The following is a 115343-nucleotide window of genomic DNA, read 5'->3' as shown; positions in this document are numbered from 1 at the left end:
ATCCTGTGCTTAAGAGAAGAAAAGGGCCGGACGGCCCTGCTTATCAGCAGACGCCAAAGTCGCCGTCTTCATGGTAAAGGTTGACCGAGCTGGCAGGCACCTCGATCTCTTTTTTGTCGGCGTCATCCACTCTGGCACAATAAAGCGTCTCGCCTTTAACCTGCAACACCACCATCTTTGGGCCGCCGGTTTTACTTTGCACAATATCATCAGTTTTAAACATGGTATTTCTCCTGTGGTCTCCTTCTATTAACGGTCAGTAAATGAGCATTTGCAAGCGCTTCGTCAGCAAACGGCTGAAAAGTCACTATACTTACCCTTCACGCAAAGCAAACGGGAGGATATTGATGACTATTCATAAGAAAGGTCAGGCACACTGGGAAGGTGATATCAAGAAAGGTAAGGGGACTATCAGCACCGAAAGCGGCGCGCTGAAAGAACAGCCTTACGGTTTCAATACCCGCTTTGAAGGCAAGCCGGGCACCAACCCGGAAGAGCTTATCGGCGCGGCACACGCTGCCTGCTTCTCGATGGCGCTCTCGCTAATGCTGGGCAACGAAGGTTTGGTGCCGGACAGCATTGACACCACGGCGGACGTCTCGCTGGATAAAGTTGGCGAAGGGTTTAAGATCACCAAAATCGCGCTGCAGAGCCAGATCGCCCTGCCGGGCGTTGACAGCGCCAAATTTGATGAAATCATCAATCAGGCCAAAGCGGGCTGTCCGGTTTCCCAGCTGATGAATGCGGAAATTACGCTGGATTATAAGCTGAACTAATCGGGCCCCGATACCCTGCCGCCCGGCAGGGTATTATCTGTTTTTCTCCTGAAAATCTTTTTATAGCGCACTGGCAACGTGTTGCTAATTACCCGTTAACTGAATCCCCACGGGAAATATCCTCTGAATAGCCGGCCGATGCTGGCAGCAGGTCTGTTTAATCAACGTTATCTTCCACACGTTATTTATTTCGCTTCGGGCGGGTGGCCTGTTCAGGATTAACCGCAACATCAGTAATTTGTATGGATAAATAGTAAACCCAATTCCCTTTGCTATTTGGATAAAACAAGGTTAATAGTGGTTTGCGGCTCGATTCCGACTCAGGCTTCACGGCATTGATATCCGGCACTGACCTAATCTATTAATCAGGGGAGAAAGGGATGAAGCAATCGGTATTGAAAGGGGTAACAGCCGCTATGCTACTGGCAGCGGCATCGGGCGCGGCGGCCAACACGCTGGTATTCTGCTCGGAGGGGTCGCCAGAAAATTTTAATCCGCAGCTTTATACGTCAGGCACCAGCGTGGATGCCAGCGCCGCGACCGTTTATAACCGGCTGGTGGACTTTAAGCCCGGCACCACTGAACTTATACCGAGCCTGGCAGAACGCTGGGATATCAGTGCGGACGGCACCGTCTACACCTTTCATTTACGCAAAGGCGTGAAATTTCAAAGCAACCGCTATTTTCATTCCACGCGCGATTTTGGCGCGGACGACGTCATTTTTTCTTTTATGCGGCAGAAAGATCCGCAGCACCCTTATCACAACGTTTCCGGCGGCACCTACGCTAATTTTGAAAGCCTGGAGTTCGGCTCGCTGATTAAAAATATCGAGAAGCTGGACGAGCATACCGTGCGCTTTACGCTGGCCCATGCCGAAGCGCCGTTCCTGGCCGATCTGGCCTGGTATTTTGCTTCTATCCTTTCGGCTGACTATGCCGATGCCATGCTGAAAGCGGGCACGCCAGAGAAGGTCGACAGCGATCCGCTTGGCACCGGGCCTTTTGTACTCGCGCAGTATCAGAAAGATTCGCGCATTCTTTACCGCGCATTCCCTGAGTACTGGCAGGGGAAAGCGAAGCTGGACAGGCTGGTTTTCTCTATTACCCCGGATGCCTCGGTACGCCTCGCCAAGCTGACCAAAAATGAATGCCAGGTGATGCCGTTTCCCAACCCGGCCGATTTGCCCAAAATACGGGCGGACAGCAATCTGGTGGTGATGCAAAAATCCGGGCTGAACACGGGCTTTCTGGCTTTTAACACGCAAAAAGCCCCGACGGATAACGTCCGGGTGCGCCAGGCGCTGGCGATGGCGATCAACAAACCTGCGATTATCGATGCTATTTTTCAGGGTACGGGCACGACGGCGAAAAATTTGCTGCCGCCTGACGTCTGGAGCGCCGCCAGCGATTTACAGGATTATCCTTACGATCCGCAGCGCGCTAAAGCGCTGTTAACAGAGGCGGGGGTGGCGCCGGGTACCGCCATAGAGCTGTGGGCGATGCCGGTTCAGCGGCCTTATAACCCCAACGCACGCCGTATGGCGGAGATGATTCAGGCCGACTGGCAAAAAGTGGGCATCAATGCCCATATCGTCACCTTTGAATGGGGCGAGTACCTGCAGCGCGTTAAAAACGGCGAGCATCAGGCGGCGCTGATGGGATGGACCACCGCAACAGGCGACCCGGATAATTTTTTCGGACCGCTGTTTAGCTGTACCGCGGCGAAAGGCGGATCGAATTCGGCTAAGTGGTGTTACAAGCCGTTCGATGCGCTGATTACCGAGGCGCGCTCGGAACAGGATCATCAAAAGCGCGTGGCCCTTTACCGCCAGGCGCAGCAGATGATGCACGATCAAATGCCGGCGGTGATGATTGCCCATTCCACTATTTTTGAGCCGGTACGCAAAGAGGTAACGGGTTACCAGGTTGATCCTTTTGGCAAGCATCTCTTCTGGCAGGTCGATCTCAAATAGACGCGGCTATCCGGTGCGGGAGCGGACCATTTCAGCGTCCGTTCCCGCTGTGCTTGCCTAATTCTTCACAGGTATAGGCGAGGAACAGATTTAGCGCCGCTGAACGCTGACGGCCGGTCACGGTCTGAACCTGCAGTGTACGCTGGGTCAGCTGATCGATCCCGAGAGAACGCAGCGCCAGATCCAGTCCGGCGTGTTGGAACAGCACCGTGAACGGGCTGCACAGCGTGATCGCCAGCGGGTTTTGCTGTAAAAATGCATAGAGCGTGCTGAAATTATTGCAGGTGAGTACCGGCTCGATAAAGGTGCCGTTCATCTGACAGGAGAGGTCAAACAGCTGGCGCACCGTGGTAGCGCGATCGGGTAGCGCCATCGGCCAGGCGGATAAATCCTGCAGCCGGATCGACTTTTCCGCCAGCGGATGGTCTTTACGCATCACCATCAGCACTGGCGCAGGCCAGGAGCCCAGCACTTCGACGCCGCGCTCCGGATGCAGGCTGAACTGAAAAGCCGCGTCGCATTCACCCTGGCGCAAAATATCCGCTACCTCTTCAACGCTTCCTACGGTCAGGTTAAAGCTGACTGCCGGATTGAGCTGACGGAACCGCGAACACAGCCCCGGCAGCAGGCTGAACGCCATACCGTCGGTACAGGCGATGCGCAGCGCCGTGCGCCGTACCGCTTTCAGGCCTTTGATTTCCGCTTTTGCCTGCTCCATGCCCAGCAGGCTTCGCCTGACGTGGCCCTCAAAAATCCGGCCCGCATCGTTAAGGATCATACCGCGCGCATGACGCTCAAACAGCGGCGCACCCATATCCGCCTCCAGACGCTGGATCTGACGACTGATAGCCGAAACGGCCACAAACAGCTGCTGGCTGGCAGCGCTAAGCGATCCCGTACTGGCGACGGCCAGAAAATAGCGGACTTCAGGACTAAGCATAATTCTGCCTCTTTATGGTGCATGCTGCCTGGTAGTGCAGCGAACCTTTGCTTTTTCAGCAAAGCTTGTTTGATATTTTTATAATTGTGGCAAAGCCAGATTTTAGCTTAGATGGAAGCCATAACGCTATTAAAGCAAACACAGGTGATTTATGACCCTCGAGCAGCTTCTGACGCAGGCCACGGCATGGTTTGACAGCGGTGAATTTAAACAGGTGCTGGCCAGACGCATCGCCATTCGTTCCGAAAGCCAGCGGGAGAACCGCGAGGCGGAGATCCAGCGTTATCTGCAGCAGGAAATCGCCCCGGCAATGCAGGCTATGGGCTTTGAGCTAATCGCAATCGATAATCCCCAGGCGCCGCGCTGTCCGTTTCTGCTGGCCTCGCGCATCGAAGACGCCTCGCTGCCGACGTTGCTCTGCTACGGACACGGCGACGTAGTGTTCGGCGACGATGAAAACTGGCGCGAAGGGCTGACTCCCTGGCGGCTGACGGAAGAAGGCGACCGCTGGTACGGGCGAGGCAGCGCGGACAACAAAGGTCAGCACTCGGTCAATATTGCCGCGCTCGAACAGGTATACGCGGCTCGCGGCGGCAGGCTGGGGTTTAACTGCAAATTTTTGTTCGAGATGGGCGAAGAGATTAGCTCGCCCGGTCTGGCGCAAATCTGTCGCGAAAACCCGGAACTGCTCGGCGCGGATATTTTTATCGCCTCTGACGGCCCCAGGCTGAGCGCCGAAAGGCCCACGCTGTTTCTTGGCTCGCGCGGTGCGGTAAACGTTCGCCTGAGCATCAACGCCCGCGATCGCGACTACCATTCCGGCAACTGGGGCGGTCTGCTCAGCAATCCTGGCACCCGGCTGGCGAACGCTTTTTCCGCTCTGGTGAACCAGCACGGCCAGCTTCAGGTTGCGGCGCTGAAGCCGCCGGCGCTGACGGAAGCGATCCGCGCGATCCTGAGCGACATTACCCTGCAACAGGATGACAACGGCCCGCAGATCGATGCGCAATGGGGCGAAGCGGGGTTGACGCCCACTGAACGGCTCTACGGCTGGAACACCCTGGAGCTGCTGTCTTTTCTGACGGGCAATCCGGCGCGGCCGATGAACGCTATTCCCGGCAGTGCGACGGCGGTCTGCCAGCTGCGTTTTGTGCCGGGCACCGACTGGGAAAACATTGAGCGCCATCTGCGTGAGCACCTGGCCGCAGCAGGATTCAGCCAGGTAGAAGTGAAGATGCTGCGCGGCTCGCCAGCAACCCGGCTCGATCCGCGCAATCCGCTGGTGGGCTGGGCGCTGGAAACTATGCAGCAGGTCAGCGGCAAAAAGCCCGCGCTGCTGCCAAACCTGGGCGGTTCGCTGCCGAATGACGTCTTCGCGCATATTCTGAACCTGCCCACGCTCTGGATCCCGCACTCCTATCCGGCCTGTGGCCAGCACGCCGTGGATGAACATATGCTGCAATCCATCGCGCGTGAAGGTTTGCAGATAATGACCCGACTGCTGTGGGATTTGGGTGAGAAGGGCAGTGAACTGGTTGCCAGCCACCAGCGGTTCAGGCAGCAACAGGGAGGCGCACAATGAATACATTAATCGGCCGGCAGCGTTCTGTAGCGGCCACGCCCAGCCTGTATAAAACGCTGTTCGCCACCTGTATCGGCAACGCGCTGGAGTGGTTCGATATTGCGATTTATGGTTTCTTCGCCAGCTATATCGCGCAGGCTTTTTTCCCGACGGCGGATCCGGCGGTGTCGCTGCTGCTGACCTTCGGCAGTTTTGGCGTTTCTTTTCTGATCCGTCCGCTGGGCGCGGTGGTGCTGGGTGCCTACGCCGATCGCGTCGGGCGCAAAAAAGCGCTGCTGATGTCCATTTCCCTGATGATGCTGGGCGGCGCTGTCATTGTTTTTATGCCCGCTTACGCCACTGTCGGCCTGGCCGCGCCGGTGATGGTGCTGCTGGCTCGCCTGATCCAGGGGTTTTCCGCCGGCGGCGAATTCGGCAGCTCGACGGCTTTCCTGGTTGAGCACTTCCCGCATCGCCGTGCTTTTATCGCCAGCTGGCAGTTCGCCACTCAGGGAGCCAGCACGCTAATGGCTTCGGCGTTTGGTCTTGGGCTGGCACACTCTCTGAGCGAGGCGCAGATGGAAAGCTGGGGCTGGCGTCTTCCTTTTGCCTTCGGCCTGCTGATTGGCCCGGTCGGGCTGTACATTCGTCGTCATCTGCACGAGCCGGAAAGCTTCAGCCGTCGTGAGAAAATTCGTTCACCGCTTCGGCTGCTGGTCGGGCAGCAGAAAAGCCTGATGCTGCTGGCGATCGGCCTGATGATTATCTCAACCGGCATCAACTATATGCTTAACTACGTGCCGACCTATGCCACCAAAAGCCTGCATCTTTCGGCGACCACGGCCTTCAGCGCCACGCTGCTTGCGGGCATAATTCTGACGGTGGTCACGCCGCTGATGGGGCTGTGGGCGGAAAAAATCGGGCGCAGGCCGCTGATGTGGGGCTCGCTATCGCTGCTGTTGGTGACTATCTATCCGGCTTTCGCGCTGGTGGTGAACCAGCCGACGGCGGGCAGATTGCTGCTGCTGGTCGGCTGGCTGGCGCTGCTGAAATCGGTCTACTTCTCCGTGGTGCCCTCAATGATGGCCGATCTCTTTCCGGTGACCACGCGCGCCAGCGGTATGGCAATTAGTTACAACGTCGCTGTAACCCTGTTTGGGGGTTTTGCGCCGCTGATCTGTACGTTACTGATTAGCGCGACCGGTACCAGCCTGGCACCGGGCTATTATCTGATGGCACTGACGCTGCTCAGCGGCTGGGCGCTACTGAAAAGTCAAATCAGGCCAGGAGAAGAAAAAACGGGCGAGCGGGGTGAAGCGCTATAAAAGCAGCCCGAAACGAAAGTTTCATGCCTTTGTTAAAAACGCTGGCAACCCAGGAACAAAAGATACGTGCCTTATAAAACCAGCCTGAAACAACGGATATGCGTCTTTCAGGCTATGTGTAGCAACCAAACGCGACAGGCACGCGCGTTGCTAAAAGCGATAAAAAGCCCGCGTGGTTGTGACGCGGGCCAAACAGGGCGGCGATCGATAAGGCTAAGCCAACCCTGGCTTAACTGGCGGTGACCACTTTAATTGCCAGGCCACCACGGGAAGTCTCACGATACTTAGCATTCATATCTTTTCCCGTTTCATACATGGTTTCAATCACCTTATCCAGACAGACCCGAGGCTCGCTGACGCGATAAAGCGCCATCCGTGCCGCGTTAACCGCTTTGACGGCCGCGATGGCGTTGCGCTCAATGCAGGGTACCTGCACCTGGCCCGCCACCGGATCGCAGGTCAGCCCAAGATTATGCTCCATGCCGATTTCCGCCGCGATGCAAACCTGGGCTGGGCTGCCGCCCAGCAGTTCGGCCAGCCCGGCGGCCGCCATGGAGCAGGCGACGCCCACTTCGCCCTGGCAGCCTACTTCCGCGCCCGAAATCGAGGCGTTCATCTTATATAGCGAGCCAATAGCGCTGGCGGCCAGGATAAAACGAGCCAGCGACCCGGCGTTGACTTTACGAATAAACTTATCGTAATAGGCAAGCACCGCCGGGATAATACCGCAGGCGCCGTTGGTCGGTGCGGTTACCACGCGGCCGCCCGTAGCGTTTTCCTCGCTGACCGCCAACGCAAACATATTGATCCAGTCAACTACCGCCAGGGGATCGCTGCTGGTTTTATCGCTGCTGACCAGCGTGCGGCGCAGGGCTGCCGCACGACGCGGCACCCGCAAACTGCCTGGCATAATGCCTTCCGTAGTCATGCCGCGGGCAATGCCGTTACTCATTACTTCCCACAACCGCAGCAGATAAGCATCCAACTCCTGCGGAGAATGTAAAGCCCGCTCGTTTTGCATCATCAGCCCGGAAAGCGACAGTCCGGTTTCGGCGCAGTGCTGGCGCAGGTCGGCGGAATTTTTATAGGGCCAGGGCACCGCAACGGCGCTTTGCCGTGGCTGATGAAAATGCGCTTCATCAACGATAAAGCCGCCGCCCACGGAGTAGTAGACTCTGGTCAACAGGCGCCGGGAACCGGCAAAAGCGGTAATACGCATCCCATTTTCATGAAGCGGCAAATTCACGCTGTGAAAAACCATGCACTGCTCAAGCGGAAAGGCGACTTTGTGTTTGCCTTCAGCCACGGGAAGAAGACCCGTAGCTGCCAGCTGCTGCATAAAGGGCGCAATGGCATCAATATCGACGCTTTCCGGCAACCAGCCGGCCAGCCCCATAATAATAGCGGTGTCGGTATTGTGCCCTTTGCCCGTCGCCGCAAGCGAGCCGTATAAATCCACAACCAGCGAGGTGGCGTCAGGGAGCAGATGGTGGGCGATTAATTCATCAACAAAAGTTTTACCGGCCTTCATTGGCCCGACGGTATGCGAGCTGGAAGGCCCGATACCGATTTTAAACATGTCGAAAACGCTAATCATAAAAACTCCGCGCGAAAGGAGAAGGCCCGGCCGATTAATTCATCAGCGAGTAAACAATACCCGAAATGGCGACCAGGCCTGCCAGCACCACGAAAAGGTTACTGAGATGGCCGCGATACTGCTGCATCGCCGGGATCTTGCGGATCGCATACATCGGCATCAGGAACAGGATCATGGCGATCACCGGCCCGCCGAGCGTTTCAATAATGCCCAGAATGCTGGGGTTCAGCGTGGCGACAAGCCAGCAGGTCAGCAGCATAAACAGCGCCGTCAGGCGGTTGAGCTTTTTCGGCTCGATCTCTTTCCCGACGGAGCGCAACGATTTTGCTACGATACCGTTAAAGCCCTCGCGCGCGCCTAAATAGTGGCCCAGGAAAGATTTTGTTATAGCGATCATGGCGATAATCGGCGCCATCCAGGCGATAACCGGGGCGTTAAAATGATTGGCCAGATAAGAAAGAATGGAGATATTTTGTACTTTAGCCGCGGCCAGATCGGCCGGCGTCAGGCTGAGGACGCAGCTGAAAACAAAAAACATCACCGTCAGCACCATCATGCCGTGTGCGCGTGCCAGAATGCGGGAACATTTTGGCTCGGCGTCCGCGCCATACTCTTGACGTTTGGCGACGGCAAAAGAAGAGATAATCGGCGAATGGTTAAAAGAAAACACCATTACCGGTATCGCCAGCCAGAGCGTCAACATCAGGCTGCCTGAGCTGGCCGTATTAAAAGAAAGCGTATCCAGCGCGGCGCTGTTCCAGCGAGGGATCAGATAAACGGCCAGCGCCATCAGCGCGGCGACAAAAGGAAAAACCAGCACGCTCATCGCTTTTACGATCGTCTGTTCGCCAAACCGTACGATAGCCATCATCGCCACGATCAACAGCAGCGACAGTACCATACGCGGCGGGCTGCTCATCCCCAGCTGATGCGTCAGAAAACTCTCTACCGTATTGGTTATCGCCACGCTGTAAACCAGCAGAATAGGGTAGATAGCTAAAAAATAGAGCAGGGTTATCAGCTTGCCTGCGCCGCGACCAAAATGTTCTTCCACCACTTCCGTTATATCTTCGCCGGGACTTTTACCCGACAGCACAAACCGAGTCAGCCCGCGGTGGGCGTAATAGGTCATAGGGAAGGCGAGAAGGGTCATTATAATCAGCGGAATTAGCCCGCCAACGCCGGCATTGATCGGCAGGAAAAGCACCCCTGCGCCGATGGCGGTGCCGTATAGCCCCAGCATCCAGACGGTGTCGGTTTTACGCCACGTAGTAGCGGCATGCGGTTCTGCGGCTGCCTGAGGAATATGCATTATACTCTCCGGTTAAAATAATAATCTAAAAATCTGCCAGATTATCAAAATTTAGTATGGGTTATTCCGCCCCGAGCGCGATATTAAACTACCCAGGCGGCGGCAAGAAAGCTAACCTGAACATGCCGGATAAACAGTGATCCGGATCTCGCATCGGATATTAAAAAGCCTTAACGCGCGCTTTATTATTTTGCTGAGAGGGTTTGTTGAGGGTTAATAATCAGGAGGGATAAAAACCAGGCTGAAAATATAATATATTTTATAATTTAAAAATTAATTAAGAGGATGTAAGACGCAGAACTATAAGCACGTGATAACTTTTGAGTGAAAAAAGGCCGACTACCATCGGCCCTGGTTATTCAGCGTGCCTGCAAATAAACGACGTGGGTCTGTAGATATTCTTCCAGACCGTGACGGCCGTCGGCGCCGCCAATGCCGGATTTACGCCAGCCAGCATGGAAACCCTGCATTGCTTCAAAATTTTCACGGTTAACGTAGGTTTCGCCAAACCGCAGCTTTTTTATTGCCTGCATCGCCGTGTTCAGGCTTTCGGTAAAAATGGAGGAGGTTAGTCCATATTCGCTGTCGTTAGCCAGCGCGATCGCGTCATCCAGCGTTGCAAAAGGGATAACCGGCAGCACCGGGCCAAAGGTCTCTTCCCGGACGATAGCCATATCCTGGCGTACGTTAGTCAGCAGCGTTGGCTCAAAGAAGAACCCGCGGTCGCCTTTGCGTTTGCCGCCAGCCGCCACAGTCGCCCCCTGTTCCACAGCATGGGCCACTTTGTGCTCCAGCCGCGCCAGCGCGTCGGCAGAAATCAGCGGGCCCATATCCAGCGTGTCGTCCTGCGCGGGATCGCCGCAGCTGACCGCATTAAAAGCCGTCGTCAGGCGGTACACGACCTCATTATAAACGCCTTCCTGGACATAAAGACGCTCCGTACAGTTGCAGACCTGCCCGGTATTAATCATGCGCGAAGCCACTATGGCTTTTACCGCCAGATCCAGATCCGCATCGTTCATTACGATGGCAGGCGCTTTGCCGCCCAGCTCCAGCGCGACTTTGGTGACGTTCTTCGCTGCCGCCTCCAGCGTGGCGATCCCGGCGTTTACGCTACCGGTCAGGCTGACCATCCCCACTTGCGGGTTGGCGGCCAGAGCCTGTCCTACCTCTGGCCCATAGCCGGTTACCAGATTAAACACGCCGGGCGGCAGCCCAATTTCTTCAACGATTTCAGCAAATATTATCGCGTTGGCCGGCGTCAGCTCGCTGGGTTTGATCACAATGGTATTGCCGGTTATCAATGCCGGAGCGGCTTTGCGGGCAATCAGGAAAAAAGGGAAGTTCCACGGCAGGATCCCTGTGGTTACGCCAATCGCTTTCTTTAATATCAGGATGGTCTCATCAGGGCGATCGCTTTGTACGATCTCCCCTTCATAACGGCGCGCCCATTCGGCCATATAGTCCAGGTAGTCTGCGGTAAAAAGCACTTCCGTTTGGGCCAGCTGCTGCGTTTTGCCGCCTTCCGCCACGATAGTGGCGGTCAGCTCAGCTTCACGACGACGAATGCCTGACGCAATCTGGCGCAGCCAGCGGCCACGTTCAACGGCCGGTAACGCTTCCCAGGCGGGTTGGGCAGCTTTGGCCGCACTGATGGCGCGATCGGCCTCTTCTTTATCGCTTTGCGGGATGCGGCACAGCAGCGCTTCGGTAGCGGGATTAATCACGTCAATCCAGCGGTCGCTGCGATTTTCAACAAACTGGCCGTTAATAAAACAATGATACAGGCGCGTCACAGGCGTAGCCTCCGTAAATAGTGTTTTAAGTTTTGGTTAATTTAATGTTGCGATTATGCTGTTGTATTGCGAGGGATGGCGCCTTTCTCTGAGCGCCACGCAACATATAAAACTGGCAAAAAGGCAAAGAGATTTGATGAGGAGTACTGAATAAACAGCAGGTTAATGGAAAGATTGGCTGTTTTCAGAATAACCTGTATCTGTGATCGCAGACGGGATAAGAGGGGGGATTTTGCCATTTTCACGCTGGCGCAGGCAGCCAGCCTAAGGTATGGAGAGAGGCAACCTTCGTAGACTCAGCCTACCGGGAATTTTACCCTCCTACGAAGGAAAAAAGCATGAGCCACCTTATTTTTGCAGGTATTTTCTGGCATCTGGTTGGCGCGGCCAGCGCCGCCTGCTTCTATGCGCCGTTTAAAAAAGTGCGTCACTGGTCCTGGGAAACCATGTGGTCCGTAGGCGGGATCATGTCATGGCTTATTCTGCCCTGGGCCGTCAGCGCCGCGCTGCTGCCCAATTTTTGGGAATTTTACGGCTCTTTTTCGCTCGCGCAGCTGCTGCCTGTTTTTCTGTTCGGCGCAATGTGGGGGATCGGCAATATTAACTATGGTTTAACCATGCGCTACCTGGGCATGTCGATGGGTATAGGGATTGCTATCGGCGTAACGCTGGTAGTCGGCACGCTGATGACGCCGCTGCTACAGGGGCGATTTGTCGAACTGTTCAGCTCCACGGGCGGCCGGCTGACGCTGCTGGGGGTACTGGTAGCGCTGTGCGGCGTGGCGATTGTTTCCCGTGCCGGGCTGCTGAAAGAGCGGGCGATGGGCATTGCGGCGGAAGAATTTAACCTTAAAAAAGGGCTGGTGCTGGCTGTGTTCTGCGGGATCTTCTCCGCCGGCATGTCGTTTGCGATGAACGCCGCCAGGCCGATGCACGACGCCGCGCTCGAACTGGGCATCAATCCTTTATATGCCGCGTTGCCCAGCTATGTGGTGATTATGGGCGGCGGCGCGCTGGTTAACCTGGGCTACTGCTTTATCCGGCTGGCTAATCTGTCCAGCCTGTCAATAAAGGCGGATTTCTCGATAGCGAAACCGCTGCTGGTCAGCAATCTGCTGCTGTCGCTGCTGGGCGGCACCATGTGGTATCTGCAATTTTTCTTCTATGCCTGGGGCCACGCCCGTATTCCCGCGCAGTATGACTTTATCAGCTGGATGCTGCACATGAGTTTCTACGTGCTGTGCGGAGGGCTGGTCGGGCTGGTGCTGAAAGAGTGGAAGAACGTCGGCAGACGTCCGGTCAGCGTGCTGTGCGGCGGCTGTCTGGTTATTATTCTTGCCGCCAACATCGTTGGCCTGGGGATGATCTCCTGAGCGGGATGCCACAGGGAGACGTCGCTTACCATGCGGCGGCTTTTTTCTGACTGTGTTGCTCGAACTGCTGACGAAAGGCGCTGGGCGTTATGCCGGTTTCCCTGGTAAACACGACGGAAAAATAGTTGCTGTCCTCGAAGCCGCACAGCGCGGCCACGTCGCCAATCAGCGAAGGCGTGCTGCGCAGCAAAAATTTAGCCTTACACATGCGCAGCTGCCGCAGATACTGGCCTGGCGTCATGCCGGTCTGCTGACGGAACAGCTGCTTGAGCGCGCGCTCCGACAGCTGATGCTGGAGACAAAAATCGCTAAGATCGAAATGGGCCAGCTGGCCCTGAATAGCCGACATTAACAGATCCAGCTGTTCGCCCTCGGGCAGCTGCCAGGCAACGTCCGCCGCATAGCGGTGACGCTGTAGGATCAACACCAGCTGTAAAAACAGCGCCTCCGTCAGCTGACGCGACAGCCGATCGCTTTTGGCGCTCTCCTGCGCCAGCTGCTGTATCACGCTTCTCGCCAAAGCCATACCGCGCGTCGTCAGCCGCCAGGCCTTTTTTTCCTGCGGCAGAAACTGCGACCAGTCCAGGCCAAGACGAAAGCGCTCCGGACAATAGATCACGTTGTCCAGCACCAGCTCGTTGACCGACTCATAGCTGTGGCAGTCTTCAGGGCTGATGTAGAACAGATCGCCGCAGGTAATAAGCCAGGGGCGATCGTTCATCACGTGCAGCCCGTTGCCGCGCCAGACGATCACCAGCTCGCAGAACTCATGAATATGGGACGGGAAAGTTTGCTGGGGCGCGCGGTCGGCAATAGCGACCGGCATCAGCCCGGACGGAAAATAGTCGGCTTTCGCCAGACAAAGCGGCTTGCTCACGTGTCACCTCACAGGTCGTTTTGCCTGATGGTACGCGGAGAAAAGCCAAATTCACGCTTAAAAAGGGTAGAAAAGTGATTGCTGTCACCAAATCCGCAGTGGTAGGCGATATCGGTAATACGCATTTCACTGTGGCGTAGTAAATGCCGCGCCTGCAACAGACGCAGGCGATTAAGGTAGCGCTGGGGCGTGCTGCCCGTCTGCTGTTTCAGCTGACGATGCAGCGTGCGCAGCGAAAGTGAAAACTTATCCGCCAGCGCATCCCAGTCCACTTCCTCGCTGTAATGGTCGGCCAGCCAGTCCAGCAGGCCGCGAATTCTCCCGCTTTGATCGTCACCAGGCTGCTCGCTGCAGCCGCGCCGCAACAGCACCAGCAACTGCATAAAGCGTAGCTCCTGCTCGGCCCGCGCTTCGGGCTGTTTCGGGTCTACCGGCGCGCCCAGTTCTTTAATCAGCGTTTTCGCCTGGTCCATCACCCGGCCGCTGATACGCCAGTGCGAGGGGTAATGTCCTTCTTTTTCCTGAGGTAAAAGATGCTGGATGTTGGTAACAAAGCGAAACGCCTCCGGCCCACGATAAAGCACATTGGTCAGGATCAGACGATCCGTTTTTTCATAAAGATGGCGGTCGTGATCGCGCACAAAGCAAACGCATCCGCCGCAAAGCGTACGAGGCTCGCCGTTGAAAACGTGTACCCCCGCACCCTGTTCGACCAGCACAATTTCATGAAAATCCTCATGATGATGCTCGGGGAAAGCGCCCTGCGGCATACGAGGTTCAATGGCGACAGGCAAACCGCCGCCGGGAAAAAAATCCACGCTGTGGAGTAGGGTCATGGCGCATCTCCTGGGGTGACTCTGCAGCCAGTTTACCGCCGTCGATGCCTGACCCGTCTTGATTTTTTGACCGGAAACATCGGTAAATCCGCTTGTTTTTCAAGAAAGTGCGCAGGCAAGTTGGGAAGTGCGCGTCGCGTCACACCGTTAATTCGCCGGCGTCTCAGCAGGAAATGTGAGCTGCTTCACGTTCACCTTTGTCCTGTTGCCAGCAAGGGATCGCGCCTGGCACTGGCAGGAAGGTGCCAAAAGCAGCGGCTTTTAGACTAGGGGGCACTAAACAGACAGGAAGCCATCGCCATGAGTCTAAAAAATTGTGTTGCCATCGACATGGGCGCATCCAGCGGACGCGTGATGCTGGCCCGCTATGATCTGCAAAGCGGCAAGCTGGCGCTGGAAGAGGTCGCCCGCTGCGTCAATAATCTGGTCGTCAGGGAAGAGCGGCAATGCTGGGATGTGGATGCGCTGGAACATTTTATCCTTGCTTCGCTGGATAAGCTGATTCAGCAGGGCATTGTGCCGGACAGTATCGGTATTGATACCTGGGGCGTGGATTACGTGCTGCTGAATAAGCAGGGTGAGCGGATTGGGCTGCCTGTTTCCTACCGTGACGACCGAACCTGGGGCGTAATGCAGAAGGCCTGCGCTGAGTTGGGACGTCAAGCCATCTACCAGCGCACCGCAATCCAGTTCCTGCCTTTCAATACCCTTTATCAGCTGCGCGCGCTGTGCGAGAGCCAGCCAGAATGGCTCAATGATGTGCGTCACGCTTTGCTGATCCCGGACTATTTCCACTATCGCCTGACCGGCAAGCTTAACTGGGAATACACCAACGCCACCACAACGCAGCTGCTGAATAGCCAGAGCGGCGAGTGGGATAACGCGCTGCTGGAATGGACGGGTGCCAGTCCCGCCTGGTTCGGCAAGCCCACCGCGCCCGGCGTAAAAATTGGTGACTGGAAGGCTAACAGCGGCCTGTCCGTACCGGTCATCGCCGTCGCTACGCACGATACGGCCAGCGCCGTGCTGGCGGCGCCGCTCACCACGGACAACGTCGCCTGGCTCAGCTCCGGCACCTGGTCGCTAATGGGCTTTGAAAGCCGGCAACCCTATAACGATGCCGCCGCGCTGGCCGCCAATATTACCAACGAGGGCGGCGCAGAGGGGCGCTACCGCGTGCTGAAAAATATTATGGGTCTTTGGCTGCTGCAGCGCGTCTGTCGTGAACTGGCTATCGCCGATCTGCCGGCGCTGGTGCGGAAGGCAGAAACGCAGCCCGCCTGCCGGTCGATTATCAATCCCAACGATGAACGCTTTATTAATCCGGTCAATATGGTGCGCGAAATTCAGGACGCCTGCGCCGGACAGGGGATGCCGACGCCTGCCACGGCCGCCGCGCTGGCTCGCTGTATTTTTGACAGTCTGGCGCTTTATTACCGCTTTGTGCTGGAAGAGCTTGCCGCCGTGCGCGGCGCGCCTTTCTGCCAGCTGCACATCGTCGGCGGCGGCTGCCAGAATCCGCTGCTGAATCAGCTTTGCGCCAACGCCTGCGGTATGCCGGTGGTCGCCGGCCCGGTCGAAGCCTCCACGCTCGGTAATATCGGCAGCCAGCTGATCGCCCACGGCAGCGTCAGGGATGTCACCCATTTCCGCCAGCTGGTCAGCCAAAATTTTCCGCTGAACACTTTTATCCCACAGGCCAGTGACGCTTACCGCCGCAGCTGGACGCTTTTTCAGTCACTGACACATTCGGTTAAGGAGCTATGCGTATGACCCAAGCAATTGAGCAGGCGTTTGAACTGGCAAAATCACGCTTTGCCGAGCAAGGCGTGGACGTAGACGCCGCACTGAAGCAGCTGGATCAGCTGCCGATCTCAATGCACTGCTGGCAGGGCGATGATGTCCGCGGTTTTGAAAATCCTCAGGGCACGCTGACCGGCGGCATCCAGGCGACCGGCAACTATCCGGGAAGAGCCAGAACGGCCGTTGAGCTTCGCGCCGATCTGGAACAGGCGATGTCGCTGATCCCGGGCCCGAAAAGGCTGAACCTGCACGCCATTTATCTGGAAAGCGACAGCCGGATCGAACGCAACGAAATCAAACCGCAGCACTTTGCAAACTGGGTGGAATGGGCAAAAACCAACGGCCTGGGGCTGGATTTCAACCCGTCCTGCTTTTCGCATCCGCTGAGCGAAAACGGCTTTACGCTGGCCAGCGTCAATAAAGAGATCCGTGAGTTCTGGATCGAACACTGTAAAGCCAGCCGCAAAATTTCGGCCGCGTTTGGCGAGCAGCTGGGCACACCGTCCATGATGAATATCTGGATCCCGGACGGCATGAAGGATCTGCCTGTCGATCGCTTTGCACCGCGCGAACGCCTGGCGAACTCGCTTGACGAGATCATCAGCGAAAAGTTGGATCCGGCGCACCATATCGATGCGGTAGAGAGCAAGCTTTTCGGCATCGGCGCGGAAAGCTATACCGTTGGCTCTAACGAATTCTGCCTGGGCTATGCCGCCAGCCGCCAGACGGCGCTGACGCTGGACGCCGGTCATTTCCATCCGACTGAAGTTATCTCCGACAAGATCTCCACCGCCATGCTGTACGTGCCGCGTCTGCTGCTGCACGTCAGCCGCCCGGTACGCTGGGACAGCGATCACGTTGTGCTGCTCGATGATGAAACTCAGGCCATCGCGCATGAAATCGTGCGTCAGCGCCTGTTTGACAAAGTGCATATCGGTCTCGACTTCTTCGATGCCTCCATCAACCGTATCGCCGCCTGGGTTATCGGCACGCGCAACGCCAAAAAAGCGCTGCTGCGGGCGCTGCTGGAGCCGGTGGGCAAACTGAAAAAGCTGGAGCTGGAAGGCGACTACACCGCGCGTCTGGCCCTGCTGGAAGAACAAAAATCGCTGCCGTGGCAGGCCGTGTGGGAAGCGTACTGCGTACGTCACGATGTCCCGGCGGGCGCAGGCTGGCTTGACAGCGTTCGCCATTATGAACAACAAACTCTCAGCAAACGTTAAGGATGCAACATGCAACACATTCTGACTTCATGGTTCGTCCAGGGAATGGTAAAAGCCACTACTGATATGTGGTTAAAAGGGTGGGATGAACGCAACGGCGGCAACGTCAGCTACCGTTTGCTTGATGAAGAAGTCCGGCCGTTTGCTCAGGATTTCTACCGTGAGCCGCGCACGGTAGAGCTGACGCAGCCCGTACCGGAACTGGCAAACTGCTGGTTTATCGTCACCGGCTCCGGCAAATTTTTCCGCAACGTGCAGCTGGATCCGGCGGACTGCCTGGTGCTGCTGCGCGTCAGCGAAGACGGCCGCGCCTACAGCATTTATTGGGGATTGAGCAACGGCGGCCTGCCAACTTCCGAACTGGCCTCCCATTTCCAGTCGCACAGCGTGCGCATGAAAGTGACCAACGGCGCCGATCGCGTCATCATGCACTGCCACGCCACTAACTTTATGTCGCTGAGCTATGTGGTGGAGCTGGACTCCGCGCTGTTTACCCGCCTGCTGTGGGAAGGCAGCACCGAATGTCTGGTGGTGTTCCCGGACGGCGTGGGCATTGTGCCGTGGATGGTGCCGGGCACCGACGGCATCGGCGAAAAAACCGCTGAGCAGATGGCTTCGCACAGCCTGGTGATGTGGCCGTTCCACGGTATTTTCGGCGCAGGCCCGACGCTGGATGAAACCTTTGGCCTGATCGACACGGCGGAAAAATCTTCCGAGGTGGTGGTAAAAGTGCTGTCGATGGGCGGAATGCGCCAGAGTATTACCACTGAGCAGCTGGTCGCGCTGGGCGAACGGTTTAACGTGCAGCCATGGCACGCCGCGCTGGAAGCAAGGCATCCGCATGTTGCGTAAAGCTTTCGTGATGCAGGTGCATCCTGATAAGCATCAGGAGTACGAGCAGCGGCATAATCCCATTTGGCCGGAACTGGCGCAGACGCTGAAAGCGCATGGCGCGCATCATTACAGCATTTTTCTGGACGAGTCGCGCCACCTGCTGTTTGCGGTGGTGGAGATCGAATCGGAAGAGCGCTGGAACGCGGTGGCCAGCACGGAAGTGTGTCAGCGCTGGTGGCGGTCAATGTGTGAACTGATGCCGTCAAACCCGGACTTCAGCCCGGTCAGTAAGGCGCTTAAACCGGTATTTTATCTGGCATAAGCCAGCATTTTATCCGGCTGAACTTAACCGGTTTACGCTCAAAAAGCCTGATAATTAATATCAGGCTTTTTGCCTGGCGTAATGATCAAAGAGGCTATGCATGCAACTTCATACGTTAACCTATCCCGAGGCCGTTCAGGAGATGCGCAGGCCAGGGAAACAGCTGACGATTAATCGGAATGTTGATTAACCGTTAATCCGCAGCTGCGGATAGCGTTTCATACTCCAGGCGCACCAGGCCAGCGAAAAGAGGCCGATTGCGCCGCCGGCATAGCCGATATGCGCCATCCCCAAATGCAGGCTCACCTGATTGCCCAGCAGCGCGCCGCCGCCGATGCCCAGATTGTAGATGCCGGACATCAGCGACATCGCCACGTCGGTGGCATCCGGTGCCAGCGTCAGAACTCTGACCTGAACCGCCAGGCCGATAATCATCATCGACAGCCCCCAGATAACGCACAGCGTAGAGATCGCTACGGTATGCGTTGCCGCGATTAACAGCGCGAGCATACAGACCGAGACCAGCGTAATCGCGCCCAGCAGAAACGTCGCCGGAAACTTGTTGCCCAATGCGCTGAACAGCACGCTACCGATAATGCCCGCCGCGCCGAAAATCAGCAGCAGGAAGGTGGTAAAATTACCGCCCATCTGCGCCACGGCCTGAATAAACGGTTCGATATAGCTATAGGCCGTATAGTGCGCCGTAACAATCAGCACGATCAGCAAATACAGCGATACCAGCGCAGGGCGACGGAACAGCATCGGCACGCTTTTCAGCGAGCCGGTATGTTCGCTTGGCAGCTTCGGCAGCAGTTTCGCCAGGGTTAGCATAGTCATCAGCGCCACCACGCCAATTACGCCAAAAGTGATACGCCAGCCAAGATACTGTCCGATGACGCGGCCAATCGGCAGACCCAGCACCATAGCCAGCGCCGTACCGGTCGCCAGCATACTCAGCGCCTGGGTTTTCTTGCCGGCTGGCGCCACGCGAATAGCCAGCGAGGCGGTAATTGACCAGAAAATAGCATGTGACAGCGCGATGCCGATGCGCGAAACCACCAGCACGTTGAAATTCCACGCGAACGCGGAAAGCGCATGGCTGGCGATAAAGAGCAGAAAGATAGCAATAAGCAAAAAACGCCGTTCGATCTGCCGCGTCAGCAGCATCATCGGCAGCGACATCAGCGCCACCACCCAGGCGTAGATTGTCAGCATCAGGCCGACCTGGGCGGTCTGCATGGCGAAGCTGCTGGCGATATCGGAAAGCAGGCCAACCGGCGCGAACTCGGTGGTGTTAAAAATAAATGCGGCGATGGCCAACATAATGACGCGCAGCCATGCGGTCTTACGAGAAACGGTTATTGATTGCATCAGGTTTAACGACTTGTTGATAAGTGAGTTCCGCATTACGCGAAAACAGAAAAGTACCCATATTGTGTTTGATTTGTGCGACAGATGACATTGAAAAACGCCGTTTTTATGTAAATCAGCATAATCGGCACGCGGCGAAGGTCATTCACCGCTTTTCACCCTTGTTTCTTGATTTAACGGCGAAAAATCTGTCGACCGGTGAGTATAGCCACAATTGTGGGATGCGCCAGGCAGTGAACACCTTCTTACATAACCGCTGCGGGAAAATCAGCATTCCGCACGGGGTTGCGCTACCCTGGAAAGAGAATACCGTTATTGATCGCTTACGATAAGGAGTCTGTTATGAATCAACGTTCCGCGGTAGCCGTGTTGGGATTGGGCGCGATGGGGCACGCTTTTGCCGCAAACCTGCTGAAAAACGGCTTTGTTACCAGCGGCTGGAACCGTACCAGCGCGCGCGGTGAAGATTTGCAAAGCGCCGGCCTGCGGCTGGCGGAAACGCCGGAACAGGCGGTGAAAGAGGCCGACGTGGTCATCAGCATGTTGGCGAATGCGGAAATCACCGGGGAGGTGCTGCAAAAAACGCTGTCGAGCCTGAAACAGGGCGCGATCCTGGTGCAGATGGGCACAATTGGCGTGGAAGCGACGGAAAAACTGCTCGCCATCCTGCACGAGAAGCGTCCGGACGTGATTTTGCTGGATGCGCCCGTTTCGGGCACTAAAGCACCTGCAGAAAATGCGCAAATCCTGGTGTTGGCCAGCGGCGACCGGGAGAAAGCGCAGGCCGTCGAGCCGGTCTTTGCGGCAATCTCAAAAGGCGTGAAGTGGTTGGGGGAGGCGGGCGCGGCGTCGCGCATGAAGCTGGTGGTCAACGCCTGGCTTATCTCTATGGTGCAGGGGCTGGCGGAAAGTACCCAAATGGCGGAAGAGTTTGGCTTTACGCCGGATGAATTCTGGGACGTGCTGGACGGCGGGCCGCTGGCGGCTCCCTATGCCAAAGCGAAACTGGGTATGATTAAAGAGGGCAGCTATGAACCGCAAATGCACCTGACCTGGGCGCTAAAAGATGCTCGCCTGGCGCTGGCGGCGGCAAAAGAAAGCCGTCTGCCGGGATTAACCGCCATCGCTAAACTGTGGCAGCAGGCGGTGGATGCAGGCTATGGCGAAAAAGATCTGTCGGTCATCTATCGCTATTTGCAGGAAAACAGGTAAGTTTCCTGTCAAAACAGAGGGAATAATCCCTCTGTTATTCAGGGTTATAGCGTAAATAGCAGGAACTGCTTAACGGCTTTCTTCTAAAGTGCAACACTATTTGGTATATTAATTTACTATCATCTTTATTAGTTGATTGATTTTAATGCTTTTTTAGATCACCGCCGATACGGTGAGGCACAGCTAAAAGCAAGGATCTGAACATGCTTGATATTCGTTTTCCTACAGCGTTACAAATGGTGCTCTGCATAGCCCAGGCGGAGCGGGAAGGTAAACGCAGCACCAGCAAAATTCTGGCAATGGGCCTTGAGGCCAATCCCAGCTTTGTCCGTAAGATGATGGTGCCGCTGACCCGCGACGGCATTATCGTCTCTACGCTGGGCCGTACCGGAACTATCCGGCTGGGGCGTCCGGCGGAGGAGATTACGCTTTGCGATATCTATACTTCCGTGCTGGAGGATAAACCGCTGCTGGCAGGCCGCCCGGAAGTGCCGGCGCGTTGTCTGGTCAGCGCCAACACCTGCTGGTTCTTTAAAGAGCTGGCTCACGAGGCCGAGCAGGCGTCGCTCAGTGTGCTGGCGAAGCGGACGGTTGCCGACGCGCTGCGGGAAATCTATGAGCGCGACCGCCGCTATCCCGAAGGCAGCTGCGAAGCGATGAAAACCCGTGAAAATGCGGAAACCTGACGGGCTGCATAACCCTGAATAGGGCCGGACACTGACAATGTCCGGCTTTTTTATTGCCTGAAATCCTGTCGGGCCGCCACGGCTGCCGTAATCTTTGCGCGCTACGCCGCTTGTTCTGCGCTGCCTTTGTGCCGCTTCGCGATCGCATTTAATGCAACAATTATACTTGCATTAAGCTCGCGTCTGTTTTACCGTTAATAAATGCACTAATGACAGTTACCTTTTACCCCGCCCGGCGGCGGAGGTCAACAGCTAAAACAGGTTATAATTCTAAGGGGAAGACAATGAGCCATGATGATTTTATCAGCGACCTGGTAATGTGGATCGACACGCATATTGAAGGCAAGATGGATTTGGATACCGTGGCCCGCCGGGCAGGCTACTCCAAATGGCATCTGCAGCGTATGTTCAAGCAGCATACCGGCCACGCTTTAGGCGAATATATCCGCGCGCGTCGTCTGAAAAAATCCGCCGAGCGCCTGGCTAAAGGCGGTGAGCCTATTCTGGACGTGGCGATTTCATTTGGTTTCGATTCCCAACAATCTTTTAACCGCAGCTTCAAACGTCAGTTCGGCCAGTCGCCGGGCGCATGGCGTCGTCAGGTACAGGTCAGCGCCTGATTGCTTTTCAATGGCGGGCGTAGCGGCCCGCTTTGACTTTTCTGTCCCGCCTCCGTTTCGTTCTTCGCCGCAGTACATAAATATAAGTTCGACCAAATCAAAACAGGCCTGAAAAAACGCGGTGGATTGTATACTGTCTGAATTATAATGCTTTTTGACTTCAGACAGACAGGAATCCCTATGGAGATACGGAACCTCACCAAACGCCAGCTTTGCGAAGCCGCCAGCTATCTGCTGGTCTTTATCGCGCTGCTGCTGATTTTTCCTTTACGCCTGCTGCCTTGTTTTCTGGCCGGATTTATCGTTTACGAAACCATTCTGGCGCTGGCGCCCTGGGTAGAGAGGCTGGTAAAAGGGCCGCTGGCGCGTTGGATCACTATTTTCTTTCTCACCGTGGTGGTGTTGTTAGCGCTGGCGGGCGGTATCACCAAACTGATTGGCTTTTTGCTGCACGACTTTCACAGCCCGGCGGCTTTCCATGCTGCCGCCAGCAAGCTGCTTGAGGACGCCCAGGATACGCTGTCGCCGGTGGTCACGCGCTATTTGCCCGCAGATATCGATGAACTGCAGCATCAGGTCATGGCCTGGCTGCGCGAGCATCTGGTCGTGGTGCAAACGCTGGGCCGTACCGCCGCGCACACCTTTGCCACCATGCTTATCGGGATGCTGCTGGGTGCGATTATCTCTCTGCGCATCAGCGGCAGCGATACCAGCAATGCGCCGCTAACCCAGGCGTTGCTTAAACGTCTGACGCTGCTTGCGGCTTCTTTTCACGATGTGGTTTTCGCACAAATCAAAGTCTCGCTGGTCAACACGCTGCTGACCTGCGGCTTTCTGTTCGGCGTGCTGCCGCTGTTCGGGCTGCATTTTCCGTTTGCCAAAACAGTGATCGTCCTGACCTTTATTGCTGGAATGCTGCCGGTGATCGGCAATCTGATCTCCAACACGGTTATTGTGTTGATCGGGCTTTCCATCTCTTTGCAGGCAGCGCTGATCGCGCTGATTTTCCTGATTCTGGTGCATAAGCTGGAATACTTCATCAATGCCCGCATCTTTGGCTCCCGTATCAACGCTAAAACCTGGGAAATCCTGCTGGCAATGCTGGTGTTTGAATCCGCCTTTGGCCTGGCGGGCGTCGTTGCTGCGCCGGTGTTTTACGCCTATCTGAAAAGCGAACTGCGCCACGCCCGCCTGATTTGAACTGCTTTACTGGCCCCGTCCGGGGCCAGTCTCCGCTATAAAGCTTCTTTATTTGTCTGCCGATAACTTCCCCTGAAGAACCGGAAAATTGCTTCCGCTTCGTCTACCAGGGCATCAAATGAAACTTTCTAATTATAAAATCGGCGTGCGTTTAGGCCTGCTGGCTGCAGTATTGCTTTGCGCCACGCTATTTATTGGCCTGCGCGGCCTCGCTATCAACGAAAACGCGCTTAAGCAAAGCAGTCAGATCATGCAGCAGGAAATGCAGATTGAGCGGGTTATCGACACCGCGCGAAATGCACAGGTGCAGTTTAAGATTCAGGTACAGGAGTGGAAAAATACGCTGCTGCGCGGCGGCCAAAGTCCGGAGGCTTTTGCTAAGTACAGGACGGCTTTTATTGAACAGGGCGACAAGACTCAGCAGCTGCTTGCCACGCTGATCGAAACGATGCCGACGGTGGGAATGGATAACCGTGAAGTGCGGGAGACGCGTAAGCTTCATGGCGAGCTGCAAGAGCGCTATCTCAGCGCGCTACAGGCTTACCAGCAGGGCGATGCCGACAGCGCGCAGCGTGTCGATCGTCTGGTCACCGGTGTCGATCGTCTGCCGACAAAAATGATCGACGAAGTGGTAGCCAACGTCCTGACGCACACGCAAAGCCTGCATAAGCAGATCGCCGCCGCTAATCAGCAAAGTTATCAGCACACCAGACTGATCCTGGCCCTGTCGATGCTGCTGGCGCTGTTGACCGGCTGCATTATTACCTGGTGGCTGGTACGCAGTATTACCCAGCCGCTGGCGCAGGCAGTAAAAATCGCCCAGACGGTGGCGGCCGGCGATCTGCAGACGCAAATCGTGGTTAAAGGCCGGGATGAAACGGCCTCGCTAATGGCCGCGCTGAAAGAGATGAACACCAATCTTACGCGTATCGTTTCCGACGTGCGGGAAGGCACGGAAACTATTGCCTCGGCTTCGGCACAGATTGCCCTGGGCAGTCAGGATCTCTCCGGGCGTAATGAGGCCCAGGCCGGCGCGCTGGAAGAAACGGCGGCCTCGATGGAGCAGTTGACATCCGTAGTCAGAAAAAATGCTGACAACGCGCGTCATGCCAGTGATATCGCTCAGGATGCCACGTCAGCCGCGCAGCTGGGCGGCAGCGTGGTGAAGGAAGTGGTGCATACGATGGGCGAGATTCAGCATTTTTCCAGCCAGATTAGCAATATTATCAGCCTGATTGACGGCATTGCTTTCCAGACCAATATCCTGGCGCTGAACGCCGCCGTTGAAGCCGCAAGGGCAGGGAGCGAAGGACGGGGTTTCGCCGTGGTGGCCGCTGAAGTACGGGCGCTGTCGCAACGTTCTGCCGCTGCCGCCAGGGATATTAAAACCTTAATTGACAGCTCGGTCAGCCGTATCAATACGGGTAACGCGTTGGTCGAACGCGCGGGCCATGCGATGGAAAATATTGTGGAAAACGTGCACCGCGTCAGCTCGCTGGTGGCAGAGATCTCGCTGGCAAGTAATGAGCAAAGCGTCGGGATCGATCAGGTCAACCTCGCCGTAACGCAGATGGATGATGCCACACAGCAGAACGCTTCATTGTCGCAGGAATCAACCGTAGCGGCGCAGTCCCTGCAGCAGCAGGCTGAAAATCTGCTGCGTAGCGTCAGCGTGTTTAAGCTTTCCGCTATTGTATAACGCCACAGAAACGCGACGGCAGCCCGGCTGCTGTCGCATTCTCTCTCTAATAAATTAACATGCGGGAGACCTGCCCAAGGTTCCTTTTTTTTCTGCTATTTTTGCAACAGAGTATGCTGTTAAATAACCATCGTTTCTCTATTAAAAAAAAGCAATTATTTATCGGCAGGGTTAATGGCGGGAGGTTTTATTGTTAATTCAGCAGTATATTTTTATTTTGCTATTGTTTTCTTTGTGGCGTTTACCCTTTTGTTAGTCAGGAAAATATTTTTCCCTCCATTTTATAATTGCCTGCTGTCAATAATTACCGCCTGACGATGGCGCTTGCCTGATATCTTTCTTCTTACCTGAAACCTGAGAAGAGAATAATCATGACAACCCTGAGTAAAGTAAAAAGCATATATTCCCTGGAAAGGCCGCAATGGATGGATGCGGCCGGTCTGAGCAAGGGGATCAATCACGATCGTCAGCATCTGGGAATTATCCTGCCTGCGGGGCGATCGATTAAAGTCCGCCAGCTATCGCCCAATAACGGCTCATTGACGCTGCGTTTACTGAATAATAATGATCAAACTGAAGCTTCTGTCGGCGTTGGATCCGCCTGGGTTACGTTAAGTGCCAGCGCGCCCTCTGTGCCTTTTATTGATACCCCTTATGAGCTTTCCACGGTCGTTGTGGAATATGAATATGACGATATGGCTACAGCGCTTCCTGTCTATGAGCAAGGCGGTAGCGAAAGCGCTTTCTTTCATCTCTGGGACAGCCAGAACGCTGAGTTTGCATTAATCACCAGCGAGTTTGTTAATATTTTAATCCCGGCGGCTGATAAACAAAGGCTGCGTACGCTCCACGCGCAAAATAGCGTCGACCGTTTATTAGAAGGCTACAAAAATATCTTTGATTTTTATAACACGCTTATCGGCCTTTCGTTCCAGACGCCTGTTGTTACCGATCGTAATATCCGCAACCGTTACTTTATCAAAGCGGACAAAAGCGGCCCGGGCGCGGCTTATTACAGCGATCGCTGGACCGCCGAAACCAGCCCAACCGTTAGCGACTTCTGGCTGTTCAGTAAAGAGCCCGGCTGGGGCTGCCTGCACGAAATTGCCCATGGTTATGAAGGCAAATTTATGTCGGACAGATTTATCGATGTGCGTGAGGTCTGGAACAATATCTACTGTGCCTGCTATCAAAATGTGACGATGGGCGACAGACAGTACCAGCAGGGCTGGCTGTACGACTATGGCAGACAGGCCGCCGTTGAAAAGATTATTAATGATTTTGTGCGTAACGGTACGCCAGTAAATCAGTGGGATCTGCGCTCGAAGCTCTACTTTATGATGCAGATGGTCAACAAGGCGGGAATGGAAGCCTTTACCCGTTTTAATCAGCACTACCGTCAGCTCAGCAACCGCAGTGGCTTTATTGCTGAAGCACATTCGCTGCTGGATATGCTTTCCGTTAGCTTTGCCGAAGCGGGCGCTAAAATTGACGTTACACCTTTTATGCAGCTGGTTGGCGCGCCACTCACTCGCCAGCAGCGCGACAGCAATCTGTTTTGCCAGGGCAAGGCGGTCTATCCTTTAAATCAGCTGGTGGAAGAGGGACGGCTGACGGCGTTGCAGCAGCAGCTCGACTTGCATAGCCCACTCGCGCTGGTGGATGTTCAGCAATTGAAAATAACCGGCCTGACGGGCAGCGTCAGTCTGACGCTGGATATCGATGACTTCCGTCAGATTGAAAATGAAACCCTGACGCTGCTTGATGGCGCAACGGTCGTACGTCAGGCCAAAATTGACCGGCAGGAAATGCTGCTGGAGGATCTGCCTGTTGGCGTCTACACGCTGCACTTACCCACGGGTAAAAGCCAAAAGTATGATGTGCAGCCAGGCTACCCGATCGTTAAAGCCGGGCAGTCGGCGCAGCGTATCAGCTACCGGCGTAAAATAGCCTCGCCGTTACTTAATCAGGCATTTAACCTGTTAGGGCTGGGTGACGCTCTTTTTGCCAGCGTCGAGCTGGATCACAGCAAAGGCTTGCTCAGCGTTCATGCCGCCGGCAACAGTCCACACGTGTATTTCCCGGATCAAACCTATGCGCAGATTAAGATCCGTGACGGCAGTAACAGAGAAATCTATAAAAGAACTTTTCTGGGTAACGACCGTCTTATTGTTCACGACGAAATTGCTTTCTCTTACGGAGATCGGATTGAAATTTATCATCGTGAACCTACTCGTTTACGGTTGTTGCCCGCAGCATCCGGCATAATCGACACCCTCAGCGAAACCAATCATTTTGTCATTACGGCCAGCGGCCTGAAAAATGAAAAATTAAATAACAATCCAGAGTCGGATCTGGCCGAAAGACTGGAAAGCGCTTCGCTGGCGATTGCCGCTAACCATGCGGTTGGGGCCGCGGATTATGCTGCGGCGAAAGACGATCTCTGGCTGGCCGTTATGGCCCTGAGCCGTCCGCTGCGTGATACTTTATACGCAAAATATTATCTATATCTTTCAATGTATAACGAGCTGGTGGACCATCCTGAAGTGCCTGAAGTGCCTGAAGTGCCTGAAGTGCCTGAAGTGCCTGAAGTGCCTGAAGTGCCTGAAGTGCCTGAAGTGCCTGAAGAACCGGTGGTGCCGGCTCCGCCGCTTTATCCGCTGTGGGAAGCCAGTCGCGTCTACGTTGGCGGCGACAGAGTGACTCATAAAGGACGAAACTATCTGGCTAAATGGTGGATTGGGCAGGGCACTGAACCCGGCCTGGAGAGCACGACCGGGGCGGCAGACGGCGACGGTCGTCCATGGACAGAGATCTAATCCAGGCCTGAGCCAGGCAGCCTGAAGCGTATTAAGCCATTTCGGGCTGCTGTTAAAGCGCAACGCGCAGAGAACTTGAGTAAAGTGCTCTGCGTTTTTTGCCTTTATTGAAAGTAAGCCGCGTTGCAATAAAGCAGCCGGCAACGGCTACTTCCGTGCCTGCTACTTTCCTGTCTGTTTCAAAATCTCAGCCAGCTGCACGCGGTGCTCGCCGTCAATCTCCCGAGCGGCGGAGTAACCGGCGTTCAGCAGAATGGTTTCATTCAGCCCTACCAGCCAGTCATAGATATAGTAGGCGGCATGGTTATTAGGCTTCAGCGCCAGCTTTGTCAGCCGCTGGCCCGGCCCCAGGCTGGCGGCCTGGGTTTCCGGACGGGCGAAAATCTTCTGACCACGGTTGATTTTACTGTCGGGGCGCGCCGCCTCTGGCAGATGCTGAAAGCCCAGCCAGGCGACGAAATCGCCCAGCACGCTCAGCGCGCGGGAGACCTGGCGATCGGCCAGCATCTCGGCCGGGGTATTCGCCGCATCTTTATCCGTCAGGATTTTCACCAGCGCGCCCTCAATATCCAGACGAATACTGGCCGTGGTCAGCTCTTCTGTCAGCATCTCCAGCGTGGGGCGCGTCACCCCCAGCAGCTCCAGCAGCGCGTCCTGTTCAGGAAGCTGTCCCAGCAGGTTGATCCAGTAACGGTAGACCTGCTGCGCAAAGCCATTCTCCGCTTCGCTCTCCTCACCCGTTTGCTGCGCATCCAGCGGCAGCGGTAAAGGATCGTTGCTCAACAGATCGATACTCATCCCGATGCCAAAAGGATCTTCTTCCGTCAGGGCGTATTCTTCGTTGCTGCGGCGCTCGGCGGGGTGTTGCTGCTGCATAAACAGGTGACGCAGCGTTTCGCGCGTTGGCAGCAGCCGCTCCAGCAGCTCGCCGTGCACGCCGGTCCTGGTTTGCAACGCCTTTAGCAGCGTTTCGGCAACGTGCAGGCGAGCCTCCGGCTCCTCTTTTTCCGCCGCAAGATACCAGCGGCCCAACAGGTTATCGCTCAGCTCACGACGGATCTCGCTAAGCTGTTCCTGTAAGCGCGCCATTTTGTTTTCGCGGCTGACTTCGCTGGTCAGCCAGCCCGCCATTCGCTTCACACCCTTGTCATCCATCGTCAACATGGTGCCCCAGGCGTCGCCGGGATTGCCCACGTAGCGCTGTACGGCAGCGTCGTGGTGCTGACCGTGCGTAATACGCTGGTCAAAAGGCGTCAGCGCCCAGATTAGCGCAGGTTTACGGCCGCTGTGCGGCTGGCCCTGGGTCTGCTTCACCCAGTTGTCCAGCACGCGGCCCACGATGCGGGTATCCGCGCGCTGGCTGGAAGCGTTACAGACCATCAGCAAATCGACGTCCTGCCGCTCTGCAGCGCGGGTTAACAGGAAAGGACGCTTGGCGACGGTAAAGGCCAACGCCAGCTCGTGTGCACTGTCATCCGGCAGAAGCGACGGCTCCTCAAAACCGGGAAAGTCCAGCAGGTCGACCTGTTCAAACAGGCTTTCACGCGGTGCGCTGTAGAACGGCAGCAGCACTTCGCGGCTCAGCAGGTTCAGCTCGCCCAGCGCAAGGTTAACCGGCCTCAGGCTGCGCCCGTTATGCTGCGGCACCACCTGAATAACGCGATCCGATGAGGCGTTAAAATAGCGCAGGCCGCTGCTGTTTAATACGCTCAGGCCGGGATCGTCCACCGTGCTGATGGGCGCCAGCACGCGCCGCGCGCCGGAAAGATGATGCAGCACGTGCGCCAGCTGGCGATAAAGCGCGGAAAGATCGCGATCTTCATTCCACAGCAGGGAAAAGAGACGGGCACGATCGTCCACGCCCAGCATCGGCGCCAGCTCTACGGCCTGCGGCCAGAAATGGCTTTCCAGCGCCTTACTGCGGCAAATCTGGGCGGCGTTCAGCCGATGCCACAGTGCCACCACGTTATTACTGCTCATGCCTTCCACGCTCTGCGCCTGGCGATAAACGGCGACGCTTTTCATGCGCTCGGCAATCTGCTGCTCGTCCAGCGCGACGGTTTCGCTGCCGCTGCGTTTGGCCCAGATTTGTGCCAGCACCCCGGCGATCTCTTCTTCGCTCATCAGCGACAGCTGCACCGGCCATTCGTTATCGGTGCTGGTCTGCCGGCCGCTGAAGCGCATGACCATTGTGGCGCTCTGCTGCTGCGGATTAAGCTGCGCATAGTCAAAGGTGGTATTGCCCAGCGCCAGCTCCATCCGGCCTTTTTCACTGGCGGCCAGGGCGGCGATCAGCCAGGCTTTGCCCGCCTGCGCAAGGCCAAAAAAGCCGACCGCGCACTCTTTGCTCGCAGCCTCATTCAGCCGGGTTGCTTTGTTGTGCTGATGCCGTAGCCGGACGCCAAGGCGATCCGCTTCCATATTAAGACGTGGGGCGGTGGTACGGGCGCTTTCCAGCCAAATCAGCGCGCGATCGATCCCCCTGGTCACGTTTTCCAGTTTTTTGCCGAACTGCCCCGATGGCTTAGGCGTCAACGCTTTCATTTTTTATATACGCTCCCACTGTCAATCCAGTAATGGGTTAATCCTGAGCCGCTGCTGGCCAGCGTATTCAGCCTGAGCCGCAGATGTTCCAGCGGCACGCGGCTGCCGTCGTCCAGCGTTGCCTCGGCAATAGCAAATCTTTCCGGGCCGAATTCGCCTTTGGTCTCCGCCACCGCCAGCTTGATCTTCAACACCTTGTCGCCTGCTACGCTGCGCGCCAGCTGTGGATCGGCGATCGACAGGGTGTAAAGCGGCGAAGCGGGCCAGCGATCGTTATCCAGCTGCCGGAATCCCAGCGTCAGCGCGCCGCGAACCTGAAAACGTTCGCGTGGGTCGAGCCGGAAATTATCGTCATCCAGATCGATATCGGCATACCAGACGTTCTCGGCGCTCAGGCTGCCGTTACCGTCCAGCATGCCCAAATAACGAATGGTGGAGTACGGCTGAAAATCGCCCGCCTTAAACCAGAAGTTCGCCAGCCTTAAATCCAGCGACAGCAGGCACAGCATAGCCCCGACCGCCGCCGTGGATTTCGGATTCTCAATCCGGCCCTGCTTGTTAAAGGGATACCAGTCGTTAGTGTGGTAGCCGTCCAGTGACAGAATACGGCTTACCGGCAGCGGCTGAAGATGACGGAACAGCGCCTGCACGCCAGGGAAGCGCGAAGGGCGTCCCGTCAGCAGCAGCACGTCGCAGTCGTACACGGCGACCACTTCTGACATCGAGCGCAGGCTCTGGGTAATATTCATGCGCGGCGACAGGAATTCTGCATGAAGCTTGCTCAGCCTGACTACCAGCGGCACGCGCAGCAGATCGAAAGCTTCCGCCTCGTTCGGCAACTCGCGCTGGATCTCACGGTTGATATAGTCAAGCAGCTTTTGCGTGGGTGGCTGGGCCAGCAGCTCGCCAAAGCGCGCGTCCAGCTCCGCATTCAGCTCCAACGGATCGAATTTCTCATAGGCTTCCAGAATCGCCTGGCCCACCGGAATGAAAATTTGCAGCGTAACCTGCTGACGCAGCGTGGAATGTCCGTCCAGCCGACCTTCATGGCCGAACAGCCGCGTCATTACGCCTTCCGGGTTCACCATACCGGCTTCTTTGAACGCGTGCTGCAGGGCAGGCAGTACATAAAGCTGGATCACATCCAGCAGAATATCGTCTCCGGCCTGTTTAAAGCCTTCGCGGAACAGCAGGCGCGGCATAATCTTCACGTTGTTGCCAACGCCGTCATCCAGGCGATACTGGGTGATCGCCAGATCGGTGGTGCCGCCGCCGATATCGATAGAGGCGATACGCAGCGTTTTGCCCACCGGCTCGTCGGGCGCGCGGACGCGATCGGGACGCGCCATGCTGACAAAGAACGCCTCGGCGCGGCCACCGAAGTTCACCTGCGTTTCGTTATAGAGATAAACCATCTGGCCGCAGGTCGCTTCATCCCATTCCATCTGTACGTCCGGCACCGGCACGCTGCTTTTCGCCTTGTCTTTGGCACTGGTAAAATCGTCGTCGGCCGGATGCCAGCCCATCGCTTTCCAGATCAGCGCGATCGCTTCCTGCATCCGACGGCGGAAGATCTCGCGCTCCGGTTTAGGCATGGCGGAAGGCAGCGTCAGAATAATATTACGCAGCTGGCGCGGCGCGCTGCTGTGCAGCATCTTCTGGCGCTGCGCCGGGCTGTTCATTTGCAGCAGCGCCTGCGCCAGCAGTTCGCCAAGCATAAACGTCATGACAGAGCTGCGGCTGTACTGCGGCGTAAAGACCGGCAGGCGCTCTTCCAGCGGCTGGCTGAACAGCGGCTCGCCTTCGTCATTAACCAGATTGGTCAGCGGCGCGGCGGTTGCCAGCGGCTCCAGCGCGGCGTTGCCCGGCGTGCGGCTAAAGCGCCAGCCCGGCGTATAGGCATCCTCATCCCAGAGATAGCGGCGCGGGCTGGAAATGCCGGTTGCACCTTCCGTGCCCAAACGCTGCAGCGCCAGGTTGCTCGCCTCGCGGCCTACGCGGGTAATCGAAGGCCAGATAAAGGCGTCATCGCGTCCGCTTTCCATTGAGAAGTTCTGCTTGCCGAAGCTGGCCTGGGCAAATTCAACGCGGCTCTCAAACAGCTCGTTATAGACGCGGTGCGGCGTGCCCAGATCCCGCAGATGCAGCTCATAGGTGTGCTTGAGGCCGTGATGATCGTCAACGTGATCTTCCACCATAATGCCGCAGGTATGCGAGTTACCGACGTCCAGGATCAAATCGACCGGGATGGCCGGCTCCTGTAACGTGGCGGCGCTGATCTTCAGCTCCGGCAGCGCCAGCTGGTGGCCAAGCATATGCAGGATATTCAGGTAATGGGCCTGATATTCGAATTCACGCAGCGCGGTGCGGATATTAACCTGTGGACGTTGCTCGACGGCGGCAGCCTGCTGACTGAACACCTCACGCAGCCAGCCGTCGATCCAGGTATGATCCAGAAACTCGCCCAGCTCGTTGCTACGGTAAGCCAGCGCGAAGCTGACGCCGTTTTTGACATCGCTCTCCACCAGCGCCAGCGACTCGTCTTCGCCTTCCGGCCAGGTGCGGGTTTCAAAAGCCAGGCAGATACGGTGCGTCTTGCCGTTTTGATCGGGTTTCTCCAGCGCGACGATCTGCACCCGCGCCCAGTTATCAGGCCCGCCGATAAAAGTACGGGGCGGATTAAAGCGAAAGAAAGGCAGCGGCAGCCACACGCCGTCCAGCAGCGCCAGCGACTGCGCCAGCGGGAAACTGAACTCGGGCTTCACCACTTCCGGCATACCGCCCACCGCGATCGGCAGCAAATATTTGCCGCTCTGTGCGTTAAAGTTCAGACGCAGCAGCGGGCCGTTGGCCGTCTGGCGGACAAATTTGCCCGGCAAATCGTTTTCCGGATCCGGCGTCAGGGCAAAATCCAGGAACTGGATGCCGCTGTTCTGAATCAGCGTCATGTTCGGTTTAAAATCTGCGGTCGCCAGCATCATTATTTACTCTCGCGCTTCATCGTCATCGGTAATACGGTATCGGCATCATATTGGCCGCTACAGGCGGCGGCGGTGCCTTCGGCGCCCTGTACGCAGGTCAGCTCAGGCATGTGGTAGCGCGAACCGTCGCTGCATTTCGCTCGGGTGCGGCTGTTGATCACCAGGTTGCCGGACTTCATCACGCCCGCGTAGACCTCAACGCGACAAACGGTGCCGTCGCCCTGGGTCATCTGCGCCTGGCCTTTGCCATTGCGCAGCTGATAGCGCAGCACGGGCGGCTTGCCGGTCAGCGGGGTTTTAATGCCGACAATTACGCGCCAGTTGCCGTTAAGGAAACGGGTAGAGCCTAGCTTGACCGCGTTCGTCGGCAGAACCAAATCATCTTTACCCGCAGGCACGGCAGGCGGCTGTGCAACCGGGGCTGGCGTCGCCTCAGCAGCGGTCTGCGTCGGCGTTGCCGCAACGGCCGCAACGCTGGCGGGCGCTACCGGCAGCACCGCGTCCTGTTCGGCAACAGGCTGCGTTTCGGCAGGTTGTTTAATCGCATCGGCAGCAGGCTTCGTTTCAGTGGTTTGTTTAGCCGGTTCGGTAGCAGGTTGCTGTCTGTCAGCAGCGGCTTTCTCGGGCGCAACCGCAGGTTTCGGCGCATTTACGTTCGCTGTCGGTGACGCTGTCACTTCCTGACGCATAGCGGAGAAATAGTTTTTCATCTGTACGCCAAAAACAACCAGCAGCGCGGCAGCAGGCAGTATCCAGCCATAGCGCAGCAGGTTTTGCCTGGCGGTATTTTTTACTGGTTTTGGTTTCACGGGCGCTGATGCAGCGGGCGGTGGCTCAGGCGTATTTTCCGGCTCGGCGGAGGTCTGATAAGCCGCGATGGCGGGCGCAGCGGCAGGCGTGACAGCAGCAGCGGCAGGCGTCGCGCTTACTGCAGGCGCGACGGCAACTACCGGTGCGGCCGCCGTCATTTTCGACAGCGTCAACGGCGCTTCTTCTTCGACAGCGCGCAGACAATCCAGCGGATCCAGCTGGCCTTTTTTCTCCAGGCTGACAAATCCCCAGAAGGTCAGAACGGGTTTGCCGCCGACCAGGTACACAAAGTTTTGATCGGGAAACTGAATCGCTTTAGCCAGCAGTGCGCCAAAAAGTTTCTGGCTGTTTTTATCCGACTGCAGCGCACGCTGACACAGGTCGGCCACCGTTTGCTGACAGGCGACCAGCTGATTTAACGCGTGCGCCCGTGCGCTATCGCTGGCCGCGGCCCAGGAGATAACTTTGCCGGAGATGGGCGAATACCAGTCCAGACGATCGCCGGCATCGTTGGGTTGAGGAATAGCCAGACAGTCAGCAATCTGCTGCTGTTTCCGCAGGCGCAGCGTCTCGCGCAGCTGCAGGGCTGATAAATAAACGGGCTGACCGTTTTCGCCAAGAGGCAGAACCGCGTCCAGGCTTCCGCTGCGTAAAAATAGTTTAGCCACGCAAAGACCTTTTTTAGTCAGGATTCAATAAGTTTTAATCCAAATTTCTATTTACTGTAGTCGAGTGGACTTAAATCAAATGCAGAAATAAGAGGGTAAAGCATGTTTTACTCAGCTCATGATGCAAAAAAAAGTCAGGAACAGGTTAATTTTTAAGGAAAATAGCTGAAAAAAGCGGCGCCTATTGCATTAACAGGCGCGGCCGGGGTTAATTTATTGCCAAAAATGCCGATAACGATTTTGTGACGAATACCATAAATATGACAAAAGGTTACAACATGATCGACTCTACAAAATCGGGGATATTGTCCTGGCTGAAACCCAAAGCCCGCCATTTACGCGCAACGCTCAGCTCGCTGAGCAATGCCATCGCCATGATCGAATTTACGCCACAGGGGCATATCCTGACGGCAAACGCGCTTTTTCTGGAGGCAATGGGCTACAAACTGAGCGAAATCGTTGGCAAGCATCATCGGCTTTTCTGTACTGACGAGCTAATCCACTCGCCGGAATATGATCAGTTCTGGCAGCGTCTTGCGCGTGGCGAAAGCTTCAGCGATAAGTTCCTGCGGCTGACAAAACATCAGCGCCCGATCTGGCTTGAAGCTAACTATGTGCCGGTACAGGATCGCCACGGCCGGGTGATTAAAATTGTTAAGCTGGCTTCCGATATTACTCGCCATATCCAGGATGCGCAGGAGCAGCGGGCGATGACGACCGCTATCAGCCGCTCGATGGCGGTGATCGCTTTTAACCTGAAGGGTGAAGTCTTACGCGCCAACCAGAACTTTTTAAAAACTACCGGTTATAGCCATGAGCAAATTATCGGGCGTCATCACCGCATGTTTTGCGCGCCGGAAGTGTATAACAGCCGTGAATACAGCGAGTTCTGGCACAAGTTGCAAAAGGGCGACTTTGTCGCCGGGCAATTCCCCCGCGTTAACAGCAAAGGCGAAACGATTTGGCTGCGCGCCACCTATAATCCGATTTTTGACGCTAACAACGAGCTTTATGAGGTGGTCAAATTCGCTACCGATGTAACGGCGCAGGTAGAGAAAAACCAGCAGGAGCGCGAAGCGGTCGATCACGCGTATAAAGCGGCGGTGGAAACCAGTCAAAACACGCGGCTCGGCGTCAGCGTGATTGAAAACAGCGTGGCGCGCATGAACGAAGTTGCCGGCGAGATGCATAAAGTCTCAGCAGACATCCACGGCCTTAGCTCCCAGTCTGCGCAAATCGGCGAGATAGTGGAAACGATCCGTTCTATTGCCAATCAGACCAACCTGCTGGCGTTAAACGCCGCCGTTGAAGCGGCCAGAGCGGGCACGCACGGACGCAGTTTCGCTGTCGTGGCTAACGAGGTGCGCAGCCTGGCGGCCAATATCAATAGCGCCAGCCAGGAGATCGCGAGCGTGGTCGATCGTAACCAGCAGCTGGCACAGCTGGCGCAAAAAAATATTACCGCAAACCTGGCGCGGGCCGACAGCGGCGTAGCGCTGGTAAAAGAAGCGGGCGACGTTATCGTCAATATTCAGAACAATTCCGAGCAGGTGGTGGAAGCCATCGGCAACGTGACGCAGCATCTAATCAAATAGTGACTTCATCTTCCGCCGGGTTGCCGCAATAATAGGCATGTTGCGGCGCAGATCGTCAATTTTTACATCCTGATACACTCCCTGCGACTAATGACTCGTTTCGCTCCCTGACCATCCGGCGAGCTTTGCTAAACTCAGTCCGTTAACGAAACAGAGGAAGAGAGCATGAAAATCAAAAGCTATGCAGCAATGGAAGCCGGTAAGGCCCTGGAGCTGTATGAGTATGATGCGCCGGAGCTGAGCGCCGAGGAAGTGGAAGTCGAAGTGGAATATTGCGGCGTCTGCCATTCCGATCTCTCAATGATCGATAACGAGTGGGGCATCTCACGCTACCCGACTATTGCCGGCCATGAAGTGATTGGTCGCGTATCCGCCATGGGCGAAGCGGCGAAGTCCAAAGGGCTTTCCGTCGGCCAGCGTGTGGGCATTGGCTGGACGGCGAAAAGCTGTCAGCACTGCGACGCTTGTATTAATGGCGAGCAGGTTAACTGCGAGCAGGGTTCAATCCCTACCATTCTGAATAACGGCGGCTTTGCCGAGAAGCTTCGCGCCGACTGGCAATGGGTTATTCCGCTGCCGGAAAACCTGGATGCGGCGACTGCTGGCCCGCTGTTATGCGGCGGCATTACCGTCTTTAAACCGCTGCTGATGAGCAACATCACGGCGACCAGCCGCGTGGGCGTAATTGGCATTGGTGGCCTGGGCCATATCGCTATTAAGATCCTGCGCGCAATGGGTGCGGAAGTGGTGGCGTTCAGCTCCACGCCGGATAAAAAGCAGTCTATCCTGGAAATGGGTGCGGACGAGGTCATCAACAGCCGCGATCCGGAAGCGCTGAAAAGTCAGGCGGGCCGTTTCGATCTGATTATCAGTACCGTAGCTGTGGATCTGGACTGGAAACCTTACTTCGACGCGCTGGCGCCGCAGGGCAAATTCCACACCGTGGGCGCCGTGCTGAAACCGTTTGAAGTCTCCGCTTTCCAGCTGATTATGGGCGATAAAGCGTTGACCGGTTCGTCTACCGGTTCTCCCGGCCAGCTGCGTTCGCTGCTGAAGCTGGCTTCACGCCGCGATATTGCGCCGCGCGTGGAATATTTCCCGATGTCAAAAATCAATGAAGCGCTGGATCACGTGCGCGCCGGTAAGGCGAACTATCGCGTGGTGCTGAAAGCGGATTTCTGATGCGGCCTTTTAGCTGCTGATATGCTGAACGGCGACCCTGCGGTCGCCGTTTTTTTTAGCTTACCCAGACCGGGCAGGCAATGATATGTTCTTATCCCTGGCCTGCGTCCGTTTCGGTAAAGGCTGGTTTCTTCAGGCCCGTCGTATAGGCGACTTTTTTTACTTTTTCCGGCGTGGTGGTAACTTTTACCGCCGGGATAGTGACACGCCCAAAGCCGAGCAGGGTAGGGACATAGCCGCCAACCTGATGCTCGCCTGCGGGTAGATGAAGCTGCAGGCTCTGACCACGGATCAGCGCGCCGGCATCTTTACCGTCCACGGTGACATAAACGGCAGAGCCGTCATCGGTGCGGCTGGTGACGTGGGAAACGTCAACCTGGGTTGGCCCCGTGGAAAAATCTTCGGCCGAAACCACGGGCGGGCCTTTAAAGAAATCTTTAGCCGATGCCGTTATCGATGTTGTGGCCGGTTCATCTTTCTTATGGCTGGTGCAGCCGGTCAGGGTTATGGCGGCCATCGCTACGGCCAAAGTGAAACGACAGATCATTATACCTCACTATCCTCTACGGCTTTTAAGGCACTATTTTAACGTCTGTCCGCGCCCGAAAACAGTCAGGTCTCTTCTTAAAAAGTGCCTTATCGCATTTTTTAACCGGCGCAAACCAGGACCTGACGCGCCTGAGAGGGCAAGATCGCTGTTTTCCGATAATCATGGTGGATAAAACCGGCTCACGGAGGCCTTGCGCTTATTTTAGTTACATCATGCTAAGCATACCGATAACATCTCCATACCTGAACTACAGAGATAACACGCGTTTATGCAGGCTAAAATCCAGCCAGGTCAAACACAGGCTATCGCATTTTTTAAGGGAAGGGTGCCGTGTCAAATCGGGCACGAAGCGGCTATTCCCGCCAGCAGCGCAACCGCCACCTCTACCAGGCTTAACCCAATCGTAAACAGCAGCGGAATCGACCAGCTGTCAAAATCCTCGTGCAGCATGGCAAAAAACAGCGGCTCAGCATGGTCAGATAGTCGGAGAATAACTTACGCATTGCGCCATGCCTGATGACGATTGTCCGACCGCAGACCGAACAGAGAAAGGCTTATCACCAAAGAGGCGCCTGCCTCCAGTACGGCAATAGTCAGCCAAAGCCCGGCAGAGCAGGGAACGGATAAAGGCCGCAAGGCCCGGTAAAAATTGCCAGCGAAGCCAGCAGGGCACACATCATCAGCGCAATAATAAGCGTCGCTGTAAACCTTTCAGAACGTCTTTATGTAGCGGAATTACCCATCGTGGTTTACGTCTTACAAAATCCTGAAAAGTTCATTAATAGTCTTTTACATAAGAAATAAAAAAAATTATAGTTCTCATTCGCATTTGTAGATGGCTGTATCATTCGGCGATCGCCGGGGTAGCAGCGTCGGTAAAAGCGTTCAATAAAACCAAAATCACAGTGGCTAAACGGCTCAGACCGTTTATCAATAATGACAAGATCGAGGTAGTGATGTTTTCTGCTCAGCACATTAACAGGGAAATCCGTCGGCATGGCGGCGTAGCCACTTCTTACTCCATCGTCGCCGCGCTGGTCGCCGTGGCATTACAGATGCCTCAGGCAGCAGCGGCGGAAACCACAGAACAAACGCTTACGGTAAGCGCCGCGTCGGATAATGCCACAACTGACACTTCTGCAACCGATTACAGCGTTCCCGTCACCTCTTCAGGCACCAAAATGCCGATGATTGCGCGCGATATTCCCCAGTCGGTCAGTATTATCAGCAAGCAGCGCATGGCGGATCAGCAGCTGCAATCGCTGGGCGATGTGTTGAACAATACGACGGGCGTGATGCAGTCCGTGGCAGATATGGATCGCCGCACCTATTACTCGCGTGGTTTCCTGATCGACAACTATATGGTTGATGGCATCCCGACCGTATTTGAGGGGCGTTGGAATCTGGGCGACGCCCAGTCCGATACGGCGCTGTATGAACGTATTGAAGTCGTACGTGGCGCAACCGGCCTGATGACCGGCGCGGGCAACCCTTCCGCTGCGGTCAATATGGTGCGCAAACATGCGGACAGCAAAACCGCGACCGGGGAGCTTTCCGCCACTTACGGCAGCTGGGACAAGCAGCGTTACGTAGCCGATCTCTCTTCGCCCTTGAGTGAATCCGGCAACGTACGAGGCCGTGTCGTTGCTGGTTATCAGGACAACAACAGCTTCGTTGAGCGCTACGGCGCAGAAAAGAAATTTATCTACGGCGTGGTAGATGCCGATTTGACCGATTACACCACGCTTTCCGTTGGCTACGAATATCAGGAAACCAACGCGGACAGCCCAACCTGGAGCGGCGTGCCTCGCTGGCATAGCGATGGATCCTCTACCGACTATCGCCGCGGCTATAACACGGCGCCAGAGTGGGCCTATAACGATAAAGAAAGCAAAAAGGTTTTTGTTAACCTGAAGCAGCGTTTTGACAACGGCTGGATGCTGACGCTGAACGGCACCCATAACGAAACCTTCCTTGACAGCCGTCAGCTCTATATCGACGGTTTCTTTGATAAGAACACCGGTGCGGGCGTCTCCTCCTATGCGAATTACCCGGTCGTAGGCGGCACCGGTTATAACACCGGCAAACGCAAAGTCGACTCGGTCGATACCTTCGCCAGCGGCCCTTACGAGCTGTTTGGTCGCCAGCACGAGCTGATGGCGGGCGTCAGCTACAGCAGGCAGAAGAACACTTATTACAGCGCTTTTGACAACATTTCTTCAGAGATGCTGGGCGATTTTAACAGCTTTAACGGCCAATACCCGGAAACCGAATGGAGCGGGCGAACGCTCGCCCAGGAAGACGTTACGCGTCAGAAATCTGCCTATATGGCGACCCGTATTACCCTGGCCGATCCGCTGCATTTGATCCTCGGCGCGCGCTATACGCGCTGGAGCACCAATACGCTGACCCAGGATATGGAGAAAAACAACATCACGCCTTACGGCGGCCTGGTGTATGACATCAACGAAAACTGGTCGGCCTATGGCAGCTATACGTCGGTATTCCAGCCGCAGACCTATCGTGATATCAACGGCAGCTACCTGTCGCCGGTGGTGGGTAAAAACTATGAGGCAGGCCTGAAGTCTGACTGGATGAACAGCCGCCTCACGACCTCGCTGTCGGTGTTCCGCATTGAACAGGACAACGTAGCCCAGAGCACCGGACAGATCATTGCCGGAACGACCGATACCGCCTACGTAGGCAAATCCGGCACCGTTAGCCGCGGGATTGAATTTGAAGTGAACGGCGCGCTGACCGATAACTGGCAAATGACCGTGGGCGGTACCCGCTACGTAGCGGAAGACAGCGAAGACGAAGCGGTTAATCCTTATCTGCCGCGCACGTCGCTGAAGCTGTTTACCAGCTATCGTCTGCCGTCGCTACAGGCGCTGACGGTCGGCGGCGGCGTAAACTGGCAGACGCACGTCTGGCAGGATGTGCCCGCGCCGGAAGGCAACGGCACCTGGCACGCGGAGCAGGGCAGCTATGCGCTGGTGAACCTGTTCAGTCGCTATGAGGTAACTAAGCAGCTGACGCTACAGGCCAATATCAATAACCTGTTTGATAAAGAGTATGACACCAGCGTGAACCAATATATCGTTTACGGCGAACCGCGTAATTTCTCATTAACGGCAAGCTATAAGTTCTGATGCGGTACAGATAAAAATAGCTCCTGCGGGAGCTATTTTTTTGGCCGTAAGTCAATGCGGGGAGCCAGTAGAGGGCGGCTGATTCGCTTGCAAGGCTACATGCGCTATCCGGGACAATCCGATGACCATCGATATAACAGCAAAGCCCCCTGTGATTTTGCGGCTATGCTGTCATCGACCACTTTTTGCTTATATTTTCAGGAGCATGATGAAAACCCGGCGCCAGGCCGGGTGCTCTCAGAGAAATCAAAACCTATAGGAGAGATTGACCTCATAATTACGCGGCTGACCGTAAACCGCAGAGTCGCTTAGCCAGGTATATTCAGTGCGGTCAAACAGATTATTGACGTTGGCCTGCACGGCCAGCTGCGTCGTTACCTGATAGCGGGCAAACAGGTTAGCCAGTGGATAGCTGCCCTGATAAAGCCGTTTGGTTTCGCCGTCCGGGCCGGTTGCGTCCTGGAAAGTACGATTCTGCCAGTTTACGCCACCGCCGACGGTCAGCTGCTGAAGCATCGGCAGACGGTAGCGGGTAAACAGTTTCAGCTGGGTTTGCGGCATCTGGCTGTTGTAGCGCCCGGTAGAGTCCGTCGCGACAAAGCGCGTCGCGCCGAAAGTCATTTGTAGACTATCCGTCACCGCGCCGTTCAGCTCGAATTCCGCGCCTCTGCTCACTGCGCCCTTGGTCGCAACATAAGCCTGTTCGCTGGAGCCGTTCACATAATTATCGCCATCGGCTTCAGCTGCGTTTTCCTGTTCAATACGGAACAGGGCGAAAGTGGCGGTCAGGCGACCATCGTCCCATGAGGATTTCAGGCCCGTTTCGTAATTTTTGCCGGTTACCGGCGACAGATAGCCGCCGTTTTTGCTGCGATACGTTTGCGGCTGGAAGATCGAGGTATAGCTGGCATAGGCTGACCAGGTATCATTAATGTCATACACCAGCCCGCCGTAAGGCGTGATATCGTTCTTTTTCACATCGCCGCTGCTGCCGGTGGTGCGCCATTGGGTATAGCGTGCGCCGACAATCAGCGACAGCGGATCGGCCAGCGAGAAGCGGGCGGCGCCGTACAACGCTTTCTGCCTGACCATATCGTCCGCATTCTGATACCAGTTTCCCCAGGCAGGCTCGTTCGCATCGCCGTTCCAGCCGTCGTGGAAGCTGCCGATCTGGCCTTCGTCGTAAGGGCCGTCGGCGCTGTAGGTCGCATTATGCTGACGGCTGTAGCTGCTGCCAGCCACCAGCTCGTGCTGGCGGCCAAACAGCCTGAACGGGCCGCTGGCATAGGTATCGAAAGCATCCAGCCTGCGCTTGCCTCTGTCCTTGCTGCCGAAGCCAGTCGTGCCTTCGCCCGTTTGTTCATCCGGCCACTGCTGCAGATAAAGCAGCTTGTCGTTAAAGGTTTCTTCCGCATGGGTACCATCGGCGCGGAAGATCCAGCCGTTGTCGAACTGATGGCTGATATTGGCGAATACTTTACGCGAATCCACGCTATAGCGCGTCCAGTCCGCTGCCGTACTGGTGTGGCGATCGTAATGCGTACGCGTGCCGTTGCTGTACCAGGTCGGCAGGCCGCCCCAGGTAGGGTTACCGGTATGGGTCTGCTGATAGTCGTAACCGAGCGAAACCGTGGTGCTGTCGGTCACATCGGCATCGATAACCCCATAGACAAATTTTTTGGCTTTATGGTAGCGATCCAGCCAGCTATCGCCATCCTGATAGCCTGCCACCACGCGGCCGCGCACGTTGCCGGACTCGCTCAGCGGGCCGGAAGCGTCAACCACGTAGCGCTGTTTGTGCCAGCTGCCGTAGCTGGCCGACACGTTGCCGGTAAAGGTTTTACTGTCGGCGTGTTTGCGCACCATATTAACCGAAGCGGCAGGGCTGCCTGCGCCGGTCATCAGGCCAGTCGCACCACGTACCACTTCGATACGGTCATAGATAGCGGTATCTTCCGCCGCATCGCCAAAGTTCCAGGTATCGCTGACGGAGGTGGGAATATCGTCATAGGTAAAATTAGTAATCTGGAAACCGCGTGAAAAATAAGCGGAGCGTTCACTGTCGATAACCTCGCTGGCGATGCCGGTGGTGTTATCCAGCACTTCGCCGACCGACTGCAAATTTTGATCCGCCATGCGCTGCCTGGTTACCACGCTGAGCGACTGCGGCACGTCGCGCGGCGTCATCAGCATTTTTGTGCCCGCGCGCGTGGTTTTAACGCTGTAATCCTGCTGTTCGCTGGTGCTGCCGTCATCAGAAGCCGCATTAACGACCATATCAGACTCTTCGGCCAGGGCCGGAGTAAGCAGGGCATGGACAGCCAGCGCCAGCAGCGAGACGGTAAACACCGGCGCTCGCGCACCGTTTCCCCTGAGGTTTAAAGACATAACATTCTCACAATAGGCCACTGCTTTTTTATTGTCCGGTGGGACGTGCGTTCACGGCGCTCCGGCTGCGCTATGCAGCGAAGAGATCGCAGTGAGAATGGTAATGATAATTATTGGCTTTTAGGTAGTCTCTAAGCAACCCGTTAGTAAAGTGTAACAACTTGTTATTTTTACAGGGGAAACGTGTTAGCCGCGCCGCTCTATCCCGTCCGACGCATGGCGCAGATTTACATCTCCTTTGCTAATGCGTATGATTCTCATTCTTTTTAGCGGCTATCAGGCCGCTTATCCATTGATGGAGTCCTGCATGAAATCTTTTAGCCCGCGTAAAGCAGCCCTTGCGGTCGTTGCTGCATTCAGTCTGGCCGCCTGTCAGACCCCGGCAAAAAAACCAGAAGCGCCCGTTAATTCTGCCGCGACGGCAAAAGCGCAAGCGCAGCCTGCCGAGCGTGCGCTGGGCGATGGACTGTATGAAATGGCCTGGACGCCGAAAGCGCTTTACGTCGCCAGCGCACAATCTTTTAAAAACGTCAACGGCGGCATTCTGTATCGTCTGGATCCCGCCACGCTGGCAACCACCGGTGAAACCCACACCGATCTGAAAAACTTTGGTATGGCGGTCGAGCCGGACGGCAGCGTGTTCTACACCACTAACTCGCTCGACGGCACCATTTCTAAAGTAGATGCAGAAAGCGGCAAAGTGTTGAAACGTCTGGCATTCAGCGAGAAGGGCAAAGACGGCTCGCCTTACGGCGCGCGTGAAATTTTCTGGCACGAAGGGAAGCTTTACATAGGCGGCGTGGGCGATCCGGGCGTGATTTGGGTGGTGGATGCCAAAACGCTGAAGCTGAGCAAGACCATCAGGAACGCCGGCAAGTGGGTGACAGGCATTATTTATTCGCCGGTAACCGACCGTCTTTACGCGGCTAACGGCGGCGGCGAAGTGCTGGTGATCAACCCGCGTACGCAGAAAATCGAAAAACGCTGGACGGCGGGCGATGGCAAAGCTTATCTGCTGCTGAACCTGGCGGAAGATCCGGCCACCGGCCGCCTGTTCGTTACTGACAGCTCGAAGGCAAAAACCACGCTGGTGTTTGATGAGCGCAGCGGTAAAGTGATTAAACGCATCGAAGGCGATGCGCTGGGCATCAAGTTTAACGCGAAGCGTAACGAGCTGTATATCAGCCAGCGCGGATCCAGAAAGGTGTTACAGCTGGACGCCACCAGCTATGCAGTGAAAAACAGCTGGTCGTTCGACAGCAGCCCGAACAGCCTGCTGGTTTCGCCGGACGGGCAGACGCTTTACGTCACGCTCAAGCAGGATTTCAACAAAGATGATTCTACTAAAGGCAAGGACAGCGTAGCCCGTATCGCGCTGAAATAAGCAAAAGGCACCGCCTGCGTGTTTTTATCGGCTGCTTAACGGACGCGTTTCCGGCTCGTATCAGGGAGAAGGTGAATGAAATCCTGATGTTGAGACAGATTAAACGATAAAGCCTCAGGTCAGAAAATTACCGGGGTTATATAACGGCTAAATTTAATTTTATTCAACAAAGACAGGGGCGTAGCTTATTAAATAAGCTTTGCCTGCCGGTAAAACCGGCAGGCAAAGGGATTAGCGCGACGCCGAATCCGGCTCTGAAATAATGCGGTGGCGCTGCGCCTTTTGCGATTCGCTCTGAAGGCGGTTCAGCACGTCGCCCTCATGTTCAGCCTCATCGCTGCCGTAAACATATTCATGACCACTCATTAATGCATACCACGCGCGTTCAGCCACTTCCGCGGGTTTGGTCGGCTGACTGGCACCGACTTTGGTATTGGCCTGGCCCGCGTTCTTAAAGAAGTTGGTTTCCGTCGCGCCGGGCATCAGCAGCGTCATATTCAGGCCCGACCCTTTCAGCTCGTTGCGAATGGCCCAGAAGAAGGAATTGACGAAGGCTTTACTCGCGCCATAAATCGCCTCGAAAGGCACAGGCGAGGTGCCGGAGATGGAAGAGGTCATCAGGACGTGGCCGCTTTGACGTTCGATCATCGCGGGCAGGAAAATTTTAGCCATATGGACGTAAGAATCGACATTAAGACGGATTAGCTGTAGCTCTTTTTCCAGCGACGTGCCGCCAATAAAGCGGCCGCCCAGACCCTGACCGGCATTGATAACCAGCGCATCCAGCGCCAGCCCGTCGTTATCAATACGCTGCTTCAGCTTTTCGATCTCATCATAGCGGCTTAAATCCGCGCTTAGTGCATGGATCCTGGTGCCGTAGCTGCGCAGCTCCTCGCAGGCCTTGTGCAGTTTTTCCTCATTACGCGCTACGGCCACAATGTCATAACCGTTTTTCGCAAAAATCCTGGCCAGTTCCAGTCCGATCCCGTTGGAAGCCCCGGTAATTAATGCAATTTTATTCATACCCGATCCTCTTTTATATTCTGCGTTAGCGCTCTTTTAATCCTGGCAGCAAAAAAGCGAGGCGCGGGCGGTCGGCGGTACCCCCCCGCAATTTTTACTTATAAAACCAGATAAATCATGACTTTAAGTGAGTTGAACATTATTCAATGGTGGGTTGAGCAAAATTTCTCTTTCTGATGAAGCCGCCTGCGTGACCGGCGGCCAGCATGCCGTTAGACAAGAAAATAATAAGGCTATAAGGGCGTCGTACAGTGAGTCACGGCGTCAGGCATCCGGCGCTTTTTCGCCCAAAAACCAGTACCAGAGCGGAATAGCCAGCAGCCCGGTAAAGACCAGCGAATAGACGACGATCATAAACAGCTGTGGCGCCAGCATGCCCGCTGACCAGTCATGCAAAGGGATATGGTATTCGTCAATCGCGCCGCCGATCATCACTTTTGACATCACCGTAAGCGCAATAACCAGTACCACAGCCAGCGCGGCGATAAACCGCTTTGTTTCTTTCCGTTTCATAACCCGTTTCCACAAGCAAATAGTGCGCCGCAGTATAACAACTCCCTTTGCAAAGCGTTCCTGAAACCTGGCAAAATCGTCTCCTCAATCCGGCCGCGAGCGGTTTTTCTCAGTAGGGCGGAATTATGTACAGTTATAGCGGGGCATTTGCAGTAGAATTGCGGGCTTAACGTCATTTATTTAGCAGGAAACTTATGAGGGAGAGTTCGTTAGCCCGCCATCGGCCTTCGGTATGGTGGGGCGCCATGATCGTCTGCGGAACCGTGGTTGGCGCCGGTATGTTTACGCTTCCCGTGGTCATGGCCGGCGCATGGTACGGCTGGTCATTGCTGATCCTGATGGTCAGCTGGGTCTGCATGTTGCTGACAGGATTACTGTTTGTGCAGGCCAGCCAGCATTATCCGTTGGGCGCCGGTTTCGATACCATCACGTGCGATCTGCTGGGGCGCGGCTGGGCGGCCGTAAACGGGCTGAGCATTCTGTTTGTGCTGGGCATTCTTACCTATGCCTATATCTCCGCCAGCGGGCCGGTCTACCAGAGCTCTTTAAATCGCGCGGGTCTGCATCTTTCCGTGGCGGATGCCAAAATCATGCTCACGCTGTGCGTGGCGGCAGTGGTCTGGCTGGGCACCAAAGGCGTCAGCCGACTGATGACCTTCTGCGTGCTGGCGAAAATCCTGCTGCTGGTCACGCTGTTTGGCGGGCTGTTGACGCAGCTGGATATTGCCACGCTGGCTAACAGCGGCGCCTCCGGGCAGGCCTACTGGCCCTATACGCTGGCAGTGCTGCCGTTCTGTCTTGCCTCCTTCGGCTATCACGGCAATATCAGCGGCCTGATCGGCTACTACGCGGGCGATAAAAAACAGGTAAACAGGGCGCTGATGCTGGGGACTTTTATGTCGCTGGTAATCTACCTGTTCTGGCTGACCGGCACGATGGGCAATCTTCCGCGCGGCTCTTTTCCTGCCATTATCGATGCGGGCGGCGATATTGAGGCGCTGATGGCGGCCTTACGACGCTATCTGCACGTGAGCGCGCTGGCGCTGCTGATGGATGTTTTCTCGCACTTCGCGGTGATCTGCTCGTTTCTTGGCGTAACGGCAGGGCTGTTTGATTTTATTGCCGACCGATTGCAGATGGCGGATACGCGGCTGGGCAGATTAAAAACGGCCTGTCTGACGTTTTTACCGGCGCTGTGCGCCTCCCTGTGGTTTCCAGACGGGTTTATCGCCGCGATTGGCTTTGCCGGGCTGTTCGCCACGCTGTGGGCGGTGATAGTGCCTGCGCTGCTGGCGGGTAAAGCGCAGCAGAAGTTTCCGGAAGCAACCATGCACGCCGGCAGGCAAAATGTAGCCATTGTCGTTGTTATGCTGTTTGGCGCGCTGAACGTGCTGGCCTGGACGCTGAGCTGGTTTGGCTGGCTGCCGGTGTTTCGCGGCTAGCTATTCGGCCCGGTCATTACCGGGCCGTTTTCTTTAATGATGCAGCATCTCATCAACGACCTGAGCGTTGGTCAGCTGCCATGGATAAAAAGTGGGCCAGTTGTCCATTTCCTTTAGCAACGCTTCCTGAGAGGTGTCGCCCATAAAAATATGGAAGTGAGCCGATTTGCGGGGCGTAATGGTGTGATCGCTGAACTGCACGTATTTTGGTGCCTTGCTGTTGGCGTCGCGGCATTCAAACAGATAGCGAACGCCTTTTTTTCCCGAAGCATATGTCAGGATTTGATGACCATTGTAGTAGTAGTGACAGCTGCTGGTTTGGTCGCCGCGACGAAACTCGATAACATCGTTTTCAATCGCCAGCGTATCGATATCGGTGGCATAGCCCTTGCGGTAATACGCTTTAAGCTGCTCAACGGTTTTGCTTTTATCTTTTTCGGCTTTCTTTTGCAGCACGGGATCAAGCTCGCCGCTGTCCAGCAGAGGGTAGACCGACTGCCAGACGCCGTCCCAGTCCGTCAGGCTTCTTTCCTTAACGTCCTGGTTGTCAAAAACGCCTTCCGCCGCTTTTTGCTCGGCTTCGCTCAATTGCGAGTGGGCACTATGTGCAAAAACCTGTCCGCACATCAGCAGGGCGCCTAACGCCAGGCCCGACTTCTTTATGTTTAACGCCAACATATAATCCTCCGTGAGAATGAATTAAATTATGTTATAACATAACGCTTAGGCGGACAGCAATGAAGTTGCGCCGCCAGTGACGGAGGCCATAGCTGGCTATTACTCTTTAGCAGAAAGAACCGCAGTCATATGAACGCCGTTGTTATAATTGGCTTCGGTAATGCGGTAAGAGGCGTTGGCCGCTTTCGCCTGGGCTGAAATCTGCGCTTCGGCGGCGTCCAGGGTGGAAGCACAGGCGGTGACGCTTTGGGCGAAGCTCACGGAAGAGAACAGTGAAAGGGCGGTAATAACAACTAATTTTTTGATGGCTTTCATGGAAGGTTCCTTACTTTAATTATCAGATTTAAAGGCATTTCGCCTTGATGTAAGAAATGATAAGCGCGTTAGTGCGGGTTTGAAAGCCGATAGTTTTGCCATTCTTAATCAATAAAACTGAAAAATAAGAGGGCGCGTACGCCCTGTAAATAAGGGTTATGGCTGTTCTGAAGCGCGGCAAAGATAAAAGATAAGAAAGATACCCGGCGCGCTTTCCACTTCCAGCGCGCTATAGGTGTAATGATTGATTTTTCCCTGGCTATCGATAATAGCCTTGTTGCCCGTGCCGAACTTGCTGACGTCCTGCCGATGCCACATCTCACGGAACGCCTCGCTGCGGGCGGTAAGATCGTCAATCACCCGCCCGAAATCTTCTGCATAGTTGCTGGCAGCGTAATAGGTGCGAAAGGCGGCAATAGTATGCTTCGCGGCCAGCTCCCAGTGATGGATTTTTTGCTTATAGTCGTCGCTGATAAACATCAGCTTCAGCGAGTTACGATCGTCTTCGGGGATAGTCGACCAGTCAAAAATCTGGCTTCTGGCCGCTTCGTTCCAGTAGAGAATATCCATATTGGCGCGCCGGATAAACGCGGGATGCGGCGCCAGCGCGTCCGCCATCACTTTAACCTCATGCGGTATTGCGCCCGGTTTCGGTGCATTTTTCGCGCCGAAAATCAGCCTGTCCAGATAATCCTGTTCGGTGGTGGAAAGCTGCAGCACGTTGCCGATCCGCTTCAGCGCGGCGGGCGAAATACTGATATCGCGTCCCTGCTCAAGCCAGGTATACCAGCTGACGCTGACGGCGGCGAGCTGCGCCACTTCTTCTCGTCGCAGGCCTTTTACCCGCCGCGGTTGCAGCGTAAAACCATAGTCTTCAGGATTAAGCCGTGAACGGTGATGCGTCAGGAAGTTTTTAATATCCTCGTTGCGTTCCCGGGTATGACTGCCTGTCATAGGATAATTCGCCCCATTTTTCATTCAGCGATTGCGAAATAGTATGGCCGCCAGATTAAGATATTTCGCAGGAGCAAAGCAAAAATTATGTCTACTCAGGCCTCGCAATATACCGGCGCGCCCGGCGTCATGCTTACGGGGATAATTACCCTTGTCGCCGTGATGGGCATTGGCCGTTTTTCTTTAACGCCACAAATCCCTTTAATGATTGAGGATGGCTTTCTTACGCTTTCCAGCGCTGGGATCCTGGCGGCGATGAACTACATCGGCTATTTGCTGGGCGCCATCCACGTCAGTAAATTAAAACGCCATCATACCTTTTATTTAAAAACGGGCCTGATGGCGACGGTGCTGGTTACGCTGCTCTCCGCCGCTACCTCCAGCTTTATGCTGCAATGCCTGTTCCGCTTTGTTTCTGGCGTGGGCGGCGCGTGGGCGCTGATTATCGTGACTTCCTGGACACAGCTGGTGCTGGCGGGCAAGCAGACGCCAAAACTGTCGGCGGCGGTATTTACCGGCCCCGGAGTGGGGATTACCTTAACCGGCGTGCTGGCCTGGACGATGGCCTGTCTGGGCTTTCATGCCTCACAGGCCTGGCTGGTTTACGGCGTGGTGGCGACTATTGCCGCCCTGATGATTTTTACCCGGCTGCCAAAGACGCTGGCGACCACCAACGGCAAAACAAAACCCGAGCCGCTAAACCGCAACCTGAAGCTTTTGCTGGCGGCCTATAGCCTGGCGGGCTTCGGCTATATTCTGCCGGCAACGTTTTTATCGCAGATGGCACACGCTATTTTTACGGTCGGCAACCAGGCCGCCTTTTTCTGGCCGCTGTTTGGGCTGGCGGCGGTAGCGGGTGTGCTGCTGGTTATTGCCTTTGCCGCGCGTATCCGTACGCAGCCTGCGCTGGCTACGGCCATGATAGTGCAGGGTGCGGGCGTCGCCAGCGTGGTTTTTTTCCATGATGCGAAGGGGCTGCTTATCGCCACGCTGTTAACCGGGCTGGGTTTTCTTTCCATCATGCAGCTGGCGATGCGGCTGGCGCGTGAAGTTACGCAGGGTGCCGTGGCGCGGACGGTAGCGGTACTGACTTCCGGTTACGCAACGGGGCAGCTGATTGGCCCGCTGATGTCGTCGTTAAGCGTGACGCTGTTTCATTCGCTGGAACCGGCGCTGTTGCTGGCGGCGGCAGGGCTTGTTGCCGGCGGCATCCTGGTGCTGTTCGGCATTAAAAATACCGCGTAAATCAGTGGCAAGGCCGTGTTGAACGCCCCGTTTTTTAGGGCAAAGTTTTTCTCCATTCCGCCGCTGCAGGGGCATAATCCAAAGGCGATTTTTCTTGCGGCAGGAGACGTCATGGAAAGAGAGACATTATTCAGCTACGTTCGGGAAAACTTTCAGTCAGAACCGGAATACCTTTGGCGCAACCAGCCGGGTTATGCCGTACTTCGTCATGCCAATGGCAAGAAATGGTTCGCTATCGTTATGAACGTGCCCGGTACAAAGCTGGGGCTGGAGCATGAAGAAAGGGTAGATATCCTTAACGTAAAAGTCAGGCCGGAGCACATCGGTTCGCTGCGTCTCAAAGAGGGCATTCTGCCCGCTTATCATATGAATAAAGGACACTGGATCAGCGTGATCCTTGTCGGCCCTTTATCATCATCAGAAATCTTTGAATTACTTGCAGACAGCCACGGGCTGACTTTCTCACCTAAAAGGAAATAAAAATGCGTGTTCGTCCGGCAGCCCGGCTTTTGATCCTGGATGAAGGCCAGCGGATATTGCTGTTCAGATATAGCCACACAGCGGATGCGCTGGCGGGACAGACCTATTGGGCAACGCCCGGCGGCGGCGTTGAGCAGGGCGAATCTTTTGCTCAGGCTGCCATCAGAGAGCTGCGCGAAGAAACCGGAATTATTTGTGCCGATATTGGCAGCAGCATCGCGCAACAAAGTTTTGTCATGACGCTGCCGAATGGCGAGGAGGTCAGAGCGCTGGAGAAGTTTTACATGGTGCAGGCAACACGCCACGGCATCAGCACCCACGGCTGGAGTCACAATGAAAAACGTGTTATCAGCGACCACCGCTGGTGGCGCGTGTCTGAATTACAGGCCACCGCTGAGATTATCTATCCTCAGGGCCTGGCCACCATCCTCGCTTCGCTATCCGCCTGACAGTACCTGAATCTTTAGACTACCCTTACTTTTTACTCACAGAGGAGAAGCAAGATGGCTGATTCAGTTCTGATCGACACGCTACAGTTTGGTCCGCAAGACGCGCCGGTGCAGAAATATGAAATTTATGGCGATGACGAGAGCACGCCAACCCATGCGTTAATTTACCGCAAAGACGGCGGCGGCTGGCAAAAGCTGGATGAGACGCTCAGCTTTGCCGCAGAGGATGAACAGAAAGAAGCCACCGAAGCGATGGGTTACGGCTCTGGCGACAGCCTGCCGGACCTGCGCGATCTGCCTGCCGAAGCCAGGGAGCACTGCGAGCAGCACTGGCAAAATAGCCAGCAATAAATCCTGCCGGGGATAGCCCGGCGCCTGTTGCGCCCGTAAAGCGCGATTTCGCTCGCAGCATTCGCCTTTCTGGACTTAACTCAAATATACCGAACGCCGCTTTTTGTACCTTACAGGGGGAACATTTGGCCAGAAAACCGCTACCTGAATCCGCTAAAGAACTGACGCTCCGCCGCTGGATCTCCATAGGACTTCCCGCCACCGATCTTTTTGCTCTCTGGCTGGCGCCGGATACCTTGCCGCGCATTATGAGCCATTTCGCAGAGGTCACGCCGATCAATAAAAGCGATGCGCACTGGCAGATCGATGGCCCGGCGGGGAAAAAATATGGCTGGGAAAGTCGTATCGTCGAGGCGCAGCCGGGCGAGATTATTGCCTGGCAGTCGCTGGAAGGCGCTGATATCCCTAACGAGGGCAAGCTGGTGCTGACGCCTGCGCCTGGCGAATGGGGAACCGAACTGGCATTAACCCTGACTTTCACGCCGCCTGGCGGCACCCTGGGTAAAAAAGTGACTACCTTTTTCGATCTGCTGCCCAAAGAGATTGCCAGCATAGCGCTGCATCGCTTTAAAAGCCTCGCCGAAACCGGAGAGATCCCTACGATTAACGGTCAGCCCGCTGGCCGTCATGCCGAACGTCAGGATAAGGAGACATAAATGCGCGCACTTTGCTGGAATGGCGTTAACGATCTCAGCGTTGAAACAGTGGCGGATCCTGGTCTGCTTAACCCTCACGATGCCATTATTCGCGTTATCCTGACCACCACCTGCGGCTCCGATTTGCATGTTATCGACGGGCTGATCCCCAGTATGCGCGAGGGCGATATCCTTGGTCATGAATTTATGGGCGAAGTGGTTGAAACAGGCAGCGCGGTGAAAAATATCCGCCGTGGCGATCGGGTGGTGGTTCCTTCCTTTATCTCCTGCGGTTCCTGCTGGTATTGCCAGCATGAGCTGCCTTCCTGCTGCGATAACACCCATCCCCAATGGGAAAAGGGCGAGACGGTGCTGGGCCATCCGACCGGCGGCATTTATGCCTACAGCCACGCCTTTGGCGGCTATGCAGGTTCCCATGCCGAATACGTTCGCGTACCTTTTGCCGATAACGACTGCTTTGTGATCCCGGATGGCGTAACCGATGAGCAGGCGCTTTTTCTGTCCGACGCGGCGCCCACGGGCTATATGGGCGCGGACTTTTGCAATATTCATCCCGGCGATACCGTGGTGGTCTGGGGCTGTGGCGGCGTTGGCCTGATGGCGCAGCAGAGCGCATGGCTGATGGGTGCACATCAGGTTATCGGCATCGATCGCTATCCGGAGCGGCTGGCGATGGCGCGCGACTATGCCGGCAGCCTCACGCTGGATTATACCCAGGTGGATATCAACGAGGCGCTGCTGGAACTTACCGGCGGACGCGGCCCGGACAGCTGCATCGATGCGGTCGGTATGGAAGCGCGAGGCGAAGGCTTAAGCCAGGTGTACGACAAAGCTAAACAGCTACTGCATCTGGAGACAGACGTCGGCGCTGCGCTGCGCCAGGCGCTCTATGCGTGTCGTAAAGGCGGCAATATTGCCATTCTTGGCGTATATGGCGTGATGGATAAATTTCCGCTTGGGCTGATGATCAATAAAAGCCTGACCATCCGTACCGCGCAGCAGCACGGGCAGCGTTATATGCATCGGCTGCTGGATCACGTGGCAAAAAACGAGCTGAATCCGGCCTTTATGGCGACGCACCGTTTCTCGCTGGAAGACGCGCCGCGCGGCTATGAAATGTTCAAACACAAGGAAGACGGCTGCGTCAGAGCGATTTTCGCTCCCTGAACATTCACTGTGCGGTATGGCCGGAGATGTTGTTGCGGCTGGCAACTTACCGGCATGAACGTGATGATATTAATGAAAGAAAAGGGCGCCGCTGCCCGGCGGTGCCTTACATTTTTTTGCAGTGTCTCAGGCGATAAAAGAAACCCGTGTTGGTGTTTTCAATGATAAAGCGATCGTCATATTTAGCTTGCCAGAAAAATGTCACCCCGTTAACAGTGGCCTGCTGTTTGACCCCGCCCAACACGCTTGCCAGTTCTGGCGACGCCACTTCGTTACCGGGCATTTTCACCTGATAGTCACTGCCATGATCCTGAACAAGCGCCGCTTCCGGCAATACCAGCGTTTCAGTTCGGGAACTGGTTATGTGGATATCACACATATGTTCCCGGTCCGGGATCTACAGCAGCGGAACTGCAAAAGGAAAAGGCCATAGCGAACAGTGGAAGGATACTATTCATGCAAACACCATATAGAGGTTATCGGCAACGGTCAGGTGGGATTCAGCGTAGACAGTAGCCAGGTGGACTTCAGCCATCAGGGCTAATGTCGGGATCGACGCCGCAATCAGTGCGTTGCAACAAATCAGGACGTCCGTTCAATCTTACTTATCCTGGTGCGCATAATGTATATTATGTTAAATATGGTGGGTTTGTTCTTAAGTTCATGAGTTCCTCTCTTTCAGGAACTTACTGATGAATCAGTAAGTTGCCAAAGTTTAGTTGTGGACTTACGATGACTTCATAACGCAAAAATTACGGGGCATCCGCTAAGTTCATGGCATATTCCATCTTACATTTATCGAGGAACAACCAGAGAACTCATCTCATAGTTGATGATGTGACTACCCTACCGGTCATGTTCGCCACAATTTATGGAATGAATGAACTGAGCAAGAAACATCTGGGGACTCAAGAAAACATTCTGTGTTCGCTGCGTTTCTTTTACGTCTATTACTTTAAGAAGCACAAACAAACATTTGACTACGATTTCTATCGGTCTGGCTACAATATCTCCTGTTTTATCAGGGAGCTTGATGGCTTCTTTACTTACCTGCTCGGGAAGCAGCACCTGAGTGACGAGACCGACATAATCTCTACCGGGTTTTTACATTCTGCACTCTCCAGAACCAACAAGTCCACCTATGGTAACCACGTCAGAAACGTTGGCCGATTCCTTAAGTATCTCAACTATAGATATATGAATCTGGCATATCAGGATATGTCACCTGTTGAAGCTCACCAGATTAACCAGGCGAACCACAGAGATCTCGCTGACAGAATTAAGGTCTTCAACAGAGTTGAAGTATCCAGGAACGAACCCGCACACCGATACAAAAGTATCACCAGTCAGCAAAGTGTCGAACTAACGAACATGTTAATCCCCTCCACTCCTGAATTTTCAGATATCGAGACCGGCGAATTATTCACGGCCGTGGTTAATCCCCAAAACCCATTCGATTCAGGATTTCAACAATACCGTAACTACCTTATCCACCGGTTAATGTTTAACTATGGCTTACGTGTTGGTGAAGTTCAATTGTTGTTGAAGGATTGCGTGGGGCCAACCCTTCCAGACTCACGAGGTAACATTCGCTTCATCCTGATTGTACAAAATCTACCAGATGATGTAGTTGATCCAAGGAAACAACAATCTTCACTCAAGACTGAGCATTCACAGCGAAAAATCGAACTGACCGAAGATGACTTCATTATGTTTACCATTTATATGGAGCAATATCGGTCCCCATTATTTGAAGAGAAAAAAATTGATGACCATGAATTTTTTTTATTAAAGGCTCAGGTAGGTTAACTCCATTAACTTATGACCTGCCCCCAGTGTTAGATACAACGATCAGTTAGTAATATCGGTTTGGTTACCTTCTATTTTTCCATTTCTCCAGCCTGCTGCAAATTCAGCCAGCGTCTGATAATTCAACGATGAATGAGGTCTGGACTCGTTATAGTCCTGCCGCCAGTCATTAATGATTTTCCGGGCATGAAGAACATCGCTGAACCAGTGCTCATTCAGGCATTCATCCCGGAAACGGCCGTTGAAACTCTCAATAAATCCGTTCTAAGTTGGCTTGCCCGGCTGAATTAAGCGCAATTCAACACCATGTTCAAAGGCCCATTGATCGAGCGCGCGACAAGTAAATTCCGGGCCTTGATCGGTTCTTATCGTCGCAGGATAGCCACGAAACAGCGCAATGCTGTCCAGGATGCGTATCACCTGAACGCCTGTAATCCCGAATGCAGTGGTGATCGTCAGGCACTCCTTTGTGAAATCATCCACACAGGTAAGGCACTTAATCCGGCGGCCATTGCCGAGTGCATCCATGACAAAATCCATCGACCAGGTCAGGTTCGGCGCATCCGGGCGCAGCAATGGAAGCCGCTCAGTCGCCAGCCCTTTACGACGCCGTCTGCGTTTTACGCTCAGGCCATTAAGGTGACAGATGCGGTAAACCCGCTTGTGATTAACGCAAAGACCTTCACGCCGCAGAAGCTGCCAGATACGCCGGTAACCAAAGCGGCGGCGTTCAGGTGCCAGCTCTGTGATACGTAGAGATAGCTGTGCGTCAGCAGCCGGGCGCTGAGCCGAATAACGGCAGGTTGAAAGGGACAGACCAGCCAGCCTGCAGGCCCGACGTTGCGACAGGCCCGTTGCCTCACACATGGCCTCTACGGCTTCCCGCTTCTGGTCTGTCGTCAGAACTTTCGGCCCAGAGCCACCTGAAGCGCCTCCTTATCCAGCATGGCTTCAGCAAGCAGCTTCTTGAGGCGAGCGTTCTCCTCTTCAGATGACTTGAGCCGCTTCCCTTCGGGAACTTCCATACCGCCGAACTTCTTGCGCCAGGTATAGAAGGTAGCGTCTGAAATAGCATGCTTGCGGCAGAGTTCCCTGTCCGAAACCCCGGCTTCGGCCTCGCGGAGAATACTGATGATCTGTTCGTCGGAAAATCGCTTCTTCATGGGGATGTCCTCATGTGACTGATGAAGACATTACTGACATCGCGGTGTGTTAATCAACGGGGAGCAGGTCACCAGTTAACGGTTTGGTTAATAGCCAAGTTATGTTGCCGCACTTCTGGGTTCCGCTAAATTCATGGTTGCACAAAATCAACATGGTACGCACCAATGCAAGATAAAAGTTCCAAACCTGCTTTCGAACGTTCAGGAAGCACTAAGAAAACATTCGTTTCGAACATGAATTGATTGAGGAAATTAACAAAGCTGCTGGTCCTGGGCAGTTCAGCTCATGGGTAAAAGAAGCTAGCTGGGAAAACTAGCTAAAATAGAGATGGAGTCGACAGGGAGTAAAAAGTTAAGAATGTTCTCTCCCTGTAATAAAAGAAGCTAAGTAGTGTTTTCTAAAACACCTCTTATCTCTTCTTTTTAGGCTTAATGTGAATTTTAATATCATTTAGCTTCTGAAATCCATTTTCAATCGCTAAAATCACAGCCGAAACGTAAATATACATTTCTTTTGCTGAGTCAACGTCTATATTATCAATTATCTCATCATCATCTCTACCATGCGCAATGGTGTTTCTAACAAGTGTATAATCGCTTAACAGTGAATTTAACTTAGAGAAAGTTTCATGGGTTGTTAATCCAGGCACTGTATCATATGCTTTTTTAAACTTATCTGAAAACCGCTCATCGGTATCTTGACCGTATATTTTTTGATTTATATAACTCTCTAATGCCGCATATGACATAAAACAGGACATTTTGAAATTATTCTCATTGAGTAATGCGTATGCTTCTATGAGTAGCTCAAAGTAAAAAGGCTGGTGGTTTTTAGCCCCTACAATATTTAACTCGCAAACAACTTCATCTGAGTTTCCATGATCCATACCCGTAGAGTAATATGAACCGCTATAAATAATCTTGCTTAAATTATTATCTATAGCATCAATTTCCATCGCCGATATATATGGCGGATTATTACCATCCATGTGAAATATGCAATCATCAAATTCAGATAGATTTTCTTTGTGAGGATTGCTCGCGAAATATGAATTAATAAAGTCATCAGAGTTCAATGAGTTGATATTAGAAAAAGCCGCTTTGGTTGCAGGGCACACAGAATTTATCTTTTGTTTTATTTCATCCAAAACAAAAATCTTGCTCACAATCTCCACTTCAAAAACCTTAAAGAAATCGTAATCAAACCCCCAATTTCCTTTGAAGTAATAGTTCTTTTCTGCATAGCCATCATAACCATTGGAGTATGAATAATCGGGATCGACAGATGTAGTATAAAACAACCTATATTTCTTTATAATACCCAAAGATGAATTCACCAAGTCAATATCATCACGTAAAGCATCATACATTTCATTAATTTTCATTTCACACCTTATTAAATTAACCACTCACCTCTAATCCAAGCTTGCACTTCAGATAGACGATAAGCAGTAGCACCAATTTTAATACGTTTGGGGAACTTACCTTCCTTCCCAAGCTTACAGCGTGAGCTGCTCGCAAGAGTAGTCAGCCCGACAATCTTTCTCACGAATCATACGGTCATTGTTAGAAATTTTCTCAAGACCCTTTTTATCAATAACTGCCATTTTTTCATATTAGCCAGCCTTTTGTTTGAGGATTGTCACTTTTGACTCAACGCATGAGATGTTATTGAGGTATGTCGTCCAGAGCTCTAACGCTTCCAGTTTCTTCACCATAAATTTACTTCGGTTGTAAATACCCGCCACACCGGGTAATGCAAGGCCTAACTGATCTGTTCCCTATTTATTCATACAGGCAGAGGCTAGTAACGTCGGCTTCAGACACAAAGCGTACAGCCTAAAACACCGTAAGGTCTGTTCAGAGCGATCTGCGGACATAGCTAACAGCATTCAACGGGGAGCAAGTCACAAGGCTGTCTAACCTTATACACAACTCAAAAAATAATGGCTCTGTCGCGTTAGACGCCACGCAATTTCGCCCTGTCAGGGAGTTAAATTTTTTCAGATGTCATAGCCGATATAAGCTAGCGTTGAGGTAGCAAACAGGGTAAAAATGATGACAACGTAGCGGAATCTACCCTGACTTGCGGCAATTTGCGCCTCCAGATAGCTCTTTTGCTGGCTCACTGCCTCGGTCAACGCCTGCTGGCTGGTTTGCAGAGACTCAATTGCCTGGGTTAGTGGGGTCAAATGCTGCACCAGTGCTGCCGGGACGTCGGAAGACAACGTTTCAAGGCTGCTTAACACTTGCCTCCGATCGCTTTCCTGCCGTTCCGCGAGCATGGTTCGCGTCGTTTGCACTCCTTGGCTCACGCCCTTGAGCTGCTGGTCAAGTTCGCTTATCGACTGCTTTATTTGCTGCTGGGCCTGCATGATACTTTCCAGCCGTTCAGCCAACCGCTGGTCACGCTCTCGCGTCGACTGTTGCTCGCTGGCATTCGCAGCGCAGGTTTCCTCCAGGAAGCGATTAGCATTCAGCAGTTGCTGCAATAAGGTCTCAGCACTGTCGATACCCGTTTGCTGATACTGCTGTATTGCTGCCTGGACACTCTCATTTTGCTGGCCAAGAACATCCGACAGTTTTTCAAAGACCTCACCGGTCGCGGCTTTCAGCTGGCTATCATAGTGTGCCGATTGTTGGCTAAGCGCGGCACTAATATTCTGTTTTTTTTCTTCAACCTGCGTCGAAATAAAATCTCTCAGCTTACTTATCGCCCCAGGGACATCGTCGTCTTGCAGCTCACGTAACGATTTTTTCAGTGGATTAATGATTTCTTCGGTGTTTGCACCTACCGCATTAATGGCATCATTGATTTCTTCAACCTTATCTTTGGTGTCCAGAACCTCTGTGTTGAGTTTTTTTAACGAACTCTCAAGGGGATTGAGCGGCTCCTTGAGTATTTTTACCATTAACTCGGCGAGCGATTTTTCTTTATTTTTTATTTCACTGGTCACGTTCATGCCTTATCCAGAATGCTTTTCAGTTAAATTCATTAAATTTTCCCGCTGATTTTTCAACGCAACGCAGGAGAAAACTTGTAATAACGCATCACAATCATCACGTTCCTGAAAGACTGAATCCAGACGCGTACTTAATGTTTTGAGATACTCTTCATCAAGAAAGTGAACAAACTGCTCGCAGCGGACAAGATCCTCTTGTGATTCAACAGCAATTCTCTTTAACTCGTTTTCGCACGATACGGCCTGTTGCTTAAGTGATATCTGTTTCTGAAGGGATTTATTCTGCTCTACCCGCAACTCCTCGAGAATTACCCCATCTTTGGTGAGTTCGCTTTTGTATTGATTATGGACGTTCTCTGCGGCAGCCATCCATTGTGAGGTCCACAACCGAATGACTTCCACTTTGGCATTATCAGCGGCATGGATGACACTGTTTTTATCCGATAAATAATTCGCAGAACTAAGATAGGTGTCGATCCAGTAGTCATTGAGCCTATAGCGAATAGCACTGAAGTTTTCATCAAGAATATCCTGAACCGCCTGTCTCGTAGGTTCAACTTTGTTGCGGGCCACTTTTTGCCAGTAGACCGCCTTATTTTTCACATCCAGCTGGATATTCTTAATTTTAGAGCAATAGTCGGCGATCATGCTATGTAAAGTGGTACATTTTTCACTGCTGTAACTTCCCTTCAATTTAAAGTTTGCGGTCTCTTTCGCAGCTTTATCGATAAGCCGTCGGCTGACAGGTAAAGCGTTATCTTTTAATAACCTCTCCGTTTTTTTTAATTTCTGCTGCGTCTGAGTAATAGCGTTTTTCCAAACCGTCAGTTTATCTTTTGTCTCTTGTTGCTGTTTTTTTAGCCCCAGCAGTTCTCTTCCGATTGCCGCCGTTTTTTCCTCCTGGATATATTTAACGCTGAGGTGGGTATCCAGGGTACTTCGCAGCCGTCCGAGTGGGCTTGTCGATGTTGCAATTTGTTCCAACAGTTCGCTACGCAAGTGGCTGACCATGGGGGCAACCCGGGCGTAAAGGGCGGTATCGTTTTCGGCCATACTCAGCCAACTGCTGCCAAACTCGAGCGGAAAGTAGAGGTTCCGATCTTTCGCCGCGTCGCTCAGGTTGCTAAAGCGTTCAATCTGTTCAATAAGGCGCTGACGTAACTGCGCGATATCGATAGCCGGATCGTTGCGAATCAGCGTCTTCACCGACTGCGCTGAGTAAGAATAGGTCGTCACGATACGAAACCGATGCGGCATCGCCTGCCAGTCCTCAATACCCGGCAGGGTGATAACCTGTGGCTGCAGGAAGCTCAAATCGTCGCCACGACCAATCAGCAGGATCAAATCAGCGAAGGGAAGATAGGTCTTCGCCATGTGATTTACATGCTTTTGCTCTTCCATATTGGCGGGATTATCACCAGGCAGATCCAGAATACGCACGCCGGGTGCTCCCGAAGTTTTTATCCTGAAAAAACGCCTCGGAATATGCACAATACAGGGAGAATCAACAACCAGTTCACCCCGTTCCATCTGCTTTCTGAGCTGCGCTAAGGTCTCTGTCATATCGTCGTCAGAGGCAAACCAGTGCGTTTTCGATTGCACAAACAATCCCCAGCGCTGGTCCGTTGAACGACGATATTCCATGGCGGTGGCGGTGGATGATTTTCCGGCTTCCCGCCCGCCGCGTAGCACGTGCGATAGCGTTGCCATCTGCTGCAGATCGATATCCATCAGGTCGAGCAGTAAGGTGGTTTTGCCGACCTGCGTCTTACCAAATATGACCACGTACGGTTCGGCATCGCTTTCCTTAAGTTGTATCCTTTCCTGAACGTCATGACTTAATGTCTTAATCAGCCGATCGTAGGCGCGAAAAGCCCACTCCGACTGCCGTGACTCTAACCGCTGCCAATAATCAATAACTTTCCCGGACGTCATCTCACTCACCACGGCTGGTGATTAATACTTGCAGGCCCGTAGCCGATGAACCCAGCTCATTGCGCAGGTCGTCGATAAGGGCATTCACATCGGCGATGGCTTTCGCGAGCCGATCCTTGCGCATCAGCATTTCGTCCATGTGATAACGCGCACGTAACGTTTCGCTAATCCGCTTACGCGCCGCGCTCATCGTGTCATCGAATTGATTGCGTAAATGCTCAATATGGTGGTCATGAACACTGGCAAGCATGACGTGTGCCTGGCTGCTCGCTTTTTTCTCAAAAGTACGCATTCGCGTTACTGCAGCCGCGGTCACGTAGGCCGCCGCCACAACGGCTGTTACCGCAACGGCAGCAGGATGCATCATCACCGGTGCGGGGGGAAGAGGTGAACCCGTCGGGTCAGCAGAAGGCTTATCCTGGCCAAAGAGCGTGCCGAGGATATCGGAATCGCCATCGCTGACAACGTCTATCGCCAGCACCGCAGCCAGTGATTTTATTGCGGTCTTGCCAAGATCAACCCCTGCGTTGAGAGTTTGAACCCCTTCTGCCGCGACGTTACCCGCGGATGTCTCGCCATCGTCCTGCTCAAGCGTGACGTAGGGCCGCAGCTCTTTGCAAATCTCAGGCATGGCGTACACAAGGCGGGTGTACTCTAGCGAGAGCACCGGGATCAATTCCACGCTCTTCCTCAGCTGTTTATTCACCACTGGGATGTTTTCCGCATTCGACGTGGCACCAAGATTTAGCAAAATTTTGATATTACTTATTTTTTCCGCATCCAGCTGTTCGTGTTGCACGGGCTGCCCGGCGCTATTCATATAGCCAAGTGCTACCAGCTTCTCCAGCTTCGGTGATGCAGGCAAGTTTGGGCGATCGTTGCCGTTTGGAATGGGCTTGAGTTTCGCCGCCGTCAATTGTTGCAGACTGTTCACATAGTCGTCGAAGAAATCAGCTGATGCGTCCTGCCATGAATCCTGTACCAGTTGCTGCAATTTGCCTTTTGTCTCACTGGTGGTATCAAATGCATTCGATATCCAGTTGGCAAATCCCTCATGCTCCTTGACCAGCCTACGGTCCATATTAGCCTTCGCCGCCTCAAAAGTTTTAGCGATGCACATTTTTACCTTTTTGGTATGCTCCTCCCGCAGTTCCTGCACGGCAGTGTCAAACACTTCCAGAGCTTCGGCCAGCACCTGGCTGCCATCGTCCTGGCCGCCTTTATCACTGTGGTAATACAGACGTGACTGGGTGCGGATCATATTCATAACGCGCGGCAGATCCTTACTAACAATCCCAGTAAGGTGGGTTAACTGGAGATAACGGTTGGTTTGTCCGGAAAAGTTAAGGTCGTCAATGGCCCGACGAAGGTGCGGCATCCATTCTGTTACGTATTCCGGATCGTCGGTGCCGGTTAAAATAATGTTGTTATCGGCATATTCGGCAGCGACATTGAAGGTTTCGGCCGCGCTTTTTCTTAATTCAGCTTGACGTTGCGGATTGTGGCGAAACGCTTCTGTCTTGGAGATAACAATATAAGGTTTACAATTCTTAAGCTCTTTTTCCAGCATATCTTTGACGATTTCGAGCTGCTGCTGGTTTGCCAGTCGCGTCTCATCGGTCACGATAATACAACCGCCTGCCGCTATCATCGCCTGACGCATCAGTTCCTGCCACTCACGATTTTCACGCTCTTGTTTTTCATAACCAGGAAGCAGTAACCAGGCCTGGTTATTGCGGGTAAAATAACGCTGCGGTACCTTCAGTATCGGCAGTAAATCCCCGGCATCAGGATCGCAGACCGCGCGCTGAAACTCGTTGACGTCGACGCCGATATCATCCAGCGTCAAACCATTTCCAGTTTCGACCAGGCGGCGGACATAACCCTGCGCTACTTTAGTCTCACGACTCTCGAGGATCAGTACCGGCATTTTCTCGCCGCGTCCTTCATTACTGCGTAACCAGCCGCTATTGTCATGATGCAGGTTATACAGGCTCGCCATCAGCGTCGTTTTACCCGCCCCTTGCGAGCCGCCTATCGCCACGATCCAGGTATCGGCGAGCACCTCAGCAAGCAGCAGTCGTCGCATGACCTCAAGTAATTTTTCATCAAGCTCCTCACCGTCAAGTGCGGAACAGGCCCCACGTAAACGACGCAAAGCATTATTCAGAGCCTTGAGCTGAATTTCAGGTGATTCCATTGGCATTTCTTATCCTCAGCAGGTCTTAATTATCCATCCTTATCGGTCGGCCCGTAGCCTGGTACGATAAGAACAACGGCGGTTGGTTTTGAAGTTGGAGTGAGTAACGTCCCTTTCAAAGAACCTTTTGTCCCAGCAGCATCCACGACAGTTTCGGAAAAGGTCACCGGCACAGCCACCAGTCGTACAAATGTACACGCGCTTAAAAAAGCAATGGAAGCGGTAATATGTATCGGTGATGTTCCTGTAATAATTAGCGCACCAGTCAATTTATATTAAAAATATGACCTGCTCTTCATGGATTAATACATCAGCGGCGTTAGTAAAGTCCGCTCCTGGCACACGTCAAAGGTCTCATCCGCATAGTCAAATGCGCCCTGAAGGGACCAGTCGCTCACAGGCTATAATTAGAAGCTTGTGTGTAGTCACTGTAGTTGCTTCAACGGATAAGAATTGGAGCTGCTGGAACCGTCGCTGTAGGCCTCAGTAATAATGATTTTTTTACCCTCAACAGCATATCTGACCGTGCTGTCTGCAGGATCATCCCGCCAGCGACCGGTGCTGTCAGGATTGTCAGATGCCCACATCACTTGATTGCCGATAAGTTTGCACTTGATGGCCCAGCGGGTTCCATCGTTCTGTCGGATATAATGTACGTAAGCAATACCTGACTCGACTTTATCCAGCCGCATGATTTTGAGGTCACGACCGAACATTGCCGCAGAAACAGCCTTGCAAACCTGACCCACCGTCACTTCAGAAGCCAGTACCGGAGCAGCAAACACGAGCGGAACAAGAAGCAGCAGTTTCTTCATATGGATCCATCCTTTTAGTTATGTTCTTGAATAACGCTTATCGTATATTTCGGCAACCTGAAGCATTTCTTGACGAATATTTAGCATTAGGATGACAGGACTGACTAATAAAATCCCTGGCGTAATCTCACGCACTCTCTGACGGTTAGCCCTGCTCCTGCTGTACATCCTCAGCGTGGTACGCGAACAAAACATCGGGCATGAGGCCCGTTTTCTCTATGGTTGCCAGCACGGACTGCGTTGAAGCCTCAGCGATAACCTTCATCGCTTCATCACGAATTTCGACATACGCTGGGTCTTCACGGGGCACGAAAGGCTCAAGGAGGTGGGCGATAGCTTTACCGTTAACAGAAAGGCCGAACGTGCCAGCGGCACGATCCACATTCCAGATGTAGATGAGTGGCCATAAACCCAGTTCGTCGCATTCGGCCTCACTGCGGATCCCCGGCAGATACACAGGCATTGACAGCTTTTCATCACTCAGCGTCAGCGCGATAAACTGTTACGCCGTCAGTCGGGAACCCTGCCCGGGCGCAGCGTCAGGTTTTTTCTTTTTAAAGAATCCGAACATGGTCTTTCCTTGTTTATGATGAATCGGAGGGATAGTCACTGTCTTACAGAGCGGATGAATCAGAGCGTCACGGACCACAGCGCAGACTCGCGGTAACTCTCATTCGGCAAAAGTGATTTTTACACATTTCATGTCACCAGAAACGAGAATTACTTATCGCTTTTCCTGGCAAGATAGCCATGATGATGGCCAACACATTGCTAGCGTGGATGCTGGCACTATCACGAAGAAACGAGGGAGATTCCTTCGATTACATATGCAGCATTATTGGTTGCTGTTTTATTGGGAAGTGGAGTCGTCACTTTTCTTAACGTCCTTCTGCCCTCTTCCGCCAGATCGAACCTCATAAAGTTGTTTAGAAATCAGCAGGTATTCAATAGCAGGCCATGCTGTGGTTCACGCTGCATTTCAAAGGCGTCACCAACATCAGCAAATGCTCCGGACAAAGACGCGCTGTTCATGTGGGCCAGATGCCCAAACGTCCTCTTCCTGCTACTAACCAATCCTGTCATGCATCCATTTGATATGGCCGCTTTGAGCGAGAAGCGGATCGTCCGCCAGAATATCTAAAAAGCGGGACAAAGACCTTATGACGAAGCTCTAACGACCCGAATACCAGTACATCTCATATGAAGTGAAATAGTGTGCTGTCTTAAGACATTTCCATGTTAAAAAATAAGATTAACCTACATGGAGATGTTGTTCTTTATAGCTTTTTTTCCGGAATTACTGGGCGGCTGTTCCTTATAAACGTAATGACCGCCATTTCATATGCCTTCATTTTGCCTGTCATGAGTCTTTTTTTAATAAACGGATTACATGCCAGCCCGATTTTTATCACTTTCTACAGCCTGGGGTTTGCCCTCTCAGGATTATTTTTCAGCCAGTTGATGGGATCGCTTGCAGATAAGGGACATCCAGTCCGGCAACTTTTCATGATTTCTGTTACGTCGCTTTTTCTGGCGGGTTTAGCCTTCAGTTTCTGTCGTCAACCCATCGAGGCTCTGGTCATCGGTATTTTCTTGATGGGGCCAGGCAATGCGTCTATCCCGTTACTCCTGTCGATGATCCGAAAACATTCACTGACGGCAGGGCTTAACGCTACACGGCTCAATACGCAAATGCGTTCGGGCGTGTCAATTGTGTGGATTGCCGGGCCAGCTCTGGCATTTGTCTTCGCCGACCGATTTGGCTTCACCTTTAATTTTCTGACCTCAGCCCTGCTTGCGGCCATCACCTTACTTGTCAGCCAGTTGCTGTTTTCGAAGGATAAAAACAGTGTCGATACCGGCAGAGCAGAAAAAACTCAAGCCAGTAAAGCCCCTGTCACGGGTATGATTTGGGCACTCGGCGCAGTAATGATGCTGGCAAATTTATCCAATAACATGTACCTGACCATTATGCCGCTGTACCTGGTACACGAGCTTAATTTACCCGCTTCGTTTCCGGGCTTTCTGCTTGGCGCAACCGCGATAATGGAAATTCCCGTTATGCTTGCCGCTGCTCATCTGGCAGAGAAAACAGGGAAAGAGCCACTGATTATGGTCGGATTTCTCTTTGCAGCCGTCTATTACAGCCTGCTTCAGTTGGCCACTAACATGACCGAACTGATTGTGTTGCAACTTTTTAACGGATTATTCTTTGGTATTTTTGTCGGCTTGGGCATTTCTGTTATTCAGGACGCGTTGCCAGAACGTAGCGGCTTTGCATCAGCATTTCACTCCAATGCCATGCGCACAGGCATGATGGCTGGCAATGGGATTGCCGGTCTGATGGCGCAGCTGGCAGGTTTTAAAATGACTCTGCTTGCTCCACTGTTATCAGTGTGTTGTGCTGCTTTGCTAATGCTTTGTATAAACAGAAATCTCTCTACAAAAAAGAGTTCACCAATAGGCTGACAGTTCTCATAAATATGCGTACAAAGCACGATTAACCGGCGCTGTTGCTCCAGTTTTATTCTGATTAATGCAACGGCCGCTTCTGGCACAAAGCGGACTAACTAACGGATCTGAAGGTCCGCTGTGAGCGATAAGCGGGCCTAAATAAAAATGTGATATTAATCACGAATCGATCGCGCTACGTAAATTCTGCAGGACCAGAGCCTTGCAGAATTCACGTAGCTGGCTTTGATATCGTCTTTTTCAGGCGCCGATATCCCGCAGCGCTTTGCCTTTCATCAGGTTACGCTCAATATGCTCCAGCGTGACGTGTTTGGTTTCCGGCACCAGCCATATCGTCAGCAGGATAAATGCCAGATTAAGCGCGGCGTAGAACCAGAACGTATTGGCGTTGCCAAACTTCTCCAGCATGGTCAGAAACGTCGCGCCGACGATCATATTACCTACCCAGTTAGTAGTCGTGGAGGCGGTAATGCCAAAGTCGCGGCCTTTCAGCGGCTGAATTTCCGAACACAGCAGCCACACCACCGGGCCGGCTGCCATCGCAAAGCCGACGATAAAAATCAGCAGCATCGCAATCGCAAAATACTTACGAAAATCGGTTTCAACGCCCAAATGCAGCAGCGTGCCCAGCACGCCCATACCGATGGCCATCACCAGGAAGCTGGTCGTAAGCATCGGTTTACGACCCCAACGGTCGACCAGACCAATAGCGATTAAGGTTGCCAGCACGTTGACCAGGCCAACGATCACCGTTCCCCACATTTGCTCACTGGTGCTGGAAAAACCGGCGATGCCGAAAATTTTCGGCGCGTAATACATCACCACGTTCATGCCGGTAAATTGCTGCATCAGCTGCAATAACATCCCCAGCCATACTGCACGGCGAAAGTTGCCGTTATTTCTGAACAACGACCAGCCGTGCTGCTTAACCATCAGGCTTTCCCGGATGTCGTCCAGCTCCTGTTTCGCCTGCTCGCTGGTATTACGCAGACGATCCAGCACGCGCTGCGCCTCGTTAAAACGTCCGTGCGAAGCCAGCCAGCGTGGGCTGTTAGGCAAAAACAGCACGCCGATAAACAGGATCACCGCCGGGATAGCGATAACGCCCAGCATCCATCGCCAGCTGCCGCTATAGCTGAAGGCGGTATCGGAAAGATAAGCCACCACGATGCCGGTGGTCAGCATCAGTTGATACATGGAGATCATAGAGCCGCGGATCCGCTCCGGCGCAATTTCGGCCAGATACAGGGGGGCGGTATAGGATGCCACGCCCACTGCCAGCCCAAGCAGAACGCGGGAAAATATCAGCGATTCCACATCCGGCGAAAGCGCCGACCAGAGCGAGCCGATAATAAACAGCGTGGCCCCGGCCAGCATACTTTTTTTGCGTCCCAGCTTCGAGGACATCCAGCCCGCGGCCAGCGCGCCAATGGCTGCGCCAAACATCATCGAGCTGACTACCCATTCCTGCTCGTGATTGCTGATATGCAAATCTTTTGCTAAAAAAGGCAGCGCGCCTGCAATAACGCCGATATCAAGCCCGAACAGCAGACCCGACAGCGCCGCCATCATGCAGACAAACCAGGTAAACCGATTCCCTGAAACTTTACTGGCCTTCATGCCGTATCTCCTCGCCTAAGTCAATTTACATCAAGAATGTTAACTTTATGTAAATAAGCGGGGTGTCGATGCGTTACCGGTCACATTTTCAGATACGACCGGCGGCAGGATAATGCGGAAGGCAAAACAAGGCAGCCGCTGCCTACTCTTCTTTTTTGCTTTTCCAGTTGGCCCACGGGCTGTCGGCAGGAAGTTCAGGTGTGACGGCAGCATCGCTTAAAGACGCAATATACAATGCCTCCACCTCTGCCCGCGCCCACGGCGTACGACGCAGAAACTTCAGGCTGGATTTAACGCTGGGGTCGCTTTTAAAGCAGTTAATATTAATGCGTTTACCCATCTCATCCCAGCCGTAGCGTGCCACCAGCGCGTTAATAATGGCTTCCAGCGTAACGCCATGCAGCGGATCTTTTGAAGTGTGGTTACTCATAGCACTCTCTCAGCGAAAATAATGCCGCTACCATACTGACTGTGATAGTCAGGTGCAAACCGGGCGTGTTTATTACACGGCAGTTGCCGCTGCTTTATACAAAACCTTGCTCAAAACGCACATTTTGAGACATCTGGCTCAAACTTTTCATCAGCCTGCCGATAGTGGTTTACAGACAGGCTTTTTCGCCCGTTACTGCACATCAGGAAATTTACCAAGACAAAATCCCGGCCTCCGCACCTAAGTGCGAAAAGAGATACGGTTCTTTGCTCAGAAGCAAAGGATAAAACGTTCCACCCGGGAAAATCATGCGTCACCGCGCTGACGGTCGCCGCACAGTATTCATTGGCGAGGATAAAAGTCCCGCAATGGATCGTTGAGATCATGAAAACTTCCTGGGGTTGTCTATGTTTGGTGTAAAAAAATCGAGTTTTTCCCTGTCTTTATCTAAAGGCAGCGCCGTTGTTAAGGACATTAACGCGATTAAGCAGCATGTGGCGTGGATTGAGTTTTTGCCCGATGGAGAAATACTCAGCGCCAATCAGCAATTTATGGAGATAACTGGCTATTCGCTAAGCGAAATCCAGGGTAAGCATCACCGTATTTTTTGCGATACGGAATATGTCCATTCATCGGAATACCGTCATTTCTGGCAAACGCTGGCATCAGGCGAGTCGGTCACGGGTATCTTTGAACGCTTCAGTAAACAACATCAGCGCTTTTACCTTAGCGCCACCTATTTCCCCGTTTGTGATGATAAGGGTGAGGTTTATAAGGTCATTAAGATAGCCTCTGATATTACCGCTCGCCATCAGGAGCTGGAGCAGAAAGAAGCGGTGATCACCGCGCTGGATCGTTCTATGGCGGTCATTGAATTCACAACCGACGGCAAGATAATCACCGCTAACAACAATTTCCTTAACCATATGGGCTATGCGCTGTCGGATATCGTCGGCCAGCATCATCGCATTTTCTGCTATGACTGCTTTTACCGGGAAAACCCCGAGTTCTGGCAAAAAATCAGCAAAGGCCAGCATTTTGTCGGGCGCTTTGAGCGTAAAACCGCCAGTGGTGAACGTATCTGGCTTGAGGCAAGCTACAACCCCATCTATGACGCAGATGGCAAAGTCTGCAAGGTTATCAAGCTGGCTTCAGATATTACGGCCCGCGTTGAGGCGGCGAAGCGCGTGGCGGACATAGCGGTCACCACGTCGGAGCAAACCTCGCAAATCACCCACAACGCTAATGAAGTGCTGGATGAAACCGTGCGGAACTCCGGCCAGGTCGCCTTGCAGGTAAGCACCGCCACTGAAATTGGCACTCAGCTGAACGCATCGGCAAAAAGCATCAGCGAAGTGGTCGATACGATTAACGTTATCGCCTCGCAGACCAATATCCTCGCGCTGAACGCCGCGATTGAATCCGCTCGTGCCGGCGAAGCTGGCCGCGGGTTCAGCGTGGTAGCGGCTGAGGTTCGCCGCCTTGCCGCTTCTACCGCCAGCGCCACGCAAAAAATTACTGCCGTGGTGGAGGTTAATACGCAGCTGATCAAGCAGATGTATCAGGAGCTGGATTCGGTCAAACAGTTTATGGTTACCGAGCAGGATAAAATCAGCGAGCTTTCGCGCAGCCTGCGTGAGATCAACAGCGGCGTACACCAGTTTGTCAGCGTTATTCATCGGCTGGATGTGTAGGCACAGGAAAAGGGAGCAAGGCAGCTCCCTGCTCTTCTTATTCTGCTGCTTTCACGGGCAGTGATAACCTTTGGTGCGTAAGCGCACCATTAAAGCGCTAACGGGCGTGATAAATAAACCTGCCTTATGATTGCAATCTTTAGGCTTCGGGCTTAGCAAACTTCCTCCTGCGCCGGAAAACAGGCTTCTGCAGCTATTACATGATGTTAACAAACGGCGCTTGGTCATCTACCGCGGAAACTGGCATAATTACTGCATTCTCCTTTTTGTCATCGATTAAAAAGGAGAATGTATGATGAATGTAATGGTGAATGATCACGAGGCCGTGGATGCAAAACGCAGATCCTTACTGAAGCTTTCCGGCATCATGGCGGGCGGCGCGGCGCTAACCGCCGGATTTAATGCTGCGACCTTTGCCGCCGCACCGCTCAGCAAATCAGCCTTTGCCCCGCCCACGCCGGATCGTCCTGTCCGCATTAATTTCAACGAAAACCCGCTTGGCATGTCGCCCAAAGCGCAGGCTGCCGCACGTGATGCCGTCTTAAAAGCAAATCGCTACGCTAAAGCGGAAATTATCGGGCTGCGTCAAAAAGTTGCTGAACATCACCAGGTTTCCCCGTCAGCCATATTGCTTACCGCCGGCTCATCAGAAGGGATTCGGGCGGCGGTGGAAGCCTGGTCACCACAGGGATCGCAGCTGGTTATCCCGGAATTGACCTATGGCGATGGCGAACATTTCGCAAAGATTGCCGGTATGAAGATCGCTAAAGTTAAGATGCTTGATAACTGGGCATTTGATATTGCGGCAATGAAGGCGGTCGTAGCCAATCATCGTGGCCCGTCGCTGGTTTATCTGGTAAACCCTAATAATCCGACGGCGACTATTACCCCAGCCGACTTGATTGAACCATGGATAACCAGCAAGCCTGCCGATACGATGTTTATTGTTGATGAAGCCTACGCCGAGTTTGTTAACGACCAACGTTTCCGCTCCGTCTCGCCGCTGATTGCGCAAGGCATGGATAATATTATTCTGCTGAAGACCTTTTCTAAAATTCACGCTATGGCCGGAATGCGCGTCGGCTATGCGGTGGCGCACCCGGATGCAATTGCGCGGCTCGAAAAGCATGTTGCCGGAGAAAAGATAAATTTCTGCGGCGTTGATGCGGCGTTGGCTTCTATGGATGACCATGCGTTTATCGCATACAGCAAAAAGAGCAACGATCTTTCCCGTCAGATTTTAGTGAAAGCGCTGGACGAGCTACAGCTCCCTTACCTGCCGTCTGAGGGAAACTTTGTTTTCCACCAGCTCAGAACGACGCTGCAAACGTATCAAAAGCGGATGGCAGAGTCTGGCGTACTGGTCGGCCGCGCTTTTCCACCAGCCGACAGCTGGTGCCGGATTTCGCTTGGCACACCGGAAGAAATGCAGTGGGTCGCCGATAAGCTGCGTGAATTCCGTAAGAAGGACTGGGTATAGTTTTTGGCTATTCTTGTATAGTTCAGGGGAGCGATGAGGCTCCCCCTGTGCTATTTATATCGCAACGCAGTTTCAACAAGCGTTTCAGTAAAATCATAAATTTCATCAAGCGTAGTAATCGGATGTCGGGTTTCAACTTTGTTTGCGTCAAACAGGCTAAGATATTTTTGGCTGCGATTCAGGTGCAAACGACATATCGGCTTTCTGTTATTATCATCTATCAGAATGCCAAAATAGCTTCGTGTATCCCTGTAAGATATCCTTTCTGAAGAGATATGTTTTCTGATAATAGATTTAACTATATGGAACCCCTCAATTTCCTCCGCTGTTGTGATAATACCGTCATCATCTTCAGGCTGAGGAGTATCGCCTTCATTAAGTAGACCATTAGAATCCTTTTCAGACTTCGTTGTTACACTACCGCTAATGGCAGATTTAAGTCTCTCATTAACCTGGTCATTCAGCCATTGGCTTGCCGCTTTTTTTGTCAAGACAAAGAAAAGTTCTTTAACCTTTTGCGTAAAAACGCCCTCGTACACGCGAGATCCTACAAGTTTAACAAAATCGTCTTCAGGATTTTGAAACTGGGCTGAGATTATCTTTTTGATTTGGCTTACATACTTAAGTTCCCCAGCGGCATTCACTATAGATTCGACATCGAAAGCGCTTCTGGTTAGCTTTAATAGCTCGGGAACAACATGTTCGTCAATGTTAAGGAGATCCAACTCAAGGAAAGGTTTCTCATCCATCTTATTAGGCGCATCCAGGTCAGTAAAAAACTTGTAGACTTGCCCATTGGTGAGGATGGATATCCTTGCAGTAGTAACATGGAAATATCTAAAAAGTTGGGAAGCATGTTTAATGTTAAGCGAGTCGCCTATTTTCTTACACTCAACAAGCATCTGAATTTCATCATCCCTGACAATTGCATAGTCAATTTTCTCCCCTTTTTTTGTGCCTACATCGCAAATAAATTCTGGAATGACCTCTGTTGGATTAAACACGTCATACCCTAATATCTTGCTTATAAAGGGCATAACTAATGCACTTTTGGTTGCCTCTTCTGTTTGGATTAAAAGTGATTGCTGCTTTATTTTTGCTGCGAGTGCGTTCAATTCATCTAAAATTTCCATTCATCACCATTAGCGTTTTAAGCCTGGACCCAGCCCCGGCTGATACTGTATTGAGATATGGTTTGATGTTAATTAAATATAAATGGCGTTTTTGACTAAAAAATTTTAAAAATGCTAAATTTTATCTTCAGCAGAAACATAAAGCTGAATATTGCTTATGATATAAGCGATGGCGCAATCTTTGTCAACAGATATAAGCGAGACGATTACCACTTATTGCGCATGACGTTAAGAGTTTGGCCGAAGATCATTACTCAATTTTTTTACACTAAGGGGAGTGCCGGCCCCGATCAGGAACCGTGCACTGGGCTGATGATTTATGTAAAGCCGTCATATTTAACAGATACCGCTGGTTACCAAATATTTTATAAATGCAGCTTCAGTGAGTACAGGAAAAAATTATCTATATAAATTGAATCCATTCCCTGTCTCTATGGTGTCCTGTCATTAATCCAGCCGGATCCAGCGTCTTCCCGCCAGCACGGTCACGGCGATAATCGTGATGCCCGCCGCCAGATGCATAATGAAATCCAGCATATGCAGATGTGTTTGATGGCACAGCGACAGCAGCATGGATGACATAAAGGCGATGCCGCCGCCCGCCAGCGCCAGGCTTTTGCCCGGATAAAGCGAGCGGGAACGATGCAGCGCCGCCACGGCAATCACCATCATCGGCAGGCTGGCCGACAGCATAAACAGATAACAGTGTATGCCCTCGCCAAACTGTCCGCCGCCCGCCGGTGTGGTGGCAGTCATATTACCTAAATTAAGCGCCAGCCAAATGAGCGCCAGCAGGCCCAGCCATCTCAAACGCACGGGGGGGCGCCCGGCCAGGCTGAGCGTAAACGCGCCCGCCATAGCGCCGCTGCCAAGAATAAAAGACAGCAGCAGGCTTAGCAGCGCAGGCAGCGCATCGGGCCGTGACCAGTCGGTGAATCTGCTGTGCAGCGCCCAGCTGCTTACCATGCCGCAGGGCAAGGCCAGCGCTATCCAGACAGCCACGCGCCAGCCAGTAGGCCAGAGGCGTTTAACCGGCCGCGCCGAGGCGCTAAGTTGATCGATAAACCGATCATGATTTCTCATGATTGCTTTTTCCTGATTTGCGAAGGTTAAGCATTGCGCGATGCAAAAGCGACTTTACGGCGGCTATCGACAGATTGCTTTCCGCCGCGGCCTGAGCAAGGCTCTGTTCGCGCAGATGAACGGATTCCACAATTTCCCGCTGCCTTACCGGCAGGCTGTCCAGATAGCCATTCAGTTCATGACCATCGGTATCCGTTTCCGGCAGGACAGCAGCCTGGCGGTTTACCGCCTCCTCGTCCTGAACTTCCTGACTTCTGCCGCGCTGCCGCAGAGCGTCAATCGCCCTGGCCGAGGTAATCGCCGCTACCCAGGGCAGAACGGGACGCTGCGGATCGTAGGTATGGCGGACGCGATGGATCGCCAGCAGCGTTTCCTGAATAACATCTTCAAGCAGCGCTTCATCACTGATTTTTTGACGCGCAAAGGCGCGGATGGCAGGTACCATCGCTTTCAGCAGCCGGTTATAGGCTTCGCGGTCGCCGGCCTGCGCGCGCGCCATCAGCGCAGGCCAGTGCTGCGTCTCAGTGATGGGCATTGCCCGCCTGCAAAACGTTATCTGCCGGGCTTGTAGTCACTACGCTTGCTCACGATTTTTTCCCGTGTTCAGTGGCGCGATCCAGCGCCGAGATAACAATACCAGGCGTCAGCACCTGCGGCAGCACAACCGGCTTGCCGCCGTCCGCCGGATATACCACGTAAAGCGGCAGTCCGCCCCGGCCGAAATCGCTCAGCGCCTGTTCCACATCCGGATTGTACTTAGTGGAATCCGCAACCATATAGATGGTATCGGTACGCGCCATCGCTGCTTTAACAGCCTGAGTAGAAAGCGACGTGCGATCGTTTACCTGACAGGTAATACACCAGGATGCGGTAAAGTTTACCAGAATCGGTTTGCCCTGCCCTTTAATCGCCTCGACATTCTGCGGCGTCCAGGCAACGGCTGCCGCAGCCTGTGCAGTTTCAGCGCCGTTTTGCGGCGTGGCGGTGGCGTTAAGGTTAAGCAGCGGCACCGCCACCAGCAGCAGAAATACCACGGTTGCGCTATGCAGCGCCCAGTGACGCCTGCCCATCATCTGACGTTTTTGCGCCATGCCATACAGCCAGGCGGCAAAGCTCAGCAGCAGACAGCAGGCCAGGATAGCCGCCAGCGCCGCCGAGCCGGCCTGCCGCTCCAGCACCCAAATCAGCCAGCCGACCGCGCCCAGCATCGGAAACGCCAGCCCCTGTTTCAGCGTCGACATCCAGGCGCCGGGCGCAGGCAGCACTTTCGCCAGCACCGGAAAAAAAGAAATCAGCGTAAAAGGTGCAGCAAATCCCAGCGCCAGCGAGATAAAGATCATCAGGCTGACCGCCGGCGGCTGAGTCAGCGCATAGCCGACCGCGCTGGCCATAAAGGGCGCGCTACAGGGCGTCGCCACAATAATTGCCAGCGCGCCGGTCAGCGCAGAGCCGGTCAGACCGCCGCGATCGCCGCCTATTCCCCCTACCCGCTGCACCGAAAGCCCGACCTCAAAAAGCCCAAAAAGATTGAGGGCCGAGCCAAGCATCACCAGGATCAGCAGCGCGATCACCAGCGGCGACTGAAGCTGAAATCCCCAGCCGACCGACGATCCGCCCGCCCGCGCCAGCAGCAGCACGCCCACCAGCGCTACCATGGTCACCACCACGCCGAGCAGAAACGCCAGGCCTTCGGCGCGGGCCTGTGCGGGCCTGTCATGATGGCGCAGCAGGCTCAGCGCCTTCAGCGAAATCACCGGAAACACGCACGGCATTAAATTCAGGATAAGGCCGCCCAGCAAGGCGGCAGCGATAGCAGTCAGCATAATAAACCTACTCCGTTATGCCGGGTTGGCCTGGCGATATTTTTTCACCGCGTCCATCGCTTTTTGAATATGCGCGTCCGGATTTTTGTCGGTATAGCTGAGCAGGATCTTGCCGTCCGGCGCAATCACATAGGAAGTGCGGTCGGAATAGGTTTTCCCTTTCATCTCCAGCGTATTTTTATATGCTGTCGCGACTTTCGCGCCCGGATCGGCGGCTACGGTAAATTTATCGCGGCATTCCAGCTGGGAAAACTTAGCGATCTGGTCGGTATTGCCCGCCGTCACGCCAATCACCGTCGCGCCCTGCTTGTTAAACTCATCGGTCGCTTCGGCAAAGTCATGCGCTTCCAGGGTACAGCCCGCGCTAAACGCGGCCGGGAAGAAATAGAGCACCACCGGGCCTTTTTGCAGCGCCTGCTGTAGCGAGAACGTGGTCGATTTACCGGCCAGCGCGGCATCAAGCTTAAAATCCGGCGCTTTTTCACCGACCTGCAGGGCAGCAAAGGCGCTGGTCACGGGCAAGGTAAGCGCCAGCAGCGTGGCGGCGGTCAGGGCTTTCAGGTTCATACGCATAAACATCTCTCCATTATTCGACAGGTGAAAGGAAACCATCTCCTTAATCAGAGGTTCGTCGAACCACAGGGAAAAGTTTCGCTGAGGTAAAAAAAATTTTAGCTATTCGTCTAATGGAGGCGAATTGTGTGATCGCCTTAACAGAACTACCCTTTGCTGCACGTCATTCAGCATCGGGACTGCTTTGAACGCCCTGATGCTGTCAGCCACATCAATTTTTACAGGGATACTATGTCGCCGACCAGAACTGAACGCGCCGCTCAACAGAAAGTCGACAACACTGACGTAAGCGTACACGGAGCGAGAACACACAACCTGAAAGATGTCTCACTCGCTTTCCCGCGCGATGCCATCGTAATCTTTACGGGCGTCTCCGGCTCGGGAAAATCCTCACTGGCCTTCGATACGCTCTATGCGGAAGCGCAGCGAAGGTATCTGGAATCCGTCGCGCCACATGTGCGTCACCTGATTGAGCAGGCTCCGGTGCCGGACGTGGACAATATCGACGGTTTGCCACCGGCCGTCGCGCTCCAGCAGAGCCGCGCAGGCGCTCAGGAGCGCTCTACGGTAGGCAGCCTGACCCGCATTTCGGTCACGCTCCGCCTGCTTTTTTCCCGTGCAGGGCATTACCCGAAGGGCATCCCTTTTATGCCTGCCGAGGCGTTCTCTCCCAATAATCCGCAGGGAGCCTGTACGCTGTGCCAGGGGACGGGCAGGACGCATGAAGTGAAGGCCGACGCGCTGGTGCCTGATGAGTCGTTGAGTATTCGCGAAGGCGCGATAGCCGCGTGGCCAAACGGCTGGGGAGCAAAAAATCTGCGCACCATTCTTGAAATGCTCGACTACGACGTGGATGCGCCGTGGAAAACCTTATCGGCAAAGGATCGGCAGTGGATACTGTTTACCGACGAACAACCCTCCGTGTCCGTGTTTCCCGATATGAATGCTAAACAGCAAAAAGCGGCGATCGCGGCCGGGATGAAGCCCGACTATACCGGCACCTACACCAGCGCCAAAAGATATCTGCTGCAAAGCTATGCCGGCGGTAAAGAGTCCGTTAAAAAGCGGCTGTCCCCTTTTATTGCCACGGCGCCGTGCCCTGCCTGCCAGGGTAAAAAGCTTAACCCAAACGCCCTTGCCGTCACCTTTGCCGGCTACGATATCGCCGGGATGGGCGAGCTGACCCTGACGCAGCTGAAAATGCTGCTGCTGCCGTTTGCCGGGGGCGAGTCGCCCTCTTTGCCAGAGGAAACGGCGCTGCGGGAAGCCACCACAAGAATGGCGTCGGACATCTGCGGCCGTCTTGAACAGCTGGAGAAGCTGGGGCTGGGCCACCTTGCTCTGGGACGGCAGACCACCATGCTCTCTTCCGGGGAGCTTCAGCGGATACGGCTGGCGACCCAGCTTATTTCACAGCTTTTCGGGGTGCTGTACGTGCTGGACGAGCCTTCCGCCGGGCTGCATCCGGACGATGTGCAGGCGCTGCTGCATTCCCTGCGTTCGCTGCTGGAGGCCGGCAACTCGCTGGCGATTGTAGAGCACAATCTTGATGTGATTGCCGAAGCCGACTGGCTGATTGAGGTGGGACCAGGGCCGGGCCGTCAGGGAGGCGAAATCGTCTATAACGGCGTGCCGGACGGACTGCGAAAAGTGACGGCGTCACGTACGGCGCCTTATTTGTTCAGCCAGCAGCAGCCGGGTTTACGCCAGCGGAAATCGCCTGCCGGCTGGCTCAGGCTGGAGCAGATTAGCTGCAACAATATTTCCGCGCTCGATGTGGCCATTCCTCTTGAAAACATGACCGTGATCACCGGCGTGTCGGGTTCGGGGAAATCAACGCTGTTGACCCGGGTGCTGCCGGGCTTGCTGGCGCGGCTGGATAACACGCCAGTGGATGAGGAGGTCGAAGAAGAAGACGGGACGTCAGACGTGCAGGGGAAAATCACGGCCGGGGGCGACAGCCTTAAAAGGCTGATCCGCATCGATCAGCGCCCTATCGGACGCACGCCTCGTTCCAACCTGGCGACCTACACCGGCTTTTTCGATACCGTTCGCAAGCTGTTTGCGGCAACCGACGAGGCAAAGCGGCTTGGCTTTACCGCAAGCCGCTTCTCTTTCAATCTTCCCGAGGGACGCTGTCCGGCCTGCGAGGGCCAGGGGCAAATCACCATTGAACTGATGTTTATGCCAGGCGTAAGCGCACCCTGTTCCGCCTGCGGCGGCGCCCGCTACAACGAGGAAACGCTGAAGATACGGTGGCAAAACCGGACAATTGCTGACGTCCTCGCTCTGACCGTGGATGAGGCCGTTGCCGTTTTTGACGGTAATGACACTATTCAGCGCTCTTTGACGGCGCTTACCGCCCTGGGGCTGGGATACCTTAAATTAGGCCAGCCGGCCACGGAATTGTCCGGTGGCGAATGCCAGCGCATCAAGCTTGCCTGGGAGCTTCAGCGCGCGCAGCGGGGGAAAACGCTTTATCTGCTGGACGAGCCATCTTCAGGTCTCCATCCTTCCGATACGGACAAACTGCTGGGCGTACTGGATCGGCTGGTGCAGCGTGGCGATACCGTTATCATGGCCGAACATGATATGCGCATCGCCGCCGAGGCGGACTGGGTGATCGATTTAGGGCCGGGTTCCGGGAGTAACGGCGGCCGCATCGTAGCGGCAGGAACACCTGAAACGGTCAGCCAGGCGGCTGAGAGCCTGACCGCGCCTTATCTGGCCAGCAAGCTGAAAAACAGAACCGCCGTTCCGCAATAAGCCTTAACGGAGGAAGGAAAGCAGGCCTTCCTCCGTTATCGCTCCGGTCAGACCAGCGCCCACACCAGCCACGTCAGCGCAAAGCCGCTCAGGCCCATTATCGTGGTTAACACCGTCCAGGTTTTCAGGCCGTCGACCACGGACAGCCCCAGATAGCGCGTTACCACCCAGAATCCCGCATCGTTCACGTGCGACAGGCCCAGTCCGCCAAAGCAGGCGGCCAGCGTCACCAGTACCCTGTCCATCTCATTTGCGCCGCCCACCGCCGAGGTCAGCAAGCCGCTGGTGGTCAGGATCGCCACCGTGGCCGATCCCTGGGAGGCGCGCAGCGCCAGCGACAGAATAAACGCCGCCGGTACCAGCGGCAGATGCAGCGTTTCCAGCGTCAACGCCAGCGCTTTACCCACGCCCGACTCCACCAGCACCTTGCCAAATGCGCCGCCCGCGCCCGCCACCAGGATCACGCTGGCCGATCCCGGAATGGCACGACCGGTCAGATCTTCCAGCTTGTCTTTGCTCCAGCCGCGACGCAATCCTAGCAGCCATGCGGCCAGCGCCAGCGCGATAAGTAACGCGATTGGCGGCGTGCCGATCACCGTCATCACCTTACGCAGCAGGCTCTCTTCCGCCAGCAGCGAGTGCGCCAGCGTACCCAGCACGATCAGCGCGATGGGCACCACGATCAGGCCGGAAATCATCAGCGCGCCCGGCGTCCCGCTCTTTTTCTCTAGGCCTTCCGGCTTCGCCATTTGCAGGCTCTCCAGCACCTCCACCGACAGCTGGAAACGCTGGCGATTCATCGCTTTCGCCACCAGATAGCCAACGATGCCCACCGGGATCGAAATCACCAGGCCCAGCAGCATTAGCCAGCCCATATCGGTATGCAGGATCCCGGCGGCTGCCGCCGGGCCAGGATGTGTAGGCAGCGCCACGTGCACCGTCAGCATGACGCCCGCCATCGGCAAACCGAACTTGATTGGCGAGACGCGCGCAACTTTGCTGAAGCCGTAGATCAGCGGGATCACGATAATAAAGCCGACCTCAAAAAACACCGGGATCCCCAGGATAAACGCCGCCATGGTCAGCGCCGCTACGGTGCGCCGGATGCCCAGCGTCCTGCTGAAACGCTGCGCGAGCGACTCTGCGCCCCCCGATGCCTCAATAATCGCGCCGAGCATCGCGCCCAGTACGATGATAATGGCGATATGGCCGAGCAGCCCGCCCATGCCGCTCATAATGATCTCCATGATTTTTTCAGACGGAATGCCGGTGGCGATAGCGACCAGCAGGCTCACAATCAACAGCGCAACGAAGGGATGGACTTTGGCTTTAATGACCAGCAGCAGCAGAACAACGACGCTGGCGGTCGCGATGGCTAACAGCATAGCGGTGGACATGGTAATCCTTCTATTCTTATCGTATTCACAGACCCGGTGCAGGTAAATGGTGAGGTAAACCGGCGCGAAGGCACCGGGTAACACGGGCTTAGCGTTTTTTCGCCCAGGGTTCAAACCAGCCAAGCCCGGCGAGCGTGCCGTTGCGTGGAATATATTCGCAGCCTATCCAGCCGTCGTAGCCCACTTCGTCCAGCAGGGTAAACAGCCACGGGTAGTTGATTTCGCCCTCGTCCGGCTCGTGGCGATCCGGTGCGGAGGCGATCTGCACGTGACGATAGCGTCCAACGTTTTCCCGAATCAGATGGCTCAGGTTGCCGTCCACCATCTGCGCGTGAAACAGATCGAGCTGGGTAAAGACGTTTGGCCGCTCGATACGCACCATCATCGCCAGCGTCTGGTACTGGCTGGCATAAAGATAGTTGGGCTTGATTTTGGGGCCGAGCGCCTCCAGCAGGATGGTGATGCCGTGTGGCGCAAAACGGTCGGCCGCATAGTGAATATTGCTGACAAACGTCTGCTCACAGGCTGCGCGATCCATACCTTCCTGCACCACGCCAGCCATGATATGCACCTGCGAGACGTTCAGCGCAAGCGCGTAGTCCAGCGCGCTGTCGATATCGGCGCGGGCATCGGCCTCGCGCCCCGGGATCGCCGTTACGCCCCATTCTCCTGCCTGCACGTCGCGCGGCGCGGTGTTAAACAGCACCAGCTTAAGGTGATGTTTATCCAGCCGCGCTTTCAGCTGCTGCGCCGGATAGTCGTAGGGAAACAGAAATTCCACGGCCTCGAAACCGGCGTCGGCCGCCGCGGCAAAGCGCTCCAGGAAAGGCACTTCGGTAAACTGGGTGGAAATATTCGCTGCAAACTTCGGCATTATCGGCTCCTTAACTCGTCAGTTTCCGCTTCGCTGAGGTAGCGGATCTCGCGGTCGCCCAGCGTGAAAATCAGGCGCGCCGTCTCTTCCAGCTCTTCCGTATTATCCGCCGCCTCGCGCAGCGAGCTGCCTACCACTACCGAGCCGTGGTTCGCCAGCAGAAAGCCGCGATAGCGCCCCGCCAGCGCGGCGAGATCGTCTGCCAGCCGCGTGTCGCCCGGCCTGTAATATGGCACGACCGGCACATCGCCGACGCGCATCACCACATAGGGCGTAAACGGGCGGATACAGTTCTGCCGATCCAGATCTTCCAGACAGGAGAGCGCGGTCAGATAGTGGCTGTGCAGGTGCACCACCGCTTTGCAGCCGGGATCGTTCAGATAAAGCGCCCGGTGAAAAGCGATCTCTTTGGAAGGCTTATCGCCGGCGATCCATTCGCCCTGCGGCGTCACTTTAGACAGGCGTTCACCATCCAGCTCGCCCAGACAGGAGCCGGTCGGCGTCGCCAGCAGATTACCGTCCTCCAGCAGTACAGAAAGGTTGCCGGCAGAGCCGGTAGCGTAGCCGCGCTGGAAAAAAGAGGCGCCCAGCTTCACCATCTCCTGGCGGGCCTGATGTTCAGTCATAATGAAAACTCCGTTTGCGCGCGGCGGAAAAACTGCTCGTCGCCAAAATTGCCTGACTTCAGCGCCAGCGACAGCGGCTGATGAATATCCCTTACCCAGGGCACGCCGGGAGAAATGGTCGGCCCGATATGAAAAGCGGTCACGTCAAGGCTCTGCGCCACCACGCCGGAAGTTTCGCCGCCTGCCACGATAAAACGCTGCCAGCCGAGCGCCTTCAGATTGCGGGTGACGGCGGCGAACAGGGCTTCTATCGCCTCGCTGCTGCGCTGTGCACCGTACTGCTGCTGAATAAGCTGTAGCTGTTGCGCATCCGCCGTGGCATAAAGCATCGGCGCCAGCGGCCGGGCATTGTGACTGGCAACCCAGTCGGCAAGCTCGCGGGCATAGTCGTCTACATTGTCCAGACAGCGGCTGACCTCTACTTCCCGCGCGGGTGCCTGCTGGCGATAGGCGTTGACCTGACGATTGGTCATCTGCGAGCAGGATCCGGAAATCACCACCGCGCGCTCGCCGCGTGGACGCCCTGCCGTTTCGGCCTCATCATGATGGTTTTGCGTCGTGGCCCACTGGCGCGCCAGCCCGATAGCCAGGCCGGAGCCGCCGGTGACCAGACGCATCTCGCGCAGCGCCTCGCCCTGCGTCAGTAAATGCTGTTCGCTGAGTGCATCCAGCACTACGTAAGTCACGCCGGCGGCCTTCAGCTCGCTTAATTTTTCGCGCACTGCCTCGGCACCGCGATCCAGCGTAGCGGCGGCAATCAGGCCCGCTTTGCCCTTAGCCTGGCGCGCCATCAGGCGCAGCAGATTGCTGTCCGTCATCGGCGTGACCGGATGATGACGCATCCCCGACTCCGACAGCAGCTGCTCGCCCACAAACAGATGGCCCTGATAGACGGTACGGCCGTTCACCGGCAGCGCCGGACAGATTGCCGTCTGCGTTTCGCCAAGCTCATACATCAGCGCGTCGGTGACCGGGCCAATATTGCCTTTTTCGGTACTGTCGAAGGTCGAACAATATTTAAAATAGAAACGATCGCAGCCCTGCTCCCGCAGCCAGCGCAGCGCGGTCAGCGACTGCTCAACCGCCTGCTCAACCGGGCAGGAACGCGACTTAAGGCTGATAACGATCGCCTGCGCGGCAAGACTTTCCTGCCGTTCAGGCACGCCGTTAAACTGGATGGTGGCCAGGCCGTTCTGCGTCAGAAAGCTGGCGATATCGGTCGCGCCGGTAAAGTCGTCGGCAATCACTCCCAGACGCATCATGCCTGCTCCTTGCCCTGAGGCAGCGTGATGCCGCTGAAAATCTTGATCACCGCGCTGTCGTCCTCACGGCCATAGCCGGCGTTGCTGGCTTCGGTAAACATGTTCAGCGCGGTAGAGGCCAGCGGCAGCGGAAAATGCAGCGCTTTCGCCGTCTCGGCCACCAGGTTGAGATCTTTTACAAAGATATCGACCGCAGATTTCGGACTGTAGTCGCCGTCGACCACGTGGCGCATCCGGTTTTCGAACATCCATGAGTTGCCCGCCGCGTTAGTGACGACCTCATACATGGTATCAAGCGGGATACCGGCGCGGGCGGCCATCGCCATCGCTTCCGCGCCCGCCGCAATATGCACGCCAGCCAGCAGCTGGTGAATGATTTTTACGGTGGATCCCAGGCCGATTTCGCCGCCGACGCGGTAGACTTTTGCCGCCACCGCCTCCAGCACGGGCTGCAAGCGCTCAAAGGCGGCATCGCTGCCGGAGGCCATCACCGTCATCTCTCCGACAGCCGCTTTGGCCGCGCCGCCGGAAACGGGCGCGTCCAGCATCAGCAGCTGATGCTGCGCCAGCCGCTGTTCAATCTGCTGCGCATCCTGCGAAGAGATAGTGGACGACACCATTACCACCGTGCCCGGCTTCAGCCTGGCAGCCAGCCCGCTATCGCCGAATAAAATAGCGTTAACCTGTTTAGCATTGACCACCAGCAGCAGCACGGCCTCCAGCTGGTCGACAAACCCGTCGGCGGTGCTTTGCGCATCGCGAGCGCCCGCCTGGCGCAGCGTTTCCAGCGCCGCTGGGTTAAGATCAACGCCCCAGGTGTTCAGCCCCGCACGAATGCAGGAGGTAGCTGTACCCATCCCCATCGACCCTAAACCGATTACGCAAACGTTTTGAATTGGCACCGTGGCCTCCGTTGTTAAATTAAGTGATTATTTGTTCAATGTTGTTAATCGTGCCAGCTTATCGGATGAATAAATGTGCCGCGCATCACAAATTGAAGGTGGCGAACAAAAAAGAACATTTCTTCACAAGCGCTGTCAGCACTGAATCTTGAGGCGAAAAGGCGGAACCACACCGCAGAACCGGCAAATTTTCTATTCGCGCGGCCATCCCTTTCCATTACAATGTGAAAAATTGATAATTTCACAGGAGCAGACGTGATCCCGGTTGAACGACATCAGCAGATCCTGGCGATGGTGGCCGAACGCGGCGTGGTGAGCTTTTCGGAACTGACCGAGCGGCTGGGCGTATCGCATATGACCATTCGACGTGACGTGCAGAAGCTGGAGGAGCAAGGAGCGCTGCTGGCGGTATCCGGCGGCGTGCGTTCGGCGGAACGGCTGGCGGCGGAACCGTCGCACCAGACCAAAACCTCGCTCTATAATGCGGAGAAAAATGCGATTGGCCGCCGCGCCGCGCAGCATATTCCCCGCAACAGCTGTATCTATATCGATGCGGGCACCACCACGCTGGCGCTGGCTGGCGAGCTGCTGGATCGCGACGACCTGCTGGTGGTGACCAACGACTTTATGGTGGCGGCCTTGCTGATGGAGAAAAGCCGCTGTCGGCTGATCCACACCGGCGGCACGGTATGCCGCGAAAATCGTTCCTGCGTCGGGGAAAGCGCGGCGCGCAGCCTGCGCCATCTCGCTATTGATATCGCTTTTATCTCTGCATCCTGCTGGGGGCCGCGAGGCCTCTTTACCCCGGACGAGGACAAGGTCACGGTAAAGCAGGCGGTGTGCGACGTCAGCAGCAAGCGCGTACTGCTCAGCGACAGCTCCAAATACAATAAAATCGCCACGTTTATGGCGCTGCCGCTGGAGATCTTCGACACCATCGTCACCGATAGCCGCCTGAGTGCTCAGGCGCGCGAAGCGCTGGGCGAAGGAAACTGGAAGCTGGCTCTCGCGGATTAACCTGCGTGGCGGTCAGTCGGCGGCTGGTGCGCTATAGTGCGGCCAAAGGAAAGCCGGACAGCAGTGGAGGCTGGTATGCCCGCCAGAAAAAGGAAAAAAATCACCCGCACGCCGCACGATGCGGTTTTTAAGCAATTTCTGACCGATCCCGCTGTCGCGAAAGATTTTATGGCGCAGCATCTGTCCGAGTCGGTGCGGGCCGCCTGCGATTTTTCGACTCTGCGGCTGGCGTCCGGCAGCTTTGTTGAAGAGAGCCTGCGCGCCTGCTTCAGCGATGTGCTTTATAGCCTGAAAACCGCCGGCGGCGACGGCTATATTTATGTGCTGATTGAACACCAGTCGACGCCCGATCGTCATATGGCCTTCCGGCTGCTGCGCTACGTGGTTGCCGTGATGCAGCGCCATCTGGACGCCGGTCACACTAAGCTGCCGCTGGTGATCCCGGTGCTGTTTTATAACGGCAAACGGTCGCCCTATCCTTTTTCGACCCACTGGCTTCATGGATTTACCGATCCCGATATGGCGGGCAGGATCTATGGCACCCATTTCCCCCTTGTCGACGTCACGGCGATCCCCGATGACGAGATTGTGCATCACCGGAAGATGGCGGCGCTGACGCTGGTACAAAAGCATATTCACCAGCGCGATATGACGGACCTGTTGGACAGGCTGACCGCGTTTATTTTAGCGGGAGATCTCACAGAACAGCATTTGATTTCACTGGTAAACTATTTATTGCTTGCAGGTGAAGCTTCAGACGCAAAGGTATTTGTACAGCAGCTGGCACAGCGCGTGCCGCAACACGAGGAGAAACTGATGACTATCGCACAGCAGCTCAAGCAAACAGGCGTTCAGGAAGGGATGAAAATGGGCGTCGAAAAAGGAATGCGTAAAGGAATGCGGCTCGGTCGAAAAGCGGAGGCGCGCAATATCGCCCGGGCGATGCTGCGGCAGGGATTTGACCTTCAGGCCGTGGCAACGCTAACCGGGCTGAGCAAGGTTGAACTGGCGCAGCTTTACCCGTGATTTTTCCACCAGGCCTGTAATAAGCACGTCCGGGCCGTCGCCAGGCCCGGTAAAACCCAACCTCATCCTGCTTTTTGCGCCCTGCCGCATACCCTTCACTTTCTACGCAATAGTCTATGATTTCTTCAAAGCTTACATCGCACTCCTTGCGATGTCGTCTATCGCTCACCGCTGTGCTTAAAGAGGCTATTGAATGGGATCCGGAACATTTAGTAAGAGCTGGGGGGCCGAGTATGTGGCCGACGGTAAGATTCGTTTTCGCCTTTGGGCTACCGGGCAAAAAAGCGTCACGCTCAGGCTGGCCGGAAAAGATATGGCCATGTCCGCCAGCGGCGACGGCTGGTTTGAGGCGGAGGTTAGCGAGGTAGCGCCCGGCGCGGAATACAACTTTGTGCTTGCCGACGGCATGGTGGTGCCGGATCCGGCATCGCGTGCGCAAAAGGCGGACGTTAACGGCCCCTCTGTGGTTATCGATCCCGCCAGCTATAGCTGGCAGCATGAATGGCGCGGTCGTCCGTGGATTGAAACGGTGGTGTACGAAATGCATATCGGCACCTTTACCCCGGAAGGCACCTTTCGGGCCGCCATAGAGAAACTGCCTCACCTGGCGGAGCTGGGTATCACCATGCTGGAAGTGCTGCCCGTTTCGCAGTTTGGCGGCAATCGCGGCTGGGGCTACGACGGCGTGCTGCTTTACGCGCCGCACTCCGCTTACGGCACGCCGGACGATTTCAAAGCCTTTATCGACGCCGCGCACGGTCATGGCCTGTCGGTGGTGCTTGATATCGTCCTGAACCATTTTGGCCCGGAAGGCAACTACCTGCCGCTGCTGGCGCCTGACTTCTTTCATAAAGAGCGCATGACTCCCTGGGGAGCCGGAATCGCTTATGACGTCGCGGCGGCTCGCGACTATATGGTGGAAGCGCCGCTGTACTGGCTACAGGAGTACAATCTGGACGGGCTGCGTTTTGACGCCATCGATCAGATTGAAGACACCTCGGAAAAACATGCGCTGATCGCTATCGCCGAACGTATTCGTGCAGAAATCACCGACCGGCCGGTTCACCTCACCACCGAGGACAGCCGCAACGTCATTTTCCTGCACCCGCGTGAAGAGGACGGCAGCGTGCCGCTGTTTACCGGCGAGTGGAACGATGATTTTCATAACGCCATTCACGTCTTCGCCACCGGCGAAACCCACGCTTACTATCGCGACTTCGCCAACGAGCCGGAAAAGCTTATTGCGCGTATCCTGACGGAAGGCTTTGCTTATCAGGGCGAAGTCTCGGCGCAGTCGGGTGAAAAACGCGGCGTGAAAAGTTCAGGTCAGCCGCCGACCGCATTTGTCGATTTTATTCAGAACCACGACCAGACGGGCAACCGCGCCCAGGGCGACAGGCTGATCCAGCTGGCGGGCGTCGATCGCACCAGGGTGCTGCTGGCCACGCTGCTCTGCTCGCCGCATATTCCCCTGCTGTTTATGGGCGAAGAGTACGGCGAAACCCGGCCTTTCCTGTTCTTTACCGATTTCCACGGCGATCTGGCTAAAGCGGTGCGCGAAGGACGCGCGCGTGAATTCCAGGGCCATGCCGGACATGAAGACGAAAGCGTGCCCGATCCTAATGCCAAAAGCACGTTTGACGCTTCTAAGCTGGACTGGCAAAAGACGCAAAGCCCGCAGGGACAGGCGTGGCTGGCGTTAACCAAAGAGCTGCTGGCCGTGCGGCAGCGCTATATTGTGCCGCTGCTCGCCACTGCGGGCGGCAACAGCGGCAAAGTACTGCAAACCGCCGCCGGTTTCGTCGCCGTCAGCTGGACATTCCCTCAGGGCACGCTGTCGATCGCGCTGAATATCGGCGAGAAAACCCAGCCCGTGCCGGACATGCCGGGCGAGACGATTTTTAGCTGGCCGCAGGCCATCACCGAACTGCCCCGGCACGCCATCCTTGTTCGCCTTGCTCCGGGAGAAACCGCGTGACTATTCCAGCCTCGACCTACCGTATCCAGTTCCGCAGCGGCATGACTTTCGATCGGGCCGCCGCGCTTGTGCCTTACCTGAAACAGCTGGGCATCAGTCATCTCTATGCATCACCCATTTTTACCGCGCTTTCCGGCTCTACTCACGGTTATGACGTTATCAACGCCAATGAAATCGATCCGGCGATTGGCGGCCGTGAGGGCTTCGACCGTCTGGTGAAAACCCTGCAACAGGCTGGCCTGGAGCTGATCATCGATATCGTGCCGAACCATATGGCGTCATCGCTGGAAAACGCCTGGTGGCGCGACGTGGTGGAGCACGGCGAAAACAGCCGCTACGCCCGCCATTTTGATATTGACTGGTCACGCCGTCTGACGCTGCCTTTCCTGGGCGACGATTTTGATGTCGAGCTTGAAAACGGCGCTATCGCGGTGAAATCCGATCCGCAAACCGGGCAACCGGCGCTGGCTTACTACGAGCATTTCTATCCGCTGACGCCTTCAAGCTGGCAGGATCGGGCCGAGGCGGTGCTGCAACTCACCGACAATGCCGATATTGCCGCGCTGCACGACAGCCAGCCCTACAGGCTGATGTCCTGGCGGGACGCGCCGCGCGACCTCTCCTTCCGCCGATTTTTTGAAATCACGGGGCTGGCCGGCGTGCGGGTGGAAGACAAAGCCGTATTCGACGACGCGCACCAGCTGATCCTTGAACTGGTGCGCAGCGGCGCAGTTCAGGGCCTGCGCGTTGATCACGTTGACGGGCTGGCCGATCCCAAAAGCTATCTGGAGCGGCTGCGTCAGGAAGCCGGGCCGGAATGCTATATCACGGTAGAAAAGATCCTGGCCAAGGGCGAGCATCTGCCCGCCGACTGGCCCATCTCCGGCACCACAGGGTACGAATTTATTGCTTCCCTGTCCGAAGCGCTGGTGGACGGCAAACAAATTCGCCAGCTGCGGCAGGCCTATGAAACGCTGCTGGGCAAGCCGGTTGACGTGCAGGCGGAGCTGCGTGCGGCCAAAATGCTGATGGCGACCCGCAACTTCGCCGGTGAAGCGACCAGGCTTTTGCAGCTTGCCACCACTATCGCCGCCGCCGATAACGAGCCGCTGGAAGAGAAAGCGCTGTTGACGGCGCTGCGGGAGTTGCTGGTCGCCTTCCCTGTTTACCGCACTTACGGCACATCGGAGGGGCTGCCGCCTGAAGATGCCGACCTGCTGCTGAAAGTAGCGGACGAGGTGCGCCAGGGCGCTAAGGCGCCGGATCCGGAGGCGCTGGGCTTTTTAACGCGGATTATGGCGGGTGAAGTTTCCGCTGCCGCCCTTGACGACGCTGCCAGCTTCCGCACCCGCTTCCAGCAGCTGACCGGGCCGCTGATGGCAAAATCGGTCGAGGACACGCTGTTTTTCCGCCTGCATATGGCGCTGGCGCTGAACGAGGTCGGTGCAGAGCCGATGCCGGACGATTTTTCGCCGGAACGTTTCCATCAGGAGATGCGGGAGCGGCTGGCCCGTCAGCCAGACGCCCTTTCCGGCACCTCGACCCACGATACCAAGCGTGGCGAGGATGCCCGGGCGCGCCTCTATACGCTGAGCGAAGCGCCGGAGCGCTGGGCGGAGTGCGTCTCTCGCTGGCGGCAGAGCAACCAGTCTCAGGTGGTGCAGCTTAAGGACGGCCCGGCGCCGAAACCCGCCGTAGAATGGATGCTGTACCAGTCGCTGGCGGGCGCATGGCCCACCGATCTGGCACCTGATGATGCCGCAGGCCTTAAGGCGCTGGAGGAACGCTTTACCGGCTTTGTAGAAAAAGCGCTGCGTGAGGCGAAACTGCGCACCGACTGGGCCGACAGCAATGAAACCTACGAAAACGCCGTGCTCGACTACGTGCGCCATCTGCTGTCGCCCGATAATCAGGCTTTTTTGCAGGACTTCACCGCGTCACTTCAGCCTTTTATCCACGCAGGCCTTGTCAACAGCCTGACCCAGACGGCCATCAAGCTGACCGCGCCGGGCGTGCCGGATATTTATCAGGGCAGCGAAACGCTGGATCTGAGCCTGGTCGATCCCGACAACCGTCGCGAACCGGATTTCGCCGCGCTGGAGCAGCTGTTAAAACATGTTGAGCAGGCCGATCCCGCTAACGAAGCGCACTGGCTGGACGGTCGCCTGAAGCAGCAGCTGATTGCTAAAGTGCTGCCTCTGCGTCAGCAGCTGCCGGATTTGTTTCGTAAAGGCGACTATCTGCCGCTGAACGCCACGGGTCAGCAGGCGGAGAACGTGCTGGCTTTTGGTCGCGCCAACGACGAGGCGGCGCTGATTGTGATCCTGCCTCGCCTTGCGTTTAACCGCTTGCAGGAGGCGCACTGGGCGCCGGCGGAAATCACCCTGCCGGCGGCGCTGGCTGGCCGACGCTATATCAATCTGATCAGTGGCGCAGAATCTGCGCTGGAGACAAGCTTTAGCCTGGCGGGAGGGGATCGGCGGATGCCGGTTATCCTGCTTAGCCGATAAGGCTGACTTTACAGCACAAGGACGTGCTGCCACACCTTATCCCTGTAGTTAACGCTGGTATTGTGAGAGCAGCCGGTAATTTGCATTAACGCTTGCCGAAAGCGGCATTGCTGAACCATCCCGCAACAGATGCTGCGCTTTTTCCCGCCTGTATGTAACTAAATTAACTAAAATATGACATTTTTTAGTTTTGTAACTAAAAACACATACAATCTGCCATAACAATATTTTAATATTTATGGACACTTTTTAACTAATGTCAAATCCCGACTATCGACACCTGCCATGATTAAATCAAAAAAACTGATTACCTCAGTTTCGCTGTCTGCGTTACTGATTTCTACAGCCATTCATGCTGAAACTGCACCAGAGAAAACCGACGTTCTGCTGATCGGCGGCGGCATCATGAGCGCCTCGCTGGGCACGATGCTGGAAGACGTCCAGCCAGACTGGAAACAGATTATGGTTGAGAAGCTCGACGGCGTCGCCCTTGAGTCTTCCAACGGCTGGAACAACGCCGGTACCGGCCACTCCGCCAACATGGAGCTGAACTATACGCCTGAGCGTGCCGACGGCACCATCGACGTCAGCAAGGCGCTGGAGATCAACGAAGCCTTTATGATCTCTCGCCAGTTCTGGACTTCTCAGGTGAAAAACGGCGTGCTGAATAACCCGCACTCCTTTATCAACTCTACGCCACACATGAGCTTTGTCTGGGGCGACGCTAACGTTGAATTCCTGAGCAAGCGCTATGCTGCGCTGCAGAAAACCACCCTGTTCCAGGGCATGAAGTTCTCTACCGATCAGGATCAGATCAAACAGTGGGCGCCGCTGGTTATTGAAGGCCGCGATCCTAAGCAGAAAGTCGCGGCCACCTGGACGCCGGTAGGCACCGACGTTAACTACGGTGAGATCACTCGTCAGCTGACCGCCAGCCTGAAGAAAAACAGCAACTTTAAGCTGGAAACCTCTTCAGAAGTGACCGACTTTAAGCGCAACAGCGACAACTCCTGGCACGTTACCATCAAAGACGTGAAAAACGGCGGCGAACGCGCTATTGACGCGAAATATGTCTTTATCGGTGCTGGCGGTGGCGCGCTGAAGCTGCTGCAGAAAACCGGCATTCCGGAAGCGGACAACTATGCAGGCTTCCCGGTTGGCGGCTCTTTCCTGGTCACCGAGAACCCGGCCATTACCAGCCGTCACCTGCAAAAAGTGTACGGTCAGGCTTCCGTAGGCGCACCGCCAATGTCCGTTCCGCATATCGATGCGCGTAACCTGGACGGCAAGCGCGTGGTACTGTTTGGGCCGTTCGCGACCTTCTCTACCAAGTTCCTGAAAAACGGTTCGCTGTTCGACCTGCTGAGCACCACTACCACCAGCAACTTTATGCCGATGACCCACGTGGGCATGGATAACTTTGACCTGGTGAAATACCTGATTGGTCAGGTCATGCTGAGCGACGACGACCGTTTTGCCGCGCTGAAAGAGTACTATCCGGATGCGAAGAAAGAAGACTGGAAACTGATCCAGGCGGGCCAGCGCGTGCAGATCATCAAGAAAGATGCGGATAAAGGCGGCGTGCTGAAGCTGGGCACGGAAATTGTGACCGATCAGCAGAAAACCGTGGCGGCCCTGCTGGGCGCATCGCCGGGCGCTTCTACTGCGGCACCTATCGCTATCAACGTGATGAAGAAGCTGTTCCCGGAGCAGTTCAACTCGCCGGAATGGCAGGAGAAGATCCATAAAGTGGTGCCAACCTACGGCCAGACGCTGAACGGTAACACCGAGCTGACGCAGCATGTCTGGGATGACACCGCGGCCACGCTGCAGCTGACCAAGCCACCGGTCATTAATATGCCTGCTCAGGAACCTGCGCAGTCCACTATTACCGGCCAGGCTGAGAAAACGCCAGCCCGGCACGATATGGCGCTGTAAATCCTGTTTTCCGCGTCGAATGGCGCGGGATACCAATAAAAAAGCCTGCCGGTTTCGGCAGGCTTTTTCTTTTACGGTGCTGACGAATTTAACGCAGCGTGCCCGACGTTTCGGTCGCTTCTGCGTGCTCCAGCGCGACAGGAATGCTTTTATAAGCCGGGATACCGCTTTCGGTATCGAAGCTGTCCAGCGGCACCAGCACGTTGGCTTCCGGATAGTAGGCCGCGACCGAGCCAGGCGCCATGTCGTAAACCACTATCGTCAGATTATCCAGGCGTCGCGAGGTCTGCTTGCCGTCCGGATCCAGCGCCACCATATTAACCTTGTCGCCAACCCGCAGGCGGCGTTTTTCCGCCTCATCCGCCGAGATAAACAGCACGTCCCGCCTCCCCGTCACGCCACGATAGCGATCGTTCAGCCCGTACAGCGTGGTGTTATACTGATCGTGACTGCGCAGCGTGGTCAGCACCAGATCGTGACACTTCAGCGACCGCGGATCCTCGTTAATGCCCTGCATGATCTTAAACTGCGCTTTGCCCGACGGCGTCAGCCATTTGCGTTCCGACGCGGCGTTGTAAAGACGGAAGCCGCCCGGCTGTAGGATCTTGCGGTTAAAATCCTCAAAGGCCGGGAAAACGGCCTCGATAGCCTGACGGATAAAGCTGTAGTCGCCGATCATTCTGTCCCAGTTTACCCTGGTGTTGGGCAGCGTGGCTTTCGCCAGACCCGCTACGATGGCCGGCTCCGACTTCAGCCATTCCGAGGCGGGCTTCAACGAACCGCGCGAGGCGTGCACCATCGACATGGAGTCTTCCACGGTTACGCTCTGCTCGCCCGATGCCTGCCTGTCGATTTCGGTTCGGCCAAGTACCGGCAGCAGATAGTTATGTTTACCCAGTAGCAGATGCGAGCGGTTCAGCTTGGTCGCCATATGCACCACCAGATCCAGCTTGCGCATCGCCTCGAAGGTTTGCTGCGGATCGGAGATTGCCTCCGCCAGGTTACCGCCCAGGCAAAGCAGCGCCCTGGAATGGCCATCGCGGATCGCCTGAATGGCCTGTACCGCCCCGTGTCCATGTTTCTGTGGCGGCTTAAAACCAAACGCTTTTTCCAGGTTGTCCAGCAGCGACTGCGGCGGGATTTCAGTAATGCCAACGGTACGATCGCCCTGTACGTTGGAGTGACCGCGCAGTGGGCAGATGCCCGCGCCTTTCTTACCGATGTTACCGCGCATCAACAGCAGGTTAGCGATTTGCTGTACGTTCTGCGTGCCGTACTGATGCTGGGTGATACCCATGCCGTAACAGATAATGGTTCTTTCTGCTTTGGCATACAGGTGGGCAATATTCTGGATCTCTTCAAACGTCATACCGGAGACTTTCAGAATATGCGGCCATTCGGTGGCATCCAGATCCGCCTTCAGGGCGTCAAAACCTTCGGTATGTTCGCTGATAAAGCTTTCGTCCAGCACGCCGGGCTCTCCGGCCGCCAGCGCGCGCTCGTGCATTACCAGCAGACACTTCATCACGCCTTTCAGCATGGCGGCATCGCCGCCAACGCGCACCTTGTAATAGGTAGAAGCCAGCGTGGTGGAGCTGAGCGACAGCATTTCTACCGGGCTTTGCGGAGAAGTAAAACGTTCAAGCCCCCTTTCCCGCAGCGGATTGATCGCCACGATGGTCGCGCCGCGTTTGGAGACTTCACGAAGCGTACCCAGCATGCGTGGATGATTAGTGCCGGGATTATGGCCGATACACAGCACCAGATCGCAGTGATCGAAATCTTCCAGCTCGATGGTGCCTTTGCCTATGCCGATGGACTGTGGCAGGCCGACGCTGGTCGGCTCATGGCACATATTGGAGCAATCCGGGAAATTATTAGTGCCGTATTCGCGCGCGAACAGCTGCCAGAGAAACGCTGCTTCGTTAGAAGCGCGGCCTGAGGTATAGAACTCCACGCTATCCGGATCCTCGTAGCTTTGCAGCTTTTCACCGATTTCACGGAAAGCAGTTTCCCATTCTATAGGCTGATAGGTATCGGTGGCCGCATCGTATTTCATCGGGTGAGTCAGACGGCCTTCGCCTTCCAGCTCAAAAGCGTTGCGTTGCCAAAGCTCACTGACGGTATGGGCAGAGAAAAACTCCGGCGTGGTGCGCTTGCTGGTGGCTTCCCAGGAAACGGCCTTGGCGCCGTTTTCGCAAAATTCAAAGGAGGAACCGTGCTGAGGATCGGGCCACGCGCAGCCGGGACAGTCGAAGCCCTGCGGCTGGTTGACTTTAAACAACGCGATCACGTCCTGTTTGACCGACATCTGGCCGCGGATCGCGTCGGCAACGGCCTTTAACGCTCCCCACCCTCCCGCTGAACCACCGTAAGGGGCTATTCCAACAGTCTTATTTTGTTGTTTCATACGACTCCGCATCACATTACAAACCAGTTTTTAGCTTAGAACAGCATGCGGCTTCCGACCGTTTTTTTGCTTTCAGAATGTTACCGAATAGCGCCATTAATAACCCACAGCGGCCAGCGGCCTGACCCCACAATGGTGCTGATCCCGCGCATTGTAAACAGAAAGTAAATACCGTATAACAATAGGCACCGAGGGGTGTCCTGTTACGGGCTGAGATGGCGCAAGCCGAACCCTTTGAACCTGATCTGGGTCATGCCAGCGAAGGGACGGCTGAGCCAGATAACGCACGTTCCCGCGCCTGACCGGATCTCAAGTATTAAGGAGGTTCCGTGTTTGACGGTTTCTACGGACGGCTGCGTCAACAGACCGGCGATCGCTGGCTGCACTATATCCATCACCCTTTTGTTCGCCAGCTGGCTGACGGCACCCTGCCCGCGTCGGCTTTTCGCCGTTACCTTACCCAGGATTATCTGTTTCTTATCCACTTTGCCCGCGCCTACGCGCTGCTGGTCAGCAAATTTCAAACGCTGCCGGAGATGCGTGCGGCAACCCGCTCGCTGAACGCCATCGTCGACGAACTGCCGCTCCACTTGCGCTACTGCGCCCAGTGGGGCCTGACCGGGAAGGAGATGGCGGCGGAAACAGAGGCACCGGAAACGCTAAATTATACCCGCTATGTGCTGGATATCGGTCACGCGGGCGACGCGCTCGATCTGTTGACCGCTCTGATGCCCTGCGTCGCTGGCTATGCCGAGATCGGCATCGGCTTGCTGAACGATACGCAAACCGTATTGACCGGCAACCCCTACGCGGCGTGGATTGAAAACTATGGCGATCCGCTTTACCTGAGCGGCGTGCAGGCTTCGCTGACGCTGTTTGAAAACCTGGCCGTCCAGCGCGGCGGCGCGAGCCGCTTTGAGGCGCTGGCAGGAATATTCGCCACCGCGACGCGGCTGGAAACGGCATTCTGGCAGATGGGGCTTGACGCTGCCTCCACTATGCCGGAGGCGCGATGACGCCGGGCATAGAGGTCAAGGCGGTCAGCCTGCACTTTGGCGATCGTACGTTATTTGAGCGGCTGAGCGTTACGCTGGCAGGCGGCCGCTTTACTTCTCTGCTTGGCCCCAGCGGCGTCGGTAAAAGCAGCCTGCTGAAGATCGTTGCGGGGCTGCTTGCGCCCTCAACAGGATCGGTGCTGGGTAGCGATGGGCTGCCGGTTGCCGGGCGCATCGCCTGGATGGGACAGCGGGATCTGCTCTACCCGTGGCTTAGCGCGATCGACAATGTCGCGCTGGGTGCGCGTTTGCGCGGCGAGAAAGCGGACAAACCATGGGCAGAACATCTGCTTGAACGCGTGGGCCTGGCGGGTAATGCCGGCGCGCTGCCCGCCACGCTGTCAGGCGGAATGCGTCAGCGTGTCGCGCTAGCCCGGACCTTGTACGAGCGGCGACCCATAGTGCTGATGGATGAACCTTTTTCCGCTCTGGATGCCATTACCCGCGCCCAAATTCAGGCGCTGGCCGCAGAGCTGCTGGCCAACTGCACCGTACTGCTGATTACGCACGATCCTGTGGAAGCCTGTCGCCTCAGTCATCGCCTGCTGATCCTTTCTGCTGCCGGGCTTAGCGAACTTCCCGGACTGGACGGTCAGCCGCCACGAGCGCCCGACGATCCGGCTTTGCTGCGTAGTCAGGCGCAACTTATGCGCCAGCTGACGGAGGACCCGGCATGAAAGCGGCAACGATACGCCGTGGCGTCACGGTATTTTTCGGGCTGATGGCGCTGTGGCAGCTGGCCACGCTTGGCAACGTCCCGGCTTTTCTGTTGCCTTCGCCCTTCGCCGTGGCTGCGGCTATGCTCGATAACGCTGGCTATCTCGCTTACCACATGCTTATTACCGCTACGGAAATTGCCGGCGGGCTTATCGCGGGCGTGCTGCTCGGCGCCCTGCTGGCGCTGCTGATGATCTTTTCGCCCGGCCTGCAACGCTGGCTGATGCCGCTGATATTGACCAGCCAGGCAATACCCGTGTTTGCGCTGGCGCCGCTGCTGGTGCTCTGGTTTGGCTTCGGTATCAGCGCCAAAATTGTGATGGCTGTCCTGGTTATTTTTTTCCCGGTTGCTTCCGCTTTTTTTGATGGCTTACGGCGGGTCGAACAGGACTATCTGGATCTGGCCCGCACGATGGGCGCCTCTTCCGCTTCGCAGCTGCGGTATGTGCGGCTGATGGCGGCGCTGCCGGCCTTTGGCTCAGGGCTGCGGATGGCGGTCGCCGTCGCGCCCATTGGCGCGATTATCGGCGAATGGGTGGGCTCCGCCGAAGGGTTGGGGTTTGTGATGCTGAATGCTAATGCGCGAATGCAGAGCGATCTCTGCTTCGCCGCCCTGTTTGTGCTGGTAGCCATGACGATTGCGCTTTGGCTGAGTACCGATATCCTGCTGCGCTGCCTGATCCGCTGGTCGCCGGAGCATTAATCACCGTAAGGACAAGATAATGAAAAAAACGTTAGTTTGTGGGCTGGTGGCAGCAACTCTGTCTCCTTTAGCCAGCGCGGCGGAAAAGCTAACGCTGATGCTGGATTGGTATGTTAATCCCGATCACGCGCCGATTATGGTGGCGCAGCAGATTGGCGCTTTTAAGGCTCAGGGACTGGATGTGACGATTATTCCGCCTTCCGATCCGGCGCTGCCGCCGCGTCTGGTCGCGGCCGGTAAGGTGGATCTGGCGGTGACCTATCAGCCGCAGCTGCACTTTTTTGCCGACCAGGGCCTACCGTTGGTACGCGTCGGCACACTGATTGATTCCCCGCTCAATACGCTGATTACGCTTGATAAAAGCGTGCATTCTCCGGCAGATCTGCAAGGAAAAACGGTAGGATATTCCGTGAGCGGCATCGAACAGGCCACGCTCGCCGCTATGCTGCGGCACGACCAGCGGCAAATCAGCGACGTTAAGCTGGTTAACGTCAATTTTCAGCTGACCAGCGCGTTGCTGACCGGCAAAGTTGATGCGGTCATCGGCGGCTACCGTAATATTGAAGCGCTGGAAGTCAAGCTGCAGGGCAAAGATCCCGTGGTGTTTAACGTCGAGAACTACGGTGTGCCGGCCTATGATGAGCTAATCGTGGTGGCGAATCGCGATAGCCTGAACAGATCTGCTATCAAAAAATTCCTGCTAGCGCTGAAACAGGGCGACGACTATCTACAGGCCCATCCTGAAGAAAGCTGGCGGTCATTCGTTAAATTGCACCCTGAGCTGAATACCGGGTTAAACAGGCAGGCATGGGTAAAAACGCTGCCGCTGTTTGCCCATGACCCGGCCCGCCTGGATCGCCAGCGCTACCGGCAGTACGAAACTTTTCTTTTTGACCATCGGCTGATTAAAAAAATTACGCCGGTTAACGACTACGCCGTCGAAATCCAGTAAGCTCGCGGCCTGACGCCACAAGCTGAATTTCACTGGATTTCAAATTGCGCTGGACAACACCGCAAAGGCATCTGGTAAGGTATGCACAAAATAGCGAAAAATCTGGAAGCCCTCATGCTGTCAACCATCATCTATCGTAGCCATATTTCCGACGACGTCGCGTACAGGACGCTGGGGAAACTGGCCGAAAAAGCCAATCAGGTCAACGAAACACACAGCGTGACGGGCATTTTATTGTTCAACGGCACGCATTTTTTCCAGGTGCTGGAAGGCCCGGAACAGGCCGTGCTCGCTATCTATGAGGGGATCTGCAACGACCCCCGGCACCATAATCTGGTGGAACTGATGCGAGACTACGCGCCCGCCAGACGTTTTGGCAACGTCGGCATGGAGCTGTTCGACCTGCGTGAATACGATCCGGAAAACGTGCTGCAGGCCGTGCTCGATAAAGGCACCTCTAAGTATCAGCTGACTTACGACGATCGCGCATTGCAGTTCCTGCGCGTGTTTGTCGACGCCACCGAACGGGAAAACTATTTTGAGATCCCGCCGGGCGACTCCTGGGAGTTCGTTGTCGATCGTGAGGAAGCGCTGCCCCGTGATGCCGTTCCCTCGGCCACGAACGACTACAGCTTCGCTTTTCAGCCGATTATCGATCCGCTTTCCCGCCAGATCGTGTCGCTTGAGGCCGTTATGCGCCCAACATCGGGCATGTCGGCGGCCGATTATCTTGCCGGGCTACCGCGCAGTGAAAGGTATGACGTCGATCTTAAATCCAAACAGCACGTTTTTGCGATGGCGAAGCAGCTGGGCATCAATGGCCTGACGCTGTCGATTAACCTGCTGCCGATGTCGCTGGCGATTGTGCCGGATGCGGTCGATTTCCTGCTGGAGGCGATCCATGCTAACGGGCTGGTGCCTGAGCAAATCGTTGTTGAGGTCACGGAGAACGGCACGGTATTCCGCGCGGACGAATTCGAGGCGGCGATTAAAAAACTCAAGGCCTCTGGTATCAGCCTGGCGATTGATGGCTTTGGCGCCGGTTCTGCCGGACTGGTCCTGCTGACCCAGTTTCAGCCTGACAAAATCAAAATCGATCGTAACATCATAGCCGACGTGCATAAAAGCGGCCCGAAACAGGCTATCGTACAGGCGATTTTGAAATTTTGCTCCTCCTTGCAGATCGCCGTGATTGCCGAAGGCGTTAACAAGGCGGAAGAGTGGATGTGGCTGGAGTCGGCAGGCATTTGCAACTTCCAGGGCGCGCTGTTCGCGTCATCCACGCTGAACGCTTTCCCTGTCGTGGCCTGGCCTGAAAAACTGGAAAACGATTAACCTCCAGCCTGCGAACCGGCAGCCAACGCCGCCGGTTCGTTCACCCTCAGGCAAATTTTTTTGCGCCCGCCACGCATCCCAGCGCGGCCAAAACGCATGCCAGCATAACGTTGCTGATGCTTTCGTGTAGAAACAGCGCCGCAAAACCAAAGCCGATAAAAGGTTGCAGCAGCTGCAGCTGCCCTACCGCCTCCGTGCCGCCCTTCGCCAGGCCGTGATACCAAAAAATAAAGCCTGTCAGCATGCTGAACAGCGAGACGTAGCCTAATCCCATCCATGCGGAAAACGTTACCGTATGGAACGAAGCCGGCAAGGTCAGCGCGGCAATGGGCAGCGCTACCGGGAAAGCCAGCATTAACGCCCAGGCGATAGTTTGCCAACCGCCCAGTCTGCGCCGCAGACGATCACGGCCGTTTAAGCAAGGCTGATTGACTTTCCTTCGCGGCGAAACTTTTCCTTTTAACGCTATGAATAACCAGGATACTTTGTTTGTGTTAAGCAATCATGCTTTACACCGTCGGATGACGGCCGGGGATCGGTATAAGGAACGCTTTCGTGATGCAATTTTCCAGCGGTTTTTTTCTCAGCCTGTCGCTCTGCCTGGATATCGGCATCGCCAATATCGCTATGATCACGCTGGCTATGCAGCGTGGCTATTTTCACGGCTTCTGGCTTGGGATCGGCACCTGCGTGGGCGACCTGGCGTACGCGCTGCTGGCGCTGGCCGGTATGACGGTGCTGTTACAGTTTGCCGCAGTGCGCTGGGTGCTGTGGATTGGCGGCGGCGCGATGCTGCTGTGGTTCGCGCTGAAAATGGCGCTGGCGGCGTTTCGCCGTCAGGGTGAACTGCGTACCGACGAGCCGCAGCAGGCCAGGCCGCTACGCAACGAGTTTGGCCGCGGCGTGCTGCTGGCTATGTCCTCCCCCACGGCAATCCTGTGGTTCGCTTCCGTCGGCGGCGCGCTGATTTCACGTATAGGGCAGCACAGCACAACGGATTCAGGCTGGTTTCTGAGCGGTTTTTTCCTGGCGGGCGTCTTCTGGACCTGCGTTTTATGTCTGGTCGGCAGCTTCGGCGGCAGGCTGTTGGGCGCTCGTCTGCTGAAATATTCCTATATGGCCTCTGCCATAATTTTCAGTTATTTCGCGGTTTACGTGATTATTTCTGGCTATCGCGAGTTTATTGCTGTCTGAACCATACCAAGCCGCCGGCAACCTGTCGGGCTGTGGGCGGCGGAGCGGTAAGCAGGAAAATTCGTGCTTAGTTTGCCGGAGATCGTCCTCTGGCAGTCCGGCCACTTCCATCACGGCTGCGCGATCGAAATAAAGCCTCACTTCAACTGGCCGCTCGTTAATATTCATCTTAATGGTCATCGTACTGGCGTGGCCTGAAAAAGAACGGGTCAGAAAGGATCCGGTGATTAAAGCATCAGAAAGTTTCAGCCCCCTTCTGTAAAAGTCGCCGCACCCTTCAGAATGCGGCTTCAGATATTATTTTAAAGAATTTTTAAAAAATGAGGTCAGCCTGGCAAAAGGGGTTAAATCGGTACGGTCATACAGATCGACATGGCCCGCGCCCGGTACGATATATAACTCTTTCGGCTGTCCGGCACGCTGGCAGGCATCTTCGCTAAATTCTCTGGAATGCGCTTTATCGTCGATAATAAACAGCATCGGACGTGGCGAAATGGTGTCAATATCATTGAACGGATAGAAGTTAATAAACTTCCCGATACTGCTTAACATTGGTTTATGAAACGCAACCTGAACGACCTGCTCTATTTTGTTACCGTCGCGCGTGAAAAAAGCTTTACCCGCGCCGCCGCGAGACTGGGCGTGATTCAGCGCGTGATTCAGCCTGTCTCAGCCAGGAGGGACAGCTAATCCGCGTGCTGGAGCAGTGGTGCAGGCCTTTTCCCGGCTACTGCCTCTATTATCCCAGCTGCAAACAGCCTTCACCCGCCTTCTTTCTGGTAGCTGACGCGCTTCGGGTAAGCCGAAAGCGCAGGCCTGCCAGCGAGTCGCCTGAAGGTTAGCGCAGCCCCTTTCGCGGCAGCGTCAGCCGTTCGCTGCGCTGGCCCTGACGCATGTAATGGAATGCAAATAACCTGCTGCGGATCGCCTTTAAATGTGAACGAAGATTTCTTCACGCCTGATTAGCAGCAATAGCTAAATACGGCGCGGCGGAAAGGCGTTGTATAGCTCTTTGGGTTTACTTTTTATTAACAATAAATCCATATGCGTAACACTGTACGCCACGGGCGACCTTTAATCAGGAGTGAAGTTATGAAAGCGTTAGTTCACGATGTGCTCTCTATTTTTTCAGCGAAATCGATCGAGCCGGTGCTGGTTCGCTCAGGCCTGTCCCAGCGGGAAAAAGCTCTGATCGCGCCATTCGGCGTAACGGAAGTCAGCTGGGCGACCTCGCTGGAAGATCTCCACGATGCGCTGGTGCAAAAGGCGCTGGCGGCAGGTGCCGTCGGTTATCATATTACCCATGTGGAATCCCATAAGCCGGGTCAGGAGGCGCAGCCGGTGCTGGCTGCCACCGCCACGCTGTATAACATCAGCGACAGGCAGATCGTTGATAACGCCGCGCTTTAAACGGATAGTGCCGAGGCCTGCGTTTTCTGAATAGCGCGTGTGCTTTACCGGAATCTAACTATGGCAATCTCCTGAAGACTGGTAGGCTTTCTGGCCTGTTATCACCGGTCTGACGGGACTGCTGTTATCTCAGCCAGAGCGATGCATTTTTAGCCGCTAAACAAGCGGCGGCGCCGCCTGGTGGGCCAGGGCAAACGCCGTAAATGAAGAAAGGAGCCTCGATCCAGCTCCAGAGAATCGCTGGCTGAACGGGAGAGCATTATGGCGCAACTTGTAAATTATCTGCAGCAGGTACGTCACCATCTGCATCAGTTCCCTGAACTTTCGGATCAGGAAGTCGCCACCACGGCTTATCTGCGCGAGCAGCTGGCCGAACACGATATTACCGTGCTGGATCTGCCGCTGGCGACAGGCCTGGTTGCGGAAATTCGCGGCGATCGGCCTGGCCCGCTGGTGGTGGTGCGCGGCGATATCGATGCTTTGCCGATTGAGGAGCAGACCGAACTGGCTTTCCGCTCGCAAATGCCGGGCGTGATGCATGCCTGCGGTCATGATTTCCACGCTTCGGCAGTGCTGGGCGCGGCGATCCTGCTGCAACAACAGCGCTTCCCGCTGGCAGGAAGCGTGCGTATTCTGTTTCAGCCCGCCGAGGAAACCGGTCAGGGCGCGCCAGCCGTACTCGCGAGCGGCGCGCTGGACGAAGCCAGCGTCATTTTCGGCCTGCACAATGATCCAGGCCTGCCGGTCGGCGTGGTGGGTTGCAAAGCGGGTGCGCTGACCGCAGGCGTTGACCGTTTCGCCATCCGCATTACCGGCACGGGCAGCCACGCCGCACGCCCGCATGAAGGTAACGATCCGATCGTGATTGCCGGCCAGCTGATTACCGCTCTGCAAACGCTGATCGCCCGCAATCTTCCCTCCGGGCAAAACGCCGCCTGCGCCAGCTACTTAGCGGCCTGGCCGTCTCGTTTAATGCGGAACTCAGCCTGGACTGGCAGCCGGGGCCGCCTTCGGCCAGCAACGACACACGCTGGGCGGCTTTCGCGCTTGAACAGGCCAGCGCCAGCGGGCTGGAAGCGCGTACCGTTGCGGCCAGTCCGATAGGCGAAGATTTTGCTTTCTATCAGCAGCGGATCCCCGGTGCTTTTGTGATGGTTGGCTCCGGCGGCCCCTGGCCGCTGCATCATCCTGAGTTTCGCGTTGATGACAGCGCCCTCTTTCCGGCGGCTCGTTATCTGGCCAGGCTGGTGTTTACAGCCGGCAAAATGCTGGCGGCAGAAGCGGAAGTGACAGCCTGAGAGTTCATCCCGGCCTGTCAAACAAAGAGGATGCCCCATGCTTAGCTTTTTCTTTCTGAAGCAGCTTGTTGCATCACCGTTTTTCCTGCCTGGCGAGCTAACGCAATGTTCTCGGCCTGTTGTAATACCTGCTGTAGATCCTCTTCGTCAATATCAAGGAATTCCCCTTTCATTAACGCTTCGTGCAGATCCTGTCGTGAAATGGCGACCTCCATTTGTACGGGTTTTGGCAAGGTTTCAGCAGCAGAAAGCGTATGCGGGTAACGACGACCGATCAGATTATTGAAAAGGATTGCCACCAACGTCAGCGAGACTGAATTAAGCAGCACCGGGACAAAAGCGAAATGGTAGCCGCTCATTCCTGCCGCGTGGCTGCCCATCACGGCAGTTAACGCTATCGCGCCGCCCGGAGGATGAAGACAGCGCAGCTTAAACATCAGCACCACGGACAGGCCAGCAGCGAGCGCAGCCCCAATCACGGGCTGTTCAATATAGTGCGCGACGGTCAGGCCAGTTAATGCTGACACAAAATTACCGCCTATAACTGACCATGGCTGAGCCAGCGGGCTGTTAGATGCAGCAAACAGCAGGACGGCGGAGGCGCCCATGGGCGCAATAAACCAGACGTTAACTTCGCCCAGCGTCCAGTGGCTGAACAGGCTGGCGAACAGCAGGCCTGTGAAAGTCCCCAGGCTGGAAAGGATTATCTGACGGGGGGCTACTACCACCGGGCGCGGCCAGAATCTTTCTATAAAATGCTTTATTTGAGAAACAGTTATCATGCAGGCGATGTCTTATCTGATAAAAAAGGCGCGCGAATAGTCGCTGAATTTACCGCGAAACACAATGTCAGATCTCTCGCCAACCCTCTGGCGTTCAGTGCCCTTGCTGGCCGTGGCTCAGGTGTCGTCGGGATCGACACAGGCCCCAAAACGATGACGATGCAATCAGAATTTGATCTTATACTTCCAGCATGGTCGGTTATTGATTAGCCTTATTGATAGCATTCCCTTTTCTGTCGTTATTGTATGCACTTGCCAGTGCCGGACTTAGCGTGCCCTGCAGCCTGGCGGATGCACCCACAAAAATAGAAACTTATTCAGCCGGAATCACAGCGTTAAAAATGAGTTTTATTGCCGGTAATGATAACACCACGGTAATGCTGGTATTTTTCAGAGCAAAAGCGCCTGCCCCAGATTTTAAATCAAACGGCGTCTCCTTTTTTATCTCAATTCCTCCGAGGAAAGAAAAGGAAAAGGCTCCTGTGATTCAAATGTTATATCGACAGGGGATGATTTTTTCATTAAAGAAATTAAAAGTGACATGCCCCCCCTGTCAGGGCTATGATTTAAACCTGATATATTCTTTTGCGGCAATATACTTCTAAGTCGTTATATTACTCCCGCTTTATTTAAATTTTTAATTCGCACCAGAGTCAGGCTGGCGCTGAGGCCCCGATGATTATAAACAGTAACAGCAATAACGGCCCTCGTCTTCGCGCATTACAGGCACTTCTTAGCGCTGATGAAAGCAGGGATGAGGTGCTCAGGAAATTTGTTCAGCTTTCCAGCCAGACGCTGGGCATTCCGGGTAGCTTTATCTCCGTACTGGATGATGATACTCAGTATGTTCGCGCTTCCCATAATTTTTCCCTGTCACACTCTTCTCGCGAAGAGTCGCTGTGTCGTTACGTGGTAGACAGCGACGATCCGGTTGTGGTGCCTGATACCCTGCTCGATATTCGATTTGCCGCTCATTCTCTGGTCATCGGGGCGCCGTATATCCGCTTTTACGCCGGTGTCCCGCTAAAAAACAGCGAAGGGGTTGTGGTCGGAACGCTGTGCGTAACCGACACGAAGCCCCATCTTTTCAGCGCCAGCCAGATTACCACGCTCAGAATGCTGGCTGCCCTGGTGATCTCTTTTCTTGAGGCGTTAAATTCCGCCAGTTTTAGCGATCCCGTTACCGCCCTGCCTAATCGTCAGCGCCTTATCCAGGATCTGCAAAACCTGACCCAGGCAGAGAACCAGACGTCGCGTCGGTTAATCATCATTGACTGTATAGATATGCCTCGTGCCTGCGAACTCGCACGTTCAATGGGCATGGGGCCGGTAGAAAACCTGCTCAAAGATGTGGCGACGCTGCTGCCACTCCGTCTGAGGCTGGCGCCGGGTGACAGGCTTTATACGGTTGCTACCGGCCGCATTGCCCTGTTGACGCGTCCGGGCAGTCACCTTAGCGCTGAACGGGTCATCGAGAAGCTGGAGGGCATTAGCGTCGATCTGGGCGATGGTCTTGCTATCGCGCTAACAATTTTTACGGGCGAGACGGACTTTATTCCAGGAGAGGTCGCTGCTCAGGAGACGCTTCGCCGCGCAGTCAGCGCGCTGCATGAAGCTATCGCCCGGGGGTTGTCATCACTTCATTTTGTTGAGGTGGTCAATGCACGGCACACGCAGGATGCTGCGCTGATGAACGATCTGGCCTCCGCGCTGCGGGAAGGCCAGGGGCTATGGCTGGCCTATCAGCCCAGAATTTGTCTGCACAGTGGTAAGCCTGTCGCGCTGGAGGCGCTTATCCGCTGGCGCCACTCTACGCGGGGCGAGCTCTCTCCTGCTTTTTTTGTCCCGCAGGCTGAACAGGGTCAGTTATTATCCGTCCTGACGAACTGGATGACAGATCGTGTGATTAGCCGGCTGGCAAGACTGAAAAACAGCCATATTCAGTTACCAATAATCATTAATGTCAGTGCACGCGACTTCTCGCATAAAGGCTTTGCTAACATGCTGGAAAATAAAATGCTGAAAGAGAAACTGCCTAATGCTCTGCTCGGCATTGAATGTCTCGAAACCGAACGTATTCTTGAGAGCCCGGCGGCACTGAGCGGGATGGAAATGTTAAAACTCAGAGGGTTTAGTATTTCACTGGATGATTTTGTCACAGGCTACCGCAATATCAGCTATCTGCGACGTATGCCACGCGACGTGATAAAAATCGATCGCTCTTTGATCCAAAATATTTCCTCGGATACCTCTTCACGGATCATTTCCCGCAGTATCGTAACCATGCTGAAAGAGCTGGATTACACTGTCCAGGTAGAGAATGGGGAGGCGGATGCGGCGTTAGCAGAATATGGTAGTAACCAGGAGCAGGGCTATTTCTATGCCAGGCCGTTGCCGGAGGCAGAGCTGGATCAGTGGCTGGAATGGAGGCTACGCGACCTGGGCAAGTCGTCTTAACCGGTAAAAGCGGATGAAAAAATGAAAGTATTTAAAGGCAATAAAAAAACGTTGCCGGTGCGTTACTGCAAATATTGTCATAAGCCCATGACATGGCGTAAAAAATGGGAGAACTGCTGGAACGAGGTGCAATATTGCTCTGAACGCTGCCGCCAAAACGCGAAGCGCCCCTTCTCCCGCAAAGATGAACATTCCTGAAATCAACGCCTTATTACAGCGGCCGTGAACGCACTGGCTGACTCCGTTTCACCCGCTGTTTTTTGTGTCTTCGCCCGATCGTTTAACTCGCCGCTTTGCCAGGCGTTTTTCGACACTACCATGCCATGTTTTTCTCTTGTCCTGGGTACTTAATTCCTGAATTGTTCAAAAAGGCCCTGTGCCTCACCTTCCCTTGTGTCCTTTTCCTTCAGATTATTCTCAATAAAATCCGACTTTTACCGCCATTAAATGTGACATGTATCACACTTTTGGCATCAGATAGTGAGACGGGTGATTTGTACCACCAAAAAAGTTGAATGATAATGATTGTTATTTATAATCGCATTCAAACAAAAGCTGTTAACAGTAATTTAACCAAAGGGTTGCACACGGGATATCGCCTTTACAACGAGTAAGCATAAATGACTGCTTTTTAAAGCGTTTTCCTTTTTTTGCACCTCTTGTTTTTATTGAAATTTTCGAGCAGGTAATCCTGCCTGGTTAACGTTGGCAGAGTCTTTGCGTCTTAAAGTACAGGAACTAAATATGGTCTTACGCTCATTCGCTCAATCAGTCCCCTCTTCTGCTGTCTGTGATGTTAGCAGCCCTGAAAAATACATTTTCAATAACCAGCAGCTGCCTGCATGGAATCAGCAAACCCAGGAGGTGCTGGCGCTAATGTCCAGAACACTGGAGGCCGTTGAGAAGCCATTTAGCGGCATCCTTCCACATGAGCTGGCCACAGAGTTCAGCGAGGTCGATTTGGATCGTCCGCTGGGAAGTAACGAAGAGGCGCTGGCAGAGCTTAGCCAGCTCTACCTCCGTGACGCCGTCTGGTTCCATCATCCTAAATACCTGGCGCATCTCAACTGCCCGCTGGTCATGCCTTCTCTTATGGCTGAGCAGATCATGGCCGCCGTAAACAGCTCGGTAGATACCTGGGATCAAAGCGCTGGCGGTACGCTGATTGAGCAAAAAGTTATTGACTGGACCCTGGGCCGCATTGGCCTGCCTGCCGATGCGGATGGGATTTTTACCAGCGGCGGCACCCAGTCTAATTTGATGGCCATGCTTCTGGCACGGGACAGCTGGTGTGAAGCACACCATCCCGGCCACCTTATTAAACATCGGGGGCTGCCTGAAGATGCTGCTAAGTGGCGCGTGTTCACTTCAAAACTCAGCCACTTCAGCATTCAAAAGTCGATGGCAATTCTTGGGTTAGGTTATGACGCCGTTATCGCTGTTGATTACGATGCGCATTACCGTATGGATGCGAAGCAGCTTGAAAGAGAGATCCTGCGCTGCCACGAACAAGGATTAATCCCGATTGCCGTTGTTGCCACCAGCGGCACCACCGATTTTGGCAGTATCGATCCGCTTCAGCAGATAGCGGGCCTTTGCCAACATCACGGCCTGTGGATGCATGTTGACGCAGCCTATGGCTGTGGCCTGTTGGTTTCGGAAAATCATCGCCACCGCCTGAACGGTATTGAACAGGCCGATTCAGTGACCGTCGACTATCACAAATCGTTCTTTCAAAGCGTCAGCTGCGGCGCTTTCTTCGTGCGTGACCGAAAACATCTGAAGCACGTTACCCACCATGCTGACTACCTTAATCCGTTAAGCGCCCAGCAGGAAGGCACGCCGAACCTGGTCAATAAAAGCATTCAAACTACGCGTCGTTTCGATGCCCTGAAGATGTGGATGACGCTGCGCATCATGGGGCCACGCATGCTGGGCGAAGCTTTCGACAGCATTATCAGCCTGACGCAAATCGCCCATCAGCTGCTGAATCAGCATCCCGCTATCGAGGTGCTCCATGCGCCCGAGCTGACCACGCAGATTTTCCGCTACGTTCCCGAGTCAGCGATGAGCGAGGCACAAATTGATGACATTAATATAGCGATCCGTAAGGCGCTGTTCCGTTCCGGAAATGCAGTCGTTGCCGGTACCAAAGTAGAAGGACGTCAGTATCTGAAATTTACCCTGTTAAATCCCACCACCACCCCTGCTGACCTTGAAGACGTGGTCAGTCTGATTGCGTATTACGGGCGGGAGCAGATGCGGGTTTCTCTATTGACCCCGGCAAACCAGTGAGAGCTTTAAAATGAATAAGACTGTTTACGATTTTATCGGTATTGGTATTGGCCCTTTCAACCTGGGGCTGGCCTGTCTTAGCGAACCGGTTGAGGACCTGAACGGCTTCTTTCTCGATCGTAATCCGGGATTTGACTGGCACACCGGCATGATGTTGGAAAACGCGCATTTGCAAACGCCTTTTATGGCCGATTTGGTGACGCTGGCCGATCCTACCAGCCCTTACAGCTTGCTTAACTACATGAAGGAAAAAGGAAAGATATACTCATTCTATATTCGGGAAGATTTCTTCCTGATGCGCAAAGAGTATAATCAGTACTGCCAGTGGGCCTGTTCGCGACTCAGCAATCTGCGCTGGAATACGCATGTTGATTATGTCAGCTACGATGAAGAAACGGGCGCCTATCGTATTTCCGCCACCGATACACGCAGCGGCACACGGCATGAATGGTTCGCGCGCCGCCTGATCCTCGGCACGGGCCCTACCGCCTGGTTACCTGAATGCAGTATTCCGCATCGCCAGCGCCTGACGCATTCCAGCGAATATCTGCTGAATAAAGCAGAGCTGCAGAAAAAACGTTCGATAACCGTTTTGGGCAGCGGACAGAGCGCCGCAGAAATTTATTACGATCTGCTCACCGATATCGATCGCTTTGGCTACCAGCTCAACTGGATAACCCGCGCGCCGCGTTTTTATCCGCTGGAATATACCAAACTGACGCTGGAAATGACCTCGCCTGAATGGGTGGACTACTTTCATGATTTGCCGCCGGGCAAACGCGACGAACTGAATGCCCGTCATAAGAACCTCTATAAAGGTATCAACAGCAGCCTTATCAACGACATCTACGATCTGCTGTACATCAAGCAGCTGGACGGCGAACTGGACGTGAATCTTTTTACCCACTCGGCGCTGACGGATATGCGCTGGCTGCCGCAGGGGGAGTTTGAACTATCGCTGCATCAGCAGGAGCAGGATTGCACATTTACCCGACGCACCGAAGGGTTGGTTGTGGCTACCGGTTATCAGTATCGCCCGCCGGCGTTTCTTGAAGGCGTGACTCAGCGTCTGCGCTGGGATGAAAAGGGTCGTTATGATGTTCAGCGCAATTACAGTATCGATGAGCATAACCAGATCTTTGTACAGAACGCCGAGCTACATACGCATGGGTTTGTGACGCCCGATCTGGGCATGGCCTGCTATCGCAACTCGGTTTTGCTGCGTGAGCTGACCGGGCGAGAAGTCTATCCGATCGAACGGCAAATTGCCTTCCAGACCTTTCCTGCACAAACGGAACGATAACATGTCATCGCCCACAATTTTTAGCGCCGACCGCCCGGCCGGCACGTTCAGCCTCCGGCCTATGCGCGCAGAAGACGCCTCGCTGATCCACAGCTGGGTTACTCGTGAATATGCACGCTTTTGGGGAATGCAGACACATAGCCCTGAGCAGGTTGCCGCTTTTTACCAGGATTTAACGTCCTCCGATCCTCACGCAGCGCTGATCGGCTGTTGCGACGATCGGCCTGTGTTCCTGATCGAATGCTACCGCGCCAGCGACGATGAGGTAGGTAAATTTTATCCTGCCGCGCCGGACGATTATGGCATGCACATTTTGATTGCCCCTGCCAGCCAGCCGGTCAGGGATTTCAGCTGGCAGGTTTTCACCCTGGTGATGGATTACATGTTCAGCCGACCGGAAGTGAATCGCGTAGTGGTTGAGCCAGACGTACGTAACGACAAAATTCATGTGCTAAACAAGCGTGCGGGTTTTCGTTATCAGCAAACTATTGATATGGGACACAAAACGGCCTGGCTGGCCTTTTGCCAGCGGGAAGATTACCAACACGCTCTACTGCAGGAACAGCTGAATATGACCACTGAAACGACCGCACTGCTGAACGGCGCTCATCTGACGGACGGCAACTGGACCCAGGCTAACCGTTTGCTGATCCGCAAAGCTATTGCCGAATTTGCTCACGAAAAAATCGTAACGCCTGTTGAGACGGATGATGGCCGCTATATGTTGTGCGTACCGGGAAGCGAGTTAACCTACCATTTCCGGGCAATGCGCCTTGCGCTGGATCACTGGGAAATTGAGGTTGAGTCGCTGAGCAAACAGGAGAATGGTCGTTCTCTGCCGCTGGATGCGCTGCAGTTTATCGTTGAGTTTAACCAGCAGATTGGCATCCCACAGGCGCTGCTGGCAACGTATATGGAAGAGATTAGCAGCACGCTATGCAGCAGCGTTTTCAAGCTACAAAAGAACCAGCCTGACAGTCAGGCACTGGTAAAAGCGGATTTCCAGACCGTTGAAGCCTCCATGACCGAAGGTCATCCCTGCTTTGTAGCCAACAATGGGCGTATTGGCTTTGATGCCCGTGACTATCTTGCTTTTGCGCCAGAGGCCGCTACGCCAGTCAGTCTTATCTGGGTAGCGGTTCACCAACGCAATGCCCACTTCTCCAGCCTGAGCAACCTGAGCTACGAGCAGCTAATGCGCGATGAGCTGGGGGAAGCAACCGTGGAGCACTTTACTCAGCAACTGATTAAAACAGGGCTGCCGGCTGATGAATACATTTTCATGCCCGTTCATCCATGGCAGTGGCAGAACAAGCTGCTGACCGTTTTTGCGGCGGACATTGCGAATAACGATATCGTCTATCTGGGCAGCGGCGAAGATAGCTATCAGGCCCAGCAGTCTATTCGCACTTTCTTTAACCGCAGCCAGCCCGGCAAGCGTTATGTCAAAACGGCCTTGTCCGTGCTTAATATGGGTTTTATGCGCGGCCTGTCGCCTTACTATATGTCTACCACGCCGGCGATTAACGAATGGCTGGAAAAGCTGGTTGTTGGTGATGCATGGCTGCAACGCTGCGATTTTCGGATCCTGCGTGAAGTGGCGGCAGTGGGGTATCACAACCGCTATTATGAGCAGGCTATCAAGGGCGATTCCGCTTATAAAAAGATGTTTGCCGCGCTGTGGAGGGATAACCCGGCCGCCAGCCTGAAGCCCGGCCAGCGCCTGATGACTATGGCGTCTTTCCTGCACAGAGACCATCATCAACAAGCCCTGCTGCCGGCACTGATAGCCGATTCCGGTTTACCGGCTAAAGCGTGGGTTTCACGCTATCTGACCTGCTATCTCAGCCCTCTTCTGCACTGTTTTTATCAGTACGATTTGGTATTTATGCCGCACGGCGAAAACCTGATTATGCTGTTAGAAAACAATGTTCCGGTTAGCGCCTATATGAAAGATATTGGCGAAGAAATTGCCGTAATGGATCCCAATGCGGTTCTTCCTGACAAAGTACAGCGACTGGCGGTGGACGTGCCGGAAAACCTTAAACTGTTATCGATCTTTACGGATGTCTTTGACTGCATCTTCCGCTTTATCAGTGCGATCCTGCATGAATCGCGCACCTTGCCGGAGGAAGACTTCTGGCAGGCAGTAGCGCAGTGCGTTAAAGACTATCAACAGGCACATCCTCAATTTGCAGAGAAATTTTCTCGCTACGACATGTTTGCGCCGGAGTTTACCCGCTCCTGTCTGAATCGTCTGCAGCTGGCAAATAATCAACAGATGATCAATCTTTCCGATCCGGCTGAAAATCTTAAATTTGCCGGAACGCTGATCAACCCGATAGCGCGCTGGCGTTAACGCTCCCGTTGTTTTCCTTAATACAGGCTTTACTGACGCGACCGCTCTGGCGGCCGCGTTTTCCTTTTTTTATTCCAGGACAGTATACAGATGGCTCTTTATCATCCCCTATCGCAGCTGACCCGCCGACACCTGATCTTTCCGCTGTCGCTGGTGTTATTTGAGTTCGCAACCTATATAGCCCACGATATGATCCAGCCCGGCATGCTGCTGGTCACTCAGGAATTTGCCGTCGGCCCTGAGTGGGTTTCCACCTCGCTTACTGCCTATCTTATTGGGGGCCTGATGCTGCAATGGCTGCTCGGCCCCCTTTCCGATCGGGTTGGGCGCCGTCCGGTATTACTCTCCGGCGTGGCTTTTTTTATGCTCACCTGTGTGGCTACGCACTGGGTACAAAGCATTGAACAATTTGTATTACTGCGCTTTCTGCAGGGAGTTAGCCTGTGTTTTATCGGCTCGGTCGGCTACGCCGCCGTGCAGGAAGCGTTTAATGAATCACTCAGCGTAAAGATAATGGCATTGATGGCAAACGTCGCTTTACTGGCGCCGTTAGCCGGGCCGCTGGCAGGCGCTGCTTTTCTCTCGGTTGGCGACTGGCGCACTATGTTCTGGTTATTTGGCGGCCTGTCGGCGATTGCGCTGGTCGGACTGTGGCAGGCTATGCCTGAAACCGCTGGCGACAAAGGCACGCCGCTATCGCTGAAGTCGATTGGTAAAGGCTATTTTGCGCTTCTGAAAGATCGTCAGGTAATGAGCGGATCCCTGGCAATAGGATTGGTGACTATCCCTTGTCTTTCGTGGGTGGCCTTATCACCAGTGATCCTTATTCATGACAGCGGGCTTAGCCGCATGGAGTATGCTCTGCTGCAGCTGCCGGTCTTTATGGCCATGATTGTCGGCAA

The 115343-nt window shown here is 54.7% G+C and carries 90 protein-coding genes, 7 pseudogenes and 1 riboswitch (1 of these 98 only partly in view); of the genes and pseudogenes, 53 read left to right on the top strand and 44 right to left on the bottom strand.

Annotation, left to right across the window (positions count from 1 at the left end):
* Positions 1-43: 43 nt before the first annotated feature.
* Positions 44-223 carry a DUF2158 domain-containing protein gene (locus EGK14_RS03285; protein ID WP_125287631.1) on the bottom strand — a complete coding sequence of 60 codons (180 nt, stop codon included), beginning with the start codon at positions 221-223 and terminating at the stop codon, positions 44-46.
* A 124-nt stretch (positions 224-347) separates the two neighbouring features.
* Here EGK14_RS03285 and EGK14_RS03280 point away from each other — a divergent pair, with 124 nt between their 5' ends.
* Complete coding sequence (locus EGK14_RS03280; protein WP_125287630.1) at positions 348-776, top strand: OsmC family protein; 429 nt, start codon at positions 348-350, stop codon at positions 774-776.
* Positions 777-1156: 380 nt separating this feature from the next.
* Positions 1157-2749: an ABC transporter substrate-binding protein gene (locus tag EGK14_RS03275; protein ID WP_125287629.1), complete on the top strand. Its 1593-nt coding sequence runs from the start codon at positions 1157-1159 to the stop codon at positions 2747-2749.
* A 31-nt stretch (positions 2750-2780) separates the two neighbouring features.
* Here EGK14_RS03275 and EGK14_RS03270 read toward each other — a convergent pair whose 3' ends face one another.
* A complete protein-coding gene (locus EGK14_RS03270; RefSeq protein ID WP_125287628.1) occupies positions 2781-3689 on the bottom strand; it encodes a LysR family transcriptional regulator in 909 nt (302 codons plus the stop codon).
* A gap of 151 nt (positions 3690-3840) precedes the next feature.
* On the opposite strand from EGK14_RS03270, the gene EGK14_RS03265 reads away from it, so the two are divergent.
* Both EGK14_RS03265 and EGK14_RS03260 read left to right on the top strand, forming a co-directional pair.
* Positions 3841-5271, top strand: a complete 1431-nt coding sequence (locus EGK14_RS03265) for a M20 family metallopeptidase (protein WP_125287627.1) — start codon at positions 3841-3843, stop codon at positions 5269-5271.
* Positions 5268-6575, top strand: coding sequence for an MFS transporter (locus tag EGK14_RS03260; protein WP_125287626.1), 1308 nt, complete (start codon positions 5268-5270; stop codon positions 6573-6575). Before EGK14_RS03265 ends, EGK14_RS03260 begins: the two co-directional genes overlap by 4 nt.
* A 229-nt stretch (positions 6576-6804) precedes the next feature.
* On the opposite strand, the gene EGK14_RS03255 is transcribed toward EGK14_RS03260, so the two are convergent.
* The 3 genes from EGK14_RS03255 to aldA form a co-directional block, all read right to left on the bottom strand.
* Positions 6805-8172 carry an L-serine ammonia-lyase gene (locus EGK14_RS03255; RefSeq protein WP_125287625.1) on the bottom strand — a complete coding sequence of 456 codons (1368 nt, stop codon included), beginning with the start codon at positions 8170-8172 and terminating at the stop codon, positions 6805-6807.
* 34 nt (positions 8173-8206) lie between these two features.
* Positions 8207-9484: an HAAAP family serine/threonine permease gene (locus tag EGK14_RS03250; protein WP_125287624.1), complete on the bottom strand. Its 1278-nt coding sequence runs from the start codon at positions 9482-9484 to the stop codon at positions 8207-8209.
* Positions 9485-9843: 359 nt separating this feature from the next.
* Positions 9844-11280 (bottom strand): aldehyde dehydrogenase, encoded by a 1437-nt coding sequence (gene aldA / locus EGK14_RS03245; protein WP_125287623.1) that lies wholly within the window; start codon positions 11278-11280, stop codon positions 9844-9846.
* Positions 11281-11618: 338 nt separating this feature from the next.
* Here aldA and rhaT point away from each other — a divergent pair, with 338 nt between their 5' ends.
* Positions 11619-12653, top strand: a complete 1035-nt coding sequence (gene rhaT / locus EGK14_RS03240) for an L-rhamnose/proton symporter RhaT (protein WP_125287622.1) — start codon at positions 11619-11621, stop codon at positions 12651-12653.
* A gap of 25 nt (positions 12654-12678) precedes the next feature.
* On the opposite strand, the gene rhaR is transcribed toward rhaT, so the two are convergent.
* Both rhaR and rhaS read right to left on the bottom strand, forming a co-directional pair.
* Positions 12679-13530 (bottom strand): HTH-type transcriptional activator RhaR, encoded by an 852-nt coding sequence (rhaR, locus tag EGK14_RS03235; protein ID WP_125287621.1) that lies wholly within the window; start codon positions 13528-13530, stop codon positions 12679-12681.
* A gap of 8 nt (positions 13531-13538) precedes the next feature.
* On the bottom strand, positions 13539-14366 hold the full coding sequence (rhaS, locus tag EGK14_RS03230; RefSeq protein WP_125287620.1) for an HTH-type transcriptional activator RhaS: 828 nt from the start codon (positions 14364-14366) through the stop codon (positions 13539-13541).
* 300 nt (positions 14367-14666) lie between these two features.
* Between rhaS and rhaB the strand changes: the two genes are divergently transcribed.
* The 4 genes from rhaB to rhaM are packed head-to-tail and all read left to right on the top strand — an operon-like array spanning position 14667 to position 18548.
* Positions 14667-16139 (top strand): rhamnulokinase, encoded by a 1473-nt coding sequence (gene rhaB, locus EGK14_RS03225; protein ID WP_125287619.1) that lies wholly within the window; start codon positions 14667-14669, stop codon positions 16137-16139.
* Positions 16136-17392 (top strand): L-rhamnose isomerase, encoded by a 1257-nt coding sequence (locus EGK14_RS03220; protein ID WP_125287618.1) that lies wholly within the window; start codon positions 16136-16138, stop codon positions 17390-17392. Before rhaB ends, EGK14_RS03220 begins: the two co-directional genes overlap by 4 nt.
* Positions 17393-17401: 9 nt before the next feature.
* Entirely contained in the window at positions 17402-18244 is an 843-nt protein-coding gene (gene rhaD / locus EGK14_RS03215) for a rhamnulose-1-phosphate aldolase (protein ID WP_125287617.1), read from the top strand.
* Positions 18234-18548, top strand: a complete 315-nt coding sequence (rhaM, locus tag EGK14_RS03210) for an L-rhamnose mutarotase (RefSeq protein ID WP_125287616.1) — start codon at positions 18234-18236, stop codon at positions 18546-18548. Before rhaD ends, rhaM begins: the two co-directional genes overlap by 11 nt.
* A gap of 186 nt (positions 18549-18734) precedes the next feature.
* Here the strand turns inward: rhaM and EGK14_RS03205 are convergent, their stop codons facing one another.
* Positions 18735-19919, bottom strand: a complete 1185-nt coding sequence (locus EGK14_RS03205; protein ID WP_125287615.1) for a sugar transporter — start codon at positions 19917-19919, stop codon at positions 18735-18737.
* Positions 19920-20261: 342 nt separating this feature from the next.
* On the opposite strand from EGK14_RS03205, the gene EGK14_RS03200 reads away from it, so the two are divergent.
* The 6 genes from EGK14_RS03200 (at position 20262) to EGK14_RS21380 (ending at position 28155) form a co-directional block, all read left to right on the top strand.
* Positions 20262-21131 (top strand): NAD(P)-dependent oxidoreductase, encoded by an 870-nt coding sequence (locus tag EGK14_RS03200; protein WP_125287614.1) that lies wholly within the window; start codon positions 20262-20264, stop codon positions 21129-21131.
* Between the two features lie 203 nt (positions 21132-21334).
* On the top strand, positions 21335-21817 hold the full coding sequence (locus EGK14_RS03195) for an Rrf2 family transcriptional regulator (protein ID WP_125287613.1): 483 nt from the start codon (positions 21335-21337) through the stop codon (positions 21815-21817).
* Positions 21818-22101: 284 nt separating this feature from the next.
* Positions 22102-22437 (top strand): helix-turn-helix domain-containing protein, encoded by a 336-nt coding sequence (locus EGK14_RS03190; RefSeq protein ID WP_125287612.1) that lies wholly within the window; start codon positions 22102-22104, stop codon positions 22435-22437.
* A 180-nt stretch (positions 22438-22617) separates the two neighbouring features.
* Positions 22618-23637 (top strand): AI-2E family transporter, encoded by a 1020-nt coding sequence (locus EGK14_RS03185; protein ID WP_125287611.1) that lies wholly within the window; start codon positions 22618-22620, stop codon positions 23635-23637.
* Positions 23638-23755: 118 nt separating this feature from the next.
* Positions 23756-25336 carry a methyl-accepting chemotaxis protein gene (locus EGK14_RS03180; protein ID WP_125287610.1) on the top strand — a complete coding sequence of 527 codons (1581 nt, stop codon included), beginning with the start codon at positions 23756-23758 and terminating at the stop codon, positions 25334-25336.
* Between the two features lie 371 nt (positions 25337-25707).
* Positions 25708-28155 carry a putative mucin/carbohydrate-binding domain-containing protein gene (locus tag EGK14_RS21380; protein WP_125287609.1) on the top strand — a complete coding sequence of 816 codons (2448 nt, stop codon included), beginning with the start codon at positions 25708-25710 and terminating at the stop codon, positions 28153-28155.
* Positions 28156-28317: 162 nt separating this feature from the next.
* Here EGK14_RS21380 and EGK14_RS03170 read toward each other — a convergent pair whose 3' ends face one another.
* Genes EGK14_RS03170 through EGK14_RS03160 form a run of 3 tightly spaced genes read right to left on the bottom strand, consistent with a single transcriptional unit; the run spans position 28318 to position 35158 of the window.
* Positions 28318-30699 carry a virulence factor SrfC family protein gene (locus EGK14_RS03170; RefSeq protein ID WP_125287608.1) on the bottom strand — a complete coding sequence of 794 codons (2382 nt, stop codon included), beginning with the start codon at positions 30697-30699 and terminating at the stop codon, positions 28318-28320.
* Entirely contained in the window at positions 30696-33677 is a 2982-nt protein-coding gene (locus tag EGK14_RS03165) for a virulence factor SrfB (protein WP_125287982.1), read from the bottom strand. Before EGK14_RS03165 ends, EGK14_RS03170 begins: the two co-directional genes overlap by 4 nt.
* Before the next feature lie 2 nt (positions 33678-33679).
* A complete protein-coding gene (locus EGK14_RS03160; RefSeq protein WP_125287607.1) occupies positions 33680-35158 on the bottom strand; it encodes an SrfA family protein in 1479 nt (492 codons plus the stop codon).
* Between the two features lie 278 nt (positions 35159-35436).
* Between EGK14_RS03160 and EGK14_RS03155 the strand changes: the two genes are divergently transcribed.
* Both EGK14_RS03155 and EGK14_RS03150 read left to right on the top strand, forming a co-directional pair.
* Positions 35437-36753: a PAS domain-containing methyl-accepting chemotaxis protein gene (locus tag EGK14_RS03155; protein ID WP_125287606.1), complete on the top strand. Its 1317-nt coding sequence runs from the start codon at positions 35437-35439 to the stop codon at positions 36751-36753.
* Positions 36754-36918: 165 nt separating this feature from the next.
* On the top strand, positions 36919-37935 hold the full coding sequence (locus tag EGK14_RS03150) for an NAD(P)-dependent alcohol dehydrogenase (protein WP_125287605.1): 1017 nt from the start codon (positions 36919-36921) through the stop codon (positions 37933-37935).
* A 91-nt stretch (positions 37936-38026) separates the two neighbouring features.
* Here the strand turns inward: EGK14_RS03150 and EGK14_RS03145 are convergent, their stop codons facing one another.
* A complete protein-coding gene (locus tag EGK14_RS03145; RefSeq protein ID WP_125287604.1) occupies positions 38027-38482 on the bottom strand; it encodes a hypothetical protein in 456 nt (151 codons plus the stop codon).
* Between the two features lie 959 nt (positions 38483-39441).
* Between EGK14_RS03145 and fhuE (EGK14_RS03140) the strand changes: the two genes are divergently transcribed.
* On the top strand, positions 39442-41637 hold the full coding sequence (fhuE, locus tag EGK14_RS03140; RefSeq protein ID WP_125287981.1) for a ferric-rhodotorulic acid/ferric-coprogen receptor FhuE: 2196 nt from the start codon (positions 39442-39444) through the stop codon (positions 41635-41637).
* Between the two features lie 246 nt (positions 41638-41883).
* On the opposite strand, the gene fhuE (EGK14_RS03135) is transcribed toward fhuE (EGK14_RS03140), so the two are convergent.
* On the bottom strand, positions 41884-44025 hold the full coding sequence (gene fhuE / locus EGK14_RS03135; RefSeq protein ID WP_125287603.1) for a ferric-rhodotorulic acid/ferric-coprogen receptor FhuE: 2142 nt from the start codon (positions 44023-44025) through the stop codon (positions 41884-41886).
* Positions 44026-44332: 307 nt separating this feature from the next.
* Here fhuE (EGK14_RS03135) and EGK14_RS03130 point away from each other — a divergent pair, with 307 nt between their 5' ends.
* On the top strand, positions 44333-45409 hold the full coding sequence (locus EGK14_RS03130; protein WP_125287602.1) for a YncE family protein: 1077 nt from the start codon (positions 44333-44335) through the stop codon (positions 45407-45409).
* A gap of 231 nt (positions 45410-45640) precedes the next feature.
* Here EGK14_RS03130 and EGK14_RS03125 read toward each other — a convergent pair whose 3' ends face one another.
* Positions 45641-46432, bottom strand: a complete 792-nt coding sequence (locus EGK14_RS03125) for an SDR family oxidoreductase (RefSeq protein WP_125287601.1) — start codon at positions 46430-46432, stop codon at positions 45641-45643.
* Between the two features lie 264 nt (positions 46433-46696).
* Positions 46697-46945, bottom strand: coding sequence for a DUF2534 family protein (locus EGK14_RS03120; protein WP_125287600.1), 249 nt, complete (start codon positions 46943-46945; stop codon positions 46697-46699).
* 194 nt (positions 46946-47139) lie between these two features.
* Between EGK14_RS03120 and EGK14_RS03115 the strand changes: the two genes are divergently transcribed.
* Entirely contained in the window at positions 47140-48387 is a 1248-nt protein-coding gene (locus EGK14_RS03115) for an aromatic amino acid transporter (RefSeq protein ID WP_125287599.1), read from the top strand.
* Positions 48388-48420: 33 nt separating this feature from the next.
* Here EGK14_RS03115 and zinT read toward each other — a convergent pair whose 3' ends face one another.
* From zinT to EGK14_RS03100, 3 genes are all read right to left on the bottom strand, one after another.
* On the bottom strand, positions 48421-49062 hold the full coding sequence (gene zinT / locus EGK14_RS03110) for a metal-binding protein ZinT (protein ID WP_199746371.1): 642 nt from the start codon (positions 49060-49062) through the stop codon (positions 48421-48423).
* Between the two features lie 102 nt (positions 49063-49164).
* On the bottom strand, positions 49165-49380 hold the full coding sequence (locus tag EGK14_RS03105) for a DUF1471 domain-containing protein (RefSeq protein WP_125287597.1): 216 nt from the start codon (positions 49378-49380) through the stop codon (positions 49165-49167).
* A gap of 156 nt (positions 49381-49536) precedes the next feature.
* On the bottom strand, positions 49537-50334 hold the full coding sequence (locus EGK14_RS03100) for a helix-turn-helix transcriptional regulator (RefSeq protein WP_125287596.1): 798 nt from the start codon (positions 50332-50334) through the stop codon (positions 49537-49539).
* A gap of 87 nt (positions 50335-50421) precedes the next feature.
* On the opposite strand from EGK14_RS03100, the gene EGK14_RS03095 reads away from it, so the two are divergent.
* From EGK14_RS03095 to EGK14_RS03070, 6 genes are all read left to right on the top strand, one after another.
* Positions 50422-51579: a YbfB/YjiJ family MFS transporter gene (locus tag EGK14_RS03095; protein ID WP_199746351.1), complete on the top strand. Its 1158-nt coding sequence runs from the start codon at positions 50422-50424 to the stop codon at positions 51577-51579.
* A 111-nt stretch (positions 51580-51690) separates the two neighbouring features.
* Positions 51691-52059, top strand: coding sequence for an MmcQ/YjbR family DNA-binding protein (locus EGK14_RS03090; protein WP_125287979.1), 369 nt, complete (start codon positions 51691-51693; stop codon positions 52057-52059).
* A 2-nt stretch (positions 52060-52061) separates the two neighbouring features.
* Entirely contained in the window at positions 52062-52508 is a 447-nt protein-coding gene (locus tag EGK14_RS03085) for an NUDIX hydrolase (protein WP_125287595.1), read from the top strand.
* Positions 52509-52562: 54 nt separating this feature from the next.
* The gene (locus tag EGK14_RS03080; RefSeq protein WP_125287594.1) at positions 52563-52859 is read left to right on the top strand and encodes a hypothetical protein; all 297 of its coding nucleotides are present in this window, start codon (positions 52563-52565) and stop codon (positions 52857-52859) included.
* Positions 52860-52984: 125 nt separating this feature from the next.
* Positions 52985-53515: an SRPBCC family protein gene (locus tag EGK14_RS03075; RefSeq protein WP_125287593.1), complete on the top strand. Its 531-nt coding sequence runs from the start codon at positions 52985-52987 to the stop codon at positions 53513-53515.
* On the top strand, positions 53516-54682 hold the full coding sequence (locus tag EGK14_RS03070; protein ID WP_125287592.1) for a zinc-dependent alcohol dehydrogenase: 1167 nt from the start codon (positions 53516-53518) through the stop codon (positions 54680-54682). It begins immediately after the preceding gene.
* Between the two features lie 106 nt (positions 54683-54788).
* Here EGK14_RS03070 and EGK14_RS21495 read toward each other — a convergent pair whose 3' ends face one another.
* A complete protein-coding gene (locus tag EGK14_RS21495; RefSeq protein WP_233598437.1) occupies positions 54789-55016 on the bottom strand; it encodes a hypothetical protein in 228 nt (75 codons plus the stop codon).
* A gap of 542 nt (positions 55017-55558) precedes the next feature.
* Between EGK14_RS21495 and EGK14_RS03060 the strand changes: the two genes are divergently transcribed.
* On the top strand, positions 55559-56491 hold the full coding sequence (locus EGK14_RS03060) for a hypothetical protein (protein WP_233598436.1): 933 nt from the start codon (positions 55559-55561) through the stop codon (positions 56489-56491).
* Positions 56492-56533: 42 nt separating this feature from the next.
* Here EGK14_RS03060 and EGK14_RS03055 read toward each other — a convergent pair.
* The 8 genes and pseudogenes from EGK14_RS03055 to EGK14_RS03000 form a co-directional block, all read right to left on the bottom strand.
* Positions 56534-57654, bottom strand: a pseudogene (locus EGK14_RS03055) (IS3 family transposase).
* Positions 57655-58064: 410 nt separating this feature from the next.
* Complete coding sequence (locus EGK14_RS03040) at positions 58065-59039, bottom strand: hypothetical protein (RefSeq protein WP_125287591.1); 975 nt, start codon at positions 59037-59039, stop codon at positions 58065-58067.
* A gap of 11 nt (positions 59040-59050) precedes the next feature.
* A pseudogene (locus tag EGK14_RS03035) lies at positions 59051-59261 on the bottom strand (helix-turn-helix transcriptional regulator).
* 396 nt (positions 59262-59657) lie between these two features.
* On the bottom strand, positions 59658-60617 hold the full coding sequence (locus EGK14_RS03025; protein WP_125287590.1) for a hypothetical protein: 960 nt from the start codon (positions 60615-60617) through the stop codon (positions 59658-59660).
* Between the two features lie 3 nt (positions 60618-60620).
* Positions 60621-62552 (bottom strand): hypothetical protein, encoded by a 1932-nt coding sequence (locus tag EGK14_RS03020; protein ID WP_125287589.1) that lies wholly within the window; start codon positions 62550-62552, stop codon positions 60621-60623.
* A gap of 1 nt (position 62553) precedes the next feature.
* Positions 62554-64752 carry a hypothetical protein gene (locus EGK14_RS03015; RefSeq protein WP_199746349.1) on the bottom strand — a complete coding sequence of 733 codons (2199 nt, stop codon included), beginning with the start codon at positions 64750-64752 and terminating at the stop codon, positions 62554-62556.
* A 425-nt stretch (positions 64753-65177) separates the two neighbouring features.
* Positions 65178-65567, bottom strand: a complete 390-nt coding sequence (locus tag EGK14_RS03005) for a hypothetical protein (protein WP_021536972.1) — start codon at positions 65565-65567, stop codon at positions 65178-65180.
* Between the two features lie 145 nt (positions 65568-65712).
* Entirely contained in the window at positions 65713-66030 is a 318-nt protein-coding gene (locus tag EGK14_RS03000; RefSeq protein ID WP_233598435.1) for a hypothetical protein, read from the bottom strand.
* 773 nt (positions 66031-66803) lie between these two features.
* Between EGK14_RS03000 and EGK14_RS02995 the strand changes: the two genes are divergently transcribed.
* Positions 66804-68036, top strand: a complete 1233-nt coding sequence (locus EGK14_RS02995) for a sugar efflux transporter (protein ID WP_125287587.1) — start codon at positions 66804-66806, stop codon at positions 68034-68036.
* Between the two features lie 243 nt (positions 68037-68279).
* Here EGK14_RS02995 and EGK14_RS02990 read toward each other — a convergent pair whose 3' ends face one another.
* The 3 genes from EGK14_RS02990 to EGK14_RS02980 all read right to left on the bottom strand — a co-directional run bounded on the left by EGK14_RS02990 (position 68280) and on the right by EGK14_RS02980 (position 70475).
* Positions 68280-69659: a sugar porter family MFS transporter gene (locus EGK14_RS02990; protein ID WP_125287586.1), complete on the bottom strand. Its 1380-nt coding sequence runs from the start codon at positions 69657-69659 to the stop codon at positions 68280-68282.
* 142 nt (positions 69660-69801) lie between these two features.
* Positions 69802-70089: a VF530 family DNA-binding protein gene (locus EGK14_RS02985; RefSeq protein WP_125287585.1), complete on the bottom strand. Its 288-nt coding sequence runs from the start codon at positions 70087-70089 to the stop codon at positions 69802-69804.
* A gap of 110 nt (positions 70090-70199) precedes the next feature.
* Positions 70200-70475, bottom strand: coding sequence for a hypothetical protein (locus EGK14_RS02980; protein ID WP_125287584.1), 276 nt, complete (start codon positions 70473-70475; stop codon positions 70200-70202).
* Positions 70476-70496: 21 nt separating this feature from the next.
* Here EGK14_RS02980 and EGK14_RS02975 point away from each other — a divergent pair, with 21 nt between their 5' ends.
* Both EGK14_RS02975 and EGK14_RS02970 read left to right on the top strand, forming a co-directional pair.
* Entirely contained in the window at positions 70497-71783 is a 1287-nt protein-coding gene (locus EGK14_RS02975; protein ID WP_125287583.1) for a PAS domain-containing methyl-accepting chemotaxis protein, read from the top strand.
* A 292-nt stretch (positions 71784-72075) separates the two neighbouring features.
* Entirely contained in the window at positions 72076-73263 is a 1188-nt protein-coding gene (locus EGK14_RS02970) for a histidinol-phosphate transaminase (protein WP_233598434.1), read from the top strand.
* A gap of 50 nt (positions 73264-73313) precedes the next feature.
* Here EGK14_RS02970 and EGK14_RS02965 read toward each other — a convergent pair whose 3' ends face one another.
* From EGK14_RS02965 to EGK14_RS02945, 5 genes are all read right to left on the bottom strand, one after another.
* The gene (locus EGK14_RS02965; protein WP_125287582.1) at positions 73314-74396 is read right to left on the bottom strand and encodes a type I restriction enzyme HsdR N-terminal domain-containing protein; all 1083 of its coding nucleotides are present in this window, start codon (positions 74394-74396) and stop codon (positions 73314-73316) included.
* Between the two features lie 447 nt (positions 74397-74843).
* Positions 74844-75479 (bottom strand): DUF1109 domain-containing protein, encoded by a 636-nt coding sequence (locus EGK14_RS02960; RefSeq protein WP_125287581.1) that lies wholly within the window; start codon positions 75477-75479, stop codon positions 74844-74846.
* Positions 75466-76014, bottom strand: coding sequence for a sigma-70 family RNA polymerase sigma factor (locus EGK14_RS02955; protein WP_125287580.1), 549 nt, complete (start codon positions 76012-76014; stop codon positions 75466-75468). Before EGK14_RS02955 ends, EGK14_RS02960 begins: the two co-directional genes overlap by 14 nt.
* 49 nt (positions 76015-76063) lie before the next feature.
* Positions 76064-77302, bottom strand: coding sequence for a protein-disulfide reductase DsbD (locus EGK14_RS02950; RefSeq protein WP_125287579.1), 1239 nt, complete (start codon positions 77300-77302; stop codon positions 76064-76066).
* A 15-nt stretch (positions 77303-77317) separates the two neighbouring features.
* Entirely contained in the window at positions 77318-77881 is a 564-nt protein-coding gene (locus EGK14_RS02945; RefSeq protein WP_125287578.1) for a peroxiredoxin, read from the bottom strand.
* Between the two features lie 225 nt (positions 77882-78106).
* On the opposite strand from EGK14_RS02945, the gene EGK14_RS02940 reads away from it, so the two are divergent.
* Positions 78107-80641 (top strand): excinuclease ABC subunit UvrA, encoded by a 2535-nt coding sequence (locus EGK14_RS02940; RefSeq protein ID WP_125287577.1) that lies wholly within the window; start codon positions 78107-78109, stop codon positions 80639-80641.
* 47 nt (positions 80642-80688) lie between these two features.
* On the opposite strand, the gene EGK14_RS02935 is transcribed toward EGK14_RS02940, so the two are convergent.
* The 5 genes from EGK14_RS02935 to ltnD all read right to left on the bottom strand — a co-directional run bounded on the left by EGK14_RS02935 (position 80689) and on the right by ltnD (position 85702).
* The gene (locus tag EGK14_RS02935; RefSeq protein WP_125287576.1) at positions 80689-82038 is read right to left on the bottom strand and encodes a GntP family transporter; all 1350 of its coding nucleotides are present in this window, start codon (positions 82036-82038) and stop codon (positions 80689-80691) included.
* Positions 82039-82126: 88 nt separating this feature from the next.
* The gene (locus tag EGK14_RS02930; RefSeq protein WP_125287575.1) at positions 82127-82912 is read right to left on the bottom strand and encodes an HPr family phosphocarrier protein; all 786 of its coding nucleotides are present in this window, start codon (positions 82910-82912) and stop codon (positions 82127-82129) included.
* Positions 82912-83538: an aldolase gene (locus EGK14_RS02925; RefSeq protein ID WP_125287574.1), complete on the bottom strand. Its 627-nt coding sequence runs from the start codon at positions 83536-83538 to the stop codon at positions 82912-82914. Before EGK14_RS02925 ends, EGK14_RS02930 begins: the two co-directional genes overlap by 1 nt.
* The gene (gene otnK, locus EGK14_RS02920; RefSeq protein ID WP_125287977.1) at positions 83535-84797 is read right to left on the bottom strand and encodes a 3-oxo-tetronate kinase; all 1263 of its coding nucleotides are present in this window, start codon (positions 84795-84797) and stop codon (positions 83535-83537) included. Before otnK ends, EGK14_RS02925 begins: the two co-directional genes overlap by 4 nt.
* Positions 84797-85702 carry an L-threonate dehydrogenase gene (gene ltnD / locus EGK14_RS02915; protein ID WP_125287573.1) on the bottom strand — a complete coding sequence of 302 codons (906 nt, stop codon included), beginning with the start codon at positions 85700-85702 and terminating at the stop codon, positions 84797-84799. Before ltnD ends, otnK begins: the two co-directional genes overlap by 1 nt.
* A 255-nt stretch (positions 85703-85957) precedes the next feature.
* Here ltnD and ygbI point away from each other — a divergent pair, with 255 nt between their 5' ends.
* The 5 genes from ygbI to mqo all read left to right on the top strand — a co-directional run bounded on the left by ygbI (position 85958) and on the right by mqo (position 94171).
* Positions 85958-86719 carry a DNA-binding transcriptional repressor YgbI gene (ygbI, locus tag EGK14_RS02910; protein WP_125287572.1) on the top strand — a complete coding sequence of 254 codons (762 nt, stop codon included), beginning with the start codon at positions 85958-85960 and terminating at the stop codon, positions 86717-86719.
* A gap of 75 nt (positions 86720-86794) precedes the next feature.
* On the top strand, positions 86795-87745 hold the full coding sequence (locus EGK14_RS02905) for an Rpn family recombination-promoting nuclease/putative transposase (protein WP_125287571.1): 951 nt from the start codon (positions 86795-86797) through the stop codon (positions 87743-87745).
* A gap of 193 nt (positions 87746-87938) precedes the next feature.
* Positions 87939-89723 (top strand): malto-oligosyltrehalose trehalohydrolase, encoded by a 1785-nt coding sequence (gene treZ / locus EGK14_RS02900; protein ID WP_125287570.1) that lies wholly within the window; start codon positions 87939-87941, stop codon positions 89721-89723.
* Complete coding sequence (treY, locus tag EGK14_RS02895) at positions 89720-92233, top strand: malto-oligosyltrehalose synthase (RefSeq protein ID WP_125287569.1); 2514 nt, start codon at positions 89720-89722, stop codon at positions 92231-92233. The genes treZ and treY overlap by 4 nt, the downstream gene beginning before the upstream one ends.
* 285 nt (positions 92234-92518) lie before the next feature.
* On the top strand, positions 92519-94171 hold the full coding sequence (gene mqo / locus EGK14_RS02890; RefSeq protein ID WP_125287568.1) for a malate dehydrogenase (quinone): 1653 nt from the start codon (positions 92519-92521) through the stop codon (positions 94169-94171).
* Between the two features lie 88 nt (positions 94172-94259).
* Here mqo and EGK14_RS02885 read toward each other — a convergent pair whose 3' ends face one another.
* Positions 94260-96581 carry an FdhF/YdeP family oxidoreductase gene (locus tag EGK14_RS02885; RefSeq protein ID WP_125287567.1) on the bottom strand — a complete coding sequence of 774 codons (2322 nt, stop codon included), beginning with the start codon at positions 96579-96581 and terminating at the stop codon, positions 94260-94262.
* 181 nt (positions 96582-96762) lie between these two features.
* A riboswitch (TPP riboswitch) is annotated at positions 96763-96866 on the top strand.
* 44 nt (positions 96867-96910) lie between these two features.
* Between EGK14_RS02885 and EGK14_RS02880 the strand changes: the two genes are divergently transcribed.
* From EGK14_RS02880 to EGK14_RS02860, 5 genes are all read left to right on the top strand, one after another.
* Positions 96911-97597 carry a TenA family protein gene (locus EGK14_RS02880; RefSeq protein WP_125287566.1) on the top strand — a complete coding sequence of 229 codons (687 nt, stop codon included), beginning with the start codon at positions 96911-96913 and terminating at the stop codon, positions 97595-97597.
* Complete coding sequence (locus tag EGK14_RS02875) at positions 97594-98313, top strand: ABC transporter ATP-binding protein (protein WP_125287565.1); 720 nt, start codon at positions 97594-97596, stop codon at positions 98311-98313. The genes EGK14_RS02880 and EGK14_RS02875 overlap by 4 nt, the downstream gene beginning before the upstream one ends.
* The gene (locus EGK14_RS02870) at positions 98310-99056 is read left to right on the top strand and encodes an ABC transporter permease (protein WP_125287564.1); all 747 of its coding nucleotides are present in this window, start codon (positions 98310-98312) and stop codon (positions 99054-99056) included. The genes EGK14_RS02875 and EGK14_RS02870 overlap by 4 nt, the downstream gene beginning before the upstream one ends.
* Before the next feature lie 19 nt (positions 99057-99075).
* Entirely contained in the window at positions 99076-100008 is a 933-nt protein-coding gene (locus EGK14_RS02865) for an ABC transporter substrate-binding protein (protein ID WP_125287563.1), read from the top strand.
* Positions 100009-100122: 114 nt separating this feature from the next.
* Entirely contained in the window at positions 100123-101343 is a 1221-nt protein-coding gene (locus tag EGK14_RS02860) for a diguanylate phosphodiesterase (RefSeq protein ID WP_125287562.1), read from the top strand.
* Between the two features lie 46 nt (positions 101344-101389).
* Here the strand turns inward: EGK14_RS02860 and EGK14_RS02855 are convergent.
* Positions 101390-101746, bottom strand: a pseudogene (locus EGK14_RS02855) (EamA family transporter); the annotation flags it as partial.
* A 152-nt stretch (positions 101747-101898) separates the two neighbouring features.
* Here EGK14_RS02855 and EGK14_RS02850 point away from each other — a divergent pair.
* Positions 101899-102537 carry a LysE family transporter gene (locus tag EGK14_RS02850; RefSeq protein ID WP_125287560.1) on the top strand — a complete coding sequence of 213 codons (639 nt, stop codon included), beginning with the start codon at positions 101899-101901 and terminating at the stop codon, positions 102535-102537.
* Positions 102538-102834: 297 nt separating this feature from the next.
* Here EGK14_RS02850 and EGK14_RS02845 read toward each other — a convergent pair.
* Positions 102835-103173 (bottom strand): annotated as a pseudogene (locus EGK14_RS02845) (alpha/beta hydrolase); the annotation flags it as partial.
* On the opposite strand from EGK14_RS02845, the pseudogene EGK14_RS21805 reads away from it, so the two are divergent.
* The 4 genes and pseudogenes from EGK14_RS21805 to EGK14_RS02825 all read left to right on the top strand — a co-directional run.
* A pseudogene (locus EGK14_RS21805) lies at positions 103147-103227 on the top strand (hypothetical protein); the annotation flags it as partial. The pseudogenes EGK14_RS02845 and EGK14_RS21805 sit on opposite strands and share 27 nt — an antisense overlap.
* A pseudogene (locus EGK14_RS21485) lies at positions 103212-103379 on the top strand (LysR family transcriptional regulator); the annotation flags it as partial. The pseudogenes EGK14_RS21805 and EGK14_RS21485, both read left to right, overlap by 16 nt.
* A 250-nt stretch (positions 103380-103629) precedes the next feature.
* Complete coding sequence (locus tag EGK14_RS02830; RefSeq protein WP_125287558.1) at positions 103630-103947, top strand: DUF1471 domain-containing protein; 318 nt, start codon at positions 103630-103632, stop codon at positions 103945-103947.
* Between the two features lie 261 nt (positions 103948-104208).
* Positions 104209-105245 (top strand): annotated as a pseudogene (locus tag EGK14_RS02825) (amidohydrolase).
* Positions 105246-105286: 41 nt separating this feature from the next.
* On the opposite strand, the gene EGK14_RS02820 reads toward EGK14_RS02825, so the two are convergent.
* Positions 105287-106027 (bottom strand): HPP family protein, encoded by a 741-nt coding sequence (locus EGK14_RS02820; RefSeq protein WP_125287557.1) that lies wholly within the window; start codon positions 106025-106027, stop codon positions 105287-105289.
* Between the two features lie 272 nt (positions 106028-106299).
* Here EGK14_RS02820 and EGK14_RS02815 point away from each other — a divergent pair, with 272 nt between their 5' ends.
* From EGK14_RS02815 to EGK14_RS02785, 7 genes are all read left to right on the top strand, one after another.
* Positions 106300-106632, top strand: a complete 333-nt coding sequence (locus EGK14_RS02815; RefSeq protein WP_125287556.1) for a hypothetical protein — start codon at positions 106300-106302, stop codon at positions 106630-106632.
* Positions 106633-106702: 70 nt separating this feature from the next.
* Positions 106703-108484, top strand: a complete 1782-nt coding sequence (locus EGK14_RS02810; RefSeq protein ID WP_125287555.1) for an EAL domain-containing protein — start codon at positions 106703-106705, stop codon at positions 108482-108484.
* A gap of 21 nt (positions 108485-108505) precedes the next feature.
* Positions 108506-108682: a DUF2256 domain-containing protein gene (locus tag EGK14_RS02805; protein ID WP_125287554.1), complete on the top strand. Its 177-nt coding sequence runs from the start codon at positions 108506-108508 to the stop codon at positions 108680-108682.
* A gap of 546 nt (positions 108683-109228) precedes the next feature.
* The gene (locus tag EGK14_RS02800; RefSeq protein ID WP_125287553.1) at positions 109229-110779 is read left to right on the top strand and encodes an aspartate aminotransferase family protein; all 1551 of its coding nucleotides are present in this window, start codon (positions 109229-109231) and stop codon (positions 110777-110779) included.
* 10 nt (positions 110780-110789) lie between these two features.
* A complete protein-coding gene (locus EGK14_RS02795) occupies positions 110790-112082 on the top strand; it encodes a lysine N(6)-hydroxylase/L-ornithine N(5)-oxygenase family protein (protein ID WP_125287552.1) in 1293 nt (430 codons plus the stop codon).
* Between the two features lies 1 nt (position 112083).
* The gene (locus tag EGK14_RS02790) at positions 112084-114441 is read left to right on the top strand and encodes a GNAT family N-acetyltransferase (protein WP_125287551.1); all 2358 of its coding nucleotides are present in this window, start codon (positions 112084-112086) and stop codon (positions 114439-114441) included.
* 90 nt (positions 114442-114531) lie between these two features.
* On the top strand, positions 114532-115343 hold the 5' portion of the coding sequence (locus tag EGK14_RS02785) for an MFS transporter (RefSeq protein ID WP_125287550.1). It continues 421 nt past the right edge of the window; only the first 812 of its 1233 coding nucleotides appear in the window; it begins with the start codon at positions 114532-114534; the stop codon falls past the right edge of the window.

It is taken from the genome of Erwinia sp. 198 (genome assembly GCF_003937915.1).
GTDB classification, from domain to species: Bacteria; Pseudomonadota; Gammaproteobacteria; order Enterobacterales; family Enterobacteriaceae; genus Erwinia; species Erwinia aeris.
The sequence above is the reverse complement of the archived record's forward strand: the minus strand, read 5'-3'. Positions and strand labels throughout refer to the sequence as shown.

What these genes read in the sequence shown, in the direction of transcription:
- EGK14_RS03180 (WP_125287610.1), top strand. Translation starts at nt 23,756, where the DNA reads ATGAAACTTTCTAATTATAAAATCGGCGTGCGTTTAGGCCTGCTGGCT.
- EGK14_RS03205 (WP_125287615.1), bottom strand. Translation starts at nt 19,919, where the DNA reads ATGCAATCAATAACCGTTTCTCGTAAGACCGCATGGCTGCGCGTCATT.
- EGK14_RS02930 (WP_125287575.1), bottom strand. Translation starts at nt 82,912, where the DNA reads ATGCCGAAGTTTGCAGCGAATATTTCCACCCAGTTTACCGAAGTGCCT.
- EGK14_RS03000 (WP_233598435.1), bottom strand. Translation starts at nt 66,030, where the DNA reads ATGCCTGTGTATCTGCCGGGGATCCGCAGTGAGGCCGAATGCGACGAA.
- EGK14_RS03155 (WP_125287606.1), top strand. Translation starts at nt 35,437, where the DNA reads ATGATCGACTCTACAAAATCGGGGATATTGTCCTGGCTGAAACCCAAA.
- EGK14_RS02865 (WP_125287563.1), top strand. Translation starts at nt 99,076, where the DNA reads ATGAAAAAAACGTTAGTTTGTGGGCTGGTGGCAGCAACTCTGTCTCCT.
- EGK14_RS03120 (WP_125287600.1), bottom strand. Translation starts at nt 46,945, where the DNA reads ATGAAACGGAAAGAAACAAAGCGGTTTATCGCCGCGCTGGCTGTGGTA.
- EGK14_RS03090 (WP_125287979.1), top strand. Translation starts at nt 51,691, where the DNA reads ATGGAAAGAGAGACATTATTCAGCTACGTTCGGGAAAACTTTCAGTCA.
- EGK14_RS03170 (WP_125287608.1), bottom strand. Translation starts at nt 30,699, where the DNA reads ATGAAAGCGTTGACGCCTAAGCCATCGGGGCAGTTCGGCAAAAAACTG.
- EGK14_RS03095 (WP_199746351.1), top strand. Translation starts at nt 50,422, where the DNA reads ATGTCTACTCAGGCCTCGCAATATACCGGCGCGCCCGGCGTCATGCTT.
- rhaS (WP_125287620.1), bottom strand. Translation starts at nt 14,366, where the DNA reads ATGACCCTACTCCACAGCGTGGATTTTTTTCCCGGCGGCGGTTTGCCT.
- rhaB (WP_125287619.1), top strand. Translation starts at nt 14,667, where the DNA reads ATGAGTCTAAAAAATTGTGTTGCCATCGACATGGGCGCATCCAGCGGA.
- EGK14_RS03060 (WP_233598436.1), top strand. Translation starts at nt 55,559, where the DNA reads ATGAATGAACTGAGCAAGAAACATCTGGGGACTCAAGAAAACATTCTG.
- EGK14_RS03270 (WP_125287628.1), bottom strand. Translation starts at nt 3,689, where the DNA reads ATGCTTAGTCCTGAAGTCCGCTATTTTCTGGCCGTCGCCAGTACGGGA.
- EGK14_RS03200 (WP_125287614.1), top strand. Translation starts at nt 20,262, where the DNA reads ATGAATCAACGTTCCGCGGTAGCCGTGTTGGGATTGGGCGCGATGGGG.
- EGK14_RS02925 (WP_125287574.1), bottom strand. Translation starts at nt 83,538, where the DNA reads ATGACTGAACATCAGGCCCGCCAGGAGATGGTGAAGCTGGGCGCCTCT.
- EGK14_RS02800 (WP_125287553.1), top strand. Translation starts at nt 109,229, where the DNA reads ATGGTCTTACGCTCATTCGCTCAATCAGTCCCCTCTTCTGCTGTCTGT.
- rhaD (WP_125287617.1), top strand. Translation starts at nt 17,402, where the DNA reads ATGCAACACATTCTGACTTCATGGTTCGTCCAGGGAATGGTAAAAGCC.
- EGK14_RS02955 (WP_125287580.1), bottom strand. Translation starts at nt 76,014, where the DNA reads ATGCCCATCACTGAGACGCAGCACTGGCCTGCGCTGATGGCGCGCGCG.
- EGK14_RS03165 (WP_125287982.1), bottom strand. Translation starts at nt 33,677, where the DNA reads ATGCTGGCGACCGCAGATTTTAAACCGAACATGACGCTGATTCAGAAC.
- EGK14_RS03150 (WP_125287605.1), top strand. Translation starts at nt 36,919, where the DNA reads ATGAAAATCAAAAGCTATGCAGCAATGGAAGCCGGTAAGGCCCTGGAG.
- EGK14_RS03020 (WP_125287589.1), bottom strand. Translation starts at nt 62,552, where the DNA reads ATGACGTCCGGGAAAGTTATTGATTATTGGCAGCGGTTAGAGTCACGG.
- EGK14_RS03025 (WP_125287590.1), bottom strand. Translation starts at nt 60,617, where the DNA reads ATGAACGTGACCAGTGAAATAAAAAATAAAGAAAAATCGCTCGCCGAG.
- EGK14_RS02960 (WP_125287581.1), bottom strand. Translation starts at nt 75,479, where the DNA reads ATGAGAAATCATGATCGGTTTATCGATCAACTTAGCGCCTCGGCGCGG.
- EGK14_RS03115 (WP_125287599.1), top strand. Translation starts at nt 47,140, where the DNA reads ATGAGGGAGAGTTCGTTAGCCCGCCATCGGCCTTCGGTATGGTGGGGC.
- EGK14_RS03070 (WP_125287592.1), top strand. Translation starts at nt 53,516, where the DNA reads ATGCGCGCACTTTGCTGGAATGGCGTTAACGATCTCAGCGTTGAAACA.
- EGK14_RS02795 (WP_125287552.1), top strand. Translation starts at nt 110,790, where the DNA reads ATGAATAAGACTGTTTACGATTTTATCGGTATTGGTATTGGCCCTTTC.
- EGK14_RS03265 (WP_125287627.1), top strand. Translation starts at nt 3,841, where the DNA reads ATGACCCTCGAGCAGCTTCTGACGCAGGCCACGGCATGGTTTGACAGC.
- EGK14_RS03005 (WP_021536972.1), bottom strand. Translation starts at nt 65,567, where the DNA reads ATGAAGAAACTGCTGCTTCTTGTTCCGCTCGTGTTTGCTGCTCCGGTA.
- rhaT (WP_125287622.1), top strand. Translation starts at nt 11,619, where the DNA reads ATGAGCCACCTTATTTTTGCAGGTATTTTCTGGCATCTGGTTGGCGCG.
- EGK14_RS02945 (WP_125287578.1), bottom strand. Translation starts at nt 77,881, where the DNA reads ATGTTTATGCGTATGAACCTGAAAGCCCTGACCGCCGCCACGCTGCTG.
- otnK (WP_125287977.1), bottom strand. Translation starts at nt 84,797, where the DNA reads ATGCGTCTGGGAGTGATTGCCGACGACTTTACCGGCGCGACCGATATC.
- EGK14_RS03255 (WP_125287625.1), bottom strand. Translation starts at nt 8,172, where the DNA reads ATGATTAGCGTTTTCGACATGTTTAAAATCGGTATCGGGCCTTCCAGC.
- EGK14_RS02830 (WP_125287558.1), top strand. Translation starts at nt 103,630, where the DNA reads ATGAAAGCGTTAGTTCACGATGTGCTCTCTATTTTTTCAGCGAAATCG.
- EGK14_RS03190 (WP_125287612.1), top strand. Translation starts at nt 22,102, where the DNA reads ATGAGCCATGATGATTTTATCAGCGACCTGGTAATGTGGATCGACACG.
- EGK14_RS02875 (WP_125287565.1), top strand. Translation starts at nt 97,594, where the DNA reads ATGACGCCGGGCATAGAGGTCAAGGCGGTCAGCCTGCACTTTGGCGAT.
- EGK14_RS02805 (WP_125287554.1), top strand. Translation starts at nt 108,506, where the DNA reads ATGAAAGTATTTAAAGGCAATAAAAAAACGTTGCCGGTGCGTTACTGC.
- EGK14_RS02905 (WP_125287571.1), top strand. Translation starts at nt 86,795, where the DNA reads ATGCCCGCCAGAAAAAGGAAAAAAATCACCCGCACGCCGCACGATGCG.
- EGK14_RS03080 (WP_125287594.1), top strand. Translation starts at nt 52,563, where the DNA reads ATGGCTGATTCAGTTCTGATCGACACGCTACAGTTTGGTCCGCAAGAC.
- mqo (WP_125287568.1), top strand. Translation starts at nt 92,519, where the DNA reads ATGATTAAATCAAAAAAACTGATTACCTCAGTTTCGCTGTCTGCGTTA.
- EGK14_RS03085 (WP_125287595.1), top strand. Translation starts at nt 52,062, where the DNA reads ATGCGTGTTCGTCCGGCAGCCCGGCTTTTGATCCTGGATGAAGGCCAG.
- EGK14_RS02985 (WP_125287585.1), bottom strand. Translation starts at nt 70,089, where the DNA reads ATGAGTAACCACACTTCAAAAGATCCGCTGCATGGCGTTACGCTGGAA.
- EGK14_RS02885 (WP_125287567.1), bottom strand. Translation starts at nt 96,581, where the DNA reads ATGAAACAACAAAATAAGACTGTTGGAATAGCCCCTTACGGTGGTTCA.
- EGK14_RS03280 (WP_125287630.1), top strand. Translation starts at nt 348, where the DNA reads ATGACTATTCATAAGAAAGGTCAGGCACACTGGGAAGGTGATATCAAG.
- EGK14_RS02950 (WP_125287579.1), bottom strand. Translation starts at nt 77,302, where the DNA reads ATGCTGACTGCTATCGCTGCCGCCTTGCTGGGCGGCCTTATCCTGAAT.
- EGK14_RS03105 (WP_125287597.1), bottom strand. Translation starts at nt 49,380, where the DNA reads ATGAAAGCCATCAAAAAATTAGTTGTTATTACCGCCCTTTCACTGTTC.
- EGK14_RS02975 (WP_125287583.1), top strand. Translation starts at nt 70,497, where the DNA reads ATGTTTGGTGTAAAAAAATCGAGTTTTTCCCTGTCTTTATCTAAAGGC.
- EGK14_RS02980 (WP_125287584.1), bottom strand. Translation starts at nt 70,475, where the DNA reads ATGATCTCAACGATCCATTGCGGGACTTTTATCCTCGCCAATGAATAC.
- EGK14_RS02965 (WP_125287582.1), bottom strand. Translation starts at nt 74,396, where the DNA reads ATGGAAATTTTAGATGAATTGAACGCACTCGCAGCAAAAATAAAGCAG.
- EGK14_RS03130 (WP_125287602.1), top strand. Translation starts at nt 44,333, where the DNA reads ATGAAATCTTTTAGCCCGCGTAAAGCAGCCCTTGCGGTCGTTGCTGCA.
- EGK14_RS21380 (WP_125287609.1), top strand. Translation starts at nt 25,708, where the DNA reads ATGACAACCCTGAGTAAAGTAAAAAGCATATATTCCCTGGAAAGGCCG.
- EGK14_RS02995 (WP_125287587.1), top strand. Translation starts at nt 66,804, where the DNA reads ATGTTAAAAAATAAGATTAACCTACATGGAGATGTTGTTCTTTATAGC.
- EGK14_RS02790 (WP_125287551.1), top strand. Translation starts at nt 112,084, where the DNA reads ATGTCATCGCCCACAATTTTTAGCGCCGACCGCCCGGCCGGCACGTTC.
- EGK14_RS03100 (WP_125287596.1), bottom strand. Translation starts at nt 50,334, where the DNA reads ATGACAGGCAGTCATACCCGGGAACGCAACGAGGATATTAAAAACTTC.
- EGK14_RS03275 (WP_125287629.1), top strand. Translation starts at nt 1,157, where the DNA reads ATGAAGCAATCGGTATTGAAAGGGGTAACAGCCGCTATGCTACTGGCA.
- EGK14_RS02935 (WP_125287576.1), bottom strand. Translation starts at nt 82,038, where the DNA reads ATGTCCACCGCTATGCTGTTAGCCATCGCGACCGCCAGCGTCGTTGTT.
- EGK14_RS03125 (WP_125287601.1), bottom strand. Translation starts at nt 46,432, where the DNA reads ATGAATAAAATTGCATTAATTACCGGGGCTTCCAACGGGATCGGACTG.
- rhaM (WP_125287616.1), top strand. Translation starts at nt 18,234, where the DNA reads ATGTTGCGTAAAGCTTTCGTGATGCAGGTGCATCCTGATAAGCATCAG.
- EGK14_RS02870 (WP_125287564.1), top strand. Translation starts at nt 98,310, where the DNA reads ATGAAAGCGGCAACGATACGCCGTGGCGTCACGGTATTTTTCGGGCTG.
- EGK14_RS02970 (WP_233598434.1), top strand. Translation starts at nt 72,076, where the DNA reads ATGATGAATGTAATGGTGAATGATCACGAGGCCGTGGATGCAAAACGC.
- EGK14_RS03285 (WP_125287631.1), bottom strand. Translation starts at nt 223, where the DNA reads ATGTTTAAAACTGATGATATTGTGCAAAGTAAAACCGGCGGCCCAAAG.
- EGK14_RS03145 (WP_125287604.1), bottom strand. Translation starts at nt 38,482, where the DNA reads ATGATCTGTCGTTTCACTTTGGCCGTAGCGATGGCCGCCATAACCCTG.
- treZ (WP_125287570.1), top strand. Translation starts at nt 87,939, where the DNA reads ATGGGATCCGGAACATTTAGTAAGAGCTGGGGGGCCGAGTATGTGGCC.
- EGK14_RS02820 (WP_125287557.1), bottom strand. Translation starts at nt 106,027, where the DNA reads ATGATAACTGTTTCTCAAATAAAGCATTTTATAGAAAGATTCTGGCCG.
- EGK14_RS03220 (WP_125287618.1), top strand. Translation starts at nt 16,136, where the DNA reads ATGACCCAAGCAATTGAGCAGGCGTTTGAACTGGCAAAATCACGCTTT.
- EGK14_RS03040 (WP_125287591.1), bottom strand. Translation starts at nt 59,039, where the DNA reads ATGAAAATTAATGAAATGTATGATGCTTTACGTGATGATATTGACTTG.
- fhuE (WP_125287603.1), bottom strand. Translation starts at nt 44,025, where the DNA reads ATGTCTTTAAACCTCAGGGGAAACGGTGCGCGAGCGCCGGTGTTTACC.
- fhuE (WP_125287981.1), top strand. Translation starts at nt 39,442, where the DNA reads ATGTTTTCTGCTCAGCACATTAACAGGGAAATCCGTCGGCATGGCGGC.
- EGK14_RS02990 (WP_125287586.1), bottom strand. Translation starts at nt 69,659, where the DNA reads ATGAAGGCCAGTAAAGTTTCAGGGAATCGGTTTACCTGGTTTGTCTGC.
- EGK14_RS03260 (WP_125287626.1), top strand. Translation starts at nt 5,268, where the DNA reads ATGAATACATTAATCGGCCGGCAGCGTTCTGTAGCGGCCACGCCCAGC.
- EGK14_RS02860 (WP_125287562.1), top strand. Translation starts at nt 100,123, where the DNA reads ATGCTGTCAACCATCATCTATCGTAGCCATATTTCCGACGACGTCGCG.
- EGK14_RS02940 (WP_125287577.1), top strand. Translation starts at nt 78,107, where the DNA reads ATGTCGCCGACCAGAACTGAACGCGCCGCTCAACAGAAAGTCGACAAC.
- EGK14_RS03015 (WP_199746349.1), bottom strand. Translation starts at nt 64,752, where the DNA reads ATGGAATCACCTGAAATTCAGCTCAAGGCTCTGAATAATGCTTTGCGT.
- EGK14_RS03250 (WP_125287624.1), bottom strand. Translation starts at nt 9,484, where the DNA reads ATGCATATTCCTCAGGCAGCCGCAGAACCGCATGCCGCTACTACGTGG.
- EGK14_RS03195 (WP_125287613.1), top strand. Translation starts at nt 21,335, where the DNA reads ATGCTTGATATTCGTTTTCCTACAGCGTTACAAATGGTGCTCTGCATA.
- EGK14_RS03185 (WP_125287611.1), top strand. Translation starts at nt 22,618, where the DNA reads ATGGAGATACGGAACCTCACCAAACGCCAGCTTTGCGAAGCCGCCAGC.
- EGK14_RS02810 (WP_125287555.1), top strand. Translation starts at nt 106,703, where the DNA reads ATGATTATAAACAGTAACAGCAATAACGGCCCTCGTCTTCGCGCATTA.